The sequence below is a fragment of the Devosia sp. genome (assembly GCF_014860165.1).
GTDB lineage: Bacteria > Pseudomonadota > Alphaproteobacteria > Rhizobiales > Devosiaceae > Devosia.
In genome coordinates, this window is record NZ_JACZKG010000072.1 from 1 (window position 1) to 111355 (window position 111355).

Annotated in this window: 118 protein-coding genes, 1 other RNA gene and 1 pseudogene (1 of these 120 cut by a window edge); 59 read left to right on the plus strand and 61 right to left on the minus strand. The window is 64.4% G+C overall.

Going from position 1 to position 111355, the window contains the following annotated elements; all coding sequences use genetic code 11:
* Nucleotides 1-95: 95 nt before the first annotated feature.
* Both IH615_RS18240 and IH615_RS18245 read right to left on the minus strand, forming a co-directional pair.
* Complete coding sequence (locus tag IH615_RS18240) at nt 96-428, minus strand: SRPBCC domain-containing protein (protein WP_291364140.1); 333 nt, start codon at nt 426-428, stop codon at nt 96-98.
* Complete coding sequence (locus IH615_RS18245) at nt 425-739, minus strand: metalloregulator ArsR/SmtB family transcription factor (RefSeq protein WP_291364142.1); 315 nt, start codon at nt 737-739, stop codon at nt 425-427. The genes IH615_RS18240 and IH615_RS18245 overlap by 4 nt, the downstream gene beginning before the upstream one ends.
* 121 nt (nt 740-860) lie before the next feature.
* Between IH615_RS18245 and IH615_RS18250 the strand changes: the two genes are divergently transcribed.
* Entirely contained in the window at nt 861-2090 is a 1230-nt protein-coding gene (locus IH615_RS18250; RefSeq protein WP_291364144.1) for an aminotransferase class V-fold PLP-dependent enzyme, read from the plus strand.
* 138 nt (nt 2091-2228) lie between these two features.
* Here the strand turns inward: IH615_RS18250 and IH615_RS18255 are convergent, their stop codons facing one another.
* Together IH615_RS18255 and ttcA are read right to left on the minus strand one after the other, a co-directional pair.
* The gene (locus IH615_RS18255; RefSeq protein ID WP_291364496.1) at nt 2229-3032 is read right to left on the minus strand and encodes an inositol monophosphatase family protein; all 804 of its coding nucleotides are present in this window, start codon (nt 3030-3032) and stop codon (nt 2229-2231) included.
* Nucleotides 3033-3043: 11 nt separating this feature from the next.
* Nucleotides 3044-3913 carry a tRNA 2-thiocytidine(32) synthetase TtcA gene (gene ttcA, locus IH615_RS18260; RefSeq protein ID WP_291364146.1) on the minus strand — a complete coding sequence of 290 codons (870 nt, stop codon included), beginning with the start codon at nt 3911-3913 and terminating at the stop codon, nt 3044-3046.
* 166 nt (nt 3914-4079) lie between these two features.
* On the opposite strand from ttcA, the gene sbmA reads away from it, so the two are divergent.
* Nucleotides 4080-5381: a peptide antibiotic transporter SbmA gene (gene sbmA, locus IH615_RS18265; protein WP_291364148.1), complete on the plus strand. Its 1302-nt coding sequence runs from the start codon at nt 4080-4082 to the stop codon at nt 5379-5381.
* A 165-nt stretch (nt 5382-5546) separates the two neighbouring features.
* Here the strand turns inward: sbmA and rpsD are convergent, their stop codons facing one another.
* From rpsD to IH615_RS18290, 5 genes are all read right to left on the minus strand, one after another.
* A complete protein-coding gene (gene rpsD / locus IH615_RS18270; RefSeq protein WP_291364150.1) occupies nt 5547-6164 on the minus strand; it encodes a 30S ribosomal protein S4 in 618 nt (205 codons plus the stop codon).
* Nucleotides 6165-6358: 194 nt separating this feature from the next.
* Complete coding sequence (locus tag IH615_RS18275; protein WP_291364152.1) at nt 6359-7630, minus strand: MFS transporter; 1272 nt, start codon at nt 7628-7630, stop codon at nt 6359-6361.
* A gap of 242 nt (nt 7631-7872) precedes the next feature.
* Complete coding sequence (locus IH615_RS18280; RefSeq protein WP_291364154.1) at nt 7873-8685, minus strand: RNA methyltransferase; 813 nt, start codon at nt 8683-8685, stop codon at nt 7873-7875.
* 70 nt (nt 8686-8755) lie between these two features.
* Nucleotides 8756-9352, minus strand: coding sequence for a GNAT family protein (locus IH615_RS18285; RefSeq protein ID WP_291364156.1), 597 nt, complete (start codon nt 9350-9352; stop codon nt 8756-8758).
* A 122-nt stretch (nt 9353-9474) separates the two neighbouring features.
* Entirely contained in the window at nt 9475-10044 is a 570-nt protein-coding gene (locus IH615_RS18290; RefSeq protein ID WP_291364158.1) for a GNAT family protein, read from the minus strand.
* A 92-nt stretch (nt 10045-10136) separates the two neighbouring features.
* Between IH615_RS18290 and IH615_RS18295 the strand changes: the two genes are divergently transcribed.
* Nucleotides 10137-10580: a GFA family protein gene (locus IH615_RS18295; protein WP_291364160.1), complete on the plus strand. Its 444-nt coding sequence runs from the start codon at nt 10137-10139 to the stop codon at nt 10578-10580.
* Nucleotides 10577-10912, plus strand: a complete 336-nt coding sequence (locus tag IH615_RS18300; RefSeq protein ID WP_291364162.1) for a TfoX/Sxy family protein — start codon at nt 10577-10579, stop codon at nt 10910-10912. Before IH615_RS18295 ends, IH615_RS18300 begins: the two co-directional genes overlap by 4 nt.
* A 3-nt stretch (nt 10913-10915) precedes the next feature.
* On the opposite strand, the gene fabF is transcribed toward IH615_RS18300, so the two are convergent.
* A complete protein-coding gene (gene fabF, locus IH615_RS18305) occupies nt 10916-12202 on the minus strand; it encodes a beta-ketoacyl-ACP synthase II (RefSeq protein ID WP_291364163.1) in 1287 nt (428 codons plus the stop codon).
* Nucleotides 12203-12259: 57 nt separating this feature from the next.
* The gene (locus tag IH615_RS18310) at nt 12260-12721 is read right to left on the minus strand and encodes a MarR family transcriptional regulator (protein WP_291364165.1); all 462 of its coding nucleotides are present in this window, start codon (nt 12719-12721) and stop codon (nt 12260-12262) included.
* Nucleotides 12722-12823: 102 nt separating this feature from the next.
* Between IH615_RS18310 and IH615_RS18315 the strand changes: the two genes are divergently transcribed.
* Nucleotides 12824-14035, plus strand: a complete 1212-nt coding sequence (locus IH615_RS18315) for an NADP-dependent isocitrate dehydrogenase (protein WP_291364167.1) — start codon at nt 12824-12826, stop codon at nt 14033-14035.
* Between the two features lie 56 nt (nt 14036-14091).
* Here the strand turns inward: IH615_RS18315 and IH615_RS18320 are convergent, their stop codons facing one another.
* Nucleotides 14092-14679, minus strand: a complete 588-nt coding sequence (locus IH615_RS18320; protein ID WP_291364169.1) for a dihydrofolate reductase family protein — start codon at nt 14677-14679, stop codon at nt 14092-14094.
* Here IH615_RS18320 and IH615_RS18325 point away from each other — a divergent pair.
* Entirely contained in the window at nt 14679-15185 is a 507-nt protein-coding gene (locus IH615_RS18325; RefSeq protein WP_291364171.1) for a helix-turn-helix domain-containing protein, read from the plus strand. The genes IH615_RS18320 and IH615_RS18325 overlap by 1 nt on opposite strands.
* 105 nt (nt 15186-15290) lie before the next feature.
* The gene (locus tag IH615_RS18330; RefSeq protein WP_291364173.1) at nt 15291-16025 is read left to right on the plus strand and encodes a head GIN domain-containing protein; all 735 of its coding nucleotides are present in this window, start codon (nt 15291-15293) and stop codon (nt 16023-16025) included.
* A 51-nt stretch (nt 16026-16076) separates the two neighbouring features.
* On the opposite strand, the gene IH615_RS18335 is transcribed toward IH615_RS18330, so the two are convergent.
* Nucleotides 16077-17756: a VWA domain-containing protein gene (locus IH615_RS18335; protein WP_291364175.1), complete on the minus strand. Its 1680-nt coding sequence runs from the start codon at nt 17754-17756 to the stop codon at nt 16077-16079.
* Nucleotides 17757-17991: 235 nt separating this feature from the next.
* On the opposite strand from IH615_RS18335, the gene IH615_RS18340 reads away from it, so the two are divergent.
* Nucleotides 17992-20307, plus strand: coding sequence for an EAL domain-containing protein (locus tag IH615_RS18340; protein WP_291364177.1), 2316 nt, complete (start codon nt 17992-17994; stop codon nt 20305-20307).
* A 73-nt stretch (nt 20308-20380) separates the two neighbouring features.
* Here the strand turns inward: IH615_RS18340 and IH615_RS18345 are convergent, their stop codons facing one another.
* On the minus strand, nt 20381-21283 hold the full coding sequence (locus IH615_RS18345; protein WP_291364179.1) for a FecR family protein: 903 nt from the start codon (nt 21281-21283) through the stop codon (nt 20381-20383).
* A 322-nt stretch (nt 21284-21605) separates the two neighbouring features.
* Here IH615_RS18345 and IH615_RS18350 point away from each other — a divergent pair, with 322 nt between their 5' ends.
* Both IH615_RS18350 and IH615_RS18355 read left to right on the plus strand, forming a co-directional pair.
* On the plus strand, nt 21606-22541 hold the full coding sequence (locus IH615_RS18350; protein WP_291364181.1) for a DMT family transporter: 936 nt from the start codon (nt 21606-21608) through the stop codon (nt 22539-22541).
* A gap of 90 nt (nt 22542-22631) precedes the next feature.
* Nucleotides 22632-23516, plus strand: a complete 885-nt coding sequence (locus tag IH615_RS18355; RefSeq protein WP_291364183.1) for a DMT family transporter — start codon at nt 22632-22634, stop codon at nt 23514-23516.
* A gap of 65 nt (nt 23517-23581) precedes the next feature.
* On the opposite strand, the gene alaS is transcribed toward IH615_RS18355, so the two are convergent.
* Both alaS and recA read right to left on the minus strand, forming a co-directional pair.
* Complete coding sequence (gene alaS / locus IH615_RS18360; protein WP_291364185.1) at nt 23582-26227, minus strand: alanine--tRNA ligase; 2646 nt, start codon at nt 26225-26227, stop codon at nt 23582-23584.
* A 182-nt stretch (nt 26228-26409) separates the two neighbouring features.
* The gene (recA, locus tag IH615_RS18365) at nt 26410-27486 is read right to left on the minus strand and encodes a recombinase RecA (protein ID WP_291364187.1); all 1077 of its coding nucleotides are present in this window, start codon (nt 27484-27486) and stop codon (nt 26410-26412) included.
* A 291-nt stretch (nt 27487-27777) separates the two neighbouring features.
* On the opposite strand from recA, the gene araD1 reads away from it, so the two are divergent.
* The 5 genes from araD1 to IH615_RS18390 are packed head-to-tail and all read left to right on the plus strand — an operon-like array spanning nt 27778 to nt 30935.
* Entirely contained in the window at nt 27778-28773 is a 996-nt protein-coding gene (gene araD1, locus IH615_RS18370; RefSeq protein WP_291364189.1) for an AraD1 family protein, read from the plus strand.
* A 56-nt stretch (nt 28774-28829) separates the two neighbouring features.
* Complete coding sequence (locus IH615_RS18375) at nt 28830-29849, plus strand: aldo/keto reductase (protein WP_291364191.1); 1020 nt, start codon at nt 28830-28832, stop codon at nt 29847-29849.
* 59 nt (nt 29850-29908) lie between these two features.
* Nucleotides 29909-30259, plus strand: coding sequence for a metalloregulator ArsR/SmtB family transcription factor (locus IH615_RS18380; protein WP_291364193.1), 351 nt, complete (start codon nt 29909-29911; stop codon nt 30257-30259).
* An 11-nt stretch (nt 30260-30270) separates the two neighbouring features.
* Nucleotides 30271-30759 carry an SRPBCC family protein gene (locus IH615_RS18385; protein ID WP_291364194.1) on the plus strand — a complete coding sequence of 163 codons (489 nt, stop codon included), beginning with the start codon at nt 30271-30273 and terminating at the stop codon, nt 30757-30759.
* On the plus strand, nt 30756-30935 hold the full coding sequence (locus IH615_RS18390; RefSeq protein ID WP_291364195.1) for a hypothetical protein: 180 nt from the start codon (nt 30756-30758) through the stop codon (nt 30933-30935). The genes IH615_RS18385 and IH615_RS18390 overlap by 4 nt, the downstream gene beginning before the upstream one ends.
* A gap of 106 nt (nt 30936-31041) precedes the next feature.
* Here IH615_RS18390 and IH615_RS18395 read toward each other — a convergent pair whose 3' ends face one another.
* From IH615_RS18395 to ruvC, 15 genes are all read right to left on the minus strand, one after another.
* On the minus strand, nt 31042-31437 hold the full coding sequence (locus IH615_RS18395; RefSeq protein ID WP_291364196.1) for a DUF2237 domain-containing protein: 396 nt from the start codon (nt 31435-31437) through the stop codon (nt 31042-31044).
* Nucleotides 31434-34007: a cell cycle histidine kinase CckA gene (gene cckA / locus IH615_RS18400; RefSeq protein WP_291364197.1), complete on the minus strand. Its 2574-nt coding sequence runs from the start codon at nt 34005-34007 to the stop codon at nt 31434-31436. Before cckA ends, IH615_RS18395 begins: the two co-directional genes overlap by 4 nt.
* Nucleotides 34008-34493: 486 nt before the next feature.
* Nucleotides 34494-35756 carry a tRNA lysidine(34) synthetase TilS gene (gene tilS, locus IH615_RS18405; RefSeq protein WP_291364198.1) on the minus strand — a complete coding sequence of 421 codons (1263 nt, stop codon included), beginning with the start codon at nt 35754-35756 and terminating at the stop codon, nt 34494-34496.
* Nucleotides 35753-36754 (minus strand): tol-pal system protein YbgF, encoded by a 1002-nt coding sequence (ybgF, locus tag IH615_RS18410; RefSeq protein WP_291364199.1) that lies wholly within the window; start codon nt 36752-36754, stop codon nt 35753-35755. Before ybgF ends, tilS begins: the two co-directional genes overlap by 4 nt.
* 221 nt (nt 36755-36975) lie before the next feature.
* Nucleotides 36976-37425, minus strand: a complete 450-nt coding sequence (gene pal, locus IH615_RS18415; RefSeq protein ID WP_291364499.1) for a peptidoglycan-associated lipoprotein Pal — start codon at nt 37423-37425, stop codon at nt 36976-36978.
* A 271-nt stretch (nt 37426-37696) separates the two neighbouring features.
* Nucleotides 37697-39007, minus strand: a complete 1311-nt coding sequence (gene tolB, locus IH615_RS18420) for a Tol-Pal system beta propeller repeat protein TolB (protein ID WP_291364200.1) — start codon at nt 39005-39007, stop codon at nt 37697-37699.
* Between the two features lie 58 nt (nt 39008-39065).
* Entirely contained in the window at nt 39066-40205 is a 1140-nt protein-coding gene (locus IH615_RS18425; RefSeq protein ID WP_291364201.1) for a hypothetical protein, read from the minus strand.
* A 9-nt stretch (nt 40206-40214) separates the two neighbouring features.
* Entirely contained in the window at nt 40215-40658 is a 444-nt protein-coding gene (locus IH615_RS18430; RefSeq protein ID WP_291364202.1) for a biopolymer transporter ExbD, read from the minus strand.
* 1 nt (nt 40659) lies between these two features.
* Nucleotides 40660-41370, minus strand: a complete 711-nt coding sequence (tolQ, locus tag IH615_RS18435) for a protein TolQ (RefSeq protein WP_291364203.1) — start codon at nt 41368-41370, stop codon at nt 40660-40662.
* Nucleotides 41371-41573: 203 nt separating this feature from the next.
* On the minus strand, nt 41574-41972 hold the full coding sequence (gene ybgC / locus IH615_RS18440; RefSeq protein ID WP_291364204.1) for a tol-pal system-associated acyl-CoA thioesterase: 399 nt from the start codon (nt 41970-41972) through the stop codon (nt 41574-41576).
* The gene (locus tag IH615_RS18445) at nt 41969-42778 is read right to left on the minus strand and encodes a metallophosphoesterase (RefSeq protein WP_291364205.1); all 810 of its coding nucleotides are present in this window, start codon (nt 42776-42778) and stop codon (nt 41969-41971) included. The genes ybgC and IH615_RS18445 overlap by 4 nt, the downstream gene beginning before the upstream one ends.
* 43 nt (nt 42779-42821) lie before the next feature.
* Nucleotides 42822-43331: an NUDIX domain-containing protein gene (locus IH615_RS18450; RefSeq protein WP_291364206.1), complete on the minus strand. Its 510-nt coding sequence runs from the start codon at nt 43329-43331 to the stop codon at nt 42822-42824.
* Nucleotides 43328-44326: a Holliday junction branch migration DNA helicase RuvB gene (gene ruvB / locus IH615_RS18455; RefSeq protein ID WP_291364501.1), complete on the minus strand. Its 999-nt coding sequence runs from the start codon at nt 44324-44326 to the stop codon at nt 43328-43330. The genes IH615_RS18450 and ruvB overlap by 4 nt, the downstream gene beginning before the upstream one ends.
* A 35-nt stretch (nt 44327-44361) precedes the next feature.
* Nucleotides 44362-44979 carry a Holliday junction branch migration protein RuvA gene (gene ruvA / locus IH615_RS18460; protein ID WP_291364207.1) on the minus strand — a complete coding sequence of 206 codons (618 nt, stop codon included), beginning with the start codon at nt 44977-44979 and terminating at the stop codon, nt 44362-44364.
* On the minus strand, nt 44976-45482 hold the full coding sequence (gene ruvC, locus IH615_RS18465; protein WP_291364208.1) for a crossover junction endodeoxyribonuclease RuvC: 507 nt from the start codon (nt 45480-45482) through the stop codon (nt 44976-44978). The genes ruvA and ruvC overlap by 4 nt, the downstream gene beginning before the upstream one ends.
* Before the next feature lie 163 nt (nt 45483-45645).
* On the opposite strand from ruvC, the gene IH615_RS18470 reads away from it, so the two are divergent.
* Nucleotides 45646-46392, plus strand: a complete 747-nt coding sequence (locus IH615_RS18470) for a GGDEF domain-containing protein (protein WP_291364209.1) — start codon at nt 45646-45648, stop codon at nt 46390-46392.
* Between the two features lie 116 nt (nt 46393-46508).
* Entirely contained in the window at nt 46509-47291 is a 783-nt protein-coding gene (locus IH615_RS18475; RefSeq protein ID WP_291364210.1) for a GGDEF domain-containing protein, read from the plus strand.
* A gap of 52 nt (nt 47292-47343) precedes the next feature.
* On the opposite strand, the gene IH615_RS18480 is transcribed toward IH615_RS18475, so the two are convergent.
* The 8 genes from IH615_RS18480 to IH615_RS18515 form a co-directional block, all read right to left on the minus strand.
* A complete protein-coding gene (locus IH615_RS18480; protein ID WP_291364211.1) occupies nt 47344-48090 on the minus strand; it encodes a YebC/PmpR family DNA-binding transcriptional regulator in 747 nt (248 codons plus the stop codon).
* A gap of 75 nt (nt 48091-48165) precedes the next feature.
* Nucleotides 48166-48981 (minus strand): TIGR00282 family metallophosphoesterase, encoded by an 816-nt coding sequence (locus tag IH615_RS18485; protein WP_291364212.1) that lies wholly within the window; start codon nt 48979-48981, stop codon nt 48166-48168.
* A complete protein-coding gene (locus IH615_RS18490) occupies nt 48978-49565 on the minus strand; it encodes a 5-formyltetrahydrofolate cyclo-ligase (protein WP_291364214.1) in 588 nt (195 codons plus the stop codon). The genes IH615_RS18485 and IH615_RS18490 overlap by 4 nt, the downstream gene beginning before the upstream one ends.
* A gap of 27 nt (nt 49566-49592) precedes the next feature.
* Nucleotides 49593-49751: non-coding RNA, 6S RNA (gene ssrS / locus IH615_RS18495), on the minus strand.
* A 38-nt stretch (nt 49752-49789) separates the two neighbouring features.
* On the minus strand, nt 49790-50077 hold the full coding sequence (locus IH615_RS18500; protein WP_291364216.1) for a type II toxin-antitoxin system RelE/ParE family toxin: 288 nt from the start codon (nt 50075-50077) through the stop codon (nt 49790-49792).
* A gap of 2 nt (nt 50078-50079) precedes the next feature.
* Nucleotides 50080-50343: a type II toxin-antitoxin system ParD family antitoxin gene (locus tag IH615_RS18505; protein WP_291364218.1), complete on the minus strand. Its 264-nt coding sequence runs from the start codon at nt 50341-50343 to the stop codon at nt 50080-50082.
* A gap of 56 nt (nt 50344-50399) precedes the next feature.
* The gene (gene zapA / locus IH615_RS18510) at nt 50400-50777 is read right to left on the minus strand and encodes a cell division protein ZapA (protein ID WP_316356284.1); all 378 of its coding nucleotides are present in this window, start codon (nt 50775-50777) and stop codon (nt 50400-50402) included.
* A gap of 4 nt (nt 50778-50781) precedes the next feature.
* Nucleotides 50782-51069 carry a DUF4164 family protein gene (locus IH615_RS18515; protein WP_291364222.1) on the minus strand — a complete coding sequence of 96 codons (288 nt, stop codon included), beginning with the start codon at nt 51067-51069 and terminating at the stop codon, nt 50782-50784.
* A 203-nt stretch (nt 51070-51272) separates the two neighbouring features.
* Here IH615_RS18515 and tkt point away from each other — a divergent pair, with 203 nt between their 5' ends.
* The 15 genes from tkt (at nt 51273) to IH615_RS18590 (ending at nt 64929) form a co-directional block, all read left to right on the plus strand.
* Nucleotides 51273-53246: a transketolase gene (gene tkt, locus IH615_RS18520; RefSeq protein ID WP_291364224.1), complete on the plus strand. Its 1974-nt coding sequence runs from the start codon at nt 51273-51275 to the stop codon at nt 53244-53246.
* A 48-nt stretch (nt 53247-53294) separates the two neighbouring features.
* The gene (gene gap / locus IH615_RS18525; RefSeq protein WP_291364226.1) at nt 53295-54302 is read left to right on the plus strand and encodes a type I glyceraldehyde-3-phosphate dehydrogenase; all 1008 of its coding nucleotides are present in this window, start codon (nt 53295-53297) and stop codon (nt 54300-54302) included.
* 227 nt (nt 54303-54529) lie between these two features.
* A complete protein-coding gene (locus IH615_RS18530) occupies nt 54530-55138 on the plus strand; it encodes a GyrI-like domain-containing protein (RefSeq protein WP_291364228.1) in 609 nt (202 codons plus the stop codon).
* 67 nt (nt 55139-55205) lie between these two features.
* Complete coding sequence (locus tag IH615_RS18535; protein WP_291364230.1) at nt 55206-55742, plus strand: putative glycolipid-binding domain-containing protein; 537 nt, start codon at nt 55206-55208, stop codon at nt 55740-55742.
* A 68-nt stretch (nt 55743-55810) separates the two neighbouring features.
* Nucleotides 55811-56101, plus strand: a complete 291-nt coding sequence (locus IH615_RS18540) for a hypothetical protein (protein WP_291364232.1) — start codon at nt 55811-55813, stop codon at nt 56099-56101.
* An 86-nt stretch (nt 56102-56187) separates the two neighbouring features.
* The gene (locus tag IH615_RS18545) at nt 56188-57390 is read left to right on the plus strand and encodes a phosphoglycerate kinase (RefSeq protein ID WP_291364233.1); all 1203 of its coding nucleotides are present in this window, start codon (nt 56188-56190) and stop codon (nt 57388-57390) included.
* Nucleotides 57391-57450: 60 nt separating this feature from the next.
* Entirely contained in the window at nt 57451-57759 is a 309-nt protein-coding gene (locus IH615_RS18550; protein WP_291364235.1) for a type II toxin-antitoxin system RelB/DinJ family antitoxin, read from the plus strand.
* Entirely contained in the window at nt 57756-58043 is a 288-nt protein-coding gene (locus IH615_RS18555) for a type II toxin-antitoxin system RelE/ParE family toxin (protein ID WP_291364237.1), read from the plus strand. Before IH615_RS18550 ends, IH615_RS18555 begins: the two co-directional genes overlap by 4 nt.
* Before the next feature lie 97 nt (nt 58044-58140).
* Nucleotides 58141-59169: a class I fructose-bisphosphate aldolase gene (locus tag IH615_RS18560; protein ID WP_291364239.1), complete on the plus strand. Its 1029-nt coding sequence runs from the start codon at nt 58141-58143 to the stop codon at nt 59167-59169.
* Nucleotides 59170-59470: 301 nt separating this feature from the next.
* Nucleotides 59471-60076: a thiamine phosphate synthase gene (locus IH615_RS18565; protein WP_291364241.1), complete on the plus strand. Its 606-nt coding sequence runs from the start codon at nt 59471-59473 to the stop codon at nt 60074-60076.
* Nucleotides 60073-61146 carry a tetratricopeptide repeat protein gene (locus IH615_RS18570; RefSeq protein WP_291364243.1) on the plus strand — a complete coding sequence of 358 codons (1074 nt, stop codon included), beginning with the start codon at nt 60073-60075 and terminating at the stop codon, nt 61144-61146. Before IH615_RS18565 ends, IH615_RS18570 begins: the two co-directional genes overlap by 4 nt.
* A 119-nt stretch (nt 61147-61265) precedes the next feature.
* Nucleotides 61266-61832 carry an elongation factor P gene (gene efp, locus IH615_RS18575; RefSeq protein ID WP_291364245.1) on the plus strand — a complete coding sequence of 189 codons (567 nt, stop codon included), beginning with the start codon at nt 61266-61268 and terminating at the stop codon, nt 61830-61832.
* A gap of 1 nt (nt 61833) precedes the next feature.
* Nucleotides 61834-62628 carry an inositol monophosphatase family protein gene (locus tag IH615_RS18580; protein WP_291364247.1) on the plus strand — a complete coding sequence of 265 codons (795 nt, stop codon included), beginning with the start codon at nt 61834-61836 and terminating at the stop codon, nt 62626-62628.
* A gap of 285 nt (nt 62629-62913) precedes the next feature.
* Nucleotides 62914-63900, plus strand: a complete 987-nt coding sequence (locus tag IH615_RS18585) for a flagellar motor protein MotA (protein ID WP_291364248.1) — start codon at nt 62914-62916, stop codon at nt 63898-63900.
* A gap of 3 nt (nt 63901-63903) precedes the next feature.
* The gene (locus IH615_RS18590) at nt 63904-64929 is read left to right on the plus strand and encodes a peptidoglycan -binding protein (RefSeq protein ID WP_291364250.1); all 1026 of its coding nucleotides are present in this window, start codon (nt 63904-63906) and stop codon (nt 64927-64929) included.
* Nucleotides 64930-64982: 53 nt separating this feature from the next.
* Here the strand turns inward: IH615_RS18590 and IH615_RS18595 are convergent, their stop codons facing one another.
* Nucleotides 64983-66794, minus strand: a complete 1812-nt coding sequence (locus IH615_RS18595) for an ABC transporter transmembrane domain-containing protein (protein WP_291364252.1) — start codon at nt 66792-66794, stop codon at nt 64983-64985.
* A gap of 217 nt (nt 66795-67011) precedes the next feature.
* On the opposite strand from IH615_RS18595, the gene rpmE reads away from it, so the two are divergent.
* Nucleotides 67012-67233: a 50S ribosomal protein L31 gene (gene rpmE / locus IH615_RS18600; protein ID WP_291364254.1), complete on the plus strand. Its 222-nt coding sequence runs from the start codon at nt 67012-67014 to the stop codon at nt 67231-67233.
* A 73-nt stretch (nt 67234-67306) separates the two neighbouring features.
* Nucleotides 67307-67591: a YciI family protein gene (locus tag IH615_RS18605; protein WP_291364256.1), complete on the plus strand. Its 285-nt coding sequence runs from the start codon at nt 67307-67309 to the stop codon at nt 67589-67591.
* On the opposite strand, the gene IH615_RS18610 is transcribed toward IH615_RS18605, so the two are convergent.
* On the minus strand, nt 67588-68097 hold the full coding sequence (locus IH615_RS18610) for a DUF1465 family protein (protein ID WP_291364502.1): 510 nt from the start codon (nt 68095-68097) through the stop codon (nt 67588-67590). The genes IH615_RS18605 and IH615_RS18610 overlap by 4 nt on opposite strands.
* Nucleotides 68098-68416: 319 nt before the next feature.
* On the minus strand, nt 68417-68629 hold the full coding sequence (locus IH615_RS18615; RefSeq protein ID WP_291364258.1) for a hypothetical protein: 213 nt from the start codon (nt 68627-68629) through the stop codon (nt 68417-68419).
* A gap of 189 nt (nt 68630-68818) precedes the next feature.
* On the opposite strand from IH615_RS18615, the gene IH615_RS18620 reads away from it, so the two are divergent.
* Nucleotides 68819-69061, plus strand: a complete 243-nt coding sequence (locus tag IH615_RS18620) for a hypothetical protein (protein ID WP_291364260.1) — start codon at nt 68819-68821, stop codon at nt 69059-69061.
* 15 nt (nt 69062-69076) lie between these two features.
* Here the strand turns inward: IH615_RS18620 and IH615_RS18625 are convergent, their stop codons facing one another.
* Nucleotides 69077-69259, minus strand: coding sequence for a DUF1192 domain-containing protein (locus IH615_RS18625; protein WP_291364262.1), 183 nt, complete (start codon nt 69257-69259; stop codon nt 69077-69079).
* A gap of 82 nt (nt 69260-69341) precedes the next feature.
* On the opposite strand from IH615_RS18625, the gene IH615_RS18630 reads away from it, so the two are divergent.
* The 4 genes from IH615_RS18630 (at nt 69342) to IH615_RS18645 (ending at nt 73856) form a co-directional block, all read left to right on the plus strand.
* Nucleotides 69342-70352, plus strand: coding sequence for an NAD(P)H-quinone oxidoreductase (locus IH615_RS18630; RefSeq protein ID WP_291364264.1), 1011 nt, complete (start codon nt 69342-69344; stop codon nt 70350-70352).
* Nucleotides 70353-70475: 123 nt separating this feature from the next.
* Nucleotides 70476-71204, plus strand: coding sequence for a cell cycle transcriptional regulator TrcR (locus IH615_RS18635; protein ID WP_291364266.1), 729 nt, complete (start codon nt 70476-70478; stop codon nt 71202-71204).
* Between the two features lie 18 nt (nt 71205-71222).
* Nucleotides 71223-73064 (plus strand): monovalent cation:proton antiporter-2 (CPA2) family protein, encoded by a 1842-nt coding sequence (locus IH615_RS18640; RefSeq protein WP_291364268.1) that lies wholly within the window; start codon nt 71223-71225, stop codon nt 73062-73064.
* Nucleotides 73065-73088: 24 nt separating this feature from the next.
* Nucleotides 73089-73856, plus strand: coding sequence for a sulfite exporter TauE/SafE family protein (locus IH615_RS18645; RefSeq protein WP_291364270.1), 768 nt, complete (start codon nt 73089-73091; stop codon nt 73854-73856).
* A 68-nt stretch (nt 73857-73924) separates the two neighbouring features.
* Here IH615_RS18645 and IH615_RS18650 read toward each other — a convergent pair whose 3' ends face one another.
* The gene (locus tag IH615_RS18650; RefSeq protein WP_291364272.1) at nt 73925-74098 is read right to left on the minus strand and encodes a YdcH family protein; all 174 of its coding nucleotides are present in this window, start codon (nt 74096-74098) and stop codon (nt 73925-73927) included.
* Between the two features lie 157 nt (nt 74099-74255).
* On the opposite strand from IH615_RS18650, the gene IH615_RS18655 reads away from it, so the two are divergent.
* The 3 genes from IH615_RS18655 to IH615_RS18665 all read left to right on the plus strand — a co-directional run bounded on the left by IH615_RS18655 (nt 74256) and on the right by IH615_RS18665 (nt 76132).
* The gene (locus IH615_RS18655) at nt 74256-74471 is read left to right on the plus strand and encodes a DUF465 domain-containing protein (RefSeq protein ID WP_291364274.1); all 216 of its coding nucleotides are present in this window, start codon (nt 74256-74258) and stop codon (nt 74469-74471) included.
* 77 nt (nt 74472-74548) lie between these two features.
* Nucleotides 74549-75043 carry a 5-(carboxyamino)imidazole ribonucleotide mutase gene (gene purE, locus IH615_RS18660; protein ID WP_291364276.1) on the plus strand — a complete coding sequence of 165 codons (495 nt, stop codon included), beginning with the start codon at nt 74549-74551 and terminating at the stop codon, nt 75041-75043.
* A gap of 3 nt (nt 75044-75046) precedes the next feature.
* On the plus strand, nt 75047-76132 hold the full coding sequence (locus tag IH615_RS18665; protein ID WP_291364278.1) for a 5-(carboxyamino)imidazole ribonucleotide synthase: 1086 nt from the start codon (nt 75047-75049) through the stop codon (nt 76130-76132).
* 39 nt (nt 76133-76171) lie between these two features.
* On the opposite strand, the gene IH615_RS18670 is transcribed toward IH615_RS18665, so the two are convergent.
* On the minus strand, nt 76172-76858 hold the full coding sequence (locus tag IH615_RS18670) for an alpha/beta fold hydrolase (RefSeq protein WP_291364280.1): 687 nt from the start codon (nt 76856-76858) through the stop codon (nt 76172-76174).
* Between the two features lie 233 nt (nt 76859-77091).
* Here IH615_RS18670 and rpsU point away from each other — a divergent pair, with 233 nt between their 5' ends.
* Nucleotides 77092-77364 carry a 30S ribosomal protein S21 gene (gene rpsU, locus IH615_RS18675; RefSeq protein WP_291364282.1) on the plus strand — a complete coding sequence of 91 codons (273 nt, stop codon included), beginning with the start codon at nt 77092-77094 and terminating at the stop codon, nt 77362-77364.
* Nucleotides 77365-77426: 62 nt separating this feature from the next.
* Here the strand turns inward: rpsU and IH615_RS18680 are convergent, their stop codons facing one another.
* The 4 genes from IH615_RS18680 to IH615_RS18695 all read right to left on the minus strand — a co-directional run bounded on the left by IH615_RS18680 (nt 77427) and on the right by IH615_RS18695 (nt 80826).
* Nucleotides 77427-78629, minus strand: coding sequence for a multidrug effflux MFS transporter (locus IH615_RS18680; RefSeq protein ID WP_291364284.1), 1203 nt, complete (start codon nt 78627-78629; stop codon nt 77427-77429).
* The gene (locus tag IH615_RS18685; RefSeq protein ID WP_291364286.1) at nt 78626-79438 is read right to left on the minus strand and encodes an alpha/beta hydrolase; all 813 of its coding nucleotides are present in this window, start codon (nt 79436-79438) and stop codon (nt 78626-78628) included. Before IH615_RS18685 ends, IH615_RS18680 begins: the two co-directional genes overlap by 4 nt.
* 127 nt (nt 79439-79565) lie before the next feature.
* Nucleotides 79566-80204 carry a DsbA family oxidoreductase gene (locus IH615_RS18690; RefSeq protein WP_291364288.1) on the minus strand — a complete coding sequence of 213 codons (639 nt, stop codon included), beginning with the start codon at nt 80202-80204 and terminating at the stop codon, nt 79566-79568.
* A 79-nt stretch (nt 80205-80283) separates the two neighbouring features.
* Nucleotides 80284-80826, minus strand: coding sequence for a hypothetical protein (locus IH615_RS18695; protein ID WP_291364290.1), 543 nt, complete (start codon nt 80824-80826; stop codon nt 80284-80286).
* Nucleotides 80827-80957: 131 nt separating this feature from the next.
* Between IH615_RS18695 and IH615_RS18700 the strand changes: the two genes are divergently transcribed.
* Complete coding sequence (locus IH615_RS18700; RefSeq protein ID WP_291364292.1) at nt 80958-81173, plus strand: SlyX family protein; 216 nt, start codon at nt 80958-80960, stop codon at nt 81171-81173.
* On the opposite strand, the gene IH615_RS18705 is transcribed toward IH615_RS18700, so the two are convergent.
* The 7 genes and pseudogenes from IH615_RS18705 to IH615_RS18735 form a co-directional block, all read right to left on the minus strand.
* Nucleotides 81167-81784, minus strand: coding sequence for a LysE family translocator (locus IH615_RS18705; protein ID WP_291364293.1), 618 nt, complete (start codon nt 81782-81784; stop codon nt 81167-81169). The two genes, IH615_RS18700 and IH615_RS18705, sit on opposite strands and share 7 nt — an antisense overlap.
* 25 nt (nt 81785-81809) lie before the next feature.
* Nucleotides 81810-83213 carry an NAD(P)(+) transhydrogenase (Re/Si-specific) subunit beta gene (locus tag IH615_RS18710; protein WP_291364504.1) on the minus strand — a complete coding sequence of 468 codons (1404 nt, stop codon included), beginning with the start codon at nt 83211-83213 and terminating at the stop codon, nt 81810-81812.
* A gap of 8 nt (nt 83214-83221) precedes the next feature.
* Entirely contained in the window at nt 83222-83584 is a 363-nt protein-coding gene (locus IH615_RS18715; RefSeq protein WP_316356330.1) for a proton-translocating transhydrogenase family protein, read from the minus strand.
* Between the two features lie 282 nt (nt 83585-83866).
* A pseudogene (locus tag IH615_RS18720) lies at nt 83867-85147 on the minus strand (Re/Si-specific NAD(P)(+) transhydrogenase subunit alpha); the annotation flags it as partial.
* 64 nt (nt 85148-85211) lie between these two features.
* Nucleotides 85212-85379, minus strand: a complete 168-nt coding sequence (locus tag IH615_RS18725) for an aa3-type cytochrome c oxidase subunit IV (protein ID WP_291364294.1) — start codon at nt 85377-85379, stop codon at nt 85212-85214.
* A gap of 50 nt (nt 85380-85429) precedes the next feature.
* Nucleotides 85430-87232, minus strand: a complete 1803-nt coding sequence (locus IH615_RS18730) for a M3 family oligoendopeptidase (protein WP_291364296.1) — start codon at nt 87230-87232, stop codon at nt 85430-85432.
* Between the two features lie 101 nt (nt 87233-87333).
* A complete protein-coding gene (locus IH615_RS18735) occupies nt 87334-87516 on the minus strand; it encodes a hypothetical protein (protein ID WP_291364298.1) in 183 nt (60 codons plus the stop codon).
* A gap of 263 nt (nt 87517-87779) precedes the next feature.
* Here IH615_RS18735 and IH615_RS18740 point away from each other — a divergent pair, with 263 nt between their 5' ends.
* The 7 genes from IH615_RS18740 (at nt 87780) to IH615_RS18770 (ending at nt 94537) form a co-directional block, all read left to right on the plus strand.
* Nucleotides 87780-89264 (plus strand): sigma-54 dependent transcriptional regulator, encoded by a 1485-nt coding sequence (locus tag IH615_RS18740; RefSeq protein WP_291364300.1) that lies wholly within the window; start codon nt 87780-87782, stop codon nt 89262-89264.
* Between the two features lie 62 nt (nt 89265-89326).
* Nucleotides 89327-90331, plus strand: a complete 1005-nt coding sequence (locus IH615_RS18745) for an ATP-binding cassette domain-containing protein (RefSeq protein ID WP_291364302.1) — start codon at nt 89327-89329, stop codon at nt 90329-90331.
* Nucleotides 90328-91122: an ABC-2 family transporter protein gene (locus IH615_RS18750; protein ID WP_291364304.1), complete on the plus strand. Its 795-nt coding sequence runs from the start codon at nt 90328-90330 to the stop codon at nt 91120-91122. Before IH615_RS18745 ends, IH615_RS18750 begins: the two co-directional genes overlap by 4 nt.
* Before the next feature lie 3 nt (nt 91123-91125).
* Complete coding sequence (locus tag IH615_RS18755; protein WP_291364306.1) at nt 91126-91926, plus strand: ABC-2 family transporter protein; 801 nt, start codon at nt 91126-91128, stop codon at nt 91924-91926.
* A 100-nt stretch (nt 91927-92026) separates the two neighbouring features.
* Nucleotides 92027-93568, plus strand: coding sequence for a tryptophan halogenase family protein (locus IH615_RS18760; protein ID WP_291364308.1), 1542 nt, complete (start codon nt 92027-92029; stop codon nt 93566-93568).
* 62 nt (nt 93569-93630) lie between these two features.
* The gene (locus IH615_RS18765) at nt 93631-93939 is read left to right on the plus strand and encodes a hypothetical protein (protein ID WP_291364310.1); all 309 of its coding nucleotides are present in this window, start codon (nt 93631-93633) and stop codon (nt 93937-93939) included.
* A 103-nt stretch (nt 93940-94042) separates the two neighbouring features.
* A complete protein-coding gene (locus tag IH615_RS18770; RefSeq protein ID WP_291364312.1) occupies nt 94043-94537 on the plus strand; it encodes a hypothetical protein in 495 nt (164 codons plus the stop codon).
* Here the strand turns inward: IH615_RS18770 and IH615_RS18775 are convergent.
* Complete coding sequence (locus IH615_RS18775) at nt 94534-95643, minus strand: glycosyltransferase (protein WP_291364314.1); 1110 nt, start codon at nt 95641-95643, stop codon at nt 94534-94536. The two genes, IH615_RS18770 and IH615_RS18775, sit on opposite strands and share 4 nt — an antisense overlap.
* A 5-nt stretch (nt 95644-95648) precedes the next feature.
* Nucleotides 95649-97166, minus strand: coding sequence for a GumC family protein (locus IH615_RS18780; protein ID WP_291364316.1), 1518 nt, complete (start codon nt 97164-97166; stop codon nt 95649-95651).
* 127 nt (nt 97167-97293) lie between these two features.
* On the opposite strand from IH615_RS18780, the gene IH615_RS18785 reads away from it, so the two are divergent.
* Complete coding sequence (locus IH615_RS18785; RefSeq protein WP_291364318.1) at nt 97294-98556, plus strand: VpsF family polysaccharide biosynthesis protein; 1263 nt, start codon at nt 97294-97296, stop codon at nt 98554-98556.
* On the opposite strand, the gene IH615_RS18790 is transcribed toward IH615_RS18785, so the two are convergent.
* On the minus strand, nt 98553-99989 hold the full coding sequence (locus tag IH615_RS18790) for a hypothetical protein (protein WP_291364320.1): 1437 nt from the start codon (nt 99987-99989) through the stop codon (nt 98553-98555). The genes IH615_RS18785 and IH615_RS18790 overlap by 4 nt on opposite strands.
* 199 nt (nt 99990-100188) lie before the next feature.
* Between IH615_RS18790 and wecB the strand changes: the two genes are divergently transcribed.
* From wecB to IH615_RS18805, 3 genes are read left to right on the plus strand one after another with little or no spacing between them, the layout of a single operon-like run.
* The gene (gene wecB, locus IH615_RS18795) at nt 100189-101340 is read left to right on the plus strand and encodes a UDP-N-acetylglucosamine 2-epimerase (non-hydrolyzing) (RefSeq protein ID WP_291364322.1); all 1152 of its coding nucleotides are present in this window, start codon (nt 100189-100191) and stop codon (nt 101338-101340) included.
* Complete coding sequence (wecC, locus tag IH615_RS18800; protein ID WP_291364324.1) at nt 101333-102670, plus strand: UDP-N-acetyl-D-mannosamine dehydrogenase; 1338 nt, start codon at nt 101333-101335, stop codon at nt 102668-102670. The genes wecB and wecC overlap by 8 nt, the downstream gene beginning before the upstream one ends.
* Before the next feature lie 2 nt (nt 102671-102672).
* Nucleotides 102673-103458, plus strand: a complete 786-nt coding sequence (locus IH615_RS18805; protein WP_291364325.1) for a WecB/TagA/CpsF family glycosyltransferase — start codon at nt 102673-102675, stop codon at nt 103456-103458.
* 9 nt (nt 103459-103467) lie between these two features.
* Here IH615_RS18805 and IH615_RS18810 read toward each other — a convergent pair whose 3' ends face one another.
* A complete protein-coding gene (locus IH615_RS18810) occupies nt 103468-104907 on the minus strand; it encodes a polysaccharide biosynthesis C-terminal domain-containing protein (protein WP_291364326.1) in 1440 nt (479 codons plus the stop codon).
* Between the two features lie 171 nt (nt 104908-105078).
* On the opposite strand from IH615_RS18810, the gene IH615_RS18815 reads away from it, so the two are divergent.
* The 3 genes from IH615_RS18815 (at nt 105079) to IH615_RS18825 (ending at nt 108659) form a co-directional block, all read left to right on the plus strand.
* The gene (locus tag IH615_RS18815) at nt 105079-106167 is read left to right on the plus strand and encodes a glycosyltransferase family 4 protein (RefSeq protein WP_291364327.1); all 1089 of its coding nucleotides are present in this window, start codon (nt 105079-105081) and stop codon (nt 106165-106167) included.
* A gap of 70 nt (nt 106168-106237) precedes the next feature.
* Complete coding sequence (locus tag IH615_RS18820) at nt 106238-107221, plus strand: GNAT family N-acetyltransferase (RefSeq protein ID WP_291364329.1); 984 nt, start codon at nt 106238-106240, stop codon at nt 107219-107221.
* A gap of 19 nt (nt 107222-107240) precedes the next feature.
* The gene (locus IH615_RS18825) at nt 107241-108659 is read left to right on the plus strand and encodes a hypothetical protein (protein WP_291364331.1); all 1419 of its coding nucleotides are present in this window, start codon (nt 107241-107243) and stop codon (nt 108657-108659) included.
* On the opposite strand, the gene IH615_RS18830 is transcribed toward IH615_RS18825, so the two are convergent.
* Complete coding sequence (locus IH615_RS18830; protein WP_291364333.1) at nt 108653-109903, minus strand: cellulase family glycosylhydrolase; 1251 nt, start codon at nt 109901-109903, stop codon at nt 108653-108655. The genes IH615_RS18825 and IH615_RS18830 overlap by 7 nt on opposite strands.
* 113 nt (nt 109904-110016) lie before the next feature.
* Between IH615_RS18830 and IH615_RS18835 the strand changes: the two genes are divergently transcribed.
* Nucleotides 110017-111355, plus strand: the 5' portion of a protein-coding gene (locus tag IH615_RS18835; protein WP_291364334.1) for a heparinase II/III-family protein. Its footprint extends 560 nt past the window's final position; 1339 of the gene's 1899 nt are visible here — the first part of the coding sequence; its start codon is at nt 110017-110019; its stop codon lies beyond the right edge, outside the window.

Here is a 111355-nt window from a genome sequence, read left to right on the forward strand (position 1 = left end):
GTTTGGCCCCGATATCGGGGCTCCCGTCACCCCCTCCCAGCCTCCCCCATCAAGGGGGAGGTGCGGTCCGGCGGGTGAGGAGGCCCCGGGCCGTGTCAGGCCGCCATCATCATCGGCTCGTTGCGGTTCGCCGCCACGGGCGCCGCCATGGGCGCGTGGGTCAGCTTGAACCAGGTGCCGCCATCGGTGGTCGGCGTCAGCTCGAAGGTGACCAGGCTGTCTTCAATGCCCGTTATGGCGCCCTGCCCCGCCTCCCGCCAGCGATAGGTGAGGCTCTTGTTCTCCTCGGCCGTCACCACCGCCAGGTCCAGGTCCCGGTCGGGCTTCAGCCAGCGTTCGAGATATTCGGGGATGGTCAGCGCCCGCCAGACCTTTTCGGGCGGCGCATCGAGCGCACATTCGAACACCAGCGCATCCATGTCGGTCATTGATCCATCTCCTTGAGCAGGTCCTTGAGCCCGTCGATGCGGCCGGGCCAGAAGGCGCGATAGCGGGCGAGCCATTCGTGCAGCGGCGCCATACCCGTGGCGTCGACGCGGTAATTGACATAGCGCCCCTCACGGCGCTCGCTGATCAGCCCTGCCCCCCGCAGCACCGCCAGATGCTGGCTCATGGCGGGCTGGGAAATGGCAAACCCCTCGCGCAATTCGGTGGCGGTCATCTCCGCCGATGCCAGCCGCTCGAGCACCGCGCGGCGGGTTGGATCGGCCAGGACTTTGAAAATATCGACATCGCTCATGGCATCACATAAGCACAGACTTATGAGTCGTGACAAGGGGGCGGATGGAGGCGCCGCATCACCCCCATTGATACCTCCCATAAGCCGAATGCGATTGATCGGAACCGGCGAGTCCGGTCTGATGGCCCTGCCCTCCTTTCCGATCGAGCCCACCATGCCCATCACCACCGGCCGCACCTATCTCGCCATACCCGGCCCCTCCGTCTCGCCCGAGCGCGTGCTCAATGCCATGCATCGGTCGGCGCCCAATATCTACGAAGGCGAAATCGTCGACATGGTGGGGACATTGATCCCGGACCTGCGGCGGGTGGCGATGACCCGCCAGCATGTCGCGATCTACATCGCCAATGGCCACGGCGCCTGGGAGGCCGCCAACTGCAACATGTTCTCGCGCGGCGACCGGGCGCTGCTGGCCGCCACCGGCCGGTTCGGCCATGGCTGGGCCGAGGGGTTGCAGCGGCTGGGTGTCAAGGTCGACATCATCGATTTCGGCAAGTCGAGCCCGGCCGACCCCCAGCGCATCGCCGACGCCCTGCGGGCGGATGTCGCCCGTGAGATCCGCGCCGTGCAGGTGACCCATGTCGACACGGCCTCGAGTGCACGCAACGATCTTGCCGCCATCCGCGCCGCCATCGACAGCACGGGCCATCCCGCACTGCTGGCCGTGGATGCCATCGCCTCGCTGGGCTGTGACGAGCTGCGCATGGATGAATGGGGCATCGACGTGCTGGTCGGCGCCAGCCAGAAGGGTCTGATGCTGCCGCCGGGCCTTGGCTTCATCTGGTTTTCCGACAAGGCGCTGGAGGCGTCCAGGCGCGCCGACCTGGTCACGCCCTATTGGGACTGGAAGCCACGCGGCACCGGCACCGAGTTCTGGCAATATTTCGGCGGCACGGCGCCGACGCATCACCTCTATGGCCTGCGCGAGGCGCTGACCATGATGCTGGATGAGGAAGGTCTGCCGCAGGTGTGGGCGCGGCATCATCGGCTGGCCAAGGCCGTCTGGGCGACGTTCGACGCCTGGAGCAAGGACACGGGCATTGCGCTCAACGTGGCCGACCCGGCTTCGCGCGGCTGGTCGGTCACGGCGGCCAGAATTCCTGATGGTGGGGCGGGGGCGCTGCGGCGCTGGTTGGAAGCGGAAGCCGGGGTAACGCTGGGTATCGGCCTGGGCATGGCCCTGTCGACCGAGCCGGCCTATCAGGATTTTCTGCGGGTGGGCCATATGGGGCATGTGAATGCGCATATGACGCTGGGCGTGCTGGCGACGATGGAGGCCGGCATGCAGGCGCTGGGGATTGAGCATGGGCCGGGTGCGCTGGAGGCGGCGGCTGGGGCGCTGGTGGGATGAGTACCCTCGGCATCGGAGTACCCCCTCCTAACCTCCCCCTGATAGGGGGAGGAATCCGGCCGGTGGTTCTGGCGAGGTAGTGCCTCATACTCGATCTGTTCCTCCCCCTATCAGGGGGAGGTTAGGAGGGGGTATCCCCTAAAACACAAACACTTCCCGCCGCAATTCCTCCCAGCTGGCCTTGTCTACCGCCACCAGCAGACCGCCATCGACGTGGTGGGGCAGATAGGGCCCGCCGTCGAGCCGCGCGGCATAGGCGCCGGCCTCCTGGCTCATCAGCGTGCCGGCCAGGTGATCCCACGGCATCAGCTTGTTCCAGCAGCCGAACTGCGCATGGCCCGATACCAGAGTGCGGTATTCGTGCCCGGCGCAGCGGAAGTTGGAGACGACACGCACCTTGGCCAGATTGGCGAGCACGCCGGCGCGGACAGCCTCTGGAATATAGGACACCGAGGCACAGCCCACCATCTGCGCCAGCGGCAGCGGCGCGGCCACCTGCAGGCGCACTGCCTCGCCATCGGACCGGCGCAGCCAGGCGCCGCTGCCTCTTTCCGCCATCATCCAGTCATCGCCCATCGGATCATAGATGATGCCGGCAATGGTCTCGCCGCCCGACACCACCGCCGCCATGCAGGCAAAGAGCGGCAGCCCGGCCGCATAATTAGCGGTGCCGTCAATCGGATCAACGACCACGGCAAGGTCGGCTGTCGCCAGCCGCCCCAGCAAAGCCGGATCGGCAGCGACCGATTCCTCGCCCACGAACAGGGCCTCGGGCATCCATTCGGCAATCCGCGCCTTGATGACATTCTCGGTGGCGATATCGGCTTCGGTGACGAGGTCGATCGCCTCGGTCTTGGTGCTGACCATGGAGGCGTCGAGCCGGCGGAAGCGCGGCAAGGCTTCGGCCCGGGCAGCATCGCGCAGGATGTTGGCCAGAGCCATCACGTCAAAATTCAAGATTGCGTCCTCTTGTCGAACAGGCCGGCGAAGTCGAAGAGCCGGGTATCCAGCATATGGCTGGCATTGATGTTGCCGAGCGCACGGATCATGACATCCTTGCGACCGGGCATGCGCTTCTCGATGTCATTGAGCATGGCCTTCATGGCATTGCGCTCCAGCCCATCCTGGCTGCCGCATAGATCACAGGGGATGATCGGGAAGGCCATGGCGTCGGAGAAGCGCTGCAGGTCGTCCTCGGCGCAGTAGATCAGCGGGCGCAGCACCTCGATATCGCCCTCGTCATTGAGCAGGCGCGGCGGCATAGCCGCGAGCCGGCCGCCATGGAACATGTTCATGAAGAAGGTTTCGAGGCTGTCGTCGCGATGGTGGCCGAGCACCAGCGCCGTGCAGCCCTCCTCCCGCGCAATGCGGTAGAGATTGCCCCGCCGCAGCCGCGAGCACAGCGAGCAATAGGTCGCGCCGACAGGCAGCTTGTCGGTGACGATGGAATAGGTGTCGCGATATTCGATGCGGTGCGCGATGCCGAGGCCGGCCAGGAATTCGGGCAGGATATGCTTGGGAAAGTTCGGCTGGCCCTGGTCGAGATTGCAGGCCAGCAGCTCCACCGGCAGCATGCCGCGCCATTTGAGATCAAGCAGCAGCGCCAGCAGGCCATAGCTGTCCTTGCCGCCGCTGAGGGCAACCAGCCACTTCTCGCCCGGCCGCACCATGGCGAACTTGTCGAGCGCCTCGCGCGTGTTGCGGATCAGCCGCTTGCGCAGCTTGTTGAACTCGCCACTGCGCGGGGCATGGGCATAGATGGGGTGGCCGCCGGCCTCGGACTCGTCGGCCGCGCCGGGCGCCGCCTCCATGACCTCACTCATGCCGAAACTCTCTTTGCTGTCATGGCGTAGCTGATAGCGCCCCCCGCCGCAGAGGGGAAGGAAAACCGCAGGACGCAAACCTTACCGAAGATTAATTTCCGTTCCTTGCTTTACTCCAAAAGCGACAGTTAGATGACGCCATCCCCCGGCACCCAGGAGTCACGTGGTGTTTCGATCCTTCTTTCCCAATCCACGCATATTCTTCACCGCGGCTCTCTGTTGGCTCGCAGTGGTCATGGTCGCCTGGTACACCGTCGGCAGCCAGTTGCAGTCAGTATTGAGCCTGGGCCCTTGGCTTGGCATCCCGGCAACGGAAGCCAACCCCGAACCCTTCTTCTCGTCCGACAAGGTGTGGCTCTACCAGTATGTGCTGGCGGCAGGCTACCTGTTCTGCATCCCCTGGTACTGGATCGGCGGTAATCGGCGCTGGTACTGGTGGAGCGTGGTGGGAAGCGTGACGATCATCGAGATCGTCTATTTCAACGTGCAGATCAGCGCATGGCTCAACGATTGGTACGGCGAGTTCTACAACCTCATCCAGACGGCATTGACGACGCCGGGCACCGTGACCCTGGAGCAGTTCCTCGGCGAAATCTGGACCGTGGCCTATGTCCTGATCCCCAACATTACCGTGTTGGTGATCAACGCCTTCTTCATCGCACATTTCCTGTTCCGCTGGCGCCGGGCCATGACCTTCTTCTACCAGAGCCACTGGCAGCATCTGCGCCACATTGAAGGCGCCTCCCAGCGTATTCAGGAAGATACCCAGCGCTTCGCCAATATCGTGGAAGGCCTCGCGGTTTCGCTCGTCGCCTCGGTGATGACGCTGATCGTCTTCCTGCCGCTACTGTGGGACCTGTCCTCCAACATCACAGAACTGCCGTTCATCGGCGCGGTGAATGGCAGCCTGGTCTGGGTGGCGCTGGTGTCGTCCGCCTTCGGAACCGTGCTGCTGGCGGCTGTCGGCTGGAAATTGCCGGGCCTCGAATTCGACAACCAGCGCGTCGAAGCCGCGTTCCGCAAGGAATTGGTCTACGGCGAAGACCATGGCGACCGCGCCGAGCCGGTCACAGTGCGGCAGCTGTTCATCAACATGCAGCACAACTACTTCCGCCTGTACCGGCACTACCTCTACTTCAACATCGCCCGCTACGCCTACCTGCAGGGGTCCAACTTCGTGCCGCTGATCGCCATGGCTCCGTCCATCGTCGGGGGCACTCTGACGCTCGGCCTGTTCCAGCAGATCAATAATGCTTTTGGACAGGTGGAGGACTCGTTCAAGTTCCTCGCAAGTTCCTGGACCACGATCATCTCGCTGATCTCGGTCTTCAAGCGTCTGCGCGCCTTTGAGGCCAATATTCCGCCCAACGCGATCGCCGCCAACGACTATGACGACCCGATCTACCTGCAATCCTGGGCCGCCGCGCCGACCAGCGACGACGTGCCCAGGCAGCCGGCGCAGTTCTGAGGGACCGTCACGGTGCGGGCACTCGTCACCTCTCCCTGAGGGGGAGTTTCGACCCGCAGGGGCGGGTGAGGAGTTCAGACCTGCCGACAGGACCATGGATCACAGCACAAAACAAAAGGGCCGCCCCGAGGGGCGGCCCTTTCCAATTCTGCAATCAGACTTCGCTTAGCGCGAGTAGAATTCGACGACCAGGTTCGGTTCCATCTGGACCGGATAGGGCACATCCGACAGGCCCGGGACGCGGGCGAAGGTGGCGGTCATCTTGTTGTGGTCGACTTCGACATAGTCCGGAACATCGCGCTCGGCCAGCTGGGTGGCTTCGATCAGCACGGTGAGCTGCTTGGAGCGCTCGCGCACTTCAACCTTGTCGCCAACCTTGACCTGGTAGGACGGGATGTTGACGCGCTTGCCGTTGACCAGGATGTGGCCATGGCTCACGAACTGGCGGGCGGCGAACACGGTGGCAACGAACTTGGCGCGGTAGACGATTGCGTCCAGACGGCTCTCGAGCAGGCCGATCAGGTTCTCGCCGGTGTCGCCCTTGACGCGAGCGGCTTCGTTATAGAGCTTCTTGAAGCCCTTTTCGGTGATCGAGCCGTAGTAGCCCTTGAGCTTCTGCTTGGCGCGGAGCTGCAGACCGTAGTCCGAGAGCTTGCCCTTGCGGCGCTGGCCGTGCTGGCCGGGGCCATAGGCGCGGGCATTAAGCGGGGACTTCGGACGACCCCAGATATTTTCGCCGAGACGGCGATCGATCTTGTACTTGGCTGAATGACGCTTCGACATCGCGTATCCTTCTTTGGCGCATGGCCTACGGCCAGCGCGAGTTGAAATGGATCGCGCCCTCCTCTGCCGCCCTCGCGGGTGGCCGACAGATCCCAAAAATTCAGGAGATCCCGGGTGCGCCTATGGACCAGAGGTCCGTATAGGTGGCCGCGTCATATAAGCGGGTCGCCGCGAAGTCAAGCGGCGCACCGGATTTACGGCTTGGCCGGCGGCTCGGCGGCACCATCGACCACCATTCTGTGGTCGAGCGAGCGCTGCTGGCGCAGGCCCGGGAAGATGATGCTCCAGGTGATGGCGACCACGATGGCGCCGATGCCGCCCACGGCCACCGCCGCAACGGGGCCGATGAAATGCGCCACCGTGCCGGCGCGGAATTCGCCGAGCTCGTTGGAAGCGCCGATAAACACCGAATTGACGGCATTGACGCGGCCGCGCACCTCTTCGGGGGTCCAGAGCTGCATGATGGTCTCGCGGATGGTGACGCTGACCATGTCGGCCGCGCCCACCAGCGCCAGCGCCGGAATCGAAATCCACACCGTCGTCGCCAGGCCGAAGATGAAGGTGAAGAGACCGAAGAGGCCGACGAACAGGAACAGCAGCTTGCCCGCATGATCGCGGATGGGGAAACGAGTGAGCACCAGCGCCATGGCGATGGCGCCGATCCCTGGCGCGGCACGCAACAGGCCAAGCTCCTGCGGGCCGGCATGCAGGATATCCTTGGCATAGACCGGCAAGAGCGCAACGGCGCCGCCCATCAGCACGGCGAACATGTCGAGCGAAATAGCGCCCAGCACGACCTTGTTGGAAAAGATGTAGCGAAAGCCGCCAAAGATGGTTTCTAGGCTGGTCGCCTGGTGCGACCGGCGCTGCACCGGCTTGGGAATCAGCAGTACGGAGACCACCGCAATCATCAACAGAGCCGCGCCGGTGCCGAAGGCGACCGTCGGAGCGATGCCATAGAGCAGGCCACCGGCGGCCGGACCCAGGATCGAGGCCATCTGCCAGGCCGAGGCATTGACGGTGATGGCATTGCTCAGCGCCTCCGGCGGCACCAGATTGGGCGCCAGCGACTGGGCGGCCGGCCCCCAGAAGGCCCGGGCGACGCCGAGCATGATCAGGATGCCGAAGATCGGCCAGACCTCATGCGCCTGGGCATTGACGAAGGCGAGGAAGCCCAGCGCGCAGAGCAGTTCCACACTGAGGCAGACCGCCATGATGCCCCGCCGGTTGAAGCGGTCGGCCGTCAGCCCGGTGACCAGCATCAGCAGCAGCGACGGCAGGAACAGCGACAGACCCACCAGGCCCAGCAGGAACACATTGCCGGTCACGTCGTAGATCTGCCAGGCGATCGATACCGACATGATCTGTACGGCAAAGCTGACCAGCAATGTGGTCAGCCAGAAGAAGCGAAAGCCGATATAGGTGAAAGCGACGCGGGACGGCTCGGTGGGGGCGGCGGTGCTCATGCAACGGAAGTGCCATGGCGGTGGGGCACAGTCAAAGCCGGAATGCCCCCGAGACCTGCGCCGTTGCCAAATGTGACCTTTTCGCGGGGATGACGCATCCTGAACCCGCTGAGGTCAGCCAAAAACGCGATCGTCACCCTCGGGCTGACCCGAGGGCGTTACACTTGCCTGGAGCTCGTGAAGTGCAGGGCCCTCGGTTCAGGCCCGAGGGTGACGGCCGGTGGGAGGGAGAGAGGTGTGACTCACTCTTCGGTCGATTCTTGCTTCTGCGGCTTCTGCCGGTTGGGGTTGGGGCGTTCGTGGCGGCGATCGATGGAGGAGATGACGCCCCGCAGCGTCCGAATTTCCTGGCTGGTGAACTTGCCGCGCTCCAGCATGGTGCGCAGGTTGTTGATGACAGTCGGCCGCTTGTCCGGTGCGGTGAAGAAGCCGGAGCCGTCCAGGGTCGATTCGAGGTGCCCGAAAAGCCCGAGCAGCTCTTCCCGCGGGGCGACGTCAGCCATCGCGGCGGAAAACGGCAGTTTATCGCCCATCTGGCTATGCCGGCGCCACTCATAGGCCAGCAGCAAGACAGCCTGGGCAATATTGAGCGAGGCGAAGGCCGGCTCGACCGGCAGGGTGACTATGGTATCGGCCAGCGCCACTTCCTCGTTGAGCAGGCCCCATTTCTCGCGGCCGAACAAGAGGCCGACGCCCCTGCCCGCGGCGACCTGCGCGGCCATCCGCTGCGCCGCTTCGTCCGGACCGATGACCTCCTTCTGCAGATCGCGCGAGCGCGCAGTGGTGGCCAGTACCAGGGTCAGATCGGCAATCGCCGCTTCCAGGGTGTCGAAGACCCGAACCCGCTCAATGACGTGGTCAGCCCTGGAGGCGGCCGCCACGGCCTTCTCATTGGGCCAGCCATCGCGCGGGCGAACCAGGCGCAGGTCCCACAGGCCGAAATTGGCCATGGCGCGCGCGGCCGTGCCGATATTCTCGCCCAGTTGGGGCTCGCACAGGATCACCGCCGGAGACGGCAGCAGCTCGATTTTGATGGAAGTGTCGGTTCCGGCCATGGCGCTCAATCTTCAGGTCGAGCGCACATAGCACAGCCAATGGGTGCGTAGCGACCAGCGAATAGCGCCCTCAGGCGACGCGATGGCGTGGCGGCAGGTCACTGACCTTGGCGGAACGCTGCCATTCGCGATCGAGAATGGCGAAATGCAGTTCCTCGTCCCACTCGCCCTGGAACAGGGCATGTTCGCGGTAATGGGCTTCCAGCCGCATGCCCAGCTGCTGCATGAGCTTTATGGAATGGTGGTTGCGTCCATCGCTGCGCATGAAGACCCGGTGGATGCGGAAATGATCGAAGGCCAGGTCGAACACGGCGCCGACCGCTTCCCGGCAATAGCCTTGCCCCGCATGGGCCGGGTTGATGCAGAACCGCACCTCGCCCTGCCCGGCGGTCGCGTCCGACCAGTGAAGGGACACATGTCCCACCAGCTTCTTGTCGCCCTGGCGTGTCATGGCCAGGGTCAGCGTATCGCCGGGTCGCTGCAGGCTCACATGACTGCGCATGATGTTGAGGGCGCCCGCCACTTCTGCCACGTCCCGCGTTCGGCTGAACACATAGCGCTGCATGGAGGGCAGCGTATGATAGGCGGCGAGCGCATCCAGATCTGCGCGCTCGAACGTCCGCAGGATGAGCCGATCCGTCCCGATCGGCAATGACAGAGATGACATGGATTGCGCTCCCTAACCAGAACTGGCCCACGCGCACAACGTGACGGGAATCAGGAGGTTCCTGGCTTGGCCTGAAATATCCTTCTCTTTGGATGTCGGTTTTCTGTTCCTAAAATCGCTCTCTAGCCGGCCCGCAGGGCCCGCCATTCCTGCCAGAGCAGCGCATAGATGAACTCCTCATCCCATTGGCTTTTGAACAGCGCGTGCTCCCGGAAATGGGCCTCACGGCGCATACCCAGCCGCTCCATCAGGCGCCATGATGCCTCGTTCCGCACGTCGCAGCGGGCGGCTACCCGATGGATATCCCCCGGTCCGAACGCCAGGTCCAGCATGGCATTGGCGGCTTCGGTAGCATAGCCATGGCCGTGATACTGCGGGTCGAAGATCCAGCCGACCTCGCCCTGCCGCGCATCGACGCTTCGCCAGATCAGCGAAACTTCGCCGATAAGCGCTCCGCTCTCCGCCAGCTCGACCGCCAGAATGATCTTGTCGCCTTCCGCTTCCAGCGCCACCTGGCTGATCCGCTGCTGCACGGCCAGGGCGCACTCTTCCCGGCTCAGCGCGACGTCGAACAGGTAACGCGCGACATCTTCCCGGCGTCGATAGGCAAAGACCGCGTCGACGTCCCCGCGGGTGAAGGGGCGGAGCAGCAGTCTCTCGGTACGAATGGGATAGTCAGGGTAAAGCGCCATGCCTCCTCCGGTTGCGCCATAGTGTCACCAGTGCGGCACGCAATGGCAAGGTGGCCCTTGCCTGGGCAGAAACTGCGTGCCAGCCTCGCCTGATGAGCAGCACCAAGCGCCCCACCATCGATGTCACGGCACGATGCGCCTGCGACCGCGTCCAGATGTCGGTGCGCGGATCGGTCGTCTCGATGCTGATGTGTTCGTGCCTGGATTGCCAGCGCGCGACCGGCTCGGGACATGCCAGCGTCGCATTGGTGCCGGCGGAAGCTCTGGCCGTGGCCGGAGACATCAAATCATTCGACCGGCCAAGCGATTCGGGCGCTACCTTCACGCGATACTTCTGCCCCGAATGCGGTACGCCCCTCTATGGCCACTCGTCTCGGGCACCCGATATCCGGATGGTCGCGGTGGGGTTCTTTGCCGGGCAGAATGACTGGTATGAGCCAAATCAACTGATCTTTGCCCGCAGCCGGCAAGCCTGGGACCTGATCGCCGATCACCTGCCCCAGCACCAAACCTATCGACAGGGAGCTGTCCGATGAGCCTTGCTTCTGACGAGCTATCCGATCGCATCCGCACCCATCTGGGCGCGCACCCGGCCATTGCCGAGCAGAAGATGTTCGGCGGCCGCGCCTTCATGCTTCACGGCAATATGCTGGTCTGCCCCATGAAGGACGGCGGCCTGCTGGTGCGGGTTGGCAAGGAACGCTACGACGAGGCTCTCGCCTTGCCCGGCGCCCGGCCGATGACCATGGGCGCCAGGACCATGTCAGGCTTCGTCGAGGTCACCGGCGACATGCTGGAGGACGACGAGGTGCTGCTTGACTGGATCGAGTTGGCCCGCAGCTTTGTCGACACCTTGCCCGCCAAGTAGCGCCTAAGCCGGAGCCTTGCCGAAAACCAGCGCCGCATTGACCCCGCCGAAGCCGAAGGAATTGGACAGCACGTAGTCCACTGCCTTGGCCTTGGGCTGGTTAGCGACGAGATCGAATGCCGCGGCCTCCTCCATCGGGTCCACGATGTTGATCGACGCCGGCAGCAGGCCCTTCCGGAGCGCCAGGATCGAGATGACGGCCTCCATGGCGCCTGCCGCGCCCAGCATGTGACCGGTCGCGGACTTGGTCGACGATATGGCGAGGTCCTTGCCCCGACCGGCGAATACCGCGCCGATCCCGGCGAGTTCCGCAGCGTCGCCAACCGCGGTCGAGGTGGCGTGGGCATTGACGTAGCCAATCTGCGCCTGGTCGATGCCGGCCATCTCGATGGCGTTGCGCATCGCGACCTGTGCGCCGGCGCCATCAGGCGAGCCTGATGTCAGGTGGTAGGCATCCGCCGAGGTGCCGTAGCCGGCAAGCACGGCCAGCGGCGTCGCGCCGCGAGCCTTGGCATGGCTCAGCTTCTCGATGACCAGGACGGCAGCGCCTTCCGACAGCACGAAACCGTCGTGGCCTTTGTCGAAAGGACGAGAAGCCTGGTCCGGCCGGTCGTTGAAGGTGGTGGCAAGCGCGCGCGAAGCGCCGAATCCGCCAAGCGAGATAGGATCGACCGAGCCCTCGGCCCCACCAACGACCGCGACCTCCGCCTCGCCCGTCATGATCAGGCGCATGCCGTCGCCGATCGCCTGAGCCGACGCCGCGCAAGCCGTTACGGGGGTCCCGATCGGACCGCGGAAGCCATGCAGGATGGAAAGCCACCCGGCCGCCAGATTGGCCAGGAAGGACGGCACGGTGAACGGGGACAGACGCCGCGGGCCCTTGGTCTGGATGACTTCAACCGCCTTGGCCATGACAGGCGAACCGCCGACTCCCGAGCCGATGATGGTGGCTGTCGCCGCCTGGTCTTCGGCCGAGGTCGGGTGCCAATCGGCCTGATTGAGCGCCTCATGCGCCGCGCCGATGGCATACTGGATGAACAGGTCCATCTTCTTGATTTCCTTGCCATCGATGAAGTCGGCAGGGTCGAAACCGTCAGGATCGGCCGGCTTTGCCGGCACCAGCCCCGCAATGGTCGCGCCGAACCCCTCGGTGTCGAAGCGATCATTGTGCACGATGCCGCTCTTGCCTGACGTCAGCCGGCTCCACATTGTGGGCACGCCGACGCCCAGCGGGCTGACGACGCCCATGCCGGTGACAACGATGGGATCGGCGGGATCGGGCTTCAACATGGCTGTGTCCTGTGTATATGCACGGTGTGAATTGCGGTAGATTGCGGCGAGGTCATGTCACGACAGCCCGGACAACTGTCGCAGGCCGGCGATGACAGTCAGGAAATCCGGGTCGGTGAGCGCTTCGCGTAGCTCGGCCTGCGAGCGCCGCCATTCGGGGACGATGGCGTCGAAGGTCTTGCGCCCCTCATCAGTGAGAGTGCCAAGCCGACCATTGCCACGTCCGGCCGGGGCGCTGGTGACCAGGCCCTTGCGCTCGAGCAGGGCCAGGTTACGCGACAGGGTGGTGCGATCCATGGCCAGCGCATTGGCCGTCTCGGTGATCGAGCGGCCGGGATGGGCCGATAGCGCCCCCAATATATTGAACTGTGCTGCCGTGACGCCGAAAGCGCGCAGCTTCTGGTCGGCACGGCGGGTTACCGCACGGGCCGCCATGCGCGTATTGAGCACCAGGCAGAGGTCAAAATCGTCCTTCATGTCACTCAGGTAGTCGTGCATATGCACGATGTCAACCGGCATGCCCCCTTGCCTTTTGCCCGCTTTGCGCTCTCGCCCGCCGATGCTATACGGCACGCCGAAAGGCCAGATGGCCAAGAAGCGGAATCCAGGGAGATATTTCCGATGAGCAAGATCAAAGTCGCCAATCCGGTTGTCGATCTCGACGGCGACGAGATGACCCGGATCATCTGGCAGGCGATCAAGGACAAGCTCATCCATCCCTATCTCGACCTGCCAATCGAATATTACGACCTGAGCGTGGAGAACCGCGACGCCACCAACGACCAGGTGACCGTCGATGCCGCCCATGCCATCCAGAAGCACGGCGTCGGCATCAAATGCGCCACCATCACCCCCGATGAGCAGCGCGTCGAGGAATTCAAGCTCAAGAAGATGTGGAAGTCGCCCAATGGCACCATCCGCAACATCCTGGGCGGCGTGATCTTCCGTGAGCCCATCATCTGCAAGAACGTGCCGCGCCTCGTGCCCGGCTGGACCCAGCCCATCATCGTCGGCCGCCATGCCTTTGGCGACCAGTACCGCGCCACCGATTTCCGCTTCCCTGGCAAGGGCACGCTGACCATCAAGTTCACTGGCGAAGACGGCCAGGTCATCGAACACGAAGTCTACCAGGCGCCCGGCGCAGGCGTCGCCATGGCCATGTACAACCTCGATGATTCCATTCGTGATTTTGCGTATTCGTCGCTGAACTACGCCTATGACCGCGGCGTGCCCTGCTACCTGTCGACCAAGAACACGATCCTCAAGGCCTATGACGGGCGCTTCAAGGACATCTTCCAGGAAATCTACGACGCCGAGTTCAAGGAGAAGTACGAGGCCAAGAAGATCTGGTACGAGCACCGCCTGATCGACGACATGGTTGCCTCCGCCCTCAAATGGTCCGGCGGTTACGTCTGGGCCTGCAAGAACTATGATGGCGACGTGCAGTCCGACATCGTGGCCCAGGGCTTCGGTTCGCTCGGCCTGATGACCTCGGTCCTGGCCACTCCCGATGGCAAGATCGTGGAAGCCGAAGCCGCCCATGGCACGGTGACCCGTCACTATCGCCAGCACCAGCAGGGCAAGGAGACTTCGACCAACTCCACCGCCTCGATCTTCGCCTGGACCCGTGGCCTCGCCCACCGCGCCAAGCTCGACGACAACGAGGCCCTGGCCAAGTTCGCGCTGACGCTCGAAAAGGTCACCGTCGACACGATCGAAGAAGGCAAGATGACCAAGGACCTGAGCCTGCTGGTCGGCCCCGATCAGCCGTGGCTGTCGACCCTGGGCTTCCTCGACGCCATCGACCAGAACCTGCAGAAGGCCATGGCGTAAGCCACCCTTCCGCGCGATGATGAGGCCGGGTCCACGTGACCCGGCCTTTTTGTTTGCTAGAGCAGCGCGCCCGGCGCATAGCGATTGACGACGATTCCGCAATCGTAGCTCTGTGACCCCAAGAGGGTGAGCTGACGCGCGCCGTCACGGAAAATCGATTCACCCCCGCCCAAGGCCGCCGGATTAGCATAGAGCTGCAGTTCGTCCACGAGCCCTTCTGCCAGAAGCTCCGAAACAAGGCGTACGCCACCAAAGGTGATGATGTTCCGGCCTGGCTCTTGCTTGAGCGCCTTCATCGTTTCAGGCAGTGACCCCCTGACCGTTCGGGTCCGTTCCGAACGCGGCACAAACGACGTGTCGGTCAGCACGACCTTTTCCACCTCGACAATGTGCCGGGCAAAGGCAAAGTCCGGCATTGCGGGATAGAGCTCGGCGATACTGGTCCAGTGCGCAACGTAGTCATCAACCATCAGCCGGCTTAGCAGTATCGTATCGACCGCCGCCAGCGTGTCGTTGAACTCTTGGCGCAGCGCCGCGTCCCATGGCCAGTGTTCCACGTAGTTCCACAATTGCCATGGAACAGGCATATCGGCCCCAACAAACCCATCCGCGGAGCTCTGCATCAAAACCACTAGCTTACGCATTGTTCACTCCCAAACTAATTGCATTTAGCAAGTGGTTGCTAACAAAAGCACTTGCATATCGCAAGTGGAAATCCTACAAAGACGTCATGCGAAACCACAACCGATCCGGCTGCCCAATCAACCTCGCGCTTGAAATTCTTGGCGACCGTTGGAGCCTGCTCGTCCTGCGCGACATGATGTTTGGCGGAAAACGAACCTACAACCAGTTCCTCGAAAGCGACGAGAAGATCGCCACCAACATCCTGCGAGATCGCCTGCAAGCGCTCGTCGACGCCGGATTGCTCATCCGGGCAGCGGACCCAGCTCACAAGCAGAGGGTCACCTATCGTCTCACCGAAAGCGCCATCCAGCTCGTGCCACTCCTGGCCCATCTCGGCAATTGGGGGCAGCAGACGCTGCCGGCCGATGCCGAACTCGCCGCCAGGGCACGAGACATCTTTGCCGGAGGACCCGGCCATTGGGATGAACTGATGGGCGCTCTACGCGCGGAGCATCTGGCGGCCTGACTGCGCGATAGTGCAGCCCAGAGCAAAATTAGCGGGCAACGCCGCTTGAGCCTGGCCTGGCCATCCCCATATCCATCAGGGGACGGACCACGGAGGGAACCGAATATGCGCCACACCACCGCGATCGCGCTGGCTGCGACAGCCGGGCTGCTGCTGAGCACCACGGCCTTTGCCCAGAGCAAGGACTTCGACCTCACCGGCTTTGACCGCGTCGACATCGCGACCGGGCTCGACGCAAGAGTAACGCAGGGCGACCATTTCAGCGTCAACGCGCAATCCCGCAGCCAGGACGCGCTCGACAATCTCACCCTCACCGTGGAAGGCGGCGTGCTGCGCGCTCGCCTCGAGCAGAGCTTTCTCGACTTCATCATCAGCGGAGGTCTGGTCGGCAGGCTGCTCAACAGCGGCAACGCCGTCACCATTGACATCACCCTGCCCGCCTTGGCCGGGGCCAGCGCCAGCTCGGGCGCCGATATCGACCTGACTGGCATCACGGCGGGCGAGCTCGACCTCGATGCATCCAGCGGCGCCGACATTTCGGTGACCGACGCCGTGCTGGGCGCGGTGACCATTGCCTCGTCCAGCGGCGCCGATATCGAACTCTCCGGCACGGCCGAGACGATCGATGCCGAAGCCTCGAGCGGCGCTGGCATCGACGCCAAGGATCTCATCGCCGAGACGGTCACCGCTGCCGCATCGAGCGGCGCGAACCTGTCGGTGCATGCGACGGCCAGCCTGCGAGCGGAAGCCTCAAGTGGCGGCGATATCGACGTTTCGGGAAATCCGGCCAGTCGCGACGTGGACGAGTCGAGCGGCGGCGATGTCAGCTTTCACGACTGACCAGAAAAAAGGGCGCCCGAGGGCGCCCTTCGAATGTCCGGTTGGCAGCGGCTACTTCCTCTTGCCGCCGGCCGCAGCAGCCTCGACCGTCAGTTCGAACCGCTCACCACCCTTGATGGTGACCGGCGTTTCGGTGACGGCATCGCCTACTGTGGCGGCGACGATGTAATCGCCAGCGGCCAGCGTGGTCTGGAAGCTGGGGCCATAACCGTAGTCGAACGACTGGCGGTTGCCTTCAAGGTTCTTGGACGCACTCAGGATTTCGACAAAGTTGTCGCCCGGCGTGGTGACGGCCAGGATACCGGCATCCATGACGATGGGCACATCGACCCGCTCGCCCGTCTCGACCGAGAACGGCACTTCGCCCTTCGCGCCGCCCAGCTTGTAGGTCGCAACATAGTCGCCCTCGGCCAGATCGAAGCTGATGTCGCCGCCATAGGTATAGGCAACCGATTTGCGCTCACCCTCGAGATTTGCCTTGGCCTCGACAACCTCGATGAAGATGTCGGCTTCAACCGGTGTCCCGGCGACATATTCGGAGACAATATGGGCCGTGCCCGAGCCGACGATGACGTCTTCGTCAATGGTGTCGCCTGCCTTGGCATCGTAGCTGCGCGTGACCTTGGCTTCGCCGATCGACACATCAACCTCGAGCGCGCCTGCCGGCACCACCAGATCGACTTCACCATAGCTGGTGGTGACATATTCGCCGCCATTTCGGATTTCGACCGTGGCATCGTCATCCACCGCGGCACCCTCGCTGGGTAGCGGACGCAGCTTGAGATAGACGCCATCGAGCACGAAATGCGGCTCGGCCACCTTGCCGGCCTCGATGGTGACCGGCTGCTCCGAGCTGGCATAGCCCATGGTGGCGGTCATGATGTAGTCGCCGGGCTCCAGGGAACCCTCGAAGTCCGAATTGTAGTCGGTGCCGACCCATTCGCCCTTGCCGCCATCGGCGGCAACAGTGTGCCACTCCCAGACCAGGTCGGCACCCTCATTGGCGAGATCGGGACCGCCTTCGGACAGCGACGCCGTCGGCTTGTAGTTGTATTCAGCGACGGGCTCGGGTTCAGGCTCGGGCGCCGGTTCCGGTTCGGCCTGCACCACCTGCGCCACGGTGGTGGTGAGCGCCTCGACCAGCGCCTCGCCATCATTGGCCGACAGATATTTGCCGCCGGTATTCTCGGCGAGGCAGGCGACCTGCTGACCCTCTTCATCCGAAAGGCCGAAGCCCAGGACATGGGTTGTGAAATCGATGCCCTGGGATTCGAGTTCCGAAGCCAGGGCGCAGGGATCGACCTCGCAGGTTTCCAGGCCATCGGTGATCAGGATGACGGTCGCCTTCTGCTCGGTGAAGCGCAGGTCTTCGGCGGCGAGCCGCACAGCGTCGGAAATCGGCGTCATGCCCTTGGGATTGATCTCGTCGGCAGCCGCGGCAATGGCCGCGCCCGTGTCCAGGGCCGGCTCGATCAGCATTTCGATATCGTCGCAATTGCCCTTCTCGCGATGACCATAGGTCATGAAGCCGAGCTCAAGATCCCCCGGCAAGGTCGCGAGGACCTCGTGCAGCGTCTCGCGGGCGATGGTGATGCGGGCCTTGCCCTCGATCTGCGCCCACATGGACCCCGATCCATCCAGCACGATGATGGCGCGCTCCGCAGCCAGTGCCGGCATTGCCAGGCCGAGCGCCGCCACGGCGCCCAGCAAGAAATTTCGAACGATCCTCATAGGTAGCCCTCCATCGCCCGCAGTCCCGGTTATCGGCAACTGCCCAAACAGCGCGCGCAATTCAGATCATGGCTCAGATGACGCAGGAATGAACGCCTCATTCAGACAATAGCGCAAGTCGCCATCCGGCCAATGCGGTTCGAGCAAGTCTTTCCATTCCTGACGACATGGCGAAGACTTCGGGCTTTACCGGCGGCCCCGAATGCTGTCGTCTGGCACAAGGGGAGAACGGCTTGTGATTCAGGGCTATCGCACCGGCCTGACGGTGGCACTCATCGCAGTCCTGATCGGCATCGCGGCTATTGGCGGTTTTGCGTCGCAGGACCGTCTGTTGCAGGACGCCCGGTTCGGCCTGTCGGGCCTCACCCCGACCGGCCAGACCGTGCTCGTCGAAATCGACAGCCGCAGCATCGCCGAGATCGGCGTCTGGCCGTGGCCAAGGCGGCTGCATGCGCAGGTGTTGGACCGACTTGTCGCCATGGGCGCGGCAGATGTTGCATTCGACATCGATTTTTCCAGCGCGAGCAATCCCGAGGATGATGCCCAGTTTACTGCGGCGCTGGAGCGCGCCGGAGGCTATACTTGGCTCGGCGCCTTTCAACAGCGCACCATCGCCGACGCGCGACTATCGCTGCCCCTGCCACAGTTTCTGGCCCACGCATCGCCGGCAACGGTCAATGTGCTGCTCGACAGCCAGGGTCTCGTCAGCCAGTTTGTCACCGGCCTGCCTGTCGATGGCAGCGTCATCCCGTCATTCGCCACCGCGCTGTCGGGGCGACAACCGGCTTCGGGCGTGTTGGCGGTTGGCATCGACTATGGAATCGACGCTACCGCCATTTCGCGCTTTTCCTTCATCGACGTGTTGAACGGTCGGATCGACCCTGCCGCCCTGCAAGGCCGCGACGTTATTGTCGGCGCCACCGCGGTCGAACTGCGCGATCTCTTTCAAGCGCCGCGGTTCGGGATGATGCCGGGCCCGGTGGTCCAGGTCCTGGCAACCGAAACCCTCGCCCAGGATCGTGCCCTGCGGGATTTCGGCCTGGTCCCGTCGGCCGTGGGACTGGCACTGCTGGCCTTGGCCATGGCAGCCCTGCGGCGACGCTTGTCGATCTGGCAGCTTGGCGCATTCGGCCTTGTTGCCATGTTCGCCTGGGAGGGCATCGCCATCCTGGCCTATCTGCAATATGCGGCTGTGATCGAGACCGCGCTGTTTCTGTTCGGCGTACCCGTCCTCTACGTGTTCGAGCTGATCAGCGAGATGAGCTCGCTGATCAGCCAGCGCCGGCAGGCTCAGTTGCGCCTTGCCTATCTCGCTACCCATGATGCGGTTACCGGAACGCTGTCGCGCACGGGCCTGGTCGAAGCGCTGCCGGAACTGGGCAGCGCCGGGACCATAATACTGCTCCGGCTGCGGCGTCTCGATACTGTCCGCGGCACGCTGGGCAGCGAAGTATCGGACGCAGTGCTGGCCCATCTGGGCCGGCAGCTGGGCGACAACGCGCCGGGTGTCCTGGCCTATGTGGCCCAGGACACGTTCGCCATCTGCCATCCCGGCGCCTCTAGCCCCGAGGCCCTCGCCGCGTTGGAGAATGACATACTGTCCCGCGTTGCGCGGCTGCAGCGTGTCGGGCCCCATGTGATCATGATCGACCTGCGGCTGGCAGTGGCCACAGGCGCCAACAGGGGAGACGATCTGCTGCGACAGGCGGAGATTGCCCTGCTCGGTGGCGACCCCATCAACCGTTTCGAGGCAGGCCAGGCCGAGGCTATCGAGCAGCGGCGGCGGCTGGATACCGAGCTGCACCAGGCCATCGGCCGACAGGAAATGCACCTCGTCTATCAGCCGCAGGTCGACCTTGCCTCGGGGCAAATGGTGGGTGCCGAAGCGCTGATGCGCTGGACGCACCCCCGGCATGGCCCCGTATCACCCACGCAATTCATCCCCCTCGCCGAAGAGACGGGCTATATCGCCGAACTGGGACGCTGGGCCCTGATGATGGCCTGCCGAGAATGCGCGGCCTGGCCGTCCCCCATCCGCGTCGCCGTCAATGTCTCGCCGGCCCAGTTGCGGCTCACCGATGTGCTGGGCGACGTGCGACACGCACTGGAGCTATCAGGACTGGCGCCCGAGCGGCTGGATGTCGAACTCACGGAAGGCACATTCGTCGAGGAACTGGCCGAGACTCAAGCTCTGATGAGTGAGCTGCGGAGAATGGGCGTCCAGGTCTCGCTCGACGACTTCGGCACCGGCTATTCGGCTCTGAGCTACCTGACCAGCCTGCCTCTGGACAAGATCAAGATCGACCAGAGTTTCGTCAAGCAGATCGGCCGACCGGCGGATGATGCCCTGCTGCACGCCATCATCGACCTCTGCCGACGCCTGGACAAGAAGACGCTCGCCGAGGGGATCGAAACCGACGAACAGGCGCGGCAACTCGCGGCATGGGGCTGCCAGATTGGCCAGGGCTACCTTTTCGGCAGACCTGCCGACGGGGCCCTGATCGGCCAGATGCTGATGCGTGGCGAACGCGTTGGAGCAGGCCGCGCATAGGGTCTGTGTGGCAGCCGGGCGACTTTAGGCGACCTGCTACCGACTGAATGGTCGCTGCGGGAGTTCAATGATCCTATTTCGATCCGTTGCCCTTACCCTGGCCGTTGTTGCCCTTGTTGCCGTTGTTGCCAGCATTGCCGTTGTTACCGCCACCATTGCCGTTGCCGCTGTTACCGGCATTGCCGCTGTTGCCGCTGTTGCCGCTGTTGCCGTGGTTACCGGCATTGCCGCTATTGCCGCCGTTGCCGTTGCTACCGCTGTTGCCGTTGCCGTTGCCGTTGCCGTTGTTATCGCCGCCGTTGCCATTGTTGCCCTGGCCGTGGTTGCCGTTGTTGCCCTGGCCTTGGTTACCTTGGCTACTATTGTCCTGGCCATCCGCGGCGGGCACAACCTGCCCATCCAGGGTGACCATGGGCGCGTGCGCGCCCCCGCCGGAAACATCGAGCACGATGTCGTTGCTGACGACAGCACTCTGGCCGGGCGCAATATCGGTGGCGACGCCATGGGTATAATCCTGCACCTGCACGAGCCCGCGCGCCACATCGACGCTGGACTGGCTATCGTCAGACCGAACGGTAAACCGCGTTCCCTTGACGATGGCCGCCAGGAATGGCGTCTGGACGGAGAAATGCTGGATCTGCAGGCGCTCGGCCTCGACCGTGACGCTGCCATAGGCCTGCATGATTGTCGTCATGCGCTCGCCCTGCTTATCGAAGATGCGGATCTCGGTCGCCCCGTCCAGTTCGATGGCCTCGGCCCCCCGCGTGAAGGTGACGCGGCTGCCTTCCGCCGATCGGATGCGGCTGCTGTCACTGACGATGTCACCGCGTTGCAGTGGCATCCAGGCGCCATGGGTCATCACCAGGACCTCGCCGCGCAACCGGTCGACCATCCAGTCATCCGCCAGCGCGAATGCCGACAATCCAGTCCAGGCAAAAAGCGCCAGCGCCACCCGCAAGATACCAACTCGGCCCATTCGACCCTCCATTACTGACCAGAATTGTTAGTCTGGCACTGTCTGCAGAGTGTTAATTGTGGCCGGCGCGGGGAAGCACTCTTTGGCAGTGGCTAATGCTTTGCTATCGACAAAGCTGCATTTGCGCTGCCGCGCAGAGCAACTTGGCGGCCCGTTTTCTGGTAAATCTCTCTGGGACCTCGAGAATCGTAATCGGACCGACGGAGCAGAGGCAGCTGCCGCGCGATAGCGCCGCAGGCGACGCGAAGCCCATCGACGGCGAGAGCGGCGCGCCTTAGGGTCGTGCCATTGCCTGACGCCCTCCTTCATTCCTGGATTTGCCATGCCGATCGGCGTGATTTACGCACTTGTCGCCTATTCGGTCTATTCCTGCGGCGACGCCATCATCAAGGGCTTTGGCCAGGACCTCTCTGTGTTCGAGATTGGCTTCTTCGTCGCCGTCTTCGGCCTGATCCCCGCGGTCTTTGCCAAACCCAAAGATGAACGCTGGCGCGACAGCTTCAGGCAGCTCAAGCATCCCGGCCTCGTGCATTTGCGCTCCTTGACGGGCGTGAGTTCCTCCATCCTGGTGACGGTGTCCTTCACCACCATACCCTTTGCCGAGACCTATTCCCTGGTCTTCATGATGCCGCTGTTCATCACGGTGATGTCCGTGCTCATCCTCAAGGAGCGCGTCGACGTCGTGCGCTGGTCCATGCTGGCCCTGGGCTTTGTCGGGGTAATGCTGGTGGTGCGGCCCGGTTTCCGGGAACTGGAATTCGGCCATCTGACCGCTCTGCTTTGCGCGGTCTTCGGGGCCTCGACCACCACCATACTGCGCGTCATCGCCCCCAGCGAGAAGCGCGTGAGCCTGATCGCCCTGCCCGCCCTCTACCTGATCATCGCCAACGCCGTACTAATGGCCCCCACCTTCGTCATGCCCACCGCCCAGCAGTTTGGCCTGCTCGCCGCTTCGGGCAGCATGGTGGGCATGGGCCATATCCTGCTGATATCAGCGACGCGTAACGCTCCGGCCAGCCAGGTCGCGCCGATCCAGTATGTGCAGATTGTCTGGGCCATCGGCCTGGGTGCCTTCTTCTATTTCGAATATCCCGACCTGCTGGCCTATATCGGCCTGGGTGTGGTCGTGCTGTCCGGTCTGGTCAACGTCTTCATCGATGGCGCCCGCGCCCGCATTGCCGGGCGCTTCGCCGAGTATCGCGCCAGGCGGCCAGAGGCGCCGACCGATATCGCCGAGGTGCAGGGACCCGAAATTTAGCACGAGGACCCGGCTGGCGCCGCCGACGGTCCTGCTTGTATGGTAGGCCTCGTTTCCTCCGAGTCTTCCTCATTTCTTCGGATATTTGCGATGCCGGTCGGCGTCATTTTTGCCTTTCTGGCCTATGCCAGCTTTTCCGTCGCTGACGCGCTGATCAAGGTGACTGGACCGACCATGTCGGTCTTCGAGATCGCGTTCTTCACTACGAGCCTGTCGATCATCCCGGCGATGCTCACCAAGCGCGGCGAGCGCTGGCGCGATCTCTACAAGCTGCGGCACCCCTGGCTGGTGCATCTGCGCTGCGCCACGGCAATCTCCGGCACGGCCTGCGTGATGTACGCCTTCACCCACATTCCCTTCGCCGATGTCTATGCCATCGGCTTCCTGACGCCGATCGTGGTGACCCTGCTGGGTGTGCTGGTGCTCAAGGAGCATGTGGCACTGCATCGCTGGCTGCTATTGATCATCAGTTTCCTCGGCGTGGTGCTGGTCATCCGCCCCGGCGTGCGCGAGCTGCAACTCGGCCACCTGGCGATTTTCTGCAGCGTGTTTTTCGGCGGCATCACCACCATTATCCTGCGACATGTTGCGCCCAGGGAAAGACGGGTCAGCCTGGTCGGCCTGCAGGTGTTCTATTCGGCCCTCTTCAACGGGCTGATGATGATTCCCACCTTTGTCGTTCCATCACCAGAGCAACTGGCGGTGTTTCTCGGCATTGGCCTGCTCGGCGGTACGGGCGGCCTGCTGCTGATCGCCGCGGCGCGACGGACGCCGGCCAACCTGGTGGCGCCGGTACAATATAGCCAGCTGATCTGGGCGATCGTCTTCGGAGCGCTGTTCTTCAGCGAATATCCCGACTATGTGGCGGTCATCGGCCTCGTCATCGTGCTGGCGGCGGGCCTTGCCAATGTGCTGACCGAGAAGCTGAAAATCGTCTGGAAGCCGCGCATCTTCTTCTGGCGCACGGGGCTTTAGGGCGACACTAGCCCAGAAATGGAAATCCCCGCTTTCGCGGGGATCGCCTTCTATTACCGGGGGGCTTAGAGCGCGGCGCGAACCGCCGCTATGGCCTCGGCGGCCTTGGAGCCATCAGGACCACCGCCTTGCGCCATATCGGGTCGGCCGCCGCCACCTTGCCCGCCCAGCGCTGCCGTGGCCAGCTTGATCAGGTTGCCGGCGGCATAGCGCGCGGTGAGATCATCGGTAACGCCGATGGCGACCGTGCCCTTGCCGTCATCGCCCTTGAGCACGACCGTCACTACGCCCGAGCCGATGCGCTTCTTCTCGCTGTCCACCAGGCCTTTGACATCCTTGGCGGCAATGCCTTCGACGCTGCGGCCGACATAGGTCACGCCATTGACCGTTTCGTCGGCGGTCGCTGCCGCCCCGGCACCACCGCCGCCGAGCGCCAGCTTCTTGCGGGCATCGGTCAGCTCACGCTCGATCTTCCGGACATTGTCCTGCAGCGCCGTGATGCGATCGAGCACTTCGTGGCTGCCGGCACGGAGCAGGCCAGCAGCGGCATCGACAATGGCAACATGGGTATTGCCGCGATGGCGCGCCGCCTTGCCCGTCAGCGCCTCGATGCGACGCACCCCAGCGCCGACCGCGCTTTCGGCAACGATGGAAACAAGGCCGATGTCGCCGGTGCGGCGCACATGGGTGCCGCCGCACAGTTCAACCGACCAGCCCAAGCCGTTGCCGGTGGGCTCGCCCATCGCGACCACGCGCACTTCATCGCCATACTTCTCGCCGAACAGGGCGCGCGCCCCCGATTCCTTGGCTTCTTCCACACCCATCAGGCGCGTTTCAACCGGCGTGTTCTGCAGGACGATGGCATTGGCGATGTCTTCCACCTCCGCCATTTCCTGCCCGGTGACCGGCTTGGTATGGACGAAGTCGAAGCGCAGGCGATCGGCCGAGACCATCGATCCCTTCTGGGCGACATGATCGCCCAGCACGATGCGCAGCGCCTCGTGCAGCAAATGGGTTGCTGAGTGGTTGGCGCGGATCGACGAACGGCGATCGTGATCGACCAGCAGCGTCAGCGGCTGACCCAGCTTCAGGTTGCCCTCGGCAACCGTGACCTTGTGGGCGAAGACGCCGTGGTGCTTCTGCGTGTCGGTGACCTTGGCGGCCACACCTTCGCCGTTGAGCACACCGGTATCGCCGACCTGACCGCCGCTTTCACCATAGAACGGCGTCTGGTTGAGGACGACAAAGCCCTCTTCGCCGGCCGCCAGGGACGCGACTTCCTTGCCGTCCTTGAGCAGCGCCTTGACTTCGCCCTCGGCGGTTTCGGTTTCATAGCCCAAAAACTCGGTCGGGCCGAGCTTGTCGGCCAGGCCATACCAGACCGTGTCGGTGGCAGCTTCCCCCGACCCGGACCAGCTCTTGCGCGCCTCAGCCTTCTGGGCGGCCATGGCGGCATCGAAACCGGCCTGGTCGACGCTGATGCCGCGCAGGCGCAGGGCATCCTGGGTGAGGTCGAGCGGAAAGCCATAGGTATCGTAGAGCTTGAAGGCGGCAGCACCATCGAGCACTGCACCTTCGCCCATCTCGCTGGTCTCTGCATCCAGGATTTGCAGCCCGCGGCCCAGCGTCTTGAGAAAGCGGCCCTCCTCGAGGCGCACGGTCTCGGCGATCATCGCCTCGCCGCGGCTGAGCTCGGGATAGGCCTGGCCCATCTCGCGCACCAGGGTGGGCACCAGCTTGTGGATCACCGGCTCGTTGCTGCCCAGCAATGTGGCATGACGCATGGCGCGACGCATGATGCGGCGCAGCACATAGCCACGGCCTTCATTGGATGGCAGCACACCCTCGGCGATGAGGAAGCTCATCGAGCGCAGGTGATCGGCAATGACGCGCAGGCTTCGATTGCCCTCGCCATCGATGTCGGCACCGGTGGCATTGGCCGTGGCCGCAATCAGCGAGCGGAACAGGTCGATATCGTAATTGTCATGCACGCCCTGCATCACCGCGGCGACGCGCTCGAGGCCCATGCCGGTATCGATGGAGGGGCGCGGCAGGCCGGTCCGAGAACCGTCGCCATGCTGCTCGTACTGCATGAAGACCAGGTTCCAGATCTCGATCCACCGGTCGCCATCTTCCTCAGGCGAGCCCGGCGGGCCGCCCCAGACATGGTCACCATGGTCGTAGAAGATTTCCGAACACGGGCCACAGGGTCCGGTATCGCCCATCTGCCAGAAATTCGACTTGGCCCCGAGCCGCACGATGCGATCCTCGGAAAGGCCGGCAATCTTCTTCCACAGCTGCAGGGCTTCGTCATCGTCCTGGTAGACGGTGACCATCAGCTTGTCCTTGGGCAGGCCCCAGTCCTTGGTCAGCAGATTCCAGGCCAGCTCGATCGCTCGATCCTTGAAGTAATCGCCGAACGAGAAGTTGCCCAGCATTTCAAAGAAGGTGTGGTGGCGGGCCGTGAAACCGACATTGTCGAGATCGTTGTGCTTGCCGCCGGCGCGCACGCATTTCTGTGCCGTGGTCGCGCGGGAATAGGGGCGCTTCTCGACACCGGTAAAGGTGTTCTTGAACTGCACCATGCCCGAATTGGTGAACATCAGCGTCGGATCGTTCCGCGGCACCAGCGGGCTGGACGGCACGGCCTCATGACCATTGCGGGCAAAATAATCGACAAAGCTCGAACGGAGGTCGTTTACGCTGGTCATCGGAAGGCTTTCATTCGGGAATTGGCGCCGGAGCGCCGCAGACGTTTGGCAGGCTTTCTATCGTGCAGTTTGCCGCGCTGTCCAGCATTGCGGCAGGGCAAGGGCGGATGGCGTCCGGCAGACAAAGAAAAGGAGGCACCGCCTGCGCGATGCCTCCGAAATCCCTGCATGGGAAGAATGACTTATTCGGCGTCGTCACCGGCGTCATCATCACCGCCCGAGACCAGCAGCACCTCGCCGAGCAGGCCCGAGCTTTCGCGCACGCCCCGTTCGATCGTGGCCGCCGCTTCCGGATTGTCCTTGAGGAACTGGCGGGCGTTTTCACGCCCCTGCCCCATGCGCTGGCTGTCATAGGAGAACCAGGCGCCGGACTTCTCGACTACGCCGGACTTGACGCCCAGATCGAGCAATTCGCCCGTCTTGGAAATGCCTTCGCCATACATGATGTCGAACTCGACCTGGCGGAATGGCGGGGCCAGCTTGTTCTTGACCACCTTCACGCGGGTCTGGTTGCCCACGATCTCTTCGCGATCCTTGATGGCGCCGATGCGGCGGATGTCGAGGCGAACCGAAGCATAGAACTTGAGCGCATTGCCGCCCGTGGTCGTCTCGGGCGAGCCATACATCACGCCGATCTTCATGCGGATCTGGTTGATGAAGATGACCAGGCACTTGGACTTGGAGATGGACGAGGTCAGCTTGCGCATGGCCTGGCTCATCAGGCGAGCCTGCAGGCCCGGCAGGGAATCACCCATTTCGCCTTCGAGCTCGGCGCGCGGCGTGAGGGCCGCCACCGAATCGACCACCAGCACGTCGATTGCGCCGGAACGCACCAGGGTATCGGTGATTTCGAGCGCCTGCTCGCCGGCATCGGGCTGGGAGATCAAGAGGTCATCGACACTGACGCCCAGCTTGCGGGCATAGATGGGGTCGAGGGCATGCTCGGCGTCGACGAAGGCGCAGATGCCGCCGGCCTTCTGGGCCTCGGCAATGACATGCAGCGCCAGGGTGGTCTTGCCCGAGCTTTCCGGCCCAAAGATCTCGACGATACGGCCCTTTGGCAGGCCGCCAATGCCCAGCGCGATATCGAGGCCGAGCGAACCGGTCGAGATCGATTCGACCTCGATCGACGACGCTTCGCCAAGGCGCATGATCGAACCCTTGCCGAAATTGCGCTCGATCTGGCCGAGCGCGGCGGCAAGCGCCTTTTCCTTATCCATCGATCCACCTTCAACTACACGAAGCGGGGCACTCGCCATCTAGACTCTCCTTATTCCACGCTCTGGGAGGCCGCGCAACGCGCCGACACCTGATGTGGCCATGCATTGAATGTGCGCTATTTGTTCTCATCTTGTTCCGGAACTGTCAAGGTACAAAGTGAGAACATCAACGCTATGGAGGGAGAATTGCCGACGTCCCTGACAGAGGGTGTCAGCAGTGACGTCGGTTGGCCCGGTCAAATAAGTATGATTTTTTGACTTGCCTCGCCGAACCATGTTGCGCTTTATGCCTGCAACCGGGCTCCAGGGCCCAGCGAAGGAGCCGTGCACATGAACCTGATTCAGTTTTTTGACCTTAACGGCGAGCGCGCAGTCGCGGCCGTCAACAATGGCACGGCCCACGTCGTTAATGGCGCGACCAGCGTCTACGCCCTTGCGATCGAAGCGCTGTCCCGCCAGGGAGGGCTCGCTGCACTGGTCGCGCAGAAGGGACTCGGCGACACGGTGGATCGCGCCGCAATCCTGGCCGAGGGCCGCATGCTGGCGCCGGTCGATCATCCCGATCCGGCCCATCTCTACGTCACGGGCACGGGCCTGACCCATCTCGGCTCGGCCGCGACGCGCGACGCCATGCACACCGCCAATAGCGGCGCGACCGAGACGGGCCTCACCGACACCATGAAGATGTTCCGCATGGGCCTCGAGGGCGGCAAGCCGGCCGACGGGCTCAAGGGCGTGCAGCCGGAATGGTTCTACAAGGGCAACGGCTATTCGGTCGTCAATCCGGGCCACCCGATCCCCTCCCCGGGCTTCGCGCTCGACGCGGGGGAGGAGCCCGAGATTGCCGGCATCTATATTATCGACCAGAACGGCCAGCCGCGCCGGCTCGGCTTCACCCTGGCCAATGAGTTTTCCGACCACGTGACCGAGCGGGTCAACTATCTCTACCTCGCCCATTCCAAGCTGCGGGCCTGCGCCTTCGGTCCCGAGCTGCGCATCGGCGACCTGCCCGCCCATATCGAGGGCAAATCGCGCATCTGGCGGGATGGCAAGGTGTTGTGGGAAAAGCCCTTCCTGTCGGGTGAGGACAATATGAGCCACACCATCGCCAACCTCGAATATCACCACTTCAAATACGACCTGTTCCGCCACCCCGGCGACGTGCATGTGCATATGTTCGGCACGGCGACCCTGAGCTTTGCCGACGGCATCAAGACCCAGCCCGACGACATCTTCGAGATCGAGGAAGCCCAGTTCGGCGCGCCGCTGCGCAACCCGGTCCGGACGGAAGTCGAGCATCCGGTGATCGTCGGCAACGTCTATTGAGCTTGAAGCCGGGCAACTAACATGTCAGTTATCCCTCCGCCGGTTGGAGGGATAACATGATTGCTCGCACATTCGAAAAGCGCCGCATCGGACGCACCGATCTCGAGGTGACGACGCTGGGGTTGGGCGGGGCATCGCTGGCCGGCATCTTCTCGGCCGTCCCCGCCGAGCAGGCCCGCGCCACCGTTGCCCATGCGCTCGATGTCGGCATCAACTATGTCGATACGGCCCCCCAATATGGCCTGGGCCGCTCCGAGCACCTGGTGGGGGATGCGCTGCGCGAACGGCGCGAGGGCGTGGTGCTGTCGAGCAAGGTCGGGCGCCTGCTGAAGCCGGTTGAGCCCGCCGAGCAGGACAAGGGCAACTGGGTCGACCCGCTGCCTTTCAACCAGCTCTACGACTATTCCTACGATGGCGTGATGCGCTCCTTCGAGGACAGCCAGCAGCGGCTGGGCCTGAACCGGATCGATATTCTCTACGTCCACGATATCGGCGTGGCGACCCATGGGGTCGAGGGCAACAAGCCGCTCTGGGCCCAGCTTGCCGGCGGCGGATACAAGGCGCTGCGCGAATTGCGCGATGCCGGCGTCATCAAGGCCATTGGCCTGGGCGTCAACGAGTGGCAGGTGCTGATGGACGCGTTTGCACTGGGCGACTGGGACGTGTTCCTGCTCGCCGGGCGCTATACGCTGCTCGAGCAGACCTCGCTCGATCCGTTCATGACCACCTGCGTAGAGCGCGGCGCCTCGGTGGTGATCGGCGGCCCGTTCAATTCGGGTATTCTGGTGGGCGGCGACAAGTTCAACTATGCCAAGGCGCCCGAGGAGATCGTCACCAAGGTGCGGGCCATTGAGGCCGTGTGCCGCGAATTCGGCGTCCCCCTGCCCGCCGCGGCACTGCAGTTCCCGCTGACCCATCCAGCCGTCTGCAACGTACTGCCCGGGCCGCGCTCGCCGCAGGAGCTGGACGGCATTCTCGACTGGTGGGACGCCAAGGTGCCGGACGAATTGTGGACCACGCTGGCCGCAAAGGGCTTGCTGGCCCCAGGCACACCCATTCCCGGCGGAACGGCTTGACGATTCTACGGCTGAAGCGCAATATAACCTGATGGTTCTGAAACCTGAAAGTTATAGTCATGCCGACGCCAGCCGCCCTTGATGCCACCTTCCAGGCACTCGCCGATCCGACTCGGCGCGCCATCCTGGCGCGCCTGGCGCAGGGCGAAGCCTCGGTGATGGAGCTGGCAGAGCCTTTCGCCATGAGCCAGCCGGCCATTTCCAAGCATCTCAAGGTGCTGGAGCATGCCGGGCTGATCTCGCGCAGCCGCGATGCACAGCGCAGGCCCTGCAAACTGGAAGCGGCGCCGCTGGCCGAGGCAACCGGCTGGCTGATCGAATACCGCAAGTTCTGGGAAAAGCAGTTCGGCCAACTCGATGACCTGCTCGATGAACTGAAACGCCTCGAGGCCATGGCCGGCAAGAACTGAGGAGACCCGACATGACCTTCGGTGGACCGCTGACCATCACCCTGCCCGCAGACAACCAGATCGTCATCACCAGGCAATTCGATGCACCACGGCATCTGGTTTTTGCCTGCTATACCCAGCCGGCGCTGATCCGCCGCTGGCTCAATGGCGCCGAAGGCTGGATCATGACCGTCTGCGAATTCGACGCCAGGGTGGGCGGCAAGTATCGCTACGAGTGGAAGGCACCCAGCGGCTATGTAATGGGCATGGGTGGCGTGGTCACGGCGATCGAGCCGGTATCTCATGTCGCCAGCGCCGAGCTGTTCGACGACGACTGGACCGGCGGCGAGACGGTATCGACGCTGGATTTCGACGAGGAAAGCGGCCGGACCACGCTGGTCAATACGATCACCTATTCGTCCAAGGAAGCCCGCGACGGCGCCCTGGCGACGCCGATGGCCGAGGGCATGGAGTTTGGGTACAAGAAACTCGATCAGGTGCTGGCGGAGCAACAACGATGAACGATCCTCGCGTTTCGGCCCTGATCTGTGCCGCGGTGGCAATCTGGCTCGGCTACACGATCTTTTTCGCGGCGGAGGCGCCGAGTACGTTCCTGCTGGTAGCCCAATGGACATTCTTCCTCGTGGCCCTGGCAGGGCTTAGCGCAGCGCTGGCGCGCATTCTGCGTGGACGCTAAGAGAGAGCAGTAGACCTCATCCTGAGCCCGTCGAAGGACGAGGTCGTGGCAGGATACGTGTGCCCGACCTCGTGGTTCGACAGGCTCACCATGAGGTCTCTCCCGATCAGTTCAGATCCAGAGCATACGCCTTGAGCACATCCAGGGGGATAAGTCCGAGCACGGCCTGATTGGTCGAGCGCAGGAAGACCCGCGGCGCCTTGCCGGCCTGATGCGCCTGCTGCCAGCGCTGGGCGACCAGGCACCAGCGATTGCCGGCAACGAGGCCGGGAAAGGCGAATTGCGGCATCGGGGTCGACAGGTCATTGCCGACCGAGGCCGAGAACGCGAGGAAATCGTCAGTCGCTTCGATGCAGACCAGATGCACTGCGGCGCTGTCTGGCCCGGCGGCGCAATAGCCGGTGCGAAAGAAGCCGGTCAGCGGATCGCTGGAACAGGGGCTGAGCGGTTCGCCGAGCACGTTCAGCTCGGTTGGCCCCTCGAACCGCCCCTGCTCATTCAATTGACATCACCCTTGCCAATCTTTTGCAGCACTTCCTTGACCTTGGTGTTGATCTGGTCGAGCGAATACGGCTTGGACAGGAATTCGACGGACTGGTCGTCCTCGATGTCGCGGCGGACGCTTTCCTCGGCATAGCCGGATACGAAGATCACCTTGAGATCGGGCATTTCCTCGCGGACATGCTTGAGCAGCGTCGGCCCATCCATCTCCGGCATCGCGACGTCGGAGATCATCAGGTCGATCTTGAAGTTCTCATCTTCCAGCACTTCAAGCGCCTGTTCGCCGCCATCGGCCTCGAACACCTCATAGCCCGTCGCCCGCAGCGCTTTGGCTGAGAAGGCGCGGACGCTTTCCTCGTCATCGACCAGCAGAATACGCTCATGGCCTGTCAGGTCGCGCACTGGCGCCGCAGCAGCTGCCACCTTGGCGGCCTGTTCGGACGCGCTGGCCACATGCCGCGGCAGGAATATCTTGAACGTCGTGCCGACGCCGACCACCGAGACCGGGTAGATATAGCCCTCGGTCTGCTTGACGATGCCATAGACGGTGGAAAGGCCGAGGCCCGTGCCCTTGCCCAATTCCTTGGTGGTGAAGAAGGGCTCGAAGATTTTCTGCAGGACTTCCGGGCCCATGCCGGTGCCGGTATCCTGCACGTCGATCAGCACATAATCGGCCGGCACCATGCCCTCGAAGGTCATGCGCTCGGCCTCGGACCGCTCGACATTGGAGGTCCGGATGGTTATGGAGCCGCCATGGGGCATGGCGTCGCGGGCATTGACCACCAGGTTGATGATCACCTGTTCGAGCTGCACCACGTCGGCCCGCACCGGCCAGATATTGCGGCCATGCTCGACGGTCAGCGTGTTCTTTTCGCCGATCATGCGCTTGAGCAGCACGGTGAGGTCATCGACGATCAGCGGCAGTTCCAGCACCTGCGGGCGCAGGGTCTGGCGGCGCGAGAAGGCCAGCAGCTGGCGGGTGAGACCGGCGGCGCGGTTGGCATTCTGCTTGATCTGCATCAGCTCGCTGAATGAGGGGTCACCCGGCTTGTGCTTGAGCAGCAAGAGGTCGGAAAAGCCGATAATGGCCGTCAGAAGATTGTTGAAATCATGCGCCACGCCGCCGGCAAGCTGGCCCACGGCCTGCATTTTCTGGCTTTGGGCAAACTGCGCCTCCAGCTTGCGCTGGTCGGTCATGTCGAGGGCATAGACATTGACCTGCTCGGGCGAGCCGGCGCTCATCTCGGATGACGACAGGTAGAGCCGCACGGCGTGATCACCCTCGGCACTCAGCAGGGCATCCACCGGCTCGATTTCGGAACGATGCGCGGCCGCGTCGGCCATGGCGCGGGCGAATTTCTCGCGACTGCCCTCGCCGATCAGCTCGGCCAGCGGCTGCAGTTCCAGGCTCTTTTCTTCGCCCGACCAGCGGAAGATACGGCCGAAGGGGGCATTGGTGCGGATGATGCGCCCTTCCCCGTCCAGAGTGGCAATGGCGAAGGGCGTGTCGTTGAAGAAGCGCGAGAACCGCACTTCGGCGGCGCGCAGCTCTTCCTCGGTGTCGGGGGCGTTGGACTTGTCGAGGACGAGGGTGCGCGTCTCGCCCAGTTCGCCATCGGCGAGGCGGGCGGCGCGATGCATCAGGCGCACGGGGAAGCTCGTGCCATTGCGTCGCACGAGGTCGATATCGATGATTTCGGTGCGGATTTCACCATCGCCGCGGCCGCGCATCAGCAGGGACGCTCCATCGCCGCGGACGAGGTCGGACAGGCGCAGGTGGCCGGAATTGAACTCGGCCAGGTCATAGCCGAGCCAGTCGGTCAGCGTCGAATTGAGATATTGAATGCGCCCATGCGCATCGGCGGAGAAGAAGCCGGCCGGTGAATGGTCGAGATAGTCGATGGCGCGCTGCAGGTCGCGGAAGGCGCTTTCGTTATTGTCGCGGTCGCGGGTGATATCCTCGACCGACCAGATCACCATGGGGGTGCTGGCCTCGTCGGATTCGGGCAACGGGCGCACCGCCACCCGATACCAGAATGGCTTGGCGCTATCGGCCAGCGAGCCGCCCAGGCCACCGACAATGCGGATGTCCTCGACCGCCGACCGACCATCCTTGGCTGCGCGCGACAGCCGGTAGATGGCTTCGCTCGCGTCGGACTGACCCGCAAACAGGCGCGGCACGCCCACCGGCACCCCGTTGGTCACGGCGCCGGCAAAGCTGCCATAATGCGCGTTGACGTAGGAAATCTTGCCATCGCGATCCGAGACGACCGCGCCGAAGGGCAGGCTGTCAACAACGGCATTGGAGATGGTGCGCCGCTCCTCGCCGCTGGCGAAGCGGAAGAGGCCCGCAGCCAGGCCGAACAGGCAGAACACGCCCACGACAGCAAGCACGCCGATGAAGGTCATGATCGCGTCGGCCGGAATCCGGTCGCTGAACAGGGCAAATACCACGGCAATGCCGACCAGAAGCAGCCCGAGCACTACAACGCGCCACAGCCCGGCACTGCCCCGCCCGGCCGCTACGAGCGGATCGGGGTAATTGTCATCGCCAGCGGGCGTCGATGCCATGGGTCAGGATGCTCCGTAACCAGTGAGTCGGGCCGAATCAGGCACTTCGTAATGGTCTAGCAAATGGCCCAGCCATGCGGGAGCTTCATCGCGCTTTTCAACACGGGATCGCCGCCAGGCGTGGCGTTTTCGCCGGGCATGCGCAGGCGCCGCCTGGATCGCGGTTGTCGTGGGTTCGGTTCGCTCGGTGTCGAGACGCCAAGGGGGCGCTCAGAGAGCTATGGTGGCGAGGCGCGTGCCTCGAAGTGGTAGATGACGGAAGTGAGGCCTTTGCCTCGCCACCACGCCAGGATTTTCGCGGGTCCGGGCCAGGTACGCTGTGTCGCAAGCGCAGCTGCCGAGTTCCCCCCGCCCAACGGGAGCGACCTCCCATCCCTGGCTGCCTCCACGGTCATCACTCGTCATGACCGGCTCTGCCGTGAAGATGGAAGGAGTATGCGCGCCATTTGACGCATGGGGATAAGTCGTCGGGCGCGGGGCAATCCCTCAATCGATCAGCAACTGCACCTTGATGCGCTCGTCGAATGACCACCCGCCCAGTGACAGCACGCCGCCACCGGCATCGCGGACGATCGGCGCGGTGCGGATGGCCTCGGCGGGCGCCGTGACCTTGAAGCCGAGGAATTCCTCGAGCCGGTGGCGCGGCAGGTAATCGGCGACGCTGGCGGTGAGGCTCGCTTCGGGCGAGGCATTGACGATGCGAAAGCGCTCGTCCCAGACCAGTTCGCCATGCGGCGCCAGCAAGGCGTCCGGCGGCAGCGAGCGGCCCGGCTCGCGGGCCACGACAAGCGCGCCGTCCTTGATGCGGATGACGCAGCCGAGCACGGTCGTCGCCTTGGCCAGGCCGGCCTCCGCAATGGTCTGGCGCAGCCGCTCCACCGCCCCCAGGGCACGCGGCTTCTGCCGCCCGCCGACAATGTTCAGCACGCGGCCAAGCAGGCGCGTAGAAATAGCGGGGCTCAGGCCCACAAACGGCGCCAGTTCGATCCGCGCCGCACCGAACCCATCGAGCCGCACGATCTCGCTGAAACAGCCATCGGCCATCTGGGCGATGGCGGCGTCGGCCTCGGCCATGCGGGTGGCAAACAGCGCCACGGCCCCGGCATTCAGGCCCAAGGCAGCCAGTTGCGGCATCGCCTGGCGCCAGCGCACGCGCTCGTAATGGGGGTCGGCATTGGACGGATCGGCCGCCGGGACGAGCCCCGCCGCGTCGACAACAGCCCGCAGGGCCGCCGGATCGACACCGAGCAGCGGACGATGCACCCTGATCCCCTCGATATCGGCCATCGAGGTCATGCCCTTGAGGCCCTCAATGCCACTGCCATGCGCCATGCGCATCAGCACCGTCTCGGCCTGGTCCTGCAGGTGATGGGCGGTGAGGAGGACCGTCGCGCCATCCTCGGCCATGGCTGATCCCATCAGCCGGTAGCGGGCCGTGCGGGCCGCCTCCTGCACGCCAGCTTCGGGCTTGGGCCCGGTCCAGGCGAGGCCACGCGCGGCCAGCCCGAGCGCCGCCGCAGCCTCCAGCACCATGGCGACTTCGGCTGCCGCTTCCGGGCGCAGCCCGTGATCGACCGAATAAACGACGATCCGCGGCGCTGCCTCAAGTCCTGCCGCCCAGCGTTGGGCCAGCAGCATCAGGGCAAGGCTGTCGGCCCCGCCCGATACGGCCAGCGCGAGCGCCGGCTCACCCGCCGCGGCAACGAACAGGGTCTCAAGCCCTGCAGCGTCGTCGAGGTCAGGGGTCATGCGGGCGGGCATTCAGCCCGGGACTTCTCCTCGCCCAGCCGCGTCACAAAGGCGGGCTCGAGCGTGGTGTAGCGCTTGTCGATCTCCGCAAAGGTGCGGCAGGCGGTCTCGCGCTCGCCGGCCCCCGAAAGCGACATGCCGAGCTTCAGCAGCAGGTCCGGCGCCTTGGGACTGTCGGGCGCCTTCTGGAAGGCATTGAGCAGCACCTCGGCCGCCTCGTCATAGGCGGCGCGCTGGATCAGCACATCGCCCAGGAAGTTGGCGGCATCAGGGGCCTGTTCGCTATCGGGATAGAGATCGAGATACTGGCTGAACTGGTCCTCGGCAAAGGCATAGTCGCCCTTGGAGAGGGCGTCGTAGCCGGCGGCAAACTGCGCATCGGCATCGGGATTGCCCGAATTGGCCGCTGCCGGATCAAAGCTCAGATTCATCGGCTGGCCGGTGGTGAGATCGACGCCACCGGCAGCCCCCGTCCCCACCAGCGGATCGGACGATTCGCCCACCGCATCGGCAGGCGCGGCGCCCGAACCATCGTCAAAGGTCGGGTCGAACTCGGCCTCGCCGGGCAGCGGCTGCACGCCCTGCTCAGGCACCACGGTCAGCGGCACGCCGTTGGCGTCCACGGGCACGGCATTGGGGTTCTGCGGCAACGCCTCGGGCTGCGTCGCGCCGCCCGCTTGGGTTGCCGCATCAGGTTTTGGGCCGGCACCGCCTTCCAGCGCCTGGAGGCGGAAGTCGGTATCTTCCTGCATGCGATTGAGCAGTTCCTGCAGCTGCGTCAGCTGGAAGGTCAGCCCCTCGATCTGCCCGTTCTGCAGCCGCAACTGCTCTTCGAGCTGCTGGATGCGCACCATCAGCTGCGCTGTATCCTGCGCCTGGGCCACGCGAATTCGGGGCGGCTCGGCATTGGTGAGGGTCAACCCGCTCAGTTCGCCCGGCGGCATGGGCGTGGTCTGCGCCGACATGGCGGGAACGATGATGCCAAGGGCGATGGCCACGGTGCAAAGCGCCGTACGTCCCCCTCGAAGAATTGCCGATAACTGCAAACGACGCCTCCAAACGCGCTGAACCAAGGCACAACATGGTGCCGATGCAGCTGCCGATAAAGGGCAATTTTGGTCAAAAGAAAGCGCCCGGGCCAAATACGCGGCACCGGGCGCTCTTGCCTCCAGTTTGCACTGGATCTGTTTGGCTCTCCCCGCTGGGGAAAGCCGAATTGTTACTGCACGACAGTGACCGCGCGGCGGTTCTGGCTCCAGCAGGAAATGTCGTTGCAGATCGCCACCGGGCGTTCCTTGCCGAAGGACTGGGTGGTGATGCGCTGCGAATTGACGCCCTTGGAGACGAGGTAGTTGACCACCACCGAGCCGCGACGGGCACCCAGGGCGATGTTGTATTCGCGGGTACCGCGCTCGTCGGCATGGCCTTCGACCATGATGCGGTAGTTCTGGTACTGGTTGAGCCACGCGGCCTGCTTGTCGAGGGTCGCCATGGCTTCCGAAGTCAGCGAGCTCGAGTCGGTCTCGAAGAACACGCGGTCACCGACCGAAACCAGGAATTCCTGCTGGCTGCCCGGCGCACCGCCGCCCGGTCCGAGATTGCCGACGCCGGTCGGCATGGCATTGGGCGTGCGCGAACAGGCCGCGATGACCACGACGAAAAGCAGCATCGCGGCAGCGCGCAACGCGGTATTGAAGGGTGCGGTAATGACCACGGGGAGGCTCCTGAAAGGCAACAATCTTAAGCACGGCATTTACCGCGCTTAATCTTAAGGCCGGGTTTTCCAGAGTGGTTAATCTTGTCCTATTCAGGCGCCAATGTGGCGGGAATCCGGGCTTTTTCGTGATGGTGCGCAATTGCCACAGGGTTGGCGGCGGATCACGTTAAGGTTAAACGGGTGGCCTCTTACCTCTCCCTTTGGGGGAGAGGTGAAGGCAGACTTAACCCCGCAGCCCCGACCAGGCCGGATCGCTGGCATAGCTTTCGGTCGGGATAGTCAGCAGGTTCCGGCCCCAGATGTCCACGCTCATCAGCTTGGGGCCGTCATTGCCGCCCGGATCTTGGAAGAACATGATGACGCGACCGTTGGGCGCCCAGGTGGGACCTTCAGCGTGGAAGCTCGAATAGAGCATGCGCTCGCCCGAACCATCCGGGTTCATGATGCCGATATTGAACTGGCCGCCCGACTGGCGCGTAAAGGCGATGAGATCGCCCTTGGGCGACCAGACCGGGGTCGAATAGCTGCCCTGGCCGAAGCTGATGCGCTGCGCATTGCCGCCGCCCGAACCCATCATGTAGATCTGCGGCGAACCGCCACGATCGGATTCAAACACGATGCGGCTGCCATCCGGCGAGAAGGACGGGCCGGTATCGATGGCTGCGCCCGAAGTGAGCTGCGACGGCGTGCCGCCTGATGTGCCGACCGAATAGATATTGGTGGCGCCACCCTGCTCGACCGAAAAGACCACGGTGCCACCATCGGGCGAGAAGCGCGGGGCAAAGGTCATGGCGCCGACATTGGCGAGGCGCTGCTGGCGGCCGGTCGACAGCTGCAGCAGGTAGACCTGCGGATTGCCCTCGGCGAAGTTCATATAGACCACCATGTCGCCATTGGGCGAGAAGCGCGGCGTCAGCGCCATGGTCGTGCCATCGGTCAGATACTGCACATTGGCGCCATCCTGGTCCATGATGGCCAGGCGCCGCACGCGATTGGCCTTGGGCCCGCTTTCGGCGGTGTAGATGACGCGGGTATCGAAATAGCCCGTGCCGCCGGCCAGCGATTCATAGATCGCGTCCGAGATGATATGGGCCACGCGGCGGCTCGAATTGGGATCGGTATTGTAGCTCTTGCCGACCACCTGCGCCGCCTGCTGCGTATCCCAGACGCGCACCGACGAGGAAATGGTGCCACCGCGCTCGACGCCACCCATCACCAGCGCATCGACATTGGCCGTGCGCCAGATGTTGAAATCGGGCGTGTTGTTGACGTCGCCCACCTGGATCGGCAGCGAAGCCGGATCGAGCGGCAGGAACAGGCCGGAGCGGCGCAGGTTATTGCGCACGATATCGGCGATTTCCTTGCCGAAGGCCGGGTCCGCCGAGGCGAAATCGGGGATGGCGATCGGCAGTGGCTGGAAATTGGCGCCCTCCACCACGACCCGCAATTGTGCCAGTGACAGTGAGGTGCCAGCGAGCAGCGCTCCGCCAGCCAGGCCGAGCTTGAGCGCATTGCGCCGGGTGATGAGGGTCATATCAGTCTCCATTCTCGCCGTTGGCCGCATTCTGCCGGCCAAACAAGCCAATTCAAAGTCACGGCCGTAGTTCCACTTCGATCTGCCGCCACTCGCCATAGGCGTCGGCAGAAAGCATCGTATAGGGGCCGCAATTGGTCACTGCCCGCTGCGCCGCCCGGGCCAGCATGAGGCCTGAGGGCGACTGGTCCGAGGAGACGATGGCCGGCACGCCATTGACGGTACCATCCTGGTTCATGCTGACCATCAGCGTCACGGACATTCCATAGTCGGCCGGCATCACGGTCCAGCACTGCTTGATCTTGGCGACAAAGCCATCGATCACCGACTGGCTGAGCCGCGCCGAAGTGCCGTCCGTATCGCCCAGCGTCGGCGCACCACCCTGCCCGGTTGTGCCGCCGGTGGTGTTGTCGTTGTTGATGATGGCGGAAATATCGTCGGCCAGCGACGCATCGAGTTGCTCGACCGGCTGCTCCTCTGCCGCCTGCTCGGCGGCAGCGGCGCGCTGGCGTTCCTCCTCCTCGCGCTTCTTGCGCTCCGCTTCGGCCGCCGCGAACTGCTGGCGCAGCTGCGTCAGGTTGGTCGGCCGCGCCGCGGGCGTCGGCGCCGCGACGGCCGGCGTCACCGGCTCAGGCGTCGGTTCCGGAGTGGGCTCAGGGGTCGGCTCGGGCGTGGGTTCCGGCGTCGGCTCGGGTTCTGGCTCCGGAACGGGCTCTGGAACCGGTTCAGGTTCGGGTGTCGGTTCTGGCGTGGGTTCGGGGCGGGTCGCCGGTACAGGCGGGACCACAGGTTCAGGGGTCGGTTCTGGCTCCGGCTCCGGCGCGGGTACTGGCTCGGGCTCGGGTTCCGGCAAGGGCTCGGGCTCGGGCGTTGCCTGCGGCGCGGGTGCGGTATTGGTGACCGGGGTCGGCGTTGGAATATCTGCCGGCGACGGCGTCACCTGGTCTTCTTCGGTATTACCCGTCGGCTGGGCCAGCGCCGCCTGCTGATCGTCCTCGACGATGGAGGGCGTGTCGGTCTCCACGATCTCGCTGTCGAGCTGACCGGCGCGGATGTTGGAATATTCCTCGATCGGCACCAGGTCGACCGCGATGGACTCGACAACCGGCTGCAACGGCTCCGCAAGCCCCAGATTGATGAGGCCGATGGCCAGCACCGCAATGTGGGCAAGGATGGAGACGGTTACGCCGGTACGCATCGGACTGGACTACTGTTCCGGCTGGGTGATGAGGCCGATCCTGGAAAAGCCTCCAGCCGACAGCAGGCCCATGACGCGCATGACGGCACCGTAATTGGCGCTGGTATCGCCGCGCAGGAAGATGCGGTCTTCCGCGCCGTTGACGCCGAGGGCGTTGAGCTGCGGGACGAGATCGGCTTCGTCGACCGGCGTCTCGTCGATGAACACGGCGCCCTCGGGCGTGACGGCCACGGTCACCGGATCAGCCTGGTTGGGCATGGCCGCGGCCGCCGAGCTCGGCAGGTCGATCGGCACGCCGGCCGTCATCATCGGCGCGGCCACCATGAAGATGATCAGCAGCACCAGCATCACGTCCACCATCGGCGTGATGTTGATTTCACTCATGATCGCTTTCTTGCGGCCACGGCGGCGGCGTCCGCCGCCCCCGCCACCGGCTGATGCACCCATGGCCATATCAGCGGCTCCGCGCTTCGAGCTGGCGGCTGAGAATCGTCGAGAATTCGTCGGCAAAGCCCTCGAGCCGGCCGATCATCTTGGCAGAGTCGGAACTCAGCTTGTTATAGGCGATAACCGCCGGGATAGCCGCAACCAGGCCGATGGCCGTGGCGAACAAGGCTTCGGCGATCGGGCCCGCGACGACGGCAAGGCTGGTATTGGACGAGGCGGCAATGGCAGTGAACGCGTTCATGATGCCCCAGACCGTGCCGAACAGCCCGATGAACGGGCCGGCCGAGCCGATGGTGGCGAGGAAGCCGAGGCGCTTTTCGAGATTCTCGCTCTCGCGGGCAATGGCGACGTCGAGCACCTTGTCGAGGCGCTGCTGCATGCCCACGAAGCTTGCAGCATTCTGCTCGTGGCTGCGCTTCCATTCCTTCATGGCCGCAACGAATACCGCACCCAGCCCGCCCGACGGCTTTTCCGCCTGCTGCTGATAGAGCTCCTCGAGCGACTGGCCCGACCAGAATATCCGCTCGAACTTGTTCATTTCGCTGTTGGTGCGGCGATAGGTGATGGTCTTGTCCACGATGATGGCCCAGCACCAGATCGAGGCGCCCAGCAGGCCCAGCATGACCGATTTCACGATCCAGTCGGCGGCCCAGAACAGGCCCCAGATGGACAAATCAGCGTGCGGAGCAACGGCCCCCACAGCGTCAACGGCTTCCATGTAGTGATCCTTTTCGGCCCGGTTTCATGCACCCGACCCTCAAGCATCAGGCGATGGGGTCGAAATCTGTCAAAATTAAGAGAAATGCCCGGAGAGCCGGCCCTTTCCGGGATGGCTGCCGAACACGTGTTCGCTTTGCCGCAATTATGGTCAAGGAGAGGTTAACAAACCGAGTCGGCAGCCATGCGCCGAAGGGCCGGCGCCTATGGCTTTGGCGCAAAGCGGGTAAGGATTTCGCGGGGCATTCGTGCGGCGCCGCCGGCAGTCTTGATGGCCACGACCACCACAGTGGCCCGGGTCAACACCTTCTCATCACGCAGAATTGCCTGGTTCAGCGTCAGCCGCGCGCCGCTGATGGCCGCGACCTCGGTCGTGACGGTGAGCAGGTCATCGATATGGGCGGCGCCATCAAAGGCGATCTCCATCGAGCGGACGGCAAAGGCGATGCCTTGCCCGGCCAGCTCGGAATGGTGGATACCCTCGTCGCGCAGGAATTCGGTGCGGCCTCGCTCGAAGAATTTGAGATAGGCCGCGTGATAGACGTTCCCCGAAAAGTCGGTGTCCTCGTAATAGATGCGAACGGGAAAGGCGTGCCGGGTCATCGTTGCGCCCCTCCCAGTTCGATCAGCACCAGTTCCGGCCGCGTGCCGATGCGCAGCGGCAGGCCCGAATAGCCCAGTCCCGCACTGACGATCAACTGCTTGCGCCCGTCGGTGAAGTGGCCGTGGACATAGCGGCTGCCATGCCGCGACGGCACCACGGGCGTGCGCCCGAACAGCCGCACCTGCCCGCCATGGGTATGGCCCGAAAGCGTCAGCGCCACCCGCTCCGGCGTATCGGGGAACAGATCGGGCTCGTGCGCCATCAGCACGATGGGCTCGTCGGTATCCACCTGTGCCAATGTCGCTTCCATGTCATCCACGCCCAGCCCCTTCAGGTAGCCATGCGACCCCCGGGCGAAGGCGAACTGATCGCCCAGGCCGGCCAGCCAGAAGCCGCCGCCGCCATGGGCAATGCGTACCGCGCGGTTGACATAGACTGCGATGCCCACCGCTCGCAGCGCGGTTTCCGAGGCCGTCTCACGCTCGGCCAGATCGTGCCGCTCATAGCCGTCATAGTCGTGGTTGCCCAATATGGCATGCACGCCCAATGGGGCGGCGAGGCTCGACAGCGCCCCCGCCCAGTCATGCGCATGCAATTCGCGACTGAAGCGCGGGCCCGCAGCATAATCGCCCAGCAACAGCGCGATATCGGGCTGGAGGGCATTGGCCTGGGCACAGATCGCGTGCAGCCGCGCCGCCGTCATCCATGGGCTACAGGCATGGATGTCGCTGAGCACAACGAGCCGCAGCCTCATGGCCTCCGGCCAGCCATGAAGGCTCAGTGCGTAGCGGGCGACGAACGTCACCGGGACAAACCCGTTACCGGCCCGATCAGGCCGCCATACCGCCTCACGCCGTTGGCTCCGCTTCGTGGAAGATCACATGCCCCGACAGGTCCGGCAGCGCGCGCAGCCGCTCGGGCAGCCATGGCGGCAGGAGACGCGCCTCGGTCAGGTCGGGCCCTTCCAGCGGCAGCCAGGAGAACTGCAGCAGATGCCCCTCATCCTCCCGCACGAGAAAGGGTTGCGCCCCACCCGGCCCGACATCCTCGGGCAGCTCGATCGCATAGATGAAACCGAGCTCGTGGAAGCGCTCACCCACCCGCCCGTAAAAGCTCTCCGAGGTGAAGAGCAGCGGCCCCACCTCGACAGCCATGACCAGTTCCTCGGCGATTTCCCGCACCAGCGCCAGGTCGCTGGGCTCGCCCATTTCGACGCGGCCGCCGGGCAGCATGCAGTAATCGTCATCGTCCTCGCGGCAGACCAGCACATGCCCGTCGCGGATGGCCACGCCAGCCACCCGATAGTTGAAGCGGGTGCCGCCGACCGGAAAGCTGAGCATGGTGCGCAGGCTGGTCATTCTTCCTCCGGCTCCTCGAACAGGCTCGCCTGCAGGCCGACAAAGCCCTGCGGCACGGTCTTGCCCAGATGCTGGAAGGCCGCGCCGGTCAGCATGCGGCCGCGCGGCGTGCGCTGGATGAAGCCCTGCTGGATCAGATAGGGCTCGACGATTTCCTCGATGGCATCGCGCGGCTCGCTGAGCGCCGCGGCGATGGTCTCGATACCGACCGGGCCGCCATTGTAGAAATCGGCAATCGTGGTGAGGTAGCGCCGGTCGAGCTGGTCGAGCCCGCGCGCATCCACATCGAGCCGCAGCAGCGCCTTGTCGGCAATCGCCCGGGTAATCTCGCCGGCATTCTCCACCAGCGCAAAATCGGTGACCCGACGCAGCAGCCGCCCGGCAATGCGCGGCGTACCGCGCGAACGACGGGCGATCTCCATCGCCCCGTCCGGTGCCATCGGCATGCCCAAGAGCCGCGCCCCGCGCTGCACAATCTGCACCAGCTCCTCGGGCGTGTAGAAATTGAGCCGCACCGGAATGCCGAACCGGTCGCGCAACGGCGTGGTCAGCAGGCCCGCGCGCGTCGTGGCGCCCACTAGCGTGAATTTGGCCAGATCGATCCGCACCGAGCGGGCGGCGGGACCCTCCCCAATGATCAGATCAAGCTGGAAATCCTCCATCGCCGGATAGAGCACCTCCTCTATCGCCGAATTGAGCCGGTGAATCTCGTCGATGAACAGCACGTCCCGCTCTTCGAGATTGGTCAGCAACGCCGCCAGGTCCCCCGCCTTGGCGATGACAGGACCGGATGTGGCCCGGAAGCCAACCCCCAGCTCACGCGAAATGATCTGCGCCAGCGTGGTCTTGCCCAGGCCCGGCGGACCGACAAACAGCACATGGTCGAGCGCCGCGCCCCGCTGCTTGGCCGCCTTGATGAAGACTTCAAGATTGGCGCGCGCCGCCGCCTGCCCGACGAACTCGGAAAAGCCGGAAGGGCGCAGGGACACATCCAGCGGATCGTCACGGCCGGCGGCGGGGGAGGTGAGGGTCACGAGCTCAACTCCCTAAGCCCCATGCGGATCAACGTCTCCGTCTTCACCCCATCCCCCTCGCGCGCCACGATCCTGGCCAGCGCGGCCGAGGCCTGGGCACTAGAATAGCCCAGATTGACCAGCGCCGAGACAGCGTCCGTGATGGCCGATGGTGCCATGCCTTCGCCCAAAGCCGCCTGCAGCCCCAACGTACCCGCATCGATACCCGGGCCCACGGGCGCCTTGCCCTTGAGCTCGGTAACCAGCCGCACCGCCAGCTTGGGCCCGACGCCATTAGCGCGGCCGATCATCGCCTTGTCCTGCAGCGCCACGGCGCTCGAAAGCTCCGACGGCGACAGCACCGAAAGGATGGACAGCGCCACGCGCGCACCAACGCCCTGGACCGTCATCAGCAGGTTGAACCAGCCCTTCTCGGCTTCGCTGGAAAAGCCGTAGAGCCGGATCATGTCCTCGCGCACGATGGTTTCGATGAACACCACCGTCGCCTCGCCGACCCGCGGCAAAGCCTGCAACGTCCGGCTGGAGCAGAACGCCTCGTAGCACACGCCGCCGCAATCGATCAGCACATGGTCGTCGCCGAAGCTGTCCACCAGCCCCTTGAGCTTGCCGATCATGCCAGCGCCCTCAGCCGCTGATTCGATACGCGGTGATGGGCATGGCAGATGGCAATCGCCAGCGCATCGGCGGCATCGGCGCCCTTAAAATCGGCCGCCGGCAGCAATGTCTTGACCATGAGCTGGATCTGTCCCTTGTCGGCATGACCGGTGCCGACCACCGATTTCTTGACCAGGTTGGCTGCATATTCGCTGACCGGCAGGCCTCGCGCCGCCGGCGTCAGCAGCGCCACCCCGCGTGCCTGTCCCAGGATCAGTGCCGAGCGCGCCCCGGCATTGACGAAAGTTTCCTCCACCGCGGCCTCGTCGGGCGCGAAGCGATCGAGCACCTCGCCCAGGCCGGCAAACAGGATCGCCAGGCGCTCGGCCAACGATCCGTCGACCGGGGGCGTCACCGTGCCGGCCGCCACGAAGGTCAGCCGGTTGCCCAGGGTCTCGATCACCCCCCAGCCGCAGCGGCGCAGGCCGGGATCGATGCCAATGATTCGGGTAGCAGCACTCATGCGCCCATCCTTAATGAAGCCGTCGCAGCCTACCAAGCCCGATGTGAACAAAAAGGCAACGCCGTCGGTGGAAAAGCCCGAATAGATAAAATCGCGTCCATCCCGCAAACACCATCTTCAAACCGCGACCTATAGGGTCCTGGCGGGAATGCAGGGGCGCATCATGACAGAACTTCATCGGGACCTTCCGAAGCGCGCCTGGCTGCGCATCTATCGGGTCACCGGCGCCATCACGCTCATCTCGGTGGCCCTGTCGGTGGTCTTCACCAACATGATCATGGAAATCTTCTCGGCCGGCATAAACGTGCAGGGGCTGGCCGTTTCCATCCTCATGCCGCTGGTGCTGGGTGGTCCGATGATCTTCGTGCTCATGCTCCGCCAGGAGCAGTTGCGCCACGCCAATGGCCAGCTCGAACATCTGGCGACCACCGATTGGCTGACCGCCTGCCTCAACCGCGGCGCCTTTACCGGCGCCGTCACCCGCTATCTCGACCGGCACCCGTCCACAGGCGGCGCATTGCTGATTGTGGATGCCGACGACTTCAAGGGCGTCAACGACCGCTTCGGCCACGATGCCGGCGACGCTGCGCTGCGACTGATCGCCGGCGCCATCCGCCAGGCCGTGCGCAGCAGCGATCCCGTTGGCCGGCTGGGTGGCGAGGAATTCGGCGTGTTTCTCGCCGATTCCGATGTCGCCGCCGCCGATCACGTGGCCGAGCGCATCCGCCGCTCGGTATCGGCCATCGATTTCGCGCCGGACGGCATGCCCTGCCCGCTCTCGGTCAGCATCGGCGGCGCAACCTACGAGACGCGCGCCCCGTTCGGAGAGCTTTACCGGCTGGCCGACCGGCACCTCTACGAAGCCAAGAATACCGGCCGCGACCGTGTCGCCATTATGCAGGCCGCCTGATGGAGACCCCGACCGCCTGACCACCTGTCCATTTTGTTCATTTCCTGCCGCGCCGCACCGTCTCCCCTGCCCCGTCAGGTGGCGGATTTGCCCTTTCAAAGCCGAGAGAATTGCAAATGATGCCTTCCAAGACTTTGACTGCACTGCAAAGCTGGTCCAGCGTCGGCCGCTGGACCCTGTTTGGCACCACGGCTTGCGTCGTGATTTCGGTGATCTTCAACGCCCTGATGTTCGGCGATCTTGGTCCGGCGGCGCTGCAGCGCTCCATCGTCAGCGCCGTCGTGCTCCCCGTCATGCTGGGGGTGCCGCTGTTCTTCTATATGAGCATCAGGGTGCGCGGCCTGGCGATCACCAACCGGCGGCTTGGGCTGGTGGCCCGCACCGACAGCCTGACCGCCTGCCTCAATCGCGGTGCATTTACCAGCAAGGTGGGGTCTCTGCTCGCCCACCGACCCTACGGCGCCAACGGCGCGCTGCTGATGATCGACGCCGACAATTTCAAGGCCATCAATGACCTGTTCGGGCATGATGCAGGGGACGAGGCGCTGACCATTATCGCGCGCTCCATCCGCACCATCCTGCGGGCCGGGGACCTGGTGGGACGCATGGGCGGCGAGGAGTTCGGCGTCTACCTGCCCGATGTCGACCAGCGCGGTGCCGAGACCGTGGCCGAACGCATCCGCCGCTCGGTAAACCTGGCGGTGTTTGCGCCGGACGGGCAGCAGCGCTCGCTCTCAGTCAGCATCGGCGGCGTTGCCTTCGACGGACCTGCCGGCTTTTCCGAGCTGTTCCGCATTGCCGACCAGCGCCTCTATGGCGCCAAGCAGACCGGCCGTAACCGCGTCACCGTGGTTCACGTCAACGACTACCCGGTGATCGACCTCAAGCGCAGTGCATGAAAAAGGGCGGCGCCTGATGGCACCGCCCCCTGTTCAGATTGGCCTGCCGCCTTCAGGCCTCGAGCTTGGCCGCTTCTTCGTCGCTCATCTCGAAGTTCGTGTAGACGTTCTGCACGTCATCGTCTTCCTCGAGCGTCGCAATCAGCTTCATCAGCGACGCGCCCTTGTCGGCATCGATCGGCGTATTGGTCTGCGGCTTCCACACAGCCTTGACCGATTCGGCCTCGCCCAGCACCTTTTCGAGCGCCGCCGCGACTTCCACCATCGCTTCGAACGAGGTGGTGATGTAGTGGCCTTCCTCGTCGCTCTCGACATCGTCGGCGCCGGCCTCGATGGCCGCTTCCATCACCTTGTCTTCCGAACCCGCCTTGAGCGGGTAGGTGATCTCGCCAACCTTGTCGAACATGAAGCCGACCGAGTTGGTTTCGCCCATCGCGCCGCCGCTCTTGGAGAAGTAGGAGCGGACGTTGGAGGCAGTACGGTTGCGATTGTCGGTCAGCGTTTCGACGATGATGGCGACGCCGCCCGGGCCATACCCCTCGTAGCGGATCTCGTCATAGTTCTCGCCGTCCGAACCGATCGCCTTCTTGATGGCGCGATCGATATTGTCCTTGGGCATGGACTGGGCGCGGGCATTGGTCACCGCCAGGCGCAGGCGCGAATTGAATGCCGGGTCCGGCATGCCCATCTTGGCCGCCACGGTGATTTCGCGCGCCAGCTTGGAGAAGATCTTGGAGCGCACCGCGTCGGACTTGCCTTTGCGGTGCATGATGTTTTTGGCGTGTGAATGGCCGGCCATCGGTCACTCCCCTCATGTCTGGAATTCTGGATTGGTGGCGCGTTATAGGCAAGCGCGCGGCGATTGTGAAGCGGGCTAGAACAGTGGCTCCGCCTGCGCCAGCGTGCCACCAATCCGCACAGGCAGTACCTTGACTGCCAGCCCGCTGCGCGGATCGGTCTCGACCGCCACGCCGCACAGCGTCGCTTCGCCTTCGGCCGGCGTGAACCGCCCATTGGCGATGCCGGTCAAAAAGCGGTTGAGCGGCTCTTCGGCATCGACGCCGATGATGGAGTCGAAATCCCCGCACATGCCCGCATCGGCCATCAGCGCCGTGCCGCCCTTGAGGATGCGCTGGTCGGAGGTGGGAATATGGGTATGGGTGCCCACGACCAGGCTCACCCGCCCATCCATGAAGAAGCCCATGCCCTGGATTTCCGAAGTCGCTTCGGTGTGGAAATCGACGATAACAGCATCGGCCTGTTCGCCAAGCGGACAGGCCGCTACCGCTGCCTCGACGGCGCGGAACGGATCGTCGGCGGGCCCCATGAACACGCGGCCGAGCGCGTTGATGACCAGTACGCGATGGCCGTTGCGACCCTCCAGGAACATGGCGCCGCGCCCCGGCGTACCCTCGGGCATGTTGATCGGCCGCAACAGGGTGTTCTCGCGCTCGATATAGCTCAGCGTATCGCGCTGGTCGAAGGCGTGATCGCCCAAGGTCACGATATCGGCGCCGGCATCGCGCAGGCCCTGGAAATGTGGCTCGGTGAGCCCACGGCCATGGCTGGCATTCTCGCCGTTGATCACCACGAAATCGAATTTGTAGCGCTCGATGATCCCGGGCAGCCGCTCGGCCACGGCATCGCGGCCGGAGCGGCCCACCACATCGCCCAGAAACAGAAACCTCATGCCGTGGTGCCGAAATGGCGGACACCGGCCTCGGTGACGATGATATCGAGCGGCACGTCATGCGGCTCACGCGGAATGCGATCGAGTTCCTGCGCCGCAAAGGCGAGGCCGACGAGTATCGGCCTTTTGCTCATGCTGGCGAGGGTCCGGTCATAATAGCCGCCGCCATAGCCCAGGCGCGTGCCGCGATTGTCAAAGCCCAGCAGCGGCATGATGACGATATCGGGCTCGGCGCGTGGCGCCAGGTCGGACGGCGCCAGGGTACCGAAACCGGACTCATAGAGCGAAGCGCCCTGCTCCCAGACGCGCAGATCGAGCGGCTCCTCGGGCCCCATGACCACAGGCAGCACCACCTTCTGGTTGCTGTCCATCAACTTGACCAGGATGGGCTGGCAGTCGAGCTCGTCGCGAATGCGCCAGTAGGCCGCAACCACATCGCTCGCCTGCAGGGGGACGGAGTTGAAGAAGTGCTGGGCCGCGGCAATCGCCGCATCGGCGCGCTCGCCATGGTCCAGCGAGGCTCGCGCAGCCCGGGCCCGGTTCCGCAACGCCGCCTTGGCTTCCTCGATCAACGCGTCAACCATGGGGCGTACTGCAACCTGCTCAGACAATAAGGTGCCGCCCTGGCCGTGGGATACACGATCCCGGGAACCTACTTTACGTAGGTGGGCGCCGTATGTCTGAGCCCAGGGGCCCAGTCAGGGACAGCTCCCTTAGGATCGTTAAGGCCCCGGGGATAAAGGTATCCTTCACGCACCGGGCAGCAGCCCAGATATAGGCGCTTTGGGTGGCCGTGCAAAGGGAGAAGCTAGAGCAGATCGAACCAATTCTGCAGGCCGTGGAGAATGCGGAGCACGACCACATCCTCGTTCTCGACGACATAGAGGATGTTGTGAGACCCGCAGGGCATAAGGCGAACTGTCTGTTGCGATGCTTGTCGTTCAGCCGCAAGGTACGGCATGTCCGCCAGGCGCTCGAACATGTCGATCAGCTTCGATGTATATTGCCGCGCATGATTGTCGCCGAAATTGAGCATGCCGTCTTCAGCAATGTGCTGCATATCCAGTGCAGCACTTTCGACGATGAACCATGCCATCGCTACGCTGACTTGCGTGCTTCGACAGCAGTCCTGGCGCGGGACATAACCCTCTCTATCAGTTCGTCACGGGTGATCTCGACCCTGCCGCTGGCCAGCGCCTCATCCACCATCTGCTGCAGCTTTTCCCGCGCCTCCGCCCGCTCCTGGTCGCGCCGCACCAGGTCGCGGACATAGTCGCTGCTATTGCCGTAGCGGCCGGTCGCGACCTGCTCTTCGACCCATTGCTTCATCTTGTCGGGAAGGGAAACGTTCATCGTGGCCATGGCTGGTCTCCTTTGGAGCCAATCTAGGCCTTTTGGCAATCTTTGCCAAGCTCGTGCTACCCCTGCGGAACCGGCGCCGCTTCATCCAGCGCGCCGGCAACGCCCTCGAGGGCCTTCGCCGCATCGCTGAGCTTGCTGGCAAACCTGGCCTCCAGCGCCTCGATCTCGGCGGCCACTTCCTGCCCGGCACGGGTCAAAACCAGCACTTCGGTCTCGAGCGCCTTGATGCGCTTTTCCGCCTCGGCCAGCTCGTCCACCACGGCGATCCCGGCCATGACAGTCAGCCTGTTATCGCCGATTTCGCCGACCGCCCCCTTGAGCGCCTCGACATGCGTGTTGAACCGATCGGCCAGCCCGATCAGGCGCTGCTGCTGGCCCTCTTCGCAGGCCATGCGATACTTGCGGCCGTTGATCTCGACATTGACTTCGGGCACTGCGCTACTCCGCCTTGGCCAGCACTTCGCGGACCGTCTCCATCGCCTCGACCAGCCGGCGCGACACGTCATGCGCGCTGTCGTCGAGGCGCTTGGCGCGGGCGGCGGTCTTGTCGAGCTCGGTGGCAAGGCGCGCACGCTCATGCACCAGCCGCTGCGTATCGACCTCGATGCGATTATGCTGGCGCAGGCGCGTGGTGAGGTTCCGCACCGATTGGTCCAGCCGGGCCATCGCACGATCGAAGCGCGCATTGGCGGATACCAACCCGTCTTCAGGTTCCGTCTCACTCATTGTTACTACGGTCCTCTGTGTCAGGCGATTCCAGCGCGCTCAGCGTGCCCCAGCGCTCACCGCAATGCAACCTTTAGGCCGCGGCGGCGGTGGCGCTGTCATTGACAGGATAGGCGAACCTGTTATGCCTCGAACCCGCCTTTGGGAGGAGGCTTTCGGCGCCTCTTCTCCCCAGATTTCAGCCCTGAGAAAGCGCAATCCCGATGACGAATACCGCTCAGCAGAACGATTTGGCCAATGCGATCCGCTCCCTGTCGATGGACGCGGTCGAGAAAGCCAATTCCGGCCATCCGGGTCTTCCCATGGGCTGCGCCGACATCGCCACCGTGCTCTTCACCAAGGTGATGAAGTTCGATCCATCAGACAGCAAGTGGGCCGATCGCGACCGCTTCATCCTCTCGGCCGGCCATGGCTCGATGCTGCTCTACTCCTCGCTCTACCTCTTGGGCTACGAGGACATGACCATCGACCAGGTCAAGAATTTCCGCCAGCTCGGCAGTAAGACCGCCGGTCATCCCGAATACCACTTCGCCCAGGGCATCGAGACCACCACCGGCCCGCTCGGCCAGGGCCTCGCCAATTCGGTTGGCTTTGCCGTTGCGGAAGCCAAGCTGGCTGCCGAATTCGGCGCCGATATCGTCGATCACTACACCTGGGTGCTGGCCGGTGACGGCTGCCTGATGGAGGGCATTTCCCAGGAAGCCATCGCCCTGGCCGGCCACCTCAAGCTCAACAAGCTCGTGGTCATCTGGGACAACAATTCGATCACCATCGACGGCGCCGTCTCGAACTCGGATTCGACCGACCAGATCGCCCGCTTCAAGGCCTGCCAGTGGAACACCATCGAGATCGACGGCCATGACCAGGATGCCATCGAAGCCGCCCTGCTGGCCGCCAAGAAGTCCGACAAGCCGACCCTGATCGCCGCCAAGACCACTATCGGCTTCGGCGCGCCCAAGAAGGCCGGCACCGAAAAGGTGCATGGCGCCCCACTGGGCGCCGAGGAACTGGCCGGCGCCAAGGCCGCGCTCGGCATCACCTATCCCGCCTTCGAAATCCCGACCGAGGTCCTCAACACCTGGCGCGCCGCCGGCAAGCGCTCGCAGAACATCCGCGGCGAATGGCAGTCGCGCCTCGCCGTTTCACCCATGAAGGCCGAATTCGAGCGCCGCATGAAGGGCGACCTGCCTGATGCCTTCAAGCCCGCTATCGACGCCTACAAGAAGAAGCTGGTCGAGGATAAGCCCAAGGTCGCGACCCGCAAGTCGAGCCAGATGGCGCTCGACATCATCAATGCCGTGCTGCCCGAGACCCAGGGCGGCTCGGCCGACCTGACGCATTCGAACCTGACCAACACCAAGGAAATGGTGCCGTTCCAGGCCAACAACTACAATGGCCGCTACATGATGTATGGCATCCGCGAGCACGAAATGGCGGCAGCCATGAACGGCATCGCGCTCCATGGCGGCCTCATTCCCTATGGCGGCACGTTCATGGTCTTTACCGACTATGCCCGCCCGTCGATCCGCCTCGCGGCGCTGATGGAACAGCGCGCCATCTATGTCATGACCCATGACTCGATTGGCCTCGGCGAAGACGGCCCGACCCACCAGCCGGTGGAACACCTGACCGCCCTGCGCGCCATTCCGAACCTGCTGGTCTTCCGCCCGGCCGATGCCGTGGAAGCCCTCGAATGCTGGCAACTGGCGCTGGAATCGACCACGGCGCCGTCCATCCTGGCCCTCAGCCGCCAGAACCTGCCGGCCCTGCGCACCGAGTACCAGGCCGAGAACCTTTGCGCCAAGGGCGGCTATGTCATTGCCGGTGACAAGAACGCCGATGTCGTGATCTTCGCCACCGGCTCGGAAGTGGCCATCGCCGTCGAAGCCCAGAAGCAGCTGGCCGAGCAGGGCATTGCCGCCAAGGTCGTCTCGGTTCCGTCCATGGAACTGCTGGCCAGGCAGTCGGAGGCCTACAAGGCCGAGCTCTACGGCAATGCCAAGGCGCGCGTCGCCATCGAAGCCGGCATCGAGATGAGCTGGAGCAAGCTGCTGGGCGACAAGGGTCGCTTTGTCGGCATGCACAGCTTCGGCGCCTCCGGCCCGATCGATGCCCTTTACGACCACTTTGGCATTACGTCCAAAGCCGTTGTTGAAGCCGTCACCGCGCAGTTGTAAGACACCGCCGCCCTCCCTTTCCTAACTCCCTCCCTAGGAGCGTCTAATATGGCAGTCCGCGTCGCCATCAATGGTTTTGGTCGCATCGGCCGCAACGTCCTGCGCGCCATCATCGAATCCGGCCGTACCGATATCGAAGTCGTGGCCATCAACGATCTCGGCCCGGTCGAGACCAATGCCCACCTGTTCCGCTTTGACAGCGTGCATGGCCGCTTCAACGGCACCGTGACGGTCGATGGCGACACCATCGATGTGGGCCGCGGCCCCATCAAGGTGACCGCCGTCCGCAACCCGGAAGAGCTGCCGCACGCCGCCATGGGCGTCGACATCGCGCTCGAATGCACCGGCATCTTCACGAGCAAGGAAAAGGCCTCCGCCCATCTCAAGGCCGGCGCCAAGAAGGTGCTGATCTCGGCCCCCGGCGATGGCGCCGACCTCACGGTCGTCTATGGCATCAACCACGCGCAGCTCAGCAAGGACCACATCGTGGTCTCCAACGCCTCCTGCACCACCAACTGCCTGGCGCCGGTCGCCTATGTGCTGCACAAGGAATTCGGCATCGAGAAGGGAATGATGACCACCATCCATTCCTATACCGGTGACCAGCCGACCCTCGACACCATGCACAAGGACCTCTATCGCGGCCGCGCGGCAGCCCTGAGCCAGATCCCGACCTCGACCGGCGCGGCCAAGGCCATTGGCCTGGTGCTCCCCGAGCTCAAGGGCAAGCTTGACGGCGTCTCGATCCGCGTGCCGACCCCCAACGTCTCCTGCGTCGATTTCAAGTTCATCACCAAGCGCGACGTTACGGCCGACGAGATCAATGCCGCGGTCAAGAAATATGCCGATGGCGAGCTCAAGGGCATCCTGGGCTACACCACCCAGCCCAACGTCTCGATCGACTTCAACCACGACAGCCATTCCTCGACCCTGGCTTTCGACCAGACCAAGGTGATGGGCGGCAATTTCGCCTCGATCCTCTCCTGGTATGACAATGAATGGGGCTTCTCCAACCGCATGGCCGACACGGCCGTCGCGCTGGGCAAGACGCTGTAAGGCTTCCCAACACCGGATTCAAAAGGGCGCCCGCGTGGCGCCCTTTTTTCTTTGGTGGGACCCGATGCATTTCCTGACAGGATCTGTCATGGCGCGGCGTCACCGTCGACTTCGGGACCTCCCCAAGTCGTCACCAACAGGCTTGTCCAGGTGGTCCATGTGGTCTGGTGGCATCGCTGGATTGCCCGGACAGGCCGGGCAATGACGCCGCTTGGGGAAGGCAGAGCATGGACAAGATCGATTTCCGCCGCAGCCTGGAACACTACCAGGCCACCAAAACCATCGAGCTGGTCGACATCCCACCGATGCAGTTCGTCATGGTCGACGGATCGGGCAATCCCAATACCACCCCAGCCTACCAGACCGCCATCGAGTGGCTCTATTCCACCAGCTATGCGCTGAAATTCGCCGCCAGGGCCGCACTCGGCCAGGACTATGTCGTGCCGCCCCTCGAAGGCCTGTGGTGGGCCGATGACCCGGCCGATTTCGTCGCCCGCCGCAAGGACAACTGGCGCTGGACCATGATGATCATGGCGCCCGATTTTCTGACCAGCGCGATGTTCGAGGCTGCGGTCACCAAGTCCGCCAGCAAGCTCGGCAGTGCCCCGGACACCCTTCGGCTGGGCCAGCTCGACGAGGGCAAATGCCTCCAGGTCCTCCACATCGGCAGCTATGATGACGAGGGGCCCATCCTCGCCCGCCTGCATGATGTCGAAATGCCCGCGCGCGGCCTGACCTTCAATGGCCATCACCACGAAATCTATCTCGGCGACCCGCGCCGCAGCGACCCGGCCAGGCTCAAGACCATCCTGCGGCAACCGGTCCGCCCCCGCTGACGCCCGCTTGCCAGATGACCCGAACAATCGGTAGTTTTTGCCCGAACCTACGGGGACGCAGGCACAGATGAGTCTGGATCGATCCATTCGCTGGCGCGGGCTCGATCCCGTGACGCTGGAACATTGCCACGTCGTGTCCACGCCGCGTGATACCCGCATCCGCGGCGCCATCATCACCCCCAATTATGGCCTGTTCTACCGTATCAAGCTCGATGACAGCGAACATGTGCGCACCGTGCGGATCGAGCGCACCGATGGCGAGGTGCTCGAGCTGTTCTCGGACGGATCGGGCAATTGGTCCGACGACCGCGCCGAGCCCCTGCCGGCGCTGCGCCACTGCATCGATATCGACCTCTGGCCGACGCCTTTGACCAACTCCCTGCCGCTATGGCGCTGCCAGTGGGTCATCGGCGAGCCACAGCGCTTCGCCATGGCCTGGATCGACGGCGACCAGATGACGGTCCGCCGGGACGAACAGATCTATACCCAGCTCGATGACATCAGCTTCCGCTTCCAGAATGCCGATGGCTTCGAGCGAGTACTTGAGGTGGATGCCGACCGGCTGGTGGTGAATTATCCGGGGCTGTTCCAGCGCCAGGACTGATCATCGCTGTCGCCGCACAGTCATCAAATCAGCCTAGAAGGGGAGCATCTCGTCGTGGGGGCACCGCAATGTTCCATATCATGCGCCGGATTCTTGCCAGCCTGCCCCTCGCCTCGGTGCTGATTGGCCTCGCCGGGCAGCCGGCCATGCTGGTGGTACCGCCGGCCCTGACGGCGGGCCTCATCCTGCTCCGCGACCGCCTGATCCGCCGCCGCGTCGGTCTTGCCGCCTGGCCCAGTGATGGCTTCGCCCGCCACGTCCTGGTGGATGACATCGGCCGGCTCGTCTGCCTGACCCTGCTGGGGCTGCCGCTCTTCCTGCTGGGCGACCTGTTGCGTCGCATGCTGCTGCATCCCTGACCCGCATAGATTTCTCCCGCTTGCGCTTCCCCCGTCCGCGCGGCTCTGCTACGCCACGGCAACGGCCAATACCCGGGAGACCATCTATGTCCGCGACCTTCAAGACCCTCGACGAGCTCGACCTCAAGAACAAGCGTGTGCTGCTCCGGGCCGACCTCAACGTGCCGGTCGCCGACGGCAAGGTCACCGATGCCACCCGCATCGAGCGGCTGGTCCCCACGATAAGGGAAATCGTCAAGCATGACGGCAAGGCCATCCTGCTGAGCCATTTCGGCCGCCCCAAGGGCAAGGTCGATCCGCAATTCTCGCTTGAACAGGTCTGCGAAGCCGTCGCCAACCAGACTGGCCATCCCGTCGGCTTCGTCGCCACCGACTGGACCGATGTGTCCGGCGCCCAAGCCGCCATCGAATCCGCTCCGGCCGGTTCCGTGCTGATCCTGGAAAATACCCGCTTCCATCCCGGCGAGGAGGCCAACGATCCCGAGCTGGCCGCGCGCATGGCCAGCCTTGGCGATGTCTATATCAACGATGCCTTCTCGGCCGCGCATCGCGCCCACGCCTCCACCGAAGCGCTGGCCCACCTGCTGCCCGCAGCGGCGGGCCTCGCTATGGAGGCCGAGCTCGAAGCGCTGGAGGCCGGGCTCGGCAAGCCCAGGAAGCCGGTCATCGCCATCGTTGGCGGCGCCAAGGTCTCATCCAAGATCGATCTGCTGGAAAACCTGGTGGCCAAGGTCGATGGCCTCGTCATCGGCGGCGGCATGGCCAACACCTTCCTGCATGCCCAGGGCTATGCCATCGGCAAGTCGCTCTGCGAAAAGGACCTCGCCGAAACCGCCCGGCGCATCATGGACAAGGCCATCGACAGCGGCTGCGCCATCATCCTGCCGATCGACGCGGTCGTCGCCTGGCACTTCAAGGCCGATACCCCCACCCGGCTCTACGGCGTCGACGCCATCGACAATGACGGCATGATCCTCGATATCGGCCCATCCTCGATCGAGCGCATCCTGGGCGCCATCGACGACGCCAATACCGTGGTCTGGAATGGCCCCATGGGCGCCTTCGAGATGAACCCCTTCGATGCCGGCACCGTGGCAATCGCCAAGCATGTCGCCAAGCGCACCCATGACGGCAAGCTGATCTCGGTGGCCGGCGGCGGCGATACCGTCTCCGCCCTCGCCCATGCCGGGGTCAAGGACGCCTTCACCTATGTCTCGACCGCCGGCGGCGCCTTCCTCGAATGGATGGAAGGCAAGCCGCTGCCGGGCGTGGAGGCGCTGAAGAAGTAGGCTGCGCCTATTGGACAATGTAATGCAGATGCATTACATTTGCCCTTAAGGAGCATCACCATGGCCGCAAACGCCCTCATTCAAACCCGTATCGATTCTGACATAAAGGACCGCGCCACCGCCGTCCTTGATACAATGGGCCTTACGGTGTCTGACGCTGTCCGCATCCTGTTGACCCGCGTCGCCAACGAAGGCGCCCTGCCGGCCGGCCTGACCACAGACCCGGCGGCCTATGACAAGTGGTTCAGGGCCAAGGTGCAGGAAGCGCTGGATGACCCCCGACCTCCCGTGCCGCACCACGAGGTCGAACGATACTTTGCGCAGCGGCGTGCCGACGCCATCAGGAAAGCTGAAGAGTCGGGTCAGTGATCCTGGAGTGGTTGCCGGCTGCCATCGAAGACCGCAAGAACGCCTTCTCCTACATCGAGCAGGATAGTCCGCGCGCCGCTGCGGAGAACGATACAAGGCTCGTTGAGGCCGTATTGCGACTGGTCGATTTTCCGCATTCCGGCAGACCGGGCAGGGTTGCAGAAACGCGTGAGCTGGTCATCTCAGGAACATCGTATCTGGCCGTCTACCGGATCATGGACGAACGTATCGTCATCGTTCGCCTGTTCCACACGGCACAGGATTGGCCTGACGAGGTGGGATAGGTTCCATCCCCCTTTCGTCGCATAAACGCAGGTCTAATCGCCGTCGCCGTAACGAAAGTCTAATCTTCGGGCAATCCCAATTTTCCGAGGTCGGACCATGTCGAAGTCGCTCAATGCCATTGCCCAGAAGCTCATGGAACCGGGGAAAGGAATCCTGGCCGCCGATGAGTCCGAAGGCACCATTGCCAAGCGCTTTGCCAAGATCAACCTGCCCAATTCGCTCGACCTGCGCCGCGATTATCGCGAGATGCTGTTCCGCTCCACCGAGGCGATGACCAAGTATATTTCGGGCGTCATCCTCACCGAGGAAACGCTCGAGCAGCATGCCGCTGACGGCACGGCCTTCCGCGCCATCCTCGCCGATGCCGACGTCATTCCCGGCATCAAGGTCGACCGCGGCGCCTTCCCGATGCCGGGCGACAATGGCGAGAAGATCACCGAGGGCCTTGATGGCCTGCGGCAGCGCCTCGAGCGCTATGCCTCCCTGGGTGCCGGATTTGCCAAGTGGCGCGCCGTCATCACCATCAATGACGTGGCACCCACCCGCAACAATATCCGCGCCAATGCCCATGCTTTGGCCCGCTACGCCATCCTCTGCCAGGAAGCCGGCATCGTTCCCGTCGTCGAGCCCGAAGTGGTCGGCGACGGCGATCCGGGCAACCACTCGATGGAGCGTTGCGCCGCGGTCACCGGCGACGTGCTTGAAAATACCTTCAAGGAACTGCGCCTCGCCGGCGTCGACCTCGGCGGCATGCTGCTCAAGCCCAATATGATCATGCCCGGCATCAACTCGCGCGAGCGGCCGACGGTCGATGAGGTCGCCCACCGCACCGTCGCCGTACTGCGCGAGCATGTCCCCGCCGCCGTTCCCGGCATCGCCTTCCTCTCGGGCGGCCAGACCGACGAGGAAGCGACCGCCCACCTCTCCGCCATGAACCGGATATCGGGCAAACCCTGGCCCATGACCTTCTCCTATGGCCGCGCATTGCAGAACGTTGCCCTGCGCACCTGGGCCGGCCGCCGCGAGAATTTCCCGCAGGCCCAGGCCGCCTTCACCCATCGCGCCCATATGAATTCGCTGGCGGCCCTCGGCACGTGGTCTGGCGAACTCGACCGGGCCGCGTAGCGAACCGTTTCGAGGTTCGCGCCAGGCCGAGTCGAAAGTGACGGATTTCGAGAACCGGAGCGGAGCGTACATCAGTACGTGAGCACCGGAAGCGCAGAGGGCTGGCATTTGCAGGCCGGCATCGCGCGAAGATCGACACGGTTCTACCTGACGTCCCAACGTCACGCCTGTGCGCGCCCTCCTCCCAGGGGGGCGCGCATTTTCTTTGCGCCCGGCCGGGCCTTCGCCTATTGGAAATGCGTCCTCTTTATCGCCAAAATGGGCGGTCAAGAAGACGCCCAGCGTCGAGTACCCGGAAGCCATGGCCACCCCCCAGCTCTATCTGATCACCCCACCCGATGCCGAGCCGGAGCGCTTCCCCGCAACCCTGATGGCCGTGCTCAACGCCGCCGAGTTCTCGGCATTGCTGGTGGCCCGCGGCGCCATGGATGATGCCGCCTATGCCAAACTGGCCGCATCGGCCATCAATGTCGGCCAGGGCGCCGGCTGCGCCGTGTTGATCGAGAACGACGCCGCGCTGGCCAGGCGGCTGGGTGCCGACGGCGTCCACGTGACCACCGGAGCCGCGGCGCTCAAGGCCGCCATCGCTGCGCTCAAGCCGGCCATGATCGTCGGCGCGGGGAACCTTCATTCCCGCCACGACGCCATGACGGCGGGCGAACTGGAGATCGACTACGTGTTTTTTGGCCCCATCGACGGTCAGCCCGATGCGGCGGCCGCCGAGCTGGCCGAATGGTGGGCCCAGACCTTCGAAATACCGGCCGTGCTGAGCCAGCCGGATGCCGCCGCGGAAACCGTCGATGCGCGTGGCGCCGAATTCCTGGCGCTCTCGCAGAGCCTCTGGTCGACAGCCGAGCCGGCCAAGGCCATGCAGGCGATTGCCACCACGCTGGGAGCTTCAGCATGATGCGCCGCGTCCTGCTCACCGCCCTGCTCGCGCTGGCACCATCCCTCGCCATGGCGCAGGAAGAGGCGCCGGCCAGCCCGGCCGACGCCATTTCCGACCAGATCTTCGGGCCGCGCGTTCCCACCGACTATGCCTTCGGCGCCTTCCAGCGCGGCTATTTCCTCACCGCGCTCGAACTGGCCTTGCCGCGCGCCGAACAGGGTGACCCAGCCGCCCAGACGCTGATTGCCGAGCTCTATGCCAAGGGCCTGGGCGTGGCGCAGAATGACCAGCGCGCCGCCGGCTGGTACCAGTTGGCCGTCGATGGCGGCGACCGCCTCGCCACCTTCGCGCTGGCCCTGGCCTATCAGGATGGCATCGGCGTGCCCAAGAACCGCGCCCGCGCGGCCGATCTGTTCAAGAAGGCCGCCGACGCCGGCTACATTCCGGCCAAATACAACATGGCTCTGCTGCATGTCGAAGGCATCTATGCCTCGCCAAGCCTGGTCACCGCCGCCACCCTGATGAAGGAAGCCGCCGACGCCGAGCTGCCCGAGGCGCAGTATGACTATGGCTCCATGCTGATCGAGGGGGCCGGTGTCGCGCCCAATCCGGCCGAAGGCGCCCGCTATATCGCCCTCGCCGCCGAGCAGAACCTGATCGCCGCCCAGATCGATTACGCCACCCTGCTCTATCTGGGCCAGGGCGTGGACAAGGACGTGGTCGCCGCCGCAACCTGGTATGGCCGCGCCGCCGAAGCCGGCAATGCCGTCGCCCAGAACCGCTATGCCAAGCTGCTTGCCGTCGGCGAGGGCGTACCGCTGAACCTGGAAGAGGCTGCCATGTGGCGCGCCCTGGCCCGCCGCCAGGGCCTGTCCGATCCCTCCCTCGATCGGCTGCTGGTGTCCATTCCCGAGGCCGAACTGGCCAGCGCCGAAGAGCGGGCCCGCTTCTGGCCCTCGACCCCGCCGACCGAGGAAACCATCCTTTCGATCCCCACCGCTGGCGACCCGGCAGCAGAGGGCGAAGCCCTGCCCGCCCCCACCGATGCGGACGAGGCACCGCAAGCCGCCGGGCCGCAAGACCCTTGAACCGGCGGACGTTCTGAGGCAATAAGCCCGCCACGCCCATAGACCCCATCAACCTTCGGCCAGCCGCATCCGGCGCGCTTGGCCCAAGCAGATACTTTTGCGACCGAGAGCACCACTACATGGCCAAGATCAACGGCAACGAAATTCGCCCTGGCAACGTCGTCAACCACCAGGACCGCCTCTGGGTCGCGGTCAAGGTTGATCACGTCAAGCCCGGCAAGGGCGGCGCCTATGCCCAGGTCGAGCTGAAGGCCATTCTCGGCGGCACCAAGCTCAACGAGCGCTTCCGCTCGGCCGAGACGGTCGAGACCGTCGAGCTCGAATTCCGCGACTTTACCTATCTCTACGAGCAGGGCGATAGCCTGGTCTTCATGGACCAGGACAGCTACGAGCAGGTCGAACTGGCCAAGGACTTCGTCGGCGAGCGCGCCGCCTTCCTCCAGGACGGCATGAAGATCACCCTCGAAATGCACGAGGAAACCCCGCTCGGCATCAAGTTCCCGCCCAACGTGGTGCTCGAAGTCGCCGAGGTCGATCCGGTGCAGAAGGGACAAAGCGTCTCCAGCCAGTTCAAGCCGGCCATTCTCTCCAACGGTCTCAAGGTCATGGTGCCGCCCTTCATCGCCGTGGGCGAGCGCATCGTCGTCGATACGACCGAGGCCACCTATATGCGCCGGGCCGACTGATATGGCACGCTCAGCAATCCTCAATGTCATGGTCAATGCCGCCATCAAGGCCGGCAAGTCGCTGACCAAGGACTTCAACGAAGTCGAGAACCTGCAGGTGTCCCGCAAGGGCCCGGCCGATTTCGTCTCCAAGGCCGACCTGCGGGCCGAGCAGATCGTCTATGACGAATTGCTCAAGGCGCGCCCGACCTATGCCTTCCTAATGGAAGAGGGCGGCGAGGTCGCCGGCACCGATGGCCAGCATCGCTGGCTGATCGACCCGCTCGACGGCACCACCAATTTCCTGCATTCGATCCCACTCTTTGCCGTCGCCATCGCCCTGGAACGGGCCAACGAGATCGTCGCCTCGGTGATCTACAATCCCGTGCTCGACGAGCTCTATACCGCCGAAAAGGGCGGCGGCACCTGGCTCAACGATCGCAAGCGACTGCGTGTCGCCGGCCGCAAGTCGCTGGCCGACGCAGTCGTGTGCACTGGGATCAAGACCCAGGGCACCGCCAATGATGCGCTGCAGTTGCGCCAACTGGCCCATATCAATCCGGCCGTCGCCGGTATCCGCCGCACCGGCTCCATCTCGATGGACATGGCCTGGCTGGCCTCGGGTCGTTACGACGCGATCTGGGAAGCCGGCCTCGCCCCCTGGGACGTGGCGCCGGGCCTGCTGATGGTCAAGGAAGCCGGTGGCTTCGTCTCCGACTTTGCCGGGAGCCCCGGCTCGGTGTGGAACGGCCAGGTTGTGGCCGGCAACGAAACCCTGCAGGCCGCTTTGCTCAAGCAGCTCAAGGGTATCCAGTAGCGTCGGCCATCCTTTAGCGACGCTTCCACATCCACGATGATGTCATCCCGGCGAAGGCCGGGATCCATCCTCAGATTGCGCCACGTCCGCGGCTGGCCGCGAAACCTCAGGCCGGATTCCGGCCTTCGCCGAAATGACACCGCGACTGGTGATGCTTGCATCTCTTCGGCGCATCGCCCCCGATCACGCCTCCATCAGCCGTTAACCTTTCTCATTGCCCGACCCGCCTGCGCTGACTACTCTGCCTGCATGTGATTTGCGCGTATGGGGCAAGGTTCAGGCAAGATGACGCAAGGCTACGATCCCTACCACCTGGCCAGCCCGACCGTTTACCTCGTCAAGATCGTGATATTCCTGGTGCTGGTCGGTCTCGTCGGGGCCATCCTGTTCACCAGCATCGCGACCTTCTTCTGGGCCAACCCCTTCATCAATTCGATGATCTTCCTGGCTCTGTTCGTTGGCATCTTCCTCAGCTTCCGTCAGGTCATCCGGCTGTTTCCCGAAGTGAAGTGGGTCAATTCGCTGCAGGATGGCACCACCACCAATGTGCGTCCGCCCATCCTGCTGGCGCCCGTTGCTGGCATCCTGCGCGAGCGGATCGGGGAAGCGGTGATCACCCCCTCCTCGATGCGCTCGATCCTCGATTCGGTGGGCAACCGTCTCGATGAAGCCAAGGACACCTCGCGCTACCTTACGGGCCTGCTGGTCTTTCTCGGCCTCATGGGCACTTTCTATGGCCTGCTCGAAACGGTGAGCTCGGTCGCCGGCGTGATCAACGCCCTCGACGTCACCTCCGCCGATACCGGCGCCCTCTTCTCCAATCTCAAGGAAGGTCTTGCGGCCCCCCTGGGCGGCATGGGCACGGCCTTTTCGTCGAGCCTCTTCGGTCTGGCCGGCTCGCTGGTCCTGGGTTTCCTCGACCTCCAGACCAGCCAGGCCCAGAACGCCTTCTATACCGATCTCGAGGACTGGATGACCTCGATGACCGAACTCGACCACCCAGTCAGCGCCATGCAGGCCAATGCCGGGGGCCCTGAAATGCAGGCCATGTTCGACAAGCTCGGCGACAGCATGCAGAATCAGAATTCGAGCCAGAACGCCATCCGCGCCATGGCCGAACTGGCGCGCGGCATCGATGGCCTGGTCAAGCATATCCGCACCGAGCAGGACGACCTGCGCAAGCATATCAACGAGCAGGGCGAGACCAACCGCAAGCTGCGCGAGCTGATCGATGCCGTGCTGTCGCAGGGCGACAACGAGCGGCGGAACTGACCCATGCCGGGAGCCCGTTCCCGCCGGCGCCAGGAGGCCAACTACTGGCCCGGCTTCGTCGATGCCCTGTCGAGCCTGCTGCTCGTCATCATCTTCATGCTGTCCCTGTTCATGCTGACCCAGTTTTTCCTCGGCCAGGAAATTCAGGGGCGTGACACCGCGCTGGCCCGGCTCAACAGCCAGATCGCCGAGCTGACGGACCTGCTGCAGCTCGAACGCGCCAATTCCGACGACCTGACCACCCAGATCGCCACCCTGTCGGCGACTTTGGGCAGCGCCCAGGCCGACAATGCCGCCCTCAGCAGCCAGCTCGCCGGCATCGGCACCGGGCTGGGCGACAAGGATGCGACCATTGCCGGGCTGCAGGACGATCTGCTGACTGCCCAGGAACTTTCCGACGAGGCCAATGCCCAGGTGACGCTGCTCAATCAGCAGCTGGCGGCCCTGCGCACCCAGATCGGCGCCCTTGAAGCTGCGCTCGAGGCCTCCGAGGCGCGCGATACCGAATCGCGGACCCAGATCGCCGATCTTGGTCGCCGCCTCAACCTGGCACTGGCCCAGCGCGTGCAGGAACTCAGCCGCTATCGCTCCGACTTCTTCGGCCGCCTGCGCGATATCCTGGCCGCCCGCGCCGATGTGCGCATCGTCGGCGACCGTTTCGTCTTCCAGTCCGAAGTGCTGTTCGAACCGGGCAAGGCCGATATTTCACCCGAAGGCACGCCCGATCTCGATGCCCTGGCCGACGCCATCCTGCAGCTCGAGACCGAGATTCCGCCCGATATCAACTGGGTTTTGCGCATCGATGGCCACACCGACATCAGGCCGATCTCCAACGAGCGCTTCCCCTCCAACTGGGAGCTCTCGGCCGCCCGCGCCATCTCGGTGGCGCAATACCTGGTGACCAAGGGGGTTTCGCCCAACCGGCTGGTAGCCGCCGGCTTCGGCGAGTTCACTCCGCTCGATCCGGCCGAGAACGAGGACGCCTATCGCAGGAACAGGCGCATCGAGTTCAAGCTGACCGAGGGGTAGAAGACACTCTCGCCCCTCACGACGTCATTCCCGCGCAGGCGGGAATCCACTCTTCAGCCCAGCTCATCCATCCGGAACTGCAGCTTGGCCAGTTCCGCATAGCGGCCGCCCTTGGCCACCAGCTGGTCATGCGTGCCCTGGTCAATGACCCGGCCGCCATCGAGCACGAGGATATTGTCGGCGTCGCGGATGGTCGCCAGCCGGTGGGCGATGACCAGCGTGGTGCGGCCCTCCATCAGGTGTTCCAGCGCCACCTGCACCAGCCGCTCGCTCTGGGCGTCCAGCGCACTGGTCGCTTCGTCCAGCAGCAGGATGGGCGCATTCTTGAGGATGGCGCGGGCGATGGCGAGGCGCTGCTTCTGCCCGCCCGACAGCGTCACGCCGCGTTCACCCACCATGGTATCGTAGCCCAGCGGCAGGTCCTGGACGAAATCATGCACCAGGGCGGCGCGCGCAGCGGCCTCGACCTCTGCCTGGCTGGCCTCGGGTTTGCCGAAGCGGATATTCTCGGCAATCGTGCCGGCAAAGATCGTCGGCTCCTGCTCGACATAGGCGAAGCGCTGCCGCAGCTCGCGCAGCCTGACATCGCGGATGTCGATACCATCGACGCGGATGACACCGCCGCTGACATCGTAGAAACGCTGCAACAGCGACAGCGTCGTCGACTTGCCGGAACCCGACGCCCCCACCAGCGCCACCGTCTCGCCGCGACCGACGGCAAAATCGAGGCCTTGAAGCACTGGCTCGGCGCCGTCATAGGAAAACGACACCCCTTCGAACGTCACAGTGCCCAACGCCGGCGCCGGCAGAGCCACTGGATGGGCGATTTCGCGGATCGTCGGCTCGGTATCGAGAATTTCGGTCAGCCGCTCGGTGGCGCCGGCCACCGATTGCAGCGTGCCCAGCACTTCGCTGACATTGGTCAACGCGCCCGATGCCATCAAAGCATAGACCAGGAACTGCGCCAGTTGTCCGGCGGTGACCGTGCCCTCGAACACCGAGCGCGCGCCCCACCACACGAGAAACACCAGGGCCGCCGTGCCCAGGAAGATCACCATGCCGACCAGCACCGAACGCGCCAGCAGGCGCCGCACTTCGGCACGGTAGCTGGCTTCGCTGCGCTCGTCATAGTGCGCGGCCTGCACCGGCTCCTGGGTGAACGATTTGACCGTGCGGGTGGCGCCCAGCATTTCGGTGGCCATGGCGCTGAGATCGGCCAGGGCGTCCTGCGTCTTGCGCGACATGCCGCGCAGGCGCCGGGCGAAGGTGATGACCGGAAAGAGGATCGCGGGCGCCGCCACGACCACCGCCAGCGTCAGGATGGGGCTGGTCAGCAGCATCATCACCAGCGCCCCGACAATGGTCACCGTGGACCGCAAAGCCAGCGAGAAGCTCGAGCCCACTGCGCCGCGGATCATCGCCACGTCGCCATTGAGCCGGCTGGTCAGCTCGCCCACCCGATGGGTATCGAAATAGCGCGCATCGAGGCGCAGCAGATGTGCGAACACCGCCTGGCGCAGATCGGCCAGCACCCGCTCGCCAATGACCGAGATGAAATAGAAGCGCGCCCCGCTCGCCACCGCCATGATCGCTGCCACCGCGATGATCAGCCAGCCATAGCGGCCGACATTCTCAAGATTCTGTGCGACGAACCCCTGGTCGATGGCGCCGCCCAGCAGGGCGGGGATGGCCAGCGACGCGACGGTGGAGATCAGCAGGAACGCAACGGTCAGCCCGAGCTGCCAGGGATAGCGCAGCATGAACGGCACGAGCTTGCGCAGCGGCTGCAGCTTGCGGGGGCTGACCACTGGAGTAGCCATCATCTTATCGGGATCGGCCTGAACCGGGACGGCCTGGTCTGTCATCGCTCGGTCATGCCACACTGCTTGGGGACCGGACTGACCGGCCGCGCTTGAGGCTCCGATATAGGCCGTGACCGCGAAGGCGGCAACAGCCTCCCCGGTGTGAAATTGCCGCGCCCGCGCCCTTGCGGAGCGGCCGGGCTTTCTGTATGAAGCCGCCAACACCCAGTTTAACTGCTCTCCGGGCGCCTCGGCGCCCGTTTGATTTGAGGCGACACCGATGAAGGCAGATACCCATCCGGACTACCACATGATCAATGTGGTGATGACCGACGGCACCAAGTACCAGACCCGTTCGACCTACGGCAAGGAAGGCGACACCCTTCAGCTGGACATCGATCCCAAGACGCACCCGGCCTGGACCGGCGGCACGGGCCAGCTGCTCGACCGCGGCGGTCGCGTCTCGCGCTTCAAGGAGCGCTTCAAGGGCCTTGGCATCTAAGCCATCCCGTTATGAATTCGAAAAGCCCGGCCATCGCGCCGGGCTTTTTCGTACCAACCCGCCGGAGGCAGCCATGTTCATCCTGACACTGACCTACATCGCCCCGCTTGAGGAGGTCGACAGGCACGTGCCCGCCCATATGGACTGGATCAAGGCCGGCTATGCCAGCGGTACATTTCTGGCCTCGGGCCGCAAGGTGCCCCGCACCGGCGGCTTTATCCTGGCCAAGGGCGACAGGGCGGGCATCGAGGCGCTGGTTGCGACCGACCCCTTCATGGTGGCCGGGGTAACGACCTACGACATCACCGAAGTCGCGGTCGCATTCACGGCCCCGGGCCTGGAACAGCTCAAGGTTTAGGCCCGCCCGAACGCCGCCTTGAGCCGCGCCAACTGGTCGGCAATGCCATTAGCCGCGGCGGAATCGAGCTCCGGCATCTTGCCGCGCTCCAGCGTGTCAAACTGCATCACCCGGTCGAACAGGCGGTCGCCCTTGTCGATATAGATGCGCAGGGCTTCGGGAAGCTGATCATAGCCCGGGCCGCCGCGTTCCGATGGCGTCGCCGAGAATTTGACCTTCTCCTTTTCGGAGCGGGCATTTTCTTTCGATATCTCGCCCTCATTGACCGCGCGCTGCAGCAGCAGCCAGGAGGCCAGCTGCATCAGCCGCGTGGTCAGACGCATGGATTCGGTAGCGTAGAGGAACGAGGCTTCGCGGCCGAGGATGCGGCTTTCGCTGCGCCCCTCGCCATCGAGATAGGACGCGACATCCTCGATCAGCCCCATGCCCTCGCGATAGAGCAGGTCAAAGCCGCCCGATGCCACGATACGTGGCCCGATGGCGATTGCCGATCCGGTCTCTTTCACATCCGTCAAGCCATGCTCCTCCTGGCCCATATGCTAGGCGCAATAGGCCGGGGCGTCATCCCTTGTGCGCGATCAAGCTGAAAGGAGCTTTAAAATCAGGGCTATACCGGGGCCAAATGCCCCCCGGAAAAGAAAAAAGAGCGGTAAGAACCGCTCTCGAAGTTAACAGGGAGGCGTCAAACAGAGGGAGAAACCACTCTGCAAAATCCAGAACAATCTGAATAATGCAAGGTTACCGCGCAGAGATTAATTGCAGGTTAACGAGAGTCGATTTCTTAACCCTGCCGCTTGCCGACCTGTTGACTACGTCTTTCCAGGCTCAGCCGCGCCGGTGTGGCGGCCGTTCCAGCAGCGCCCGTCCGGTGATGGTGATCAGGTGGATACCATTAAATGTCTCGAGCCATCCCTTGGCCTCGATCCGCGCCAGTTGCTGGTCCGATGCGGTGGCTGAATGGCCCTCCGCCAGCAGCTGCAGCTGTTCGAGATCCAGCGGCCTCACGCCCTCCAGCACGACATCCCGCTCCGTCAGCATCGTCCGCTCTCCCCTAGGACAATTTGGTGCTCGACGTTAGCCTGTCGGCCGGCCGCTGCAACGTCAACCAGCCGTTAAGCCTAACCGGCGCGATTTGGTGAACAATTGATGAATGTGCCGTTCCGCCGTCATGCAGGCGGCCTGGTGTCTGCTGCCCATATTGACATTCCGCCAATGTGGAGAGGCAAGATGACCACCATTTCTGCTGGAGCAGCTGCCGGCCTGCTGGTCGCGCTCATGGTAATCTCAACCACCGATGGCTATGGCGCCGACCTGCTGCCCGCCGTCAAGGCCGGCAACGGCTTCGTTCATCCCGGCGATACTAAGGGCTTTAATCCCCAGCCCGATCCGCCGCGCGAGACCACCACCGCGCCGCAATCGGACCTGTCAGCCGTGATGGGCGACGGCTCCGTCAAACCGGCTGGCCGCTGAGCGCCCCGGCCATCGCTACAGCTTGAACGCGGCGTCGGCGGCCTTGCGCGTGGCGTCGCGTGCCGCGATGGCAACCCGCAGCCGGGCGATCTCGGCCTCGAGCAGGCCGATGCGCTCGTTGAGCTCCTCCACCGACATGGTGTCGATGGACATGCCGACCTCATGGGCCTTGGGCTTCTTGATCTCTTCGTCGAACATTGTGAGCCTCCGTGCCAGCATTGAACGGCGACATTAGCGCCAAAGACTTGCGGAGCAAATCGGCTTCGATCAGCATGCCTGCATGATACCGACCCATATGCAGGCCATCGCCATCACCCGCCCCGGCGATCCCGACGTTCTCGCCACGCACCAATGCCCCGTGCCCGGCTGCGGCGCCAATGACGTGCTGATCCGCGTCGCCGCCGCTGGCGTCAACGGGCCCGACCTGGCCCAGCGTCGCGGCCACTACGATCCGCCACCCGGCGCCTCCCCCTTGCTGGGTCTCGAGATCGCCGGAGAAATCGTAGCGCTTGGCAGCGATGTCACCGGCTGGCAGGTCGGCGACCGCGTCATGGCCCTGACCAATGGCGGCGGCTATGCCGACTATGCGGCGGTGCCATCCGGCCAGGTGCTCCCCACCCCCCCGGGCTGGACGCTGGTCGAGGCGGCAGCCTTGCCAGAAACCTGGTTCACCATCACCCAGACGCTTGTCATGCGCGCCGGACTGGAGCCGGGCATGTCGGTACTGGTCCACGGTGCCGCCGGGGGTATTGGCGGCGCGGCCATCCAGATCGCCACCATGCTCGGGGCGCGAGCCATCGGCGTGGTGTCCTCAGCCGCCAAGGCCGATTATGCCCGTCGTCTCGGCGCCGTGGCGACCATCGATCACCCCAGCGAGGACCTGGTCGAGCGCGTAATGGCGCTGACCGACGGCAAGGGCGTCGACCGCGTCGTTGATATCATCGGCGGGACCATGGCCGAGCGCAACATCGCCGCCTCGGCCCGGTCAGGTCACATCGTGCAGGTCTCGACCCTCGACGGCGCCAGCGCCAACCTCTCGCTGCGCACCATCATGGCCAAGCAATTGACGCTTTCGGGCTCGACGCTGCGCCCGCAGACATCAGCCACCAAGGCGGCCATTGCCGACCGCATCCGCGCCGACCTGCTGCCAGCCCTGTCGCAGCCCGGTTTCGTGAAGCCCGCGGTCACCGCCTTCCCCCTGGCGCAGGCCGCCGATGCCCATCGCGCCATGGAAGCGCGCGGCCATGTCGGCAAAATCGTGCTGGTCACCGGCTTTGGAGAGGGGGAATAGACCACATCGCCATTGCGGATCGGCCCCTGACCCCATATATTGTGCTTTGTTCCCCCTCAGCATGAAGCAAAGAGGCGGAGCGGTCCGGAGGAAAACCGGCCGCGCCTGCAGGAGAGATTTATCATGACCCAGCCCCTGTTGATGCCAAAGGCGACCGCTGTCTGGCTCGTCGACAACACTGCGCTGTCGTTCGAGCAGATCGCTGCCTTCTGCACGCTGCACCCGCTGGAAGTTCAGGGCATTGCCGATGGCGACGTCGCCGGCGGCATCATGGGCGTCAACCCGATCCAGAACGGGCAACTGACCCGCGAGGAAATCGAGAAGGCCGAGGCCGATCCCAATTATCGCATGAAGCTCAGCGAGCCCAAGGTTCGCGTTGCCGCTGCCAAGCGCAAGGGCCCGCGCTACACCCCGATTTCGCGCCGCAATGAACGCCCCAACGCCATCAAGTGGCTGGTGCGCAACCATCCCGAGCTCAAGGACGCGCAGATCATGCGCCTGGTCGGCACCACCAAGTCGACCATCGATTCGGTGCGCGAATCGACCCACTGGAATTCGGCCAACCTCGCCGCAATGGATCCGGTCACGCTGGGCCTGTGCAGCCAGATCGACCTCGACCTCGAGGTCAAGCGCGCCAGCAAGGGCGGCCCGGGCGTCGATGAGCCGGCCGAGGGCACCATGCTGATGACCGCCGAGGAAGCCCTGGCTCGTTCCGGCACCCGCGGCCATGTCGAAGGCGAAGAGAACGAGTTCGCCGCCAACGACCATCGCCCCGAGCAGGCACAGAACGATTTCGATGCCGACTCCGTGTTCGCCAAGCTCAAGTCGCTCAAGAGCGATTCCGACAACTAGGATAATCTGGCCAGCGGAATGGAAAACAACATCCTGCTGGCCATTTTCGTTATTCTCGCAACCAGCGTTGCGCTGGTGCCGCTTGCCAAGGCGGCCGGCCTCGGCACCGTCTTGGGTTACCTCGCCGCCGGGGTGCTGATCGGCCCCTTTGGCCTGGGCCTCGTCTCCGACAGCGACATTATCCACCAGATCGCCGATTTCGGCATCGTCATGATGCTGTTCCTGATCGGCCTCGAACTACAGCCCAGCGAACTCTGGCGCATGCGCCACAAGGTGCTGGGCCTGGGCGTGACCCAGATGGTGGCGACCTCGGTCGTCATCGCCCTGACGCTTGTCCTGGCCGGCTTCGCGACCAATCTGGCCATCATTATCGCGCTGGCCCTGTCCATGTCGTCCACCGCGATTGCCATCCAGTCGGCGCAGCAACGCGACATCACCAGAACCGATGCCGGCCGCGCCAGCCTGGCAGTGCTGCTGGTGCAGGACGTTTCGGTGATCCCGATCCTGGCCGCAATTCCGCTGCTCGCCATGTCTTCCGGCGCGCTCGACCTCGAAGTCACCGAAGCGGTCGAGGCCATGGCCGATCCGCTCGACTGGATCACGCCGCTCATCATCGTGAGTGTCTTCATTACCGCTGTCATTGCCGGGCGCTACCTGGTTCGGCCACTGCTGGGCTTCGTCGCCCGCACCGGTGTGCACGAAGCCTTCACCGCACTCGGCCTTGCCATGGTCTTCGGCACAGCCCTGCTGGCGCAGGTAAATGGCTTCTCGCCCGCGCTCGGCGCCTTCATCGGCGGCGTTTTGCTGGCCGACAGCGAGTATCGTCACGAGCTTGAAAGCAACCTGGAACCATTCAAGGGGCTGCTGCTGGGCCTGTTCTTCATTTCGGTGGGCATGTCGATCGCCTTTGACGTGCTCTGGTCCGAGCCTCTGCGGCTGGCGGCTCTCGTCATCGGCTTTGTCGGCATCAAGATCGCCGTGCTGTTCACGCTGACCAGCATCTTCCGCATGCACCTGGCCGACCGGCTGCTTGTGGCCATCCTCCTCAGCCAGGCCGGCGAGTTTGCCTTCGTCATCTTCCAGTTTGCCGAGCGCGTGGGCGCAATGAGCGCAGACGACCATGCCATGCTGGCGGTCGCCGTGGCCCTGTCCATGGCCACGACGCCCCTGCTGCTGCTGGCCTTCGACCGGCTCGTCGCGCCGCGCCTCGATGCCCGGACCGCGCGTCCGCACGATCCTATCGACGAGCATCGCAACATCGTCGTCCTGGGCTATGGCCGCTTCGGCCAGATCATCACGCGCATGCTGCGTGCCCAGGGCTTCGACATGACCCTGATCGACGACGATGCCGCCCAGATCGAGCTGGTGCGCAAATTCGGCGTCAAGGTCTTCTATGGCGATGCATCGCGGCTGGCGCTGTTGCATGCCGCGGGCGTGGAACAGGCCGACCTGGTGGTCATCGCCGTCGGCGGGCGCGATCGTATCCTCGGCATTGCCCGCACGCTGCGCCGCCATTTCCCAAATGTGCCAGTCGCCTCCCGCGCCATCGATCGCGGCCATGCCCATGAACTGATGGCGCTGGGTGTGGAGATATTCGAGCGCGAGACCTTCCTCTCCGCTGTCAGCCTGGGCGCCAAGGTGCTGACCCAGCTCGGCGTGGCCCCCATCGACGCCATGCACATGGCCCAGGCCTTCGAGCGGCACGACAACCAGCTGCTGGAGGACAGCTTCGCGGTCCGCCATGACGAGGACGCCTATGTCGGCATGGTGCGCCATTCGATGGGCCTGCTCGACGAAGCCATGCGCGCCGATAAGCCTACCATTCCAGTTGACAAGCCGGCACCGAAGCGTACCGAGTAGTACGACCTTCCCCGGACTTTCCCCATGCCCATCTTCGATCCCTATTTCGTCACGATCGCCGTGATCGCGGTGCTCATTGTCGGCCTGTCCAAGGCCGGGCTGCTTGGCAGCCTCGGCATGGTGGGCGTGCCCCTGCTCAGCCTGGTCATGCCGGCCCGTGACGCCGCCGGCATGATGCTGCCGGTCTTGCTGGCCATGGATGCCTTTGCCGTCTGGACCTATCGCAAGGAAGTGGATTGGCGCATCCTGCGCATCATGCTGCCCGGCGCCGCCGTCGGCACCATCATTGGCTGGGTGCTCTGGGCCTTCGTGTCCGACGATGCCGTGCTGCTCTTCGTCGGCGTGGTGACGCTGCTCTTCATCCTCGACGCCATCCTGCCGCTGCGCAAGAAGCTCGAGGGGCTCCACCCCTCAAGGCCTTGGGGAATATTCTGGGGCGGCTTTGCCGGCTTCACCAGTTTCATCAGCCATACCGGCGGCCCGCCGTTCCAGATCTACGTGCTGCCGCAGCGCCTGACCCCGGCGGTCTATGCCGGCACCACTTCGGTATTCTTCGCCATCGTCAATACCGCCAAGCTGATCCCCTATTTCTTCCTGGGCCAGCTCAATGTCGGCAACCTGCAGCTGTCGGCAGCGCTGATCCCGGTCGGCATTGCCGGGGTGCTGGTCGGCATAGTCCTGGTGCGCCGCATCTCCATGAAGTGGTTCTACCGCATCGCCTATTGGCTGGTCTTCCTGCTGTCGCTCTACCTGATCTGGAAGGGCGCCATGGGTGTGTTCTGGGGCGCGTGAGACAACAAAAAAGGGCCGCAGCAAATGCTGTGACCCTTCATTCCCCAAGGGGATAAATCTGCGCCGCTTTACTGGGTCGTCGTGGTGTACTTGTAGAGTTCGTCCTTCACTTCGAGTTTTTTGCGCTTCAGCGCACTGACCATCAGATCGTCGTGCCGGGTACTCTGCAGTTCGGCCTGGATCTGGCGGTCCAACTCCTGGTGGCGCCGTTCGAGCGCCGCGATATGCCCTTCAGTCGTCATAACAACTCCTTGAAAGCCTATGTGGACGGATTGATCGTCACAAATAATTCACGACTTGTCGACTGCCTTTGGGGGCCCTCTGGAAATCTGGTGCAAAACTCCCCGTGATCAGTTAACCAGAGGTAACGGCGCAAGCGTTAGGGGCACGCGGATATCGATGCTTTCGCTCACCAAGGAACAGGAAGCCAGCCTGGGTCTGGAACTGGCCACCAAGCGCCAGGAACACAGCGATCTCAACGCGGCGATCGACACGCTGACGCAGTCGCACGTGGCCGATCGGATGCTGATCCAGCGCCTCAAGAAGCGCAAGCTCGCGCTCAAGGATCGCATCGTTCAACTCGAGAACATTCTGCTGCCCGACATCATCGCCTGAGGGCTCCAGCCGCCTTGAGTTGTGGCGACAATTAGGCTAGTTCCGCGCTTTGCTTGAGACCGATAGGGGAATCGGCCGTGCTCACAAAACCACCCGTCGCCATCGTCATGGGCAGCCAGTCCGACTGGCCCACCATGCGTCTCGCCGCCGAAACGCTTGAGGCGCTGGAGGTGGAATATGAGGCGCGAATCGTCTCCGCCCACCGCACCCCCGAACGACTGGTCGATTTCGCCACCAATGCGCGCGCCGAGGGCTTCAAGGTCATCATTGCCGGAGCCGGCGGCGCTGCCCACCTGCCCGGCATGATTGCCTCGATGACGCCGCTGCCGGTCTTCGGCGTGCCGGTCAAATCCAAGGCGCTCAACGGGCAGGATAGCCTGCTCTCCATCGTCCAGATGCCCGGCGGCATTCCCGTCGGCACGCTGGCCATCGGCGAACCCGGCGCCATCAATGCCGCGCTGATCGCGGCGGCCGTGCTGGCGCTCTCGGATGACGACCTAGCCGATCGGCTCGATGCCTATCGCGCCCGCCAGACCGCTTCCGTCCCGCTTTTTCCCGCAGACACCGAGTAGACCTTGGCTGACGACATCGCGCCGCTGCCAGCAGGCAGCATGATCGGCATTCTCGGCGGCGGGCAACTGGGCCGCATGCTGTCCCTGGCGGCCAGCAAGCTGGGCATGCGCACGCATATCTTCTGCCCCGACCCCCACAGCCCCGCCTTCGAGGTCACCCCGCACAAGACCGTCGCCGCCTATGACGACGAGACAGCCCTCGCCGCCTTTGCCGACGCGGTCGATGTCATCACCTACGAATTCGAGAACGTGCCGGCCGCCACCGCCGAGTTCCTCGCCGCCCGCAAGCCCCTGCGCCCCGGCGCCAGGGCACTGGCTGTGTCGCAGGACCGGCTCGCCGAGAAGAGCTTCCTCGCCTCCAAGAACATCCCCGTCGCCCCCTATCGCGCCGTCGAAACCCTTGCCGACCTAGACGCCGCCATCGACGCCCTGGGCCTCCCCGCCGTGCTCAAGACCACCCGCCTGGGCTATGACGGCAAGGGCCAGCGCGTCATCCGCGCGCGTGGCGAGGCCGCCACCGCATTTGCCGAGCTGTCGCCCAAGCCGCTGGTGCTCGAAGCCTTCATGCCCTTCGACAAGGAAATCTCCGTCGTCGTCGCCCGCAACACGGCCGGCGAGGTTCGCGCCTTCGACGCCGCCGAGAATGTGCATCGCCACCACATCCTCTTCACCTCGACGGTGCCCGCCGATATCCCGCCCGGCGTCGAAAAGCATGCCGCCATGCTGGCCAAGGTGATCGTCGTGGCGCTGGACTATGTGGGCGTGCTCGGCGTCGAATTCTTCGTCATTCCGGGCGAGCGGCCGAGCCTGGTCGTCAACGAGATCGCGCCGCGCGTGCACAATTCGGGCCACTGGACCGAGGCGGTGTGCCTCACCGACCAGTTCGAGCAGCATATCCGCGCCGTCGTCGGCTGGCCGCTGGGCGACCCGGCCCGCATGGCCGATGTGGTGATGGAAAATCTCGTCGGCGACGAAGTCTTCACGGTGCCCGGCGACCTTGACGGCAACACCCAGCCCCATCTCTACGGCAAGACCGAAGCCCGGCCCGGTCGGAAGATGGGGCATGTGAACAGGATCGTCCGGCGCTAAACCCTTCTCCACTTCTCCCTTTGGGGAGAGGTAGAGATGCTACCGCCCCAGCCACCTTTTCATGGCCTCAACCACCGCGCCCGGATTCTCCATCGTCGGCAAATGGGCGCTGTCCGGAAAGCGCACCAGGTCTGCGCCCGCTATCCCCGACGCGATCTCCTCGGCCAGCTCCACCGGCGTCATCTTGTCCAGTTCGCCCACCCCGACCAGGGTTGGCACGGCGATCTCACTCAGCAGTGGCCGCGAATCCACCCGGTTCATGATGGCCACTTGCTGCCGCTTATAGACCTCCGGCCCCACCCGTTCCGACATGTCCTGCACCTCACGGGCGACCGGCATTCCCATATGCTGGGGCGCGATAAGGCTGCCGAGCAGCCCGCGCGACACGCCGATGAACTTGCCCTGCCCCACCATCTCGATCCCCTTGCGCCGCGTCTCCTTGCGCGCATCGTCATCAGGCCGGGCCGAGGTATCGAGCAGCGCCAGGTGCGTCACCCGCTCTGGCGCCTGCCGCATGATCTCGAAGGCCACATAGCCGCCCATGGAAAGACCGGCCAGCGCGAATCGCGCCGGTGCCGCCGCCAGGGTCCGCGCCGCCATGGCGGCTATCGAGTCGTCTTGCGTCAGGTCGGCCACGACAGACCGCGCATCGAGGCCGGCGATCACGTCGCGCCACAGTCGCTCATCGCAGATCAATCCTGGAAGAAGCACCAGATCGCTTGTCATTCTCGCCTCCTGGCGGCAAAATCATCCGGCTCGACTGTTCCGCTCCAGGTGCCGCAGGGCAAGGCCGTCCGGCCCAAATCCGCGGTTTTTCTCATCGGCACAGTGGACAAGCCCACAGAGCTGGGCTATAGAGCGGCCCACGGTGACTGGCTCTGCTGGTCGGCGACGGTGCTTTTTGGCTCCGGCGCTCTTATCCAACCCACATGTCCAAGCTTCGAAAGGGCGGTTGACCTTTGCAAGTAGTCGTTCGCGATAACAACGTTGACCAGGCGCTGCGCGCGCTCAAGAAAAAGCTGCAGCGCGAAGGCGTCTTCCGCGAGATGAAGCTGCGCAACTACTACGAGAAGCCCTCTGAGAAGAAGGCTCGCCAGAAGGCCGAGGCCGTTCGTCGCGCCCGCAAGCTGGCGCGCAAGCGCCTGCAGCGCGAAGGTGGTCTGCCCGCTCCGGCGCCGACCGCGCGTCCCGGCCAGCCCGGCCGTCCGGCCGCGGCAATGCCGCGCACCTAAGCGCCGGTTTGCATCAGTTTTAAGAACGCCGTCCTTCGGGGCGGCGTTTTTGTTTGTCGGATCTATGCCCAGCGGCGCCGGCGATCGATCAGCGCCACGCCTATGATCAGCGCCGCCACCACCGGCAGTTGAATTGTCATTGCCGTCAGGGCATCGCCAAACAAGGTGCTGGCGGCAAGCGAACCGGCAAAGCCACCGCCCACCTGAAAGAAGCCCGTCAGCGCGCCCGCCGCACCGGCAATGGCGCCGAAGCCAGCCATCGCCGCCGCGGTTGCCGCCGGGCTGATGAAGGCCAATCCGAGCATCCATACGCCGACCGGCACCATGATGGCGGCAACCGACCCCGCAAACGAATGCGGTAGCAAGCCGAACCCCACACCGCTGAGCCCGAACAGTGCAAGGCCGATCATCATCAGCCTGTCGCCGCCGATGCGCGTCGAGAAATAACCCGCGACCAGATTTCCGACGATGAACGACGCCGTCTGCACCAGCATGGCCATGGCATACTGAAAAGGCGTGAGGCCCAGCCCATCGATCAGCACAAACGGCAGCAACGCCGTAAAGCCATGAAAGCCGCTGAAGGCCAGGCCCAGCAGCAGCGACGGAAACAGGAATTCCGGCGATGCGAGCAACCGACCATAATTGCCGACGATCACTGCCGGTCGGAACGGCACGCGCGCGTTCTCGGGCAGCGTTTCCCTCGCGCTGGTGGCCAGCAGGGCGACAATGGCCAGCCCAAAGCCCGCCATGACAACGAACATGTAGTGCCAGGATCCGAGCAACAGGATCAGGCTGCCCAAGGTCGGCGCCACGGCCGGCGTCACCGTCAGGATGAGGTTGATCAGCGTCAGGATGCGGATGGCTTCGCTGCCCACGAACTGGTCGCGCACCATGGCGCGTGACAGCGCGACACCCGCCGACACGCCGAAACCCTGGATGAAGCGACCGAGGAACAACACTTCCAGTGTGGGCGCCATCGCCGAAAGCAGGCTGCCCAGCACATAGATGGCGAAGAAGGCTATGCCAACGCTCCGCCGACCGTAGCGGTCCGACAGCGGGCCGCAGATCAGTTGTGCCAGCGCGAAGGCGGCGAAGTAGACGGTCAGCGTCAGCTTGCTGCCGGCATCGGTCGTGCCCAGATCGACCACCAGCGTCGGCAGCGCGGGCGCGTAGAGGGTCAGACTGAGCGGACCGGTGGCAACCATCAGGCCGCCGACAATGGCCGTCCGGCGGGCCGACATGCCCTTGGCGATGGTTTTGCTCACCGGGCGGCCATCGCCCGTTCAAAGAACGGCGCGGCATGGCTCCAGATGTCGCGATCCCACAGGTCGCTATGGCCGGCGCCGGGCTCGATCCAGAGTTCATCCTTGTTGGGCGCCAGGGCATGGAGGCGCTCGCCATTGCTGACCCCGATGGTCACGTCAGCCGTGCCATGCGCCACCAGCACCGGCTCGGCAACGTCCGAGATCCACTCATTGACCGGAAACTGGTCCTGCATGACGAGGCCCACCGGCAGGAAGGGGTAGCGTTCCCAGGCGACCGTCAGCGCCGACAGGAACGGCGTCTCGAGCAGCAGCGCCTCGGCGTCGCGCAGGCTGGCCACATAGGTGGATGGCCCCGAACCCAGCGAGCGCCCCCAGATGACGAGGGGAAAGCCCTTGGCCGCCGCCCAGTCGAACATGGTGGTGGCATCTTCGAGAATTCCCGCCTGGCTGACGCTGCCGGGCGAAGCCGGAAAGCCGCGATAATCGAAGGCGACGAAGCCATAGCCGTCGGCGACGAACTGCGCGTAGCGCTCATGCTCCTTGGTGAAGCTGCCCGAATTGCCCTTGTAGTAGACAATGAGCGGCATCCCCGCGCGTGGCGGCTGGTACCAGCCATTGATCACGCCATCGCCCGAGGGGACCGCGATGTCCTGGGCGCCATCAAGCGCCGTCTCGGCCAGCGGGGTTACGGGTCCCTTGGCGTCATACTGCAGCGCGCGCTGGTTGAAATACATGTAGCCCACCGCCCCGGCATAGGCCACGACGACGAGGACAAGCAGGGTGATGGCAATGCGACGCAGGAGCTTCACGGGCGGACCTCTTGGACGGCCTTCCTGATACCCCACAAAGTCATTCCCGCGAAGGCGGGAATCTACTCTTTATGCCCACGATGGATTCCCGCCTTCGCGGGAACGACGATGTGCGCAAGCGAGGTTGCTAAAGCTCGGCAATCGTCTGCTGCAGCGCGCGCTCGAACACTTCGTCAGGCTGCGCGCCCGACAGCGCATATTTCTCGCCGAACACGAAGAACGGCACGCCGCGAATGCCCTGCGCGGCAGCGTCACTGGCCAACTGCTCGGTGATCGCAAGCTCGTTCTCGTCATTCATCGCGTCGAGGGCGTCGCCGCGGTCGAAGCCATATTCCACGGCGATATCGGCCAGCACATTGTCATCGTTGATCTGCCGATGCTCGAGGAAATAAGCATTGGCGATGGCATTGGCCAATTCGTGCTGGATGCCCAGCGGCTTGGCCAGCCGCGTGATCGTGTGCACTTTTTTGGTCGGGAACATGCGCGGTTGCTGGCTGAGGTCGAGGTCGATCCCCGCCTTCTTTGCCTCGCCTTCGACCCTTGCCCACATCTCCCTGGGGTCGCGGCCGTATTTTTCGCGCAGCATCTCTGCCACATCGACACCGTCGGTCGGCGTATTCGGATCGAGATAGAAGGGATGGTTCTCCACCACCACCTCAATGTCATCAGGAAGATCAGCAATGGCCTTGTCGAGGCGCGCCGAACCGACCAGGCACCAGGGGCAGACCACATCGGTGAACACATCGATCTTGAGCAGTTTGGCCATGGCGGGGTTCCCAGGGAAAATATGTCTTGCGTCACATGGCGCGGAACAGCGCGCGCCGCAAGAACGCACCCCGAGGTAACTAGGCCCCGCCCTGGCTGTTGGTTACCGCAAAGGGCGGCGTCCACGCGGCCACAAAGCTGAGGCCCACAAAGGCGCTGACACCCATCCAGGCCAATCCGGGCATCATCACCAGCGCCGCCCGGGGTTCGACAGCGGCGACGCGCGCCGTGGCGCCCATCCCCACCACCAGCAGGACGAAGGCAACAAGGCTGAGCATCAGGGAATCGAGCGGCGCCACAAGGAACGGAAAGCCGATCATGCCGGCCATCAGGGCCACGATCCACCAGCCCGCGTGCCGGCCGTCCGCGCCGCGATCGGCCACCATCCAGCGCGCTGCGCCAAACAGCGGCAATGCCCCCAGATGCAGCACTGCCCCCGCCCAGCCCGGCAGGCCCAGCGGCGAGAAGAACAGCGGCAGCATGCCATTGAGCTCGGCAAGACCATTGGCGATGACAAACACTGCCAGCGGCAATGCCGCGCTGAGCACGAGCCCCAGCCCATCGTGCCGATCGACATCGAAAGCGCTGAGGAATGATTTCGAAACTGTCGCGCTGGTCGCCATTGTCGGCTCCCGCCTTGCTATTGCCTGACAAAGCAACAATCCGGAAGGCCAAAGGGTTCCGCATACGTCAAGCCCGCCGCGCTGGGCGAAGCAGCTTGCTTGCGCTAGAACCACCTGAAACGGAGCCCGCCATGACCGACCTGCAAGCCTTCGCGGAACGCCTCGAGGCCCTGGAAACGCGCATCGCCTTTCAGGACCAGACCATCGAGGAGCTCAACGCCACCATCACCGCCCAATGGCGGCAGATCGACCTGCTGACGCGCAAGCTCGACACGGTGGAGCAGCAGGTGCGCTCGGGCGTGCATATCGCGGACCCGGCCACCGAGCCTCCGCCCCCGCACTACTGACGGGCGGTGGAGAAGCCGACCCAGACCGCCACCACCAGCAGCAGAACGGCAAATGTGGCACCCAGAAAGCGCCGGCTGGCGGCCTGCGTGAGCAGCGGCCGCAGGGAACCTGCCAGCAACACGACGCCGGCATGGATCGCCGTCGCCACCGCGACAAATAACGCGCCGAGCAGCACTGTCTGCGGCAGCGCCGCCTGCCCCGCGACGACGAAGCTCGGCGCAACGGTGATGTAGAACAAGGCGGCCTTGGGATTGAGCAGGTTGTTGACCAGCCCGCGCCGGAACGAGCGCCAGCCAAGTTGCGACGGATCGAGTATCTCGACCGGCCGCTGCGCATCGGCCCACGCATCATAGGCAAGATAGACCAGATAGGCGATGCCCGCCCAGCGCAGGGTCTCGTAGAGCCACGGTTGGCCGGCAATGGCCTCGCCCACACCAAAACTCGCCAGCGCGCCGAGCAGGGCAAGCCCCAGCGCAACACCAGCCACCGCAAACAAGCCGGCCGTCCGGCCCCGCTCGGCGCTGAGCACAGCCAGATAGGCCATGTTCGGCCCCGGCGTCAGCTCGATGGCGATGCAGGTGACGAGATAGGAAAGCAGAACGGAGGTCACTTGCGTGCCCCCGTTCCCATATCGATCAGTGCCCGAGCGACTTGACGATATCCTCCGTGACCTTCTTGGCGTCACCGAACAGCATCATCGTATTGTCGCGGAAGAACAGCTCGTTCTGCACGCCCGCATAGCCGGCCGCCATGCCGCGCTTGATGAACAGCACCGTGCCCGCATCCTCGACGTTGAGGACAGGCATGCCGTAGATCGGCGAGGTCTTGTCGGTCTTGGCCGACGGGTTGGTCACGTCATTGGCGCCGATGACGAAGGCGACGTCGGACTGGGCGAACTCGGAATTGATGTCCTCCAGCTCGAACACTTCGTCATAGGGCACGTTGGCTTCCGCCAGCAGCACGTTCATATGCCCGGGCATGCGGCCGGCCACCGGATGGATGGCATATTTGACGGTGACGCCTTCCGCCTTGAGCAGGTCGGCCATTTCGCGCAAAGCATGCTGCGCCTGCGCCACGGCCATGCCGTAACCCGGCACGATGATGACCTTGCCCGCATTCTTCATCAGGAACGCCGCGTCTTCCGCCGCGCCCTGCTTGACCGGACGATCGTCTTCGCCAGCGGCAGCCGCCGAAGCGCTGTCGCCGCCAAAGCCGCCCAGGATCACCGAGATAAAGCTGCGGTTCATCGCCTTGCACATGATGTAGCTCAGGATCGCGCCCGAGCTGCCCACCAATGCGCCGGTAATGATCAGCGCGGTATTACCCAGCGTGAAGCCGATGCCTGCGGCGGCCCAGCCCGAATAGGAGTTGAGCATCGACACAACCACCGGCATATCCGCGCCGCCGATCGGGATGATCATCAGCCCGCCCAGCACCAGCGCCAGGATGGTGATGGCCCAGAACAGCCACGGATCGGCCGAGGTGGTGAAGGCCCAGACCAGCAGCACGATGGCCACGCCCATGACGATATGGATGGCGTGGCGCGCCGGCAGGATGATCGGCTTGCCGCTCATATTGCCGTTGAGCTTGGCAAAAGCGATGACTGAGCCGGTAAAGGTGAAGGCGCCGATGGCCACGCCGATCGACATTTCGATCAGCGCCTGCGCGTGGATGTCACCGGGCACGCCGATGCCGAAGGCTTCCGGGGCATAGAGCGCCGCGGCGGCCACGAACACGGCAGCGAGACCCACCAACGAGTGGAAGGCGGCCACCAGTTGCGGCATGTCGGTCATCTTGACGGTGCGGGCCATATAGGCGCCGATGCCGCCACCGATGCCGATGCCACCGATAATCAGCACCCAACTGACCCAGTCGGAGGGCGCGGCAACGGCCAGCGTGGTGACGATGGCAATCCCCATGCCCACCATGCCGAAGGTGTTGCCCTGGCGCGAGGACCGGGGGCTCGAAAGCCCGCGCAGCGCCAGGATGAACAGGACGCCGGAGACGAGATAGAGCAGCGCTGCGATATCTGCAGAGATCATCGGCGTTAGCCCTTCTTCTTGTACATTGCCAGCATGCGCTGGGTGACGAGGAACCCGCCGAAGATGTTGACTGATGCAAAGACCAGCGCGATGAAGCCGAATACCTTGGAGATCCAGCTCGCATCAGTCGCCAGCTGCACGCCGACGGCCAGCAGGGCGCCGACCACGATCACCGAGGAGATGGCGTTGGTGACGCTCATCAACGGCGTATGCAGCGCCGGGGTCACCGACCAGACGACGAAATAGCCCACAAAGATCGCCAGCACGAAAATGGCGAGGCGGAAAGTGAAGGGGTCGATGGCGCCCCCGATAGCCGCATGCGCGGCCGCCGCGATCACATCCGCGGTCTGTTCTGCCGTGGCTTCCATTTACTGGGCTCCCTTGGGTGCTGCGGGCTTCTTGGCGGCTGCCGGCTTCTTAGCGGCAGGTTTCTTGGCCGTCGTCTCCGAGGCGACTGTCGCCGGCTTGGCTGCAGCAGGCTTTTTCGGCGCGGCTTTCTTGGCCGGCGAGGCGGCTGCGGCCGCGTCCATCACGGCTGCGGCTTTCTTGGTGGCTGTGCGCTTGGCCGGTGTCGGCGCAGGTTCGGCAGCAGCGGGGATCGATTGCTCGACGCCGGCGGCCGCCTTCTTGGGCGTATCGGCCATGGCGGCCACTTCGGTCTTCTTGGCGGCCGGCTTTTTCGCCGGGGTCGCCGAAGCTGCACCTGTCTTGGCCGGGGCGGACTTCGCTTCAACCGTCTTGGCGGGCGCCTTCGGCGCGGATTTGGCGACGGCAACCGGCTTGGACTCCGCCACCGGAGCGGCCGTCACGAAGTTGGGATGCACCACCTTGCCGTCACGCGTCAGCACGGTCGCCTTGACCAGTTCGTCGTCCCAGTTGATGGCGAGGGCCTTGGCCTTGGCATCGATCAGCGTCGTCAGGAACGCCAGCAGATTTCTGGCGTAAAGCTGGCTGGCCGTGGTCGGAATGCGACCCTGGACGTTGGTGTAGCCGACGATCTTGACGCCGTTATGCTCGATGACCTTGCCGGGCACTGTCAGCTCGACATTGCCGCCACGTTCGGCTGCCAGATCGACAATGACCGAACCGGGCGCCATGGACTCGACCATCGCCTTGGTGATCAGCCGCGGCGCCGGGCGCCCCGGGATCAGGGCGGTGGTGATGACGATGTCCTGCTTGGCGATATGGGTTGCGGTGAGCTCGGCCTGCTTGGCCTGGTATTCGGCGCTCATCTGCTTGGCATAGCCGCCGGCGGTCTCGGCCTGCTTGAATTCGTCGTCCTCGACGGCGATGAACTTGCCGCCCAGCGACTCGACCTGCTCCTTGGCCGCCGGGCGCACGTCCGTGGCCGAGACCACCGCGCCCAGGCGCTTGGCCGTGGCGATGGCCTGGAGGCCTGCCACGCCAGCACCCATCACGAAGGCCTTAGCCGGACGAACGGTGCCGGCGGCCGTCATCATCATCGGGAAGGCGCGGTCGAACTCGGCAGCGGCTTCGATGACGCCCTGATAGCCGGCCAGGTTCGCCTGGCTCGAGAGAATATCCATCACCTGCGCACGGGTGATGCGCGGCATGAATTCCATGGAAACGGCAGTAACGCCGGCCTTGGCCAGCGCGGCCACGTCCTTGTCATTGCCATAGGGGTCGAGCGCGCCGATCACCAGGGCGCCCTTGTTGACGCCGGCCAGCGACCCGGCGGTGGGGCGACGCACGGTCAGCACCACGTCGGCGCCCTTGAGCGCCGCGTCGGCGCTGGCCGCAATGGTCGCGCCGGCCGCTGTATAGTCCTTGTCGAGAATGCGCGAGCCCAGCCCCGCACCCTTTTCCACCGACACGCTGGCGCCCAGCGCAATCAGCTTGCCCACCGTTTCGGGGGTCGCCGCGACGCGGTTCTCTCCCTCGGAACGCTCGCGGACGATCGCAATTTTCATTGATGTCTCCTGCCCGCCTGCCCGACGGACAGGCTCGATTCAAGTGCCTGTATGCGCGGTGCGATCAGGGATTGATGAGGAAGTAGAGGATGGCCACGGTAACGGCCAGGCCGATGATCGACCACTTAACGGCGGTAAGGAAGCCATTGTAGGTGGCTTCGTGCTGGGCGTAGTCCATCGGCGATTCCACCTGCAGCTCGGCGTGGTGTTCGGGGCGGTGCTTAGTGGCCATGTCGTCCTCGTTAGTCCAGTGCTCTCAAAGTCTATCAGCCGAAAGTCGCGCTACGGCGAAGTTGCTTCCAGCTCGTCGATCAGCCCCTCGATCATCGACAGGCCCAGCGACCAGAATTGGGGATCCTTGGCGTCCAGCCCGAACGGCGCCAGCAGTTCGGAATGATGCTTGCTTCCCCCGGCCTTGAGCAGCTCAAAATAGCGCTCCGCAAAGCCCTCATTGGCTTTCTCATACTGTGCGTAGAGCGAGTTCACAAGGCAGTCACCAAACGCATAGGCATAGACGTAGAATGGCGAGTGGATGAAGTGGGGGATATAGGCCCAGAAGATGTCATAGCCTTCGTTCTGGATGATGGCGTCGCCCAGCGATTCCTTCTGCACCTCGAGCCAGATCTGGTTGATTTCCTCGGTCTTGAGCTCGCCCTGCCGGCGCGCCGTGTGGACGCGGCGCTCAAACGTATAGAAGGCGATCTGCCGCACCACTGTATTGAGCATGTCCTCGACCTTGCCCGACAGCAGGGCGAAGCGCTGCCTGGGATCGGTGGTGCTGTTGAGCAAATGCCGGAAGGTCAGCATTTCGCCGAACACGCTCGCCGTCTCGGCCAGCGTCAGCGGCGTATTGCTGAGGATCGGCCCCTGCGCCGCCGCCAGCCGCTGATGCACGCCATGGCCCAGTTCATGCGCCAGCGTCATGATATCGCGCGAGCGGCCGAGATAGTTGAGCATCAGATAGGGATGGGCGCTCGGCACCGTCGGATGGGCAAAGGCCCCCGATAGCTTGCCATCGCCCGTGGGCGCGTCGATCCAGCCTGAATTGAAGAACGGCGCGGCCACCTCCGCCAGCTTAGGCGAGAACTTGCCATAGGCTTCCATAACTGTGGAAACCGCACTCTCCCAGTCCCAGGTCCGCTCGTCGCTGGTTGGCAGCGGCGCGTTGCGGTCCCAGGAATTGAGCTGGTCCTTGCCAAACCACTTGGCCTTCATCTTGTAGTAGCGGTGGCTGAGCCGCGGATAGGCTTCCTGCACCGCCGCCTGCAGCGCATCGACCACTTCGCGCTCGACCGAATTGGCCAGGTGGCGGCTGTCGGCAATGTCCTCATAGCCGCGCCAGCGGTCGGAGATTTCCTTGTCCTTGGCCAGCACATTGGTGATGTGGGTGAAGAGGCGCGCATTGCCCGCCAGCGTCTTGCCCAGCGCCTTGAACGCGCTTTCGCGCTTCTTCTCGTCCTTCTCGGAGAGCAGATGCAGCGTCGATTCCATGTTCAGGGTCTCGCCATCCACCTCGAATTCGAGGCTCGACAGCGTTTCGTCGAACAGGCGATTCCACGAGGAGAACGATGTCACCGACTTGTCGTGGAACAGCTCTTCCAGCTTGTCGTCGAGCTGGTAGCGCTTGGCCTTGCGCAATTCGGCAAACCAGGTGCGATAGCGCGCCAGCTCAGCGTCCTTCTCGAACGCCGCCTCGAGGTCCGCATCCTCGATCCGGTTCAGCTCCAGCTCGAAAAACAGCGTCCTGGTGGAGAGGTTGGTCAGCGCCTCATTGGTATCGCCCATGAACTTGGCGCGGTCCGGATCGGTCGATTTCTGCGCATATTGCAGGAACGCGTATGAGCCGATGCGGCCGCTGAGATCGCCGAGCGTCTCACTGTCCTTGATCGCCGCGATCAGCTTGCCGGCCTTGGTCAGCTCGACCAGCTTGCCCTTGTAGTCGGCCTCGAACTTGGTTGCGAGCGCCTTGGCCTCGTCCAGCGCCGCCTTGAATTCGGGGCTGTCCTTGCCGGGATAGAGGTCCGATAGATCCCATACCGGCAAGGCGCCGAGCTGGTTGTGGCCCTTCTGTGCGGCGGCGGTCATGGCAGGTCTCCGGCTTGGTCAAGTGCGGGCGGACCTTAGCCAGCGGGGGCCGCGCTGTGAAGTGCGACCCCCTGTCAATCTGTCGTCGGGACCGTGCCCGATTATTGCGTCGCAGTCGTCTCGGCGGCCGGCGCCTGGCTGGTCGCTGGCGCTGGGCCATTGAGACGGCCCTGGCCCATCATCACGAGCACGCCAAACAGCAGCGCACCCAAGACCCACAGCACCCCGGCCAGCATTGAAAAGCCCCCGATGAATTCCAGTCCCTTGTAGTTCGGATTCTCCACGGCACGTTCCTCCCTGACGCTCAAACCCGGAAACCTCCCTCCGGGTTGCCATGGCCACCATAGCCGCAAATTCGTGATGATTAATCCCCTCTTAAGACCCCCCGCGCATCCTCCTCCCAAAACGGCACACGATTCGAGTGCCGCACAGAGCAAGGTGCGAAAAGGTGGGAACCGGCTTTTCGCGATCGACCTTGCGACAAGAAGACTGAGGCCGGCGATTTGAAGCTTCAAATCGCATAAGGCCGAACAAGACTGGAGCTGGTATGACGCGTGTCCTGGTAGTGGATGATGATCCGGTTCAGTTGCGCCTCACCGCCGAGGTTGCCAACCGCGCCGGATTCAAGCCGCTGACCGCCACCGGTGGCGAGCAGGCGCTCACCATCCTGCGCGAAGACCGCAATATCGGCGCCATGATACTCGATCTGGTCATGCCCGATCTGGACGGCATGGGCGTGATGGACGCCATGCGCCGCGAAGGCCTCACCACGCCCGTCATCATCCAGACCGCCAATGCCTCGCTGGAAACCGTCATCTCGGCCATGCGAAACGGCGCCGCCGACTATTTCGTCAAGCCCGTGGCACCCGAGCGCCTGATCATCTCGCTGCGCAATGCCATGAAGCTCGATGCGCTGGAGGCCGCCATCCGCTCCGAGCGAGCGCGCAAGGCCGGCACCTTCACCGCATCGGACATGATCGCCAGGGCGCCGGCCATGGCCCGTGTGCTGACGCTCTGCGCCAAGGCCGGCAAGTCGACCATTCCCGTATTGATCGAAGGCGAGACCGGCGTCGGCAAGGAACTCATTGCCCGCATCATCCAGGGTAGCGGCGATCGCGCCGGCAAGCCCTTCGTCACGGTCAATTGCGGCGCCATCCCGCCCAACCTCGTCGAGTCTGTGCTGTTCGGCCACAAGAAGGGTGCCTTTACCGGCGCCATCGCCGACCAGGCCGGCAAGTTTGCCGAGGCGCATAACGGCACGCTGTTCCTCGACGAGATCGGCGAATTGCCACTCGATATCCAGGTGAAGCTCCTGCGCGCCTTGCAGGAAGGCGAGATCGAGCCCGTGGGCGCCTCCAGGACTGAACGAGTCAACGTCCGCATCATCTCCGCGACCAATCGCCGACTGCTGAACCTGGCCAAATCAGGCGAGTTCCGCGAGGACCTCTACTACCGCCTCAACGTCTTCCCCATCTACGTGCCGCCGCTGCGCGAGCGCATGGAGGACCTGCCGGCGCTCGTCGCCATGTTCATCGCCCGCTTCTCGGCCGAGGCCGGCAAGCGCGTGCTCGGCATCTCGCCCGTCGCACAGGAATTGCTGCTGGGCTACGATTGGCCGGGTAATATCCGCCAGCTCGAAAACGCCGTCTATCGCGCCATTGTCCTCACCGATGGCGCCTTCCTTGAATCCGTCGATTTTCCGCAGATCGTGGCGCAGTCAGCCGGACGCGAGAGCGCCATCCGCGCCATCGAGCAGGTCCCGGTACCGGCCGCTCCCGTTCATATCGACACTGCACCGGCCCGCCAGCGTGCCATGATCGAGCCGCCATCGGCGCCCGACCGCTTCCTTGATCCCGCCGGCGAGGTCGCCGCATTGGCCGAGATCGAGCGTGCCGCCATCGTCTTTGCCATCGCCCACCATGGCGGCCGCATGTCTCGCGTTGCCCGGGCGCTCAAGATCGGCCGCTCCACGCTCTATCGCAAACTGCACGAATATGGGCTCGCCGAGGAACTGATCAACGACGCCGCCTGAACGCCATCCGCCTGTCATCTCTGACGAATCGAGCTAGTGTTCCCCGCCCAGGGGGACGCAACATGACAGCGCTGATCGAGGCACGGGGCGTTTCCAAGCGCTTCCGGCAACACAAGCGGTTTCCCGGCCTGCTGGGCGCCTTCAAGACGCTGGTGACAGCGGAATATACCGAAGTCGCGGCGGTTTCAGATGTCAGCTTCGACATCCAGGCCGGCGAAGCCGTCGGCTATCTCGGCCCCAATGGCGCCGGCAAGTCCACCATGATCAAGATGATGACCGGCATCCTCGTGCCGTCAGCCGGCAGCCTGACCGTGCTTGGCCGCACGCCGCATGAGCAGCGCATGGCCAATGCCCGCCAGATCGGCGTGGTCTTCGGCCAGCGCAGCCAATTGTGGTGGGACCTGCCTGTCATCGACAGCTTCGCCCTGCATCAGCGCATCTACGACATTCCCCAGGCGCGCTATGCCGAAAATCTCGAGCGCTTCAGCGCCCTGCTCGACCTGACGCCCTTCCTCGACCGCGCCGTGCGCCAGCTCAGCCTGGGCCAGCGCATGCGCGCCGAAATCGTCATGTCGCTGCTGCACGATCCCAAGATCCTGTTCCTCGATGAACCCACCATCGGGCTCGACGTGGTGGCCAAGGACGCGGTGCGGCGCTTCCTCGCCGAGATCAATCGCGAGCGCGGCGTCACCATCATCCTCACCACCCACGACCTGCAGGACATCGAGACCATCTGCCCGCGCCTGATCATGGTCGATCATTCAAAACTCATCTTCGATGGCGAACTGGGCCGCCTGCGCGCCGCGCTGGGCTCCTCGCGCCGCTTGACCCTGGAATTCGCCACCGATCCGGGGCCGCTGCCGCTCGCCACCGCGACGCTCACCAGCGACGAAGGGCTGATCAAGCACTACCTGCTGGAACGCGAGGACGTCTCGCTCGTGCACGTGCTGAGCGAGGTCGGCAGCACGCGCGATCTCAAGGACGTGGCGCTGCACGAGCCCAATATCGAGGAGGTGATCCGCACCTTCTACCAGGGTCGCAACATCGCCGCGACGGCAACGTCATGAGCGCCTATGTCGCCTTTGCCCGCAGCGGCTTTCTCACCAGCTTCGCCTATCGCAACGAGGTCTGGGCCAATATCTTCGGCAAGCTGGTGCAGGTCTTTGCCCGCGTCGCCATCTGGCTGGCGGTTTATGCCGGCGTCACCGCCGTCGACGGCATCAGCATCAGCGACATGATCACCTACGCGCTACTGGGCGGCGTAGTCATGGGCGCCACGCGCTATGACCGGATCGTCCGCCACGTCGGCAATGCGCTCAAGACCGGCGATGTGGCCGTGTGGCTGCTCAAGCCCGTCCACTACCCGCTCTATCTGCTGGCCATCGAAGCCGGGGCGTCGGCCTATACCTTCCTCCTCGCCGTTGTGCCCACTATCATCATCGTCGCGCTGTTGTACGGAATGCAGCCGCCCGCGAGCGCCTTCCATGGCCTCATGTTCGTCGGCTTCTGCGCGCTGAGCTTCCTGATCCACTTCCTCTGCGCCGCCATCTTCGGCGTCCTGGCCTTCTGGCTGATGACGGTCTTTTCGCTGGAATGGCTGCTACAGAGCCTGATCTCCCTGCTCTCAGGCCTGCTCATCCCCTTCTGGTTCTTTCCCGAGCCCTTCGGCACCATGGCCAGCCACCAGCCTCTGGCCTGGCTGGTCTATTATCCATCGGCGGTTTGGCTGGGTCGTCTCGATACGATCCAGACCCTGCTCTATTTCGGTTTTGGCCTGGCATGGCTGGGCCTGCTCGCCGCGCTGCTGGCGCTGCTCTGGCACCGCGCTTCGTCGCGCATCACCGTCCAGGGAGGCTGAGCCATGCTGCGCCGCCTGTCTGTCCTGCTGCTGCTGGTCAGGATGTTCGTCAAGTCGCAGATGGAATATCGCGGCGCCTTCTGGCTCGACCGGCTGGCGCAGATCATCTCCTACGGCGCCGTGCTGCTCGGCATGTGGATATTGCTGCAGAAGTTCGAACTGCTCGGCGGCTGGAACTGGCCTGAACTGGCTCTGCTGTTTTCCTTCCAGCTGCTCGCCTATGCCCTGGGGGCTTCGGTCAGTTTCACGCAATTGCGCGATCTCGAGGAACTGGTCCGCCTGGGCACGCTCGATGCCCTGCTCACCAAGCCCATCAATACCTGGGCCTATCTGATCTTTTCCGGCCTCAATATCGGCTATGCCGGCCACATCATCCTTGCCATTCCTGTGCTGGTCTGGGCCCTGCTGGCGGCGCAGGTGGAATGGTCCATCGGCAACGCACTATTCTTTGCCGGCAGCCTCCTCAGCGCCACCCTGGTCACCGGCGCGGTGATCACCATGATCGGCGCCATCGCCCTGATCTGGGTGCGTTCCAATCACCTGTTTTCCATCTTCTTCGGCTTCTGGGAGCTGACGCGCTATCCGCTCAACATCTTCCCCGGCGGCATCCAGGCGGTGATGCTGACCGTCGTGCCGCTGGCCTATATCAGCGCCGTGCCGGTGGCGGTCCTGCTCGGCAAGCCCGTGCCGCTGCTCGGCGACTTCGCCGCCCCCGCCGCCCTCCTGGCCGGGCCCCTGTTGGTGCTGGTCGCAGTCACCCATTGGCGCTACGCCCTCAGCCGTTATCAGGGCGCCGGCGGCTGACCGGGATCGTCACGGAGATTTCCGGGTTGCTAAGATTCGGCATCCGCCCCTTGCCCGCCTTCGGCTGCCAAAATAGCCTCCTCCGCCGAGGAGACCATTCATGACCCGGCAATCCCACTTCGTGGTCGTCGGCGGGGGCACCGCCGGCTGGATCGCGGCTTTCATCATTCAGGATTCGGCGCGTCGCAAGGGCATCAACGCCCGCATCAGCGTCATCGAGCCATCCAGCATCCCCACCGTCGGGGTCGGCGAAGCCACCACCGCCGCCTTCCGCGTGCTGCTAAAGCACTTCAATATCGACGAGTTCGAGTTCTTCCGAAAAACCGGCGCGACCTTCAAGCTGGGCATCCGCCACGAGGACTGGCGCCGCAAGGGCTACACCTATTACGGTCCCATCGACGACCCGCATCAGGTGATCAAGCCACCACCGGGCGCGCCCTCCGACTATCTCAATGTCTATGCCGTGGCCGCCGGCCGGCCGATCACCGACATGCATCTGTTCGGGCCCCTGCTCGAACAGAAGAAGGCGCCCTATGCCCGAAAGGCCGATGGCTCGCTGATCCCGCTTGGTCCATTCCATCACGCCTATCACTTCGACCAGGCTTTGGTGGGCCGCTTTTTCGCCGGCAAATCCAGCGGCGTCGACATCATCGATGCCGTGGTCTCAGGCGTGCATCGCAGCCCCGAAACGGGCGACATCACCGCACTCGAACTCGACAATGGGCAGAAGCTCGAAGCCGATTTCTTCATCGACGCCACCGGCTTCCGCAAGCAGCTCATCGTCAAGGAAATGCAGGCGCCCTGGATTTCCTACGCCCATGAATTGCCGGTCAATCGCGCTTTGCCCTTCTGGCTCGATATCGCCGAGGGCGAGGAAATCGCCAACTATACCCGCGCCTGGGCCCAGGACAGCGGCTGGATGTGGCAGATCCCTACCCAGACCCGCTATGGCTGCGGCTATGTCTATTCCGACCAGTTCTGCACCCCCGAGCAGGCCAAGGAAGAGGTCGAGCGCGTCCTCGGCCGTGAGATCGAGGTGCGGGGCGACATCCGCTTCCAGATCGGCAGGCTGGGAAAGGCCTGGATCGGCAATGTCCTCGCCGTGGGCCTGAGTTCGAGCTTCCTCGAACCGCTCGAATCCACCTCTATCCATGGCACGATCGTGCAGATGATGCTGTTCGCCGACCGGCATCTGAAACATCCCGGCGACATGACCCCAGCCGATCGCGACGATTACAATGCCCGCGTCGGCCGCCAGGTCGATGACTTCCGCACCTTCGTCAACACCCACTACATGGTCGAACGCGACGACACTCCGTTCTGGCGCGAAGTCCGCGCCAACCGCATCCATCCCGAGACCAAACAGCGGCTGGAATACTGGAAGACGAAAATGCCGCGGCACGAGCATTTCCCCGAAAACCTGTTCGGCCTGCCCCATATCCAGACCCAGTTGCACTATCCGGTCCTGGCGGGCCTGGGCCTCCTCGATCAGAACCTGGCGCGCCAGGAAATGGACGCCGATCCAAAACTGCGCCAGTTTGCCCGCGAGGCCTATGAGGGCCTCGTGCGGGAATACCGCGCCGCCTCGCGCCAGGCCCTCGGCCATGCCGAATTCCTGCAGGCGGTGCGCGACATGGGCTGACCGGGCAACGCGATCGGCCCTGGCACGTTTCCGCTCCACAGCCATGCCGAGGAGACGCGCCCATGAACACCGCCAATCTGCAACTCGAGGGACTTCTCGTGGCAATCGCCGCCGTCAATCAGGCGCTGGTTGCCAAGGGCGTCCTGGCGACCGAGGAGATCGATCGGGCGCTGGCGATAAGCGAGCAGACCGCGCTGGGCGACGAGCGCCTGACCGAGGACCTGTCCCCGTCCAATCGCGATGCGGTCCTCTTTCCTATCCGCCTGCTGCGGCTGGCCAACAACATGGCCGGCGACCGCGGCGTCCCGCCGTTTGCCGAGCTGGCCCGCGCTGTCGGCGAGAGCAAGGCACCCTATAACGACCAGCTCTGAGCAGCGGCTCGCGGATTAATCATGATCGCAGTTTGCAGGCCATGGTTGGGACTGGAGTGTTAAGACTTCATTCATCTTAATTGGGACGAGAGGGTCCGACTTCATGACGGCTCGCGTCCATTCCGTAGCCATTCTGGCGGCGAACACTGCCTTCACCTCGATCCTGGCCGATGTCCTCGAGGCCGAGCGCGGACACCGCGTGCCCTGCTTCACCCAGGCAGCAGCGCTGATGACGTTTCTGGTGATCTCGCCGGTGGACGTCGTGGTGATCGATGCAGACGCCGAAGGCGGTCGCGACCTCGCCCAACAGCTGCGGCGTCACCCCAGGCTCGCCAATCCCTTCGTGCAGATTCTGGCCCTGACCCGCGCCAACCCGGCCTTTCATCGGCCATTGCTGACCGGTGGTGCCGATCTTGTAATGCAGAAGCCCGTCGCGCCGGCCCGCCTGCTCGCAGCAATCGACGGCCTGCTGATGGGCGAGGAACGGTCAGTGGTGAACTGGATCGGTCCCGCTCTGCCGACGTCGGCAGTCTCCGGCGAGGCCCGCGCTGCCCGGGGTGACAATGTCGTCCAGCTGTTTCCTGGTCCTCGGGACTAGTCCAGCAGCGCCTCGTAGCGATCGGCGATAAGCTCGATACCGAAATCGGCTGCCCGCCCGCGCAGCAGGTTGGCGGCAGGCGGATTGTCCAACACCTGCTCCATTGCTGCTCCCAGCGCCTTGGCCTGGCCGACCGGCACCAATGGGCCGAGACGCCCATCTTCAAGGATTTCGCGCGGCCCATGCGGGGCATCGGTGGAGACAACAGGCACGCCTTCCGCCATGGCTTCGATCAGCACATTGCCGAAGCCCTCGCTGGTGGAAGACAGCACGAACAGGTCCGCCGCCCGGTAGCAGGCCGAGGGATCGTTGACATAGCCGGGCAGCAGCACGCTCTGGCTCACGCCCAATGCCTCGGCCTGGGCGCGCAGCTCGGCCTCCAGCGGACCTTCGCCGAAAATCACCAACCGTGCCGGCCGCTTGCTGCGCAGCATCGCAAAAGCGGAGATCAACGTGTGGTGATCCTTGACCGGCACCAGCCGGCCTGCGGTGGCGATGACTGGCCCTCCGCCCATACTATCGAGCTCGGCCTGCCAGGGGTGGGTGGCGCCGGTCGGTGTCAATTGCGTCGGCAGGGGATTGTTGATCACCGCAATCTGCGCCCGCGGGAAACCCCGGGCCTCCAGATCTCGCCCGACGCCCTGCGACACGGCGATAGCCCGCGTGGCGCGCGACCGCACCAGCCGCGACAGCACGATTGCGAGCTTGGCACCCAGGTCATTGGACGGCAGCCCCGCGGCGGCATGAAAGCTCGGAAAGAACCGCGCCCTGCTCCCGGATAGAACCAGCGCGATGGCCATGGCCAGATTGGCGAATTCCGGCGCCGAGAACACGGCATCGGGCTTGTGCCTGGCAAAAAAGCCCGCGCTGCGGGCAATGCCGCGCAGGGTGGCCGGCTTGCCATAACCCTCACCATGGATGGGCATGCCGAGCGTCACCAGATCCACATCCGGCGACAGCAACTGGGCATTAGGTCCTTCGGCATTCCAGGTAAACAGCGTCACCTGATGGCCGTGCGCCGCCAGGGCGTTGGCCATTAGGGTGAAGACGCGTTCGGCGCCGCCACCCCGCAGGCTGGCCGTGTGGAAGACGACGCGCTTGCGCACTGCGGCTATCGTGCCGCCCGTGGGGCCGGCGGCCAGCGCATGTCGCGCCAGATGCCCAGAGCGATGGCGACACCCATGCCCAGCAGCAGCCCGGCAAAGGCGCCGATGCCGATCACCAGGACCGTCCGCGGCGGCCAGGACCGGCCCGGCGGCGGCACGGCGGTGGAGATCACCCGCACATTGGTCGTGTCGATCTGCTCGCGCTCGGTGATCTGGCGGGCACGGGACAGGAAGCTCTCGTAGATTGCGGTCTTGGAGGTCGCGTCGCGCTCGAGTTCGCGCAACTGCACCTGCAGGTCGTTATCGGTGAAGACGGCGCTGGTGAGGCTGGCCGTCTCGGCGGTCAGGGCTTCGAGATTGGCCTCGGCCTCGTCCAGCGCAGTCTTGGCTGCCGTCACGGCGCGGTCCACCTCGGACCGGATCTGCGTCTGCACTGCGCCCAGTTCCGCCGTCAGGCCGACAATGGTGGGGTGGCGCGGTCCCAGGGTCATCGATTGTGCCAGCAGCGTCTGCTGCAGGGCCCCGGCCCGGTCGCGCAGCGCCTGCAGGCTCGTCGTGTTGCCGACCGACGGATTGGCGTCTGCACCGGCGGCCACCAACGTGTCGTAGTTGGTCTGCGCCGCGATGACCTTGGCCTGCGCCTCGACCACCTGCGTATTGAGCGCGTTCATCGTCTGGGTGCTGACCAATTGGCCGTCGCTGGACGCCGCCAGATTGTTGTCGCGGCGGAATTTCTCCACGCGCTCCTCGGCGGCCTGAACATCGGCCTTGAGTTCATCGAGGCGGTTATCAAGCGATGCCGCGGCGCGCGAGGCCCCGTCGGCCTCGGCTTCGGCGAGCTCATCGCGGAAGGCGGCGACGATGCCATCGGAAATCGCGATCGCCTTGCCGGTATCCTCTGCCGAAACCAGCAGACTGGCGACGAACGACTTCTCGTCCGCCTTGGTCGACACCCGCTCGCTCAGGGCGCGCAGCGCCGTCACCGAAGGATCATCCTTCGCCTCGGCCGTGCTGCCGAACAGGTTCGGCAGGGCGAACAACGGCGTGGACCTGTCGACGAATTCGGGATCATTGACCAGGTCGAGCTCCTCCACGACCCGGGCCAGCACATTGCGCGACGTCAAGACGCGCAGCTTGCTGCCGGCGATCAGCAGCTGGCTATCCACCTGCCCTGGCTGGGAGAACAGATCGCCCTCGACCACCTGCAGGTTTGCCGGATCGATCATGATGTCGGTGGTCACGGTGAACCGGGGCTTGCTGAGCACCGCATAAGCGCCCCCCGCCACCGCGCCCGTTCCGGCCAGGACAGCCGAGAGCAGCAGGCCGTTGCGCAGCCAGACGAACAGGCGCCCAAAATCGAGCTCGAGGAAATCACCGATCTTGTCGAGCGTGACCGTGGTGGTGGCGCTTTGGGGCTGGGTCGTATTGGCCGGCGTCGACGGGGTCCAGGCAGGCTCACCACCCAGCCGCGCATAAGCATGGGATGCCGAGCGGTGCGGTGGCGGGGGCGCGATGTCAACCATGGCGTTAACGCCTCATTTTCCAAAATGGCCTAATGTTAAGACCTTATACAGCATGCCGGTCGGGGCGGTTCCGGAATGACCTTTTGTGGTTAAACCGCCTGTCGACCCCGCTATGTCAGGTGGAAACGTGAGCTATTCGGCCGTGGGCCCCGACCCGTCCGCCCCCGCGGGGGACCGCCGGCGGAACGCCGTGACGCTGCTGCTGGTGCTCGGCATGGCTGTCGCCCTGGCGGTGCGCATCGTCGTCTCCCCCATGCTCATGGACCGCATGGTCACCTATACCGAAGAAGGCGGCGCTTTCTACGAGAAGCTCCATTTCGGCACCTACCTCATTTTCCTGATGTTGCCGCTGGCCCTGTTCAGCCAGCCCTTTGGGCTGAAGGGCGAGGAGATCGGCAGGTTCAAGGCGCTGCTCTGGTATTGCCTGGCCATTCTGGCTCTGGTGGTGGTGCTGTTTGTTTCCGGCCGGCCCGGCTCGTCGGTGTTTCTCATCGACACCTATCTCGTTGCCGGAGCGGCGGGGCTGATCGTGCTCGCTCTGGGCCGCGACGCACGCCGCCTGCTTGCCGAGTTCGTGCTTTTGATCCTGATCGTCAGCGCAGTCATCGGCATCGGCGAGGCGCTGACCCAGAGGCGGCTACTGCCCTATGATCTGGTCGAGCTCACCTTCCGGCCGCTCGGCCTGTCCGAGCACCCCCTGGCGCTCGGCGCGCTCTGCGCTACGGCCGTCGGCTTCGTCGCGCTGACACAATGGCGCATCTGGGTTCGGGTGGCGGCCATCTTCGTGCTGTTTGTCGGCTGCGCCGCTTCGGGCGCCCGCTTTGCCCTGCTGCTGACGATCGCCGAAATCCTGGTGCTGCTGGTCTTCCTGCCGTGGCCCCGGCTGTCGCAGCGTCAGGCGCGGCGCGCCAAGGCCCTGGTGCTGCTGGCGACGCTGGTTGGCGGCACGATCATGATCGGCCTGTTGGCGGGCACCGGCCTGCTGAGCCGGTTCGGCGATACGCTGTTCGACGAGAACTTCTATGCAAGGCTCACCGTCTATCAGGTCTTTTCCATGGTCGGCTGGCAGGAACTGCTCTTTGGCATGCCACCGGCGGACCTGCTCGCCCTGGTCAACGAGAAGCTGAACCTGCCCTTCATCGAAAGCGCGCAGGTGGTGATCGGACTGACCTTCGGCATCCCGCTCGCACTGGTCTTCACCTGGATCTTCGGCTGGATCATGCTGCGGCTGCTGCGCGGCGCACCATTGGCCGCCTGGATCGGCACGGCGACCTTTGTGCTGGCGGCTTTGTCGAACAATACCCTGTCGGCCAAGCAGCCAATGATGACGATCATCTTCGTGCTGCTCCTGGCCCTGGCCATCCCCAGGCAGAATGTCGGGCAAGACTAGCCGGCGCTATCGACCACTTCGACGCCCGCCGCCCGGTTGAGCGTGTGAATGCCCTTGCGCGCCCATGCCGCGCCCGCACGGATCGGCACGGGCGCGCCAAGCACGACCGCATCATCATCCAATCGCAGCAGTTCAGCCAGGCCCAGCCCGCCGCCATAGCTGTCCTGCCCATCCTGCAGCGGCAGGAAAGTTCGCCCGTCACGCTCGATGAAGGCGCCGCCAGGCCGGGCCGCCGAGCGGTCGATGGCAATCGGGTTGAGCCGGTGCGGGCTCCAGGGTCCGCGCAGTTCCGGCGCGTAGAAAACCACCAGCGTGTCCGAAGCGCTGCCGGAGCCGCGCCTTTCGGTGCCGAACAGCCAGTACCGCCCGTCGCGCTGGAGCAGGGTGGCGTCGTTGATATCCAGGTCGTCCATCAGCACGGTATCGACCTCCCACCGGTCGGGGAAGGATGTGGCGCGATAGAGCACGAGACGCCTTGCGCCACCGCTTTCGGGCAGCATGTACATCTCCCCGCCATGGCTGAAAACCTGCGGATAGGAGAGGTGATAGGGCTCTTCGAGGATCACGCGCGGCGCGCCGAAGCGCCCATCGGCACCGAGCGTGGCGACTGAAATGACGCCACGACCGGTGGCATAGGGGTATTCCTCGACGAAGAGATGAATCTGGCCATTGTGTTTGACCACGAACGGATCGGCATAGAAGCGCTGGCCGTCATCTTCGAGCGTTGTGAATGGAAGGCCATCGAGACAGGTCGTGGCGGCAATGTCCGCGCCGTCGCTGATGCGAAAGGCTGTTTGCCAGTAGAATGGCCGCCCCCTCCTGAGCTTTTGCCCAAGCCGCCCCGCCACACGGCCGGCCAGATGCGGCACATAGTGTCGGAGAAAGCCGGAAACCGCCGGTCCTGCCGCCGGAGTCTCGACCGGCGCCAGCACGCCCGCAAAGAAGCGGGCCACGCCTTGCTCGACTAGGGAGATGGCGCCCGCCAGCATGTCGTTGCTGGCCCGCGTCAGCCACGTCAGGTCCGATAGCATCGGCCGGGCGATGCCCACCGTCTTGCCCGCCAGTGTCGTGGTGACGACAGGGAGTTCGCCGGTCGCCAGCATCTGGCTCAGCCCCTCGGCGAAACTTGGCTGGCCGTTGAAGGCGAGGCCAAGTCTGGGCGATGACCCGTGACCCACCTGTCCCGTGAGATCGATCAGCAGATCCGGTTCTTCGATTGGGTCCGGCGGCGGAGACGGTACCCTCGTGGCCAAACCAGTGTCGAACCGCCGCGCCTCCAGCGCGAGCACCAGATCCAGCCGGTGACCGGTGTTCTCGGCAACAGGGTCATGCCGAACGCCGACGCGATAATTGGCGGCTCGCAGGCGCTGCAGCAAATCGACCTGCCACACGCGAGCCGCGGCGGGATCGAATATGACTACAATTTTACGCAAATTGTTCGTCGCATTGCTGCTCATGCCGACCAAATGACAAGTAATTCCAGTCGCGACAAGGCGTCCGGAGCGAACAAGGTGAACAGGGTTCGAAGTTAACTATACGTTAACAGTTCACATTCAACTGCCATAGAGGCGCGCTATAGAGGAGGTGCGGTGCCGGCGTCAGTCACCGTGGCTTTGCGGCAGGGACTACCCCATGAACTTCATCTCGCCCCCCTATCGGAACAAGAAGAAGCTTCTAATCGTATTCGGCACCCGGCCGGAGGCCCTGAAGTGCTTTCCGGTAGCGCGCGCCGCCCTTGCCCGTCCCGATCTGGTGACGGAAATCTGCGTGACGGCGCAACACCGGGAAATGGTCGATTCGGTGATCAGCCTCACCGGCATGCCTGTCGACTACGACCTCAATGCCATGCAGCCGGGCCAGACCCTGTTCGATGTGACCACCAAGGTCCTCACCGGCATGGAGGCCGTGCTCGAGCAGTCCAAGCCCGATATCGTCATGGTGCAGGGCGACACGACCACAGCCATGTCCGCCGCCCTGGCCGCCTTCTACAAGCGCATCCCCGTCGCCCATGTCGAGGCAGGGCTGCGCAGCCACAATATCGACTCGCCGTTTCCAGAGGAACTGAACCGCCGCATTGCCGGCGACATCGCGACCTGGCATTTCGCGCCGACGTCAGAGGCGCGGGACAATCTGCTGGCCGAGGGCAAGGATCCCACCCGCATCTTTGTCACCGGCAACACGGTGATCGATACCCTGCTGTATTTCTCGGACCGTATGGACGCCGACCTGCCGCTGAACGCCGAACTGGCGTCGCGCTTCCAGTTCCTCGATGCCAACAAGAAACTGATCCTGGTGACCGGCCATCGCCGCGAGAACCATGGCGGCGGCATCGAGCGCATCTGCACCGCGCTCAAGGTCCTGGCGACGCGTGGCGACGTGCAGATCGTCTATCCCGTCCACCCCAATCCCCAGGTGCGCGGCGTCGTCGAGGCGCAACTGGCCGGCGTGCCCAATGTCTTTCTGATCGATCCGCAGGACTACCTGCCGTTCCTCTACCTGCAGAAGCACAGCTACCTGGTGCTGACCGACAGCGGTGGCGTGCAGGAGGAGGCACCCTCGCTGGGCAAGCCGGTGCTGGTGCTGCGCGAAAATACCGAACGGCCCGAGGGCGTCGCCGGCGGCACAGCGCGCCTGGTCGGCACCGACGTCGACCTGATCGTTTCCAACGCAACCCGGCTGCTCGACGATCCGTCCGCCTATCGCGGCATGGCCGAGCGCCACAATCCATACGGCGACGGTCGGGCAAGTGCCCGCATTCTGAAGGAGCTGCTGCGCGATGTCTGAGATTCGTACCGTTTCCGTGATCGGCATGGGCTATATCGGCCTGCCGACCTGCGCCATCTTCGCCAAGGCCGGGCTGGACGTCTTTGGTGTCGACGTCAACGAGGAGGTCGTCGCCAAGGTCAATCGCGGCGAAATCCATATCGTCGAGCCCGAACTCGACGGCTTGATCCAGAAGATGGTCGAGTCAGGCAAGCTGACTGCCTACACCACGCCGCAGCCGGCAGATGCCCATATCATCGCCGTGCCGACCCCCTTCATGAACGACCACGATCACACGCCCGACCTCAGCTATGTCATGGCCGCGGCGCGCAGCATCGCCCCCGTGCTCAAGCGCGGCGACCTGGTAGTGCTGGAATCGACCTCGCCCGTGGGCACGACCCGCAGCATGACCATGCTGCTCGCCGAACTCCGGCCCGAACTGCGCTTCCCCCATATTCATGGCGAGGAAGCCGATGTGCTCGTTGCCTATTCGCCGGAACGCGTCCTGCCGGGCAAGGTGCTGACCGAGCTGGTCGACAATGACCGCTCCATCGGCGGCCTGTCCCAGGCATCGGCCCAGCGCACGGTCGCCCTCTACACCACCTTCGTTGCCGGCGACCTCTACATCACCAGCGCCGAGAGTGCCGAGCTGGTCAAGCTGACCGAAAATGCCTTCCGCGACGTCAATATCGGCTTTGCCAACGAACTGGCCGGCGTGTGCCAGCAGCTCGGGCTCAATGCCTGGGAAGTGATCGAGCTGGCCAACAAGCACCCGCGCGTCAATATCCTCAACCCCGGTCCGGGCGTGGGCGGGCATTGCATCGCCGTCGATCCCTATTTCATCATCGAAGCCGCACCCGACAGCACGCACATCATGCGCGCCGCGCGCCAGATCAATTCGGACCGCCCCTATAGCGTGGTCCGCGACGTGGAAATGCTGCTCGATCCCAACAAGCACCAGACGATCGCCTGCCTGGGCCTCAGCTTCAAACCCAATATCGACGACATGCGCGAAAGCCCCGCCGTCGACGTGGTGCGCCTCCTGTCCGAGCTTCGCGATGTGCGCATCCTGGCAGCCGAGCCGCATGCCAGGGGCCTGCCCAAGCAATTGCAGGGCCTCGGTGTGGAATTCACCGACGCGCTGACCGCCATCGACCAGGCCGACATCGTCGTGCTGCTCGTGGATCACCGCCATTTCAACCTCATCGATCCCGAAGCGCTCAAGGACAAGAAGCTGGTCGATACGCGCGGCCTGTGGACCTGGCGCAAGGCGCGCCGGACCGATGCCCGCATCGAGGGCCGCAACAGCCTGACGCGCCCCCGCCGACGCAGCACCGACAAGGCCGCCTGACCATGACTGGCACGGCTTGGGCCAAGCACCCCCTGTTGATGCAGCGCCGCCGGGAATTCCTCGGCGCGCCCATGCATGCCCTCAGCATGGGCGAAACGATAGGCCTGGCCGAAGAGTCGATGCAGACCCGCACGCCGCTGCTGCACACCGTTGTCAACGTCGCCAAGCTGGTCACCATGAAGAACAATGCTGAGCTGCGCGAAGACGTAGCCAGCGCCGATGTCATCAATGTCGATGGCACCGGCGTGCTCTGGGGGGCTCGACTGCTCGGCGTCGCCATCGACGAGCGCGTGGCGGGCGTCGATGTAATGACCGAGATGTTCGCCCTCTGCGCGAGCAAGGGCTACCGCCCGTTTCTCCTGGGCGCCGAGCAGCATGTGCTCGACGACATGGCGGCCGAACTGGCGCGCCGATACCCGGATCTGGTTATCGCCGGCCTGCAGAACGGCTACTTCGCCGCCGAGCAGGAGGCGGATGTCATTGCCGCCATCAATGCTTCCGGCGCCGATTGCCTGTTCGTGGCCCTGCCCACGCCCCGCAAGGAGCGTTTCCTCAAGCGCTATCGCAGCGAACTGCTGCCCAGCTTCGTCATGGGCGTCGGCGGGAGCTTCGACGTCTTCGCCGGCAAGGTTGTCCGAGCACCGGTACTGATACAGCGGCTTGGCCTCGAATGGCTGTTCCGGGTGGTGCAGGAACCAGGCCGGCTGTGGCGCCGCTATTACGAGACCAACACCGCCTATGCCGCGCTGCTCTGGCAGGCCTATTGGGCCCGCCGCAGCGCCAGCTGACGCGTCCGCTCAAGCGCTGCGCACCCTGTTGCGCAGCCGCATGGTCAGCGCCCTTGTCTCGTCCGGATGCACCAGCGCATTGAGGGCAAGGAACGTGGCTCCACCTGCTGCCCCGCCGGCAACGAGCGCCACGAGGGCTGGCGCCCCTGCCAACCCCAATCCGACCAGCGACGCCACCACCCCGGTCGCCACCGCGATCCCCAGCGAAATCCCCATGTCGCGCCACGGCACGGGCACGGGCGTGAGCCTTTCGCTGATGATCACACAGGCTACCAGGCTCGCCAGCATGCCGCCGGCCAGGGCCAGTGCCGCGCCGGTCTCGGCCATGCCGGGGATCAACAGCAGCGACAGCGCGATCGTGGCGATCGACCCCGCGCCATTGGCCAGCACCAGCAGCCAGGGTCGCTTGTGGGCATGCACCACCGCTCCATAGACGAAGCTGGTGAGATTGGCGCACAGCACCGAGAAAGCGATGATGGCAAAGAGCTGGTCGACCCGGCCGTGATAGTCCGGCGGCAGCACTACCGCGGTGATATAGGGGCCCAGGGCCACAAGCAGCGCCGCCACCGGCAGGCACAGCCGCACCATCAACGCCATCAGCCTCGATACCAGTGCGGCAGCGGCGGCCGGTCCCTCGGCGTCGAACTTGCCTACCACCTCGGGAAATGCGCCCATATTGATGGCATTGGCCACCATGTCGATCGGCTGCCGCGCCAGCGCATAGGCGGCGGCGAAAATCGCCACGGCGCCGGCATTGTAATAGCCATTCAGGAACAGCCGCTCGGCATTGTTGAGCCCGAACCCCACCAGCGCCATCACCACCAGCGGAATGCCGAAGGCAAAGAACTCCCGCTGCGTAAACGGCGCCGGCCCCGCAACGACCTTGCGCCATGCGAGCGCCCCGCCGATCAACCCGGCGATGAGGACGCCCAGGCTCGAGCCGATCGAGATGGCCAGGAACGACCCCGGCAAGACCGCGATGGCAAGTACGGGCAGAGCCAGCTGCAGGCCGGCCCGCAGGAATTCAAGCATGCTGTAGGTCGAATGGCGCTGCTGCATCTGCAGCACCGTCAGGGCGAACCTGCCCACCGCTCCCGCGATCAGATAGAAGCCGACCGCCAATGCGAAGTCGGTCCAGCGATCCGGCGCGACCAGCATGGCAGCGCCAGCCGACGCAGCCAGGGCCACGACCGTGGTCATCGTCATCACCCGCCCGGCCAGCAACAGGCTGCCGCGGCTGACATCCTTCTTGCCGCCCAGTCTCAGCAGCGAAATGCGCAGCCAGTTGGTCACCGCGATGTCGGTCATCTCCCCGATGGTCACGACCAGGGTCAGCAGGCCATATTCGGTCTGGTCGACCAGCCGCGTCGCGATGGCCAGCAGCAGCAATGCCGATAGCCGCGTCAGCAGGATCGCGGGCGCATAGATGAGCGTGGACCGTAGCAGCAAGGGCGCGTTTCCGGATGTAACCGAGACCATTGGCTTATCGCCCCAATGGTTCGGCGCCCAGCACAAACCCGGCACAGCGTGAATTCAGACGATTTGAATAAAATGCCAGCGTAAACCCTGTCCCGATCCTTCGCTTCCGTGCACGGGCGGCTTGGGCTAGGCAGGATCATCATGTTGCAACGCCCCACCAGCATTCAGGTCATGGTCGCCACCCCGTCGGCAACTGCCGGACAGGGGGGCGTCGATCGCGTCATGGCCACCCTCAAGAGCCAGCTGGAACGCGAAGGGCCCTCCGATGTAACCGTGCGCTTCCTGCCCAGCCGCGGCCCGGGCTCGGTGCTGCTGTCGCCCTTCTACGCCATCGGTTTTTGCCTTCGCATGATCGAGGCGCGCCTGCGGGGCCAGGTCGATGTGGTGCATATCAACCTCTCGAGCTTCGGCAGTACCTACCGCAAGCTCGTCATCGCCGGCTGCGCACGGCTTCTGCTCATCCCCTACGTGCTGCACCTGCACGGCGCCGAATACCAGTCGTTCTGGCATGAGGATAGCGGCCTGATGGGCGTGTGGATCCGTCACATGTTCGAGCATGCCAGCCAGGTTGTGGTGCTCGGCCGGGTCTGGCGCGATTTCATCGCGCGCCGGGCCCCTGGCGCCGCCGACAAGATCACCATCATTCCCAATGCCACGGCAGCTCCGACGCTGCCGCATCGGGGCGGGGGCGAAACCGTCCATATCCTGTTTCTCGGTCGCATCGGCGATCGCAAGGGCGTGCCGCAGCTGGGCGAAGCATTGCACCGCATGCGGCATATGCCGGGTTGGCGGGCCACCATTGCCGGCGACGGCGCGGTCGAGGCCGCGCGCGCCAAGGCGGTCGAGCTCGGACTGACCGATCGCGTCGCTCTTCCCGGCTGGGTGGGCCCCGAAGAGGTCGCGCAACTGATCGCCTCTGCCGATATTCTCGTCCTGCCTTCCTTTGCCGAAAACCTGCCCGTGTCGGTCATCGAGGGGATGGCCGCAGGACTAGCGGTGGTCACCACCCCGGTCGGCGCGGTGGAAGACATCATTGTCGACGGTGAAACCGGCTTGCTGGTGCCGCCCGGCGATGTCGATGCCCTGACCCTTGCCCTGACGCGCCTGGTCCAATCCCCCCAGTTGCGCGCCGAGCTCGGCCAAAACGCGATGGCTGTCCACCGCGCGAGGCTGGACCTGGCGCCCTTCGCCCAGGCCATTCGCGAGGTCTGGCTGGCCTCGGCACGTTAAGCCTGCGGAAACTGCGCGATAGCATTGTCTGCCCTGATACTGACGCCATATTCTGGAGCTTGCTGAACCGATGAGTGTTGGTGTTTCCGAGCCACAAACTGCCCAGGCGCCCCCACGCGCCGCCAGTTCGGCCGCACCAGTCACCATCGTGCCCGTACTCGATCGCGCCACCTGGGATGCTCTGCTGGCGCGGGCCGCCTTCCCCCATCTTCCGCAGACCTATGGCTATGGCGAGGGCAAGCGAGCCACGGGCTGGAGCGTCGAGCGGGTGGCCCTGCAACGCGGTGGGCGCAGCCTGGCGATTGCCACGGCGCTGGTGCGGCGCCTGTTCGGTATTCGCATCCTCGTCCGCATCAATCGTGGCCCGATCCTGCTTGAACCCCTTTCGGCGCAGGACGTCACCGCGCTTTACGCCGCCCTGCGCCGGCATTGGCGCGGCCCGCTGCTGATTGCCCCGGCCCTGCCGCATGGCGCTGACAGCACGCAGATTTTGGCCAAGGCCGGGTTGCGGCTCCGTCACGACAAGGGCTGGATGTCCGGCCGCATCGATCTGGACCGTGAGCCCGAGCAGATCTGGTCGGGACTTGCCTCGACCTTTCGCAACCGGGTCCGCCAGGCCGAGAAGGCCTCGCCGTCCGTGCGCATCGCCATTGACGATGCGGCCTATGAATGGCTGCTCGATCGCCACGTCGAGAACATGCGCGACAAGGGATTCTCGGCCGCCGATCCGGTCCTGCTGCGCGCCCTGCGAGCCGCACGACCACAAGACGTATTGGTGTTTCAGATGATGCACGATGGCCAGGCCGTGGCCGGCATGTCCGTCGTGCTTTTCGGCGATTGCGCCGAATACCATGTGGGCTGGTTTGGCCCAGAGGGGCGTCGCCTCAACGCCGGCAATTTCCTCATGTGGGAGGTGATCAAGGAACTGCAGCGGCGCGGCGTCAGGCAATTCGATGTCGGCGGCCTCAAGCCCGGTGACGGTTATACGCAGTTCAAGCGGACCATGCGTCCGGTCGAGTTCCGGCTCGCCGGCGAGTGGATGAGCTTCTGGTGATGATCTGTCGGGGGCAAAGATGACCTGGCTGGATCGCGCCCGCGGCGCCTATGTGCGAAGTCCACCCTTGCTGCGTCGCGTCCTGCGTCCGCTGATGGGACTGGTGCCAGCCAGATTGAAGTTCGGCCCGACCTACCGGCGCTGGCGGGTCGATATCGCACGCGCCAGCAGTGATCCGGTCTTCGCCGCCGACCAGCATCTGGCCTCCCTCCGTGCCCTGCTTGCCAAGGCGCGTGCCGGCAGTCCGTTCTACCGCGAACTGATCGAAAAAGCCTTCGGTAGCCAGTTCGACCCCAACACCATCATGCTGGGCGACCTCGGCCGCCTGCCCATCCTCGACAAGACGGCACTGCGCGCGGCCGGCCAAGCTGCCCTCGCCGTGCCCAGGGGAGATGTGGACCACGCCGAGACCAGCGGCTCCAACGCCGAGGCGCCCTTCCACTTCTATCTCGACAAGGATCGCAGCACCCGCGAAATGGCCTTTGTCTATGATGTGTGGTCGCGCGTCGGCTTTTCCGAAAGCGAGGCGCGTGTCTGCCTGCGCGGCTTCGGGCTCGACCCGCATGGTCTCAACATCCATGACTGGGATCCTGCCCTTCGGGAACTACGACTTTCCGTCTTTCCCATGACCACACGGGACGCCGCCACCTATCTCGACCTGATCGACGCGCGCGGCGTGCAATACATCTACGGCTATGCTTCGGCGATCGAGTTGTTCTGCCGGCAGATGCTGCGTCTGGGCCGGGCTCCCAAGCGCCCGATCAAGGGCATCATGCCCATTTCCGAACCCGTCTACGATCATCAGCGCCGAGTCATTGCCAGCGCCCTGGGCAATCCGCCCATCGCCTGCTTCTATGGTCTGAGCGAAAAGGTACTGTTCGCCGCCGAGGTGCCCGGAACGGCGGGCATCTATGAGTTCAACCCGCTCTATGGCCTGGCCGAACTCGTGGACCACAAAGGCGCACCGGTTACCGAAGTTGGCGGCGAAGGCCGGCTCGTCGGCACGGGTTTCCTGTCCACGGGCATGCCCTTCATCCGCTACGAAACCGGCGACTTCGCCCGGCTGGTGCAATTGCCGACGCCGGGTAACGGCCAGCGCCTGCGGGTTTCCGACCTGACCCCGCGCCGAAAGCCCAGCTTCCTGGTAGCGCGGGATGGCAGCCGTGTCGTGACCACCGATCTCACACCGGAAAACTGGAACGCCATGGAAGGGATCGCGGAATTCCAGTTCTACCAGGACCGGCCCGGCGAGGTGCTGATCCGCTATGTGCTTGGCGAAGGCGGCCAATCGGAAGACGCTGCGCGTATGGCCAGCGAGCTTGAGAGCCGGTGCCATCGGCGCATCTGCTTCAAGACCCAGCTTGTTGACCAGATTGCGACCGGTCGCCACGGCAAGCGCGCCTTCATCGATCAGCGGCTGGACATTGCCCGCTATTGAGCGCTTGCCATGTCAAGCGCCTGCAGCAGTTCCATATCGGGCACGGCCGGTCCGCTGGGCACGATGACGGACATGCCATAGGGGTTTGAATACTCCCAGATCGACCATGGGAAGCCGTATTTCTCCGCCTCGCCGCGAACCGCCGCCAGATAGCGCAAACGGTCCGCATTATGCGCGCCCATGCGGCCATCCGGCGTCATCAGTATGGCGCCAAACTCGCCCATGAACAGACGCGTTGGCGCAATGTCGTGGCTTTCCGCCCAGGCGACAGCTTCGTCGATGCGGGCTTGCAGTTGAGAAAGGCCCCAGTTCTCATCGAAATACTGCGCCACCACGCCCTGCAGCTCGATGATGTTGCGGGCCTGGCGGCCAATGTCGATCCCGGCCGTATCCATGTGGGCGCGCAGGCCTGCGATGGTCAGCTCCGCGCTCCCCTCCGAGGCCGGCCATGGCAGCCCGGAGGCGAAGCTCTCCGGGTCGTCGTGTCGCTGATGGGTGAAGCTGTGCGGCTCGTACATGTGGAAGCTGTAGAGCAGGTTGGGATCGTCGAATGATGGATCAAGATCCGTCAGCCCGGTAATGCTGCCGCCACACGCGCCGGTTGCGACCACCGTCAGTTCCGCGCTGACCGCCCTGATATCGGCGACGGTATCGGCCACGATCGTTTGCCAGTCCTCCGTGCCGCTGGCGTCGCACGGATAGTAGGCCGGCTCGTTATAGGGCTCGATCGCCACCTGCTCGATGCCGACCGCCACCAGCATTTCCGCGACGTCGACGACCATCTCCCGGTAGGCCGCTACCCCGACGCTGTCGGCGCCGTCATAGATCATGTCCATGCCATATTGCGGCACCTGGCTGACGCCGTGCAGGTTGAAGACGACCTTGAGCCCGGCCGACGTCGCCGTTCGAACCGCCGCCGCCAGAATATCAAGCGCCTCCTGGCGCTTGCCACCCTCGCTGGCCAGCAGGGGGCCGGGGTCGACGCTGAGGCGGATGAAATCAAAGCCCATGGCGCGAATGCGCTCGAACTGGTCGCCCTCCGGCCAATCGCTGAGCGGTCGCGCACCCGAAAGCCATTCGTCTTCATCGCGGTAGGGGGGCCAGCGATAGCTGCCGTCTGCCGCGAGCGGCGCCCAGTTCAGCCAGTCATGCACCCCCACGCCGCGCTGCAACGCAATGGGCGCCGCAGCGACGGCGCCGGTCAAAGCAAGGCAGGCGGCAGCGACCCGGGCAAGGCGCTTCATGGCGGCACTCCGATGAACCTTGGCGATGTTAACCCATAGCGGCGAAAACGCAGCGCCGCAGGCGCGGCATTCTCGGCTTGTGGTGTATGAGGGTTGAAAGAGCTGGGCTTTCGATGAAGCTATCCTGGTACGTCAATCGCCTCCGCAACATGGAACCGGCTGAAATCGCCCATCGGCTGGTCGAAAAGGCACGAAAACTCGTATCCAAGCGTGGCCATCAGGGTTGGCACCGCTATCCCCGCGCCCCGCTGCACCCGGTGTTTCCCGGCCTGGCCGAGAGGGTCCTTGCCGCCTCGCCCGCACAGCGTGAGGCCATCGCCGCGGTCACGCGGGAAATACTGGCGGGGCGGTACTCAGCTCTGGGCCGCCAGTGGCCGGCGCGCGAGGCGGCGAACCTGTTCCCGCCCGAGCTGTGGCGCTTCGATCCGATTAAGCAGTCGCTTTGGCCCGGCCATGAGACCTACGCCTTCGATGTCGATTTTCGCCACGACGGCTCAAGGGGCGACATCAAATATGTCTGGGAAATCAACCGGCTGCAGTTCCTGCCGGTCGTTGCCGCCCATCATTTTCTGGCGGGTGACCAGGCGAGCCTGAGCGCGATCGAGGCGGCCCTCGACAGTTGGCATGCGGCCAATCCGCCCTTTGGCGGCGTCGCCTGGGCCTCGGGCATCGAAGTAGCGCTGCGCGCCATCAGCATCATCCTCACCCTGGACATGGTGGGCGATCGCCTGTCCGAGGTCTCGCGGCGCCAGGCCGGGCAGATCCTGTCGGCCAGCGCCTTCTGGCTGCCGCGCTTTCCGTCGCGCTTTTCCTCAGCCAACAATCACCTCGTCGCCGAGCTGGCGGGGGAATACCTGATCGGGCTTTCATTGGGGCACAGCCCCGACCGGTCGTGGCGACATTTGCTCGTCGAACTGGACAGACAGATCCTGCCCGATGGCAGCGGCGCCGAGCAGACGCCCACTTATGCCGCCTTCACCGCCGAACTCGTGCTGATCTCGGCCCTCGCCGCCCGTGAGGCCGGCACGCCCTTGCCGCAGCCGGCGGCGCAGCGGCTTGCTGAATTTGCCAACTTCATCGGCTGGCTGGGACCCCGTGCGGAATTCGGCGACAATGACGAAGGCAGGGTCGTCACATCAGGCGACGAGAGCGACTACCCGTCCTCGGTGGCGTCCGCAATCGCCGGCTTTACGGGCCGTCCGAGCCCGGTCCAGCCAGCCCAGGATTTTCGCGCCCTGGTACTGGGCATGCCGCAAGAATTCTTGCAGCAAGCCGCAGGTTTTCATTGCTTCGCCAGCGGGGGGCTTAGCGTCTGGCGAGGAGAGCTGGCCGCTCGTCCCGTGACCATGCGCTTCGACCACGGACCGCTGGGCTACCTGTCCATCGCCGCCCACGGCCATGCCGACGCGCTCTCGATCACCCTCGACATCGATGGGCAGCCCGTTCTGGTCG

Bases quoted from the DNA above. Each gene is read 5' to 3' on its own strand.
- IH615_RS18240 (WP_291364140.1), bottom strand. From the start codon at position 428: ATGACCGACATGGATGCGCTGGTGTTCGAATGTGCGCTCGATGCGCCG.
- IH615_RS18245 (WP_291364142.1), bottom strand. From the start codon at position 739: ATGAGCGATGTCGATATTTTCAAAGTCCTGGCCGATCCAACCCGCCGC.
- IH615_RS18250 (WP_291364144.1), top strand. From the start codon at position 861: ATGGCCCTGCCCTCCTTTCCGATCGAGCCCACCATGCCCATCACCACC.
- IH615_RS18255 (WP_291364496.1), bottom strand. From the start codon at position 3,032: ATGGCTCTGGCCAACATCCTGCGCGATGCTGCCCGGGCCGAAGCCTTG.
- ttcA (WP_291364146.1), bottom strand. From the start codon at position 3,913: ATGAGTGAGGTCATGGAGGCGGCGCCCGGCGCGGCCGACGAGTCCGAG.
- rpsD (WP_291364150.1), bottom strand. From the start codon at position 6,164: ATGTCGAAGCGTCATTCAGCCAAGTACAAGATCGATCGCCGTCTCGGC.
- IH615_RS18275 (WP_291364152.1), bottom strand. From the start codon at position 7,630: ATGAGCACCGCCGCCCCCACCGAGCCGTCCCGCGTCGCTTTCACCTAT.
- IH615_RS18280 (WP_291364154.1), bottom strand. From the start codon at position 8,685: ATGGCCGGAACCGACACTTCCATCAAAATCGAGCTGCTGCCGTCTCCG.
- IH615_RS18285 (WP_291364156.1), bottom strand. From the start codon at position 9,352: ATGTCATCTCTGTCATTGCCGATCGGGACGGATCGGCTCATCCTGCGG.
- IH615_RS18290 (WP_291364158.1), bottom strand. From the start codon at position 10,044: ATGGCGCTTTACCCTGACTATCCCATTCGTACCGAGAGACTGCTGCTC.
- IH615_RS18295 (WP_291364160.1), top strand. From the start codon at position 10,137: ATGAGCAGCACCAAGCGCCCCACCATCGATGTCACGGCACGATGCGCC.
- IH615_RS18300 (WP_291364162.1), top strand. From the start codon at position 10,577: ATGAGCCTTGCTTCTGACGAGCTATCCGATCGCATCCGCACCCATCTG.
- fabF (WP_291364163.1), bottom strand. From the start codon at position 12,202: ATGTTGAAGCCCGATCCCGCCGATCCCATCGTTGTCACCGGCATGGGC.
- IH615_RS18310 (WP_291364165.1), bottom strand. From the start codon at position 12,721: ATGCCGGTTGACATCGTGCATATGCACGACTACCTGAGTGACATGAAG.
- IH615_RS18315 (WP_291364167.1), top strand. From the start codon at position 12,824: ATGAGCAAGATCAAAGTCGCCAATCCGGTTGTCGATCTCGACGGCGAC.
- IH615_RS18320 (WP_291364169.1), bottom strand. From the start codon at position 14,679: ATGCGTAAGCTAGTGGTTTTGATGCAGAGCTCCGCGGATGGGTTTGTT.
- IH615_RS18330 (WP_291364173.1), top strand. From the start codon at position 15,291: ATGCGCCACACCACCGCGATCGCGCTGGCTGCGACAGCCGGGCTGCTG.
- IH615_RS18335 (WP_291364175.1), bottom strand. From the start codon at position 17,756: ATGAGGATCGTTCGAAATTTCTTGCTGGGCGCCGTGGCGGCGCTCGGC.
- IH615_RS18345 (WP_291364179.1), bottom strand. From the start codon at position 21,283: ATGGGCCGAGTTGGTATCTTGCGGGTGGCGCTGGCGCTTTTTGCCTGG.
- IH615_RS18350 (WP_291364181.1), top strand. From the start codon at position 21,606: ATGCCGATCGGCGTGATTTACGCACTTGTCGCCTATTCGGTCTATTCC.
- IH615_RS18355 (WP_291364183.1), top strand. From the start codon at position 22,632: ATGCCGGTCGGCGTCATTTTTGCCTTTCTGGCCTATGCCAGCTTTTCC.
- alaS (WP_291364185.1), bottom strand. From the start codon at position 26,227: ATGACCAGCGTAAACGACCTCCGTTCGAGCTTTGTCGATTATTTTGCC.
- recA (WP_291364187.1), bottom strand. From the start codon at position 27,486: ATGGCGAGTGCCCCGCTTCGTGTAGTTGAAGGTGGATCGATGGATAAG.
- araD1 (WP_291364189.1), top strand. From the start codon at position 27,778: ATGAACCTGATTCAGTTTTTTGACCTTAACGGCGAGCGCGCAGTCGCG.
- IH615_RS18375 (WP_291364191.1), top strand. From the start codon at position 28,830: ATGATTGCTCGCACATTCGAAAAGCGCCGCATCGGACGCACCGATCTC.
- IH615_RS18380 (WP_291364193.1), top strand. From the start codon at position 29,909: ATGCCGACGCCAGCCGCCCTTGATGCCACCTTCCAGGCACTCGCCGAT.
- IH615_RS18385 (WP_291364194.1), top strand. From the start codon at position 30,271: ATGACCTTCGGTGGACCGCTGACCATCACCCTGCCCGCAGACAACCAG.
- IH615_RS18390 (WP_291364195.1), top strand. From the start codon at position 30,756: ATGAACGATCCTCGCGTTTCGGCCCTGATCTGTGCCGCGGTGGCAATC.
- cckA (WP_291364197.1), bottom strand. From the start codon at position 34,007: ATGGCATCGACGCCCGCTGGCGATGACAATTACCCCGATCCGCTCGTA.
- tilS (WP_291364198.1), bottom strand. From the start codon at position 35,756: ATGACCCCTGACCTCGACGACGCTGCAGGGCTTGAGACCCTGTTCGTT.
- pal (WP_291364499.1), bottom strand. From the start codon at position 37,425: ATGCTGCTTTTCGTCGTGGTCATCGCGGCCTGTTCGCGCACGCCCAAT.
- tolB (WP_291364200.1), bottom strand. From the start codon at position 39,007: ATGACCCTCATCACCCGGCGCAATGCGCTCAAGCTCGGCCTGGCTGGC.
- IH615_RS18425 (WP_291364201.1), bottom strand. From the start codon at position 40,205: ATGCGTACCGGCGTAACCGTCTCCATCCTTGCCCACATTGCGGTGCTG.
- IH615_RS18430 (WP_291364202.1), bottom strand. From the start codon at position 40,658: ATGGCCATGGGTGCATCAGCCGGTGGCGGGGGCGGCGGACGCCGCCGC.
- tolQ (WP_291364203.1), bottom strand. From the start codon at position 41,370: ATGGAAGCCGTTGACGCTGTGGGGGCCGTTGCTCCGCACGCTGATTTG.
- ybgC (WP_291364204.1), bottom strand. From the start codon at position 41,972: ATGACCCGGCACGCCTTTCCCGTTCGCATCTATTACGAGGACACCGAC.
- IH615_RS18450 (WP_291364206.1), bottom strand. From the start codon at position 43,331: ATGACCAGCCTGCGCACCATGCTCAGCTTTCCGGTCGGCGGCACCCGC.
- ruvA (WP_291364207.1), bottom strand. From the start codon at position 44,979: ATGATCGGCAAGCTCAAGGGGCTGGTGGACAGCTTCGGCGACGACCAT.
- ruvC (WP_291364208.1), bottom strand. From the start codon at position 45,482: ATGAGTGCTGCTACCCGAATCATTGGCATCGATCCCGGCCTGCGCCGC.
- IH615_RS18470 (WP_291364209.1), top strand. From the start codon at position 45,646: ATGACAGAACTTCATCGGGACCTTCCGAAGCGCGCCTGGCTGCGCATC.
- IH615_RS18475 (WP_291364210.1), top strand. From the start codon at position 46,509: ATGATGCCTTCCAAGACTTTGACTGCACTGCAAAGCTGGTCCAGCGTC.
- IH615_RS18480 (WP_291364211.1), bottom strand. From the start codon at position 48,090: ATGGCCGGCCATTCACACGCCAAAAACATCATGCACCGCAAAGGCAAG.
- IH615_RS18485 (WP_291364212.1), bottom strand. From the start codon at position 48,981: ATGAGGTTTCTGTTTCTGGGCGATGTGGTGGGCCGCTCCGGCCGCGAT.
- IH615_RS18490 (WP_291364214.1), bottom strand. From the start codon at position 49,565: ATGGTTGACGCGTTGATCGAGGAAGCCAAGGCGGCGTTGCGGAACCGG.
- IH615_RS18500 (WP_291364216.1), bottom strand. From the start codon at position 50,077: ATGGCATGGTTCATCGTCGAAAGTGCTGCACTGGATATGCAGCACATT.
- IH615_RS18505 (WP_291364218.1), bottom strand. From the start codon at position 50,343: ATGGCCACGATGAACGTTTCCCTTCCCGACAAGATGAAGCAATGGGTC.
- IH615_RS18515 (WP_291364222.1), bottom strand. From the start codon at position 51,069: ATGAGTGAGACGGAACCTGAAGACGGGTTGGTATCCGCCAATGCGCGC.
- tkt (WP_291364224.1), top strand. From the start codon at position 51,273: ATGACGAATACCGCTCAGCAGAACGATTTGGCCAATGCGATCCGCTCC.
- gap (WP_291364226.1), top strand. From the start codon at position 53,295: ATGGCAGTCCGCGTCGCCATCAATGGTTTTGGTCGCATCGGCCGCAAC.
- IH615_RS18530 (WP_291364228.1), top strand. From the start codon at position 54,530: ATGGACAAGATCGATTTCCGCCGCAGCCTGGAACACTACCAGGCCACC.
- IH615_RS18535 (WP_291364230.1), top strand. From the start codon at position 55,206: ATGAGTCTGGATCGATCCATTCGCTGGCGCGGGCTCGATCCCGTGACG.
- IH615_RS18540 (WP_291364232.1), top strand. From the start codon at position 55,811: ATGTTCCATATCATGCGCCGGATTCTTGCCAGCCTGCCCCTCGCCTCG.
- IH615_RS18545 (WP_291364233.1), top strand. From the start codon at position 56,188: ATGTCCGCGACCTTCAAGACCCTCGACGAGCTCGACCTCAAGAACAAG.
- IH615_RS18550 (WP_291364235.1), top strand. From the start codon at position 57,451: ATGGCCGCAAACGCCCTCATTCAAACCCGTATCGATTCTGACATAAAG.
- IH615_RS18560 (WP_291364239.1), top strand. From the start codon at position 58,141: ATGTCGAAGTCGCTCAATGCCATTGCCCAGAAGCTCATGGAACCGGGG.
- IH615_RS18565 (WP_291364241.1), top strand. From the start codon at position 59,471: ATGGCCACCCCCCAGCTCTATCTGATCACCCCACCCGATGCCGAGCCG.
- IH615_RS18570 (WP_291364243.1), top strand. From the start codon at position 60,073: ATGATGCGCCGCGTCCTGCTCACCGCCCTGCTCGCGCTGGCACCATCC.
- efp (WP_291364245.1), top strand. From the start codon at position 61,266: ATGGCCAAGATCAACGGCAACGAAATTCGCCCTGGCAACGTCGTCAAC.
- IH615_RS18580 (WP_291364247.1), top strand. From the start codon at position 61,834: ATGGCACGCTCAGCAATCCTCAATGTCATGGTCAATGCCGCCATCAAG.
- IH615_RS18585 (WP_291364248.1), top strand. From the start codon at position 62,914: ATGACGCAAGGCTACGATCCCTACCACCTGGCCAGCCCGACCGTTTAC.
- IH615_RS18590 (WP_291364250.1), top strand. From the start codon at position 63,904: ATGCCGGGAGCCCGTTCCCGCCGGCGCCAGGAGGCCAACTACTGGCCC.
- IH615_RS18595 (WP_291364252.1), bottom strand. From the start codon at position 66,794: ATGACAGACCAGGCCGTCCCGGTTCAGGCCGATCCCGATAAGATGATG.
- rpmE (WP_291364254.1), top strand. From the start codon at position 67,012: ATGAAGGCAGATACCCATCCGGACTACCACATGATCAATGTGGTGATG.
- IH615_RS18605 (WP_291364256.1), top strand. From the start codon at position 67,307: ATGTTCATCCTGACACTGACCTACATCGCCCCGCTTGAGGAGGTCGAC.
- IH615_RS18615 (WP_291364258.1), bottom strand. From the start codon at position 68,629: ATGCTGACGGAGCGGGATGTCGTGCTGGAGGGCGTGAGGCCGCTGGAT.
- IH615_RS18620 (WP_291364260.1), top strand. From the start codon at position 68,819: ATGACCACCATTTCTGCTGGAGCAGCTGCCGGCCTGCTGGTCGCGCTC.
- IH615_RS18625 (WP_291364262.1), bottom strand. From the start codon at position 69,259: ATGTTCGACGAAGAGATCAAGAAGCCCAAGGCCCATGAGGTCGGCATG.
- IH615_RS18630 (WP_291364264.1), top strand. From the start codon at position 69,342: ATGATACCGACCCATATGCAGGCCATCGCCATCACCCGCCCCGGCGAT.
- IH615_RS18635 (WP_291364266.1), top strand. From the start codon at position 70,476: ATGACCCAGCCCCTGTTGATGCCAAAGGCGACCGCTGTCTGGCTCGTC.
- IH615_RS18640 (WP_291364268.1), top strand. From the start codon at position 71,223: ATGGAAAACAACATCCTGCTGGCCATTTTCGTTATTCTCGCAACCAGC.
- IH615_RS18645 (WP_291364270.1), top strand. From the start codon at position 73,089: ATGCCCATCTTCGATCCCTATTTCGTCACGATCGCCGTGATCGCGGTG.
- IH615_RS18650 (WP_291364272.1), bottom strand. From the start codon at position 74,098: ATGACGACTGAAGGGCATATCGCGGCGCTCGAACGGCGCCACCAGGAG.
- IH615_RS18655 (WP_291364274.1), top strand. From the start codon at position 74,256: ATGCTTTCGCTCACCAAGGAACAGGAAGCCAGCCTGGGTCTGGAACTG.
- IH615_RS18670 (WP_291364280.1), bottom strand. From the start codon at position 76,858: ATGACAAGCGATCTGGTGCTTCTTCCAGGATTGATCTGCGATGAGCGA.
- IH615_RS18690 (WP_291364288.1), bottom strand. From the start codon at position 80,204: ATGGCCAAACTGCTCAAGATCGATGTGTTCACCGATGTGGTCTGCCCC.
- IH615_RS18695 (WP_291364290.1), bottom strand. From the start codon at position 80,826: ATGGCGACCAGCGCGACAGTTTCGAAATCATTCCTCAGCGCTTTCGAT.
- IH615_RS18700 (WP_291364292.1), top strand. From the start codon at position 80,958: ATGACCGACCTGCAAGCCTTCGCGGAACGCCTCGAGGCCCTGGAAACG.
- IH615_RS18715 (WP_316356330.1), bottom strand. From the start codon at position 83,584: ATGGAAGCCACGGCAGAACAGACCGCGGATGTGATCGCGGCGGCCGCG.
- IH615_RS18725 (WP_291364294.1), bottom strand. From the start codon at position 85,379: ATGGCCACTAAGCACCGCCCCGAACACCACGCCGAGCTGCAGGTGGAA.
- IH615_RS18730 (WP_291364296.1), bottom strand. From the start codon at position 87,232: ATGACCGCCGCCGCACAGAAGGGCCACAACCAGCTCGGCGCCTTGCCG.
- IH615_RS18740 (WP_291364300.1), top strand. From the start codon at position 87,780: ATGACGCGTGTCCTGGTAGTGGATGATGATCCGGTTCAGTTGCGCCTC.
- IH615_RS18745 (WP_291364302.1), top strand. From the start codon at position 89,327: ATGACAGCGCTGATCGAGGCACGGGGCGTTTCCAAGCGCTTCCGGCAA.
- IH615_RS18750 (WP_291364304.1), top strand. From the start codon at position 90,328: ATGAGCGCCTATGTCGCCTTTGCCCGCAGCGGCTTTCTCACCAGCTTC.
- IH615_RS18755 (WP_291364306.1), top strand. From the start codon at position 91,126: ATGCTGCGCCGCCTGTCTGTCCTGCTGCTGCTGGTCAGGATGTTCGTC.
- IH615_RS18760 (WP_291364308.1), top strand. From the start codon at position 92,027: ATGACCCGGCAATCCCACTTCGTGGTCGTCGGCGGGGGCACCGCCGGC.
- IH615_RS18765 (WP_291364310.1), top strand. From the start codon at position 93,631: ATGAACACCGCCAATCTGCAACTCGAGGGACTTCTCGTGGCAATCGCC.
- IH615_RS18770 (WP_291364312.1), top strand. From the start codon at position 94,043: ATGACGGCTCGCGTCCATTCCGTAGCCATTCTGGCGGCGAACACTGCC.
- IH615_RS18780 (WP_291364316.1), bottom strand. From the start codon at position 97,166: ATGGTTGACATCGCGCCCCCGCCACCGCACCGCTCGGCATCCCATGCT.
- wecB (WP_291364322.1), top strand. From the start codon at position 100,189: ATGAACTTCATCTCGCCCCCCTATCGGAACAAGAAGAAGCTTCTAATC.
- wecC (WP_291364324.1), top strand. From the start codon at position 101,333: ATGTCTGAGATTCGTACCGTTTCCGTGATCGGCATGGGCTATATCGGC.
- IH615_RS18805 (WP_291364325.1), top strand. From the start codon at position 102,673: ATGACTGGCACGGCTTGGGCCAAGCACCCCCTGTTGATGCAGCGCCGC.
- IH615_RS18815 (WP_291364327.1), top strand. From the start codon at position 105,079: ATGTTGCAACGCCCCACCAGCATTCAGGTCATGGTCGCCACCCCGTCG.
- IH615_RS18820 (WP_291364329.1), top strand. From the start codon at position 106,238: ATGAGTGTTGGTGTTTCCGAGCCACAAACTGCCCAGGCGCCCCCACGC.
- IH615_RS18825 (WP_291364331.1), top strand. From the start codon at position 107,241: ATGACCTGGCTGGATCGCGCCCGCGGCGCCTATGTGCGAAGTCCACCC.
- IH615_RS18830 (WP_291364333.1), bottom strand. From the start codon at position 109,903: ATGAAGCGCCTTGCCCGGGTCGCTGCCGCCTGCCTTGCTTTGACCGGC.